Annotated in this window: 118 protein-coding genes and 1 riboswitch (1 of these 119 only partly in view); of the genes, 66 read left to right on the top strand and 52 right to left on the bottom strand. The window is 69.0% G+C overall.

All coding sequences use genetic code 11. The features are described 5' to 3' along the window. Both ABZ195_RS20515 and typA read right to left on the bottom strand, forming a co-directional pair. Positions 1 to 910: the start of an ABC transporter family substrate-binding protein gene (locus ABZ195_RS20515; RefSeq protein ID WP_355221006.1), read on the bottom strand. It extends 926 nt beyond the left edge of the window; 910 of the gene's 1,836 nt are visible here — the first part of the coding sequence; the start codon lies at positions 908 to 910; its stop codon lies off the left edge, out of view. An 85-nt stretch (positions 911 to 995) separates the two neighbouring features. Next, positions 996 to 2,897, bottom strand: a complete 1,902-nt coding sequence (typA, locus tag ABZ195_RS20510; protein WP_355220979.1) for a translational GTPase TypA — start codon at positions 2,895 to 2,897, stop codon at positions 996 to 998. Positions 2,898 to 2,970: 73 nt separating this feature from the next. On the opposite strand from typA, the gene ABZ195_RS20505 reads away from it, so the two are divergent. Further along, a complete protein-coding gene (locus tag ABZ195_RS20505) occupies positions 2,971 to 3,138 on the top strand; it encodes a hypothetical protein (protein ID WP_355220977.1) in 168 nt (55 codons plus the stop codon). A gap of 164 nt (positions 3,139 to 3,302) precedes the next feature. Here ABZ195_RS20505 and ABZ195_RS20500 read toward each other — a convergent pair whose 3' ends face one another. Then, a complete protein-coding gene (locus ABZ195_RS20500) occupies positions 3,303 to 3,710 on the bottom strand; it encodes a (deoxy)nucleoside triphosphate pyrophosphohydrolase (protein ID WP_355220976.1) in 408 nt (135 codons plus the stop codon). Between the two features lie 25 nt (positions 3,711 to 3,735). Here ABZ195_RS20500 and ABZ195_RS20495 point away from each other — a divergent pair, with 25 nt between their 5' ends. Then, positions 3,736 to 4,017: a 4a-hydroxytetrahydrobiopterin dehydratase gene (locus ABZ195_RS20495; protein ID WP_355220975.1), complete on the top strand. Its 282-nt coding sequence runs from the start codon at positions 3,736 to 3,738 to the stop codon at positions 4,015 to 4,017. Here the strand turns inward: ABZ195_RS20495 and ABZ195_RS20490 are convergent. Then, on the bottom strand, positions 3,965 to 5,113 hold the full coding sequence (locus ABZ195_RS20490; protein ID WP_355221004.1) for a mannosyltransferase: 1,149 nt from the start codon (positions 5,111 to 5,113) through the stop codon (positions 3,965 to 3,967). The two genes, ABZ195_RS20495 and ABZ195_RS20490, sit on opposite strands and share 53 nt — an antisense overlap. Positions 5,114 to 5,367: 254 nt before the next feature. Between ABZ195_RS20490 and ABZ195_RS20485 the strand changes: the two genes are divergently transcribed. Then, positions 5,368 to 5,970, top strand: coding sequence for a hypothetical protein (locus ABZ195_RS20485; RefSeq protein ID WP_355220973.1), 603 nt, complete (start codon positions 5,368 to 5,370; stop codon positions 5,968 to 5,970). A 47-nt stretch (positions 5,971 to 6,017) separates the two neighbouring features. After that, positions 6,018 to 7,037, top strand: coding sequence for a hypothetical protein (locus ABZ195_RS20480; RefSeq protein ID WP_355220971.1), 1,020 nt, complete (start codon positions 6,018 to 6,020; stop codon positions 7,035 to 7,037). Positions 7,038 to 7,041: 4 nt separating this feature from the next. On the opposite strand, the gene ABZ195_RS20475 is transcribed toward ABZ195_RS20480, so the two are convergent. Beyond that, positions 7,042 to 7,191, bottom strand: coding sequence for a DUF1059 domain-containing protein (locus tag ABZ195_RS20475; protein WP_079922554.1), 150 nt, complete (start codon positions 7,189 to 7,191; stop codon positions 7,042 to 7,044). Between the two features lie 104 nt (positions 7,192 to 7,295). Beyond that, a complete protein-coding gene (locus ABZ195_RS20470) occupies positions 7,296 to 7,877 on the bottom strand; it encodes an HhH-GPD-type base excision DNA repair protein (RefSeq protein WP_355220968.1) in 582 nt (193 codons plus the stop codon). A 24-nt stretch (positions 7,878 to 7,901) separates the two neighbouring features. Between ABZ195_RS20470 and ABZ195_RS20465 the strand changes: the two genes are divergently transcribed. The 7 genes from ABZ195_RS20465 (at position 7,902) to ABZ195_RS20435 (ending at position 15,428) form a co-directional block, all read left to right on the top strand. Then, positions 7,902 to 9,101 carry a histidine kinase gene (locus tag ABZ195_RS20465; RefSeq protein ID WP_355220967.1) on the top strand — a complete coding sequence of 400 codons (1,200 nt, stop codon included), beginning with the start codon at positions 7,902 to 7,904 and terminating at the stop codon, positions 9,099 to 9,101. A gap of 25 nt (positions 9,102 to 9,126) precedes the next feature. Next, a complete protein-coding gene (locus ABZ195_RS20460) occupies positions 9,127 to 9,927 on the top strand; it encodes a LytTR family DNA-binding domain-containing protein (RefSeq protein WP_355220965.1) in 801 nt (266 codons plus the stop codon). Further along, a complete protein-coding gene (locus ABZ195_RS20455; RefSeq protein ID WP_355220963.1) occupies positions 9,920 to 10,285 on the top strand; it encodes a hypothetical protein in 366 nt (121 codons plus the stop codon). Before ABZ195_RS20460 ends, ABZ195_RS20455 begins: the two co-directional genes overlap by 8 nt. Then, complete coding sequence (locus ABZ195_RS20450) at positions 10,282 to 12,018, top strand: cation acetate symporter (RefSeq protein ID WP_355220962.1); 1,737 nt, start codon at positions 10,282 to 10,284, stop codon at positions 12,016 to 12,018. Before ABZ195_RS20455 ends, ABZ195_RS20450 begins: the two co-directional genes overlap by 4 nt. Before the next feature lie 176 nt (positions 12,019 to 12,194). Beyond that, the gene (locus ABZ195_RS20445; RefSeq protein WP_355220960.1) at positions 12,195 to 12,536 is read left to right on the top strand and encodes a DUF485 domain-containing protein; all 342 of its coding nucleotides are present in this window, start codon (positions 12,195 to 12,197) and stop codon (positions 12,534 to 12,536) included. Beyond that, positions 12,533 to 14,161: a cation acetate symporter gene (locus ABZ195_RS20440; RefSeq protein ID WP_355220958.1), complete on the top strand. Its 1,629-nt coding sequence runs from the start codon at positions 12,533 to 12,535 to the stop codon at positions 14,159 to 14,161. The genes ABZ195_RS20445 and ABZ195_RS20440 overlap by 4 nt, the downstream gene beginning before the upstream one ends. A gap of 70 nt (positions 14,162 to 14,231) precedes the next feature. Beyond that, positions 14,232 to 15,428 carry an MFS transporter gene (locus ABZ195_RS20435; protein ID WP_355220956.1) on the top strand — a complete coding sequence of 399 codons (1,197 nt, stop codon included), beginning with the start codon at positions 14,232 to 14,234 and terminating at the stop codon, positions 15,426 to 15,428. Between the two features lie 26 nt (positions 15,429 to 15,454). Here the strand turns inward: ABZ195_RS20435 and ABZ195_RS20430 are convergent, their stop codons facing one another. Further along, on the bottom strand, positions 15,455 to 16,228 hold the full coding sequence (locus ABZ195_RS20430; protein ID WP_355220954.1) for an IclR family transcriptional regulator: 774 nt from the start codon (positions 16,226 to 16,228) through the stop codon (positions 15,455 to 15,457). 131 nt (positions 16,229 to 16,359) lie between these two features. Between ABZ195_RS20430 and ABZ195_RS20425 the strand changes: the two genes are divergently transcribed. The 9 genes from ABZ195_RS20425 (at position 16,360) to ABZ195_RS20385 (ending at position 26,810) form a co-directional block, all read left to right on the top strand. Next, complete coding sequence (locus ABZ195_RS20425; RefSeq protein WP_355220953.1) at positions 16,360 to 17,319, top strand: hypothetical protein; 960 nt, start codon at positions 16,360 to 16,362, stop codon at positions 17,317 to 17,319. After that, positions 17,316 to 18,275, top strand: coding sequence for an acetaldehyde dehydrogenase (acetylating) (locus ABZ195_RS20420; RefSeq protein WP_355220952.1), 960 nt, complete (start codon positions 17,316 to 17,318; stop codon positions 18,273 to 18,275). Before ABZ195_RS20425 ends, ABZ195_RS20420 begins: the two co-directional genes overlap by 4 nt. Then, positions 18,272 to 19,276 (top strand): 4-hydroxy-2-oxovalerate aldolase, encoded by a 1,005-nt coding sequence (gene dmpG / locus ABZ195_RS20415; RefSeq protein WP_355220951.1) that lies wholly within the window; start codon positions 18,272 to 18,274, stop codon positions 19,274 to 19,276. The genes ABZ195_RS20420 and dmpG overlap by 4 nt, the downstream gene beginning before the upstream one ends. Positions 19,277 to 19,332: 56 nt before the next feature. Then, positions 19,333 to 20,883, top strand: a complete 1,551-nt coding sequence (locus ABZ195_RS20410) for an APC family permease (RefSeq protein ID WP_355220949.1) — start codon at positions 19,333 to 19,335, stop codon at positions 20,881 to 20,883. A 155-nt stretch (positions 20,884 to 21,038) separates the two neighbouring features. After that, positions 21,039 to 21,560 carry a hypothetical protein gene (locus ABZ195_RS20405; RefSeq protein ID WP_355220947.1) on the top strand — a complete coding sequence of 174 codons (522 nt, stop codon included), beginning with the start codon at positions 21,039 to 21,041 and terminating at the stop codon, positions 21,558 to 21,560. A 2-nt stretch (positions 21,561 to 21,562) separates the two neighbouring features. Continuing rightward, entirely contained in the window at positions 21,563 to 22,999 is a 1,437-nt protein-coding gene (locus ABZ195_RS20400) for an aminobutyraldehyde dehydrogenase (protein WP_355220945.1), read from the top strand. A gap of 1 nt (position 23,000) precedes the next feature. After that, on the top strand, positions 23,001 to 23,324 hold the full coding sequence (locus tag ABZ195_RS20395; RefSeq protein WP_355220943.1) for a hypothetical protein: 324 nt from the start codon (positions 23,001 to 23,003) through the stop codon (positions 23,322 to 23,324). A 1-nt stretch (position 23,325) separates the two neighbouring features. After that, positions 23,326 to 25,056, top strand: coding sequence for an NAD(P)/FAD-dependent oxidoreductase (locus tag ABZ195_RS20390; protein WP_355220941.1), 1,731 nt, complete (start codon positions 23,326 to 23,328; stop codon positions 25,054 to 25,056). Between the two features lie 2 nt (positions 25,057 to 25,058). Beyond that, positions 25,059 to 26,810 (top strand): dihydroxy-acid dehydratase, encoded by a 1,752-nt coding sequence (locus tag ABZ195_RS20385; RefSeq protein WP_355220939.1) that lies wholly within the window; start codon positions 25,059 to 25,061, stop codon positions 26,808 to 26,810. Between the two features lie 7 nt (positions 26,811 to 26,817). On the opposite strand, the gene ABZ195_RS20380 is transcribed toward ABZ195_RS20385, so the two are convergent. Further along, positions 26,818 to 26,988 (bottom strand): DUF5302 domain-containing protein, encoded by a 171-nt coding sequence (locus ABZ195_RS20380; RefSeq protein ID WP_355220937.1) that lies wholly within the window; start codon positions 26,986 to 26,988, stop codon positions 26,818 to 26,820. Between the two features lie 19 nt (positions 26,989 to 27,007). Then, positions 27,008 to 27,454 (bottom strand): PPOX class F420-dependent oxidoreductase, encoded by a 447-nt coding sequence (locus ABZ195_RS20375; RefSeq protein ID WP_355220935.1) that lies wholly within the window; start codon positions 27,452 to 27,454, stop codon positions 27,008 to 27,010. Between the two features lie 63 nt (positions 27,455 to 27,517). Between ABZ195_RS20375 and ABZ195_RS20370 the strand changes: the two genes are divergently transcribed. From ABZ195_RS20370 to ABZ195_RS20360, 3 genes are read left to right on the top strand one after another with little or no spacing between them, the layout of a single operon-like run. Next, entirely contained in the window at positions 27,518 to 28,339 is an 822-nt protein-coding gene (locus tag ABZ195_RS20370; protein WP_355220933.1) for a class I SAM-dependent methyltransferase, read from the top strand. After that, positions 28,336 to 28,860, top strand: a complete 525-nt coding sequence (locus ABZ195_RS20365) for a DUF1697 domain-containing protein (protein ID WP_355220932.1) — start codon at positions 28,336 to 28,338, stop codon at positions 28,858 to 28,860. The genes ABZ195_RS20370 and ABZ195_RS20365 overlap by 4 nt, the downstream gene beginning before the upstream one ends. Further along, the gene (locus ABZ195_RS20360) at positions 28,857 to 29,678 is read left to right on the top strand and encodes a class I SAM-dependent methyltransferase (RefSeq protein ID WP_355220930.1); all 822 of its coding nucleotides are present in this window, start codon (positions 28,857 to 28,859) and stop codon (positions 29,676 to 29,678) included. Before ABZ195_RS20365 ends, ABZ195_RS20360 begins: the two co-directional genes overlap by 4 nt. Here the strand turns inward: ABZ195_RS20360 and ABZ195_RS20355 are convergent. Further along, on the bottom strand, positions 29,675 to 30,040 hold the full coding sequence (locus tag ABZ195_RS20355; RefSeq protein ID WP_355220928.1) for a GntR family transcriptional regulator: 366 nt from the start codon (positions 30,038 to 30,040) through the stop codon (positions 29,675 to 29,677). The two genes, ABZ195_RS20360 and ABZ195_RS20355, sit on opposite strands and share 4 nt — an antisense overlap. A gap of 36 nt (positions 30,041 to 30,076) precedes the next feature. Here ABZ195_RS20355 and ABZ195_RS20350 point away from each other — a divergent pair, with 36 nt between their 5' ends. After that, positions 30,077 to 30,790 carry an NAD-dependent deacylase gene (locus ABZ195_RS20350; protein ID WP_355220927.1) on the top strand — a complete coding sequence of 238 codons (714 nt, stop codon included), beginning with the start codon at positions 30,077 to 30,079 and terminating at the stop codon, positions 30,788 to 30,790. Here ABZ195_RS20350 and ABZ195_RS20345 read toward each other — a convergent pair. Further along, entirely contained in the window at positions 30,787 to 31,095 is a 309-nt protein-coding gene (locus tag ABZ195_RS20345) for a hypothetical protein (protein WP_355220925.1), read from the bottom strand. The two genes, ABZ195_RS20350 and ABZ195_RS20345, sit on opposite strands and share 4 nt — an antisense overlap. A gap of 314 nt (positions 31,096 to 31,409) precedes the next feature. Between ABZ195_RS20345 and ABZ195_RS20340 the strand changes: the two genes are divergently transcribed. Beyond that, positions 31,410 to 31,847: a hypothetical protein gene (locus ABZ195_RS20340; RefSeq protein WP_355220923.1), complete on the top strand. Its 438-nt coding sequence runs from the start codon at positions 31,410 to 31,412 to the stop codon at positions 31,845 to 31,847. Here ABZ195_RS20340 and ABZ195_RS20335 read toward each other — a convergent pair. Genes ABZ195_RS20335 through ABZ195_RS20325 form a run of 3 tightly spaced genes read right to left on the bottom strand, consistent with a single transcriptional unit; the run spans position 31,844 to position 35,467 of the window. Beyond that, positions 31,844 to 32,473 carry a class I SAM-dependent methyltransferase gene (locus ABZ195_RS20335; protein WP_355220921.1) on the bottom strand — a complete coding sequence of 210 codons (630 nt, stop codon included), beginning with the start codon at positions 32,471 to 32,473 and terminating at the stop codon, positions 31,844 to 31,846. The two genes, ABZ195_RS20340 and ABZ195_RS20335, sit on opposite strands and share 4 nt — an antisense overlap. Then, on the bottom strand, positions 32,473 to 33,147 hold the full coding sequence (locus tag ABZ195_RS20330; protein ID WP_355220919.1) for a TetR/AcrR family transcriptional regulator: 675 nt from the start codon (positions 33,145 to 33,147) through the stop codon (positions 32,473 to 32,475). The genes ABZ195_RS20335 and ABZ195_RS20330 overlap by 1 nt, the downstream gene beginning before the upstream one ends. 1 nt (position 33,148) lies before the next feature. Then, on the bottom strand, positions 33,149 to 35,467 hold the full coding sequence (locus ABZ195_RS20325; protein WP_355220918.1) for an MMPL family transporter: 2,319 nt from the start codon (positions 35,465 to 35,467) through the stop codon (positions 33,149 to 33,151). A gap of 123 nt (positions 35,468 to 35,590) precedes the next feature. Between ABZ195_RS20325 and ABZ195_RS20320 the strand changes: the two genes are divergently transcribed. The 3 genes from ABZ195_RS20320 (at position 35,591) to ABZ195_RS20310 (ending at position 36,697) form a co-directional block, all read left to right on the top strand. Beyond that, on the top strand, positions 35,591 to 36,139 hold the full coding sequence (locus tag ABZ195_RS20320) for a DoxX family membrane protein (protein WP_355220916.1): 549 nt from the start codon (positions 35,591 to 35,593) through the stop codon (positions 36,137 to 36,139). Positions 36,140 to 36,223: 84 nt separating this feature from the next. After that, positions 36,224 to 36,346, top strand: a complete 123-nt coding sequence (locus ABZ195_RS20315; RefSeq protein WP_142271112.1) for a hypothetical protein — start codon at positions 36,224 to 36,226, stop codon at positions 36,344 to 36,346. A gap of 228 nt (positions 36,347 to 36,574) precedes the next feature. Next, complete coding sequence (locus tag ABZ195_RS20310) at positions 36,575 to 36,697, top strand: hypothetical protein (RefSeq protein ID WP_355220914.1); 123 nt, start codon at positions 36,575 to 36,577, stop codon at positions 36,695 to 36,697. A gap of 72 nt (positions 36,698 to 36,769) precedes the next feature. Here ABZ195_RS20310 and ABZ195_RS20305 read toward each other — a convergent pair whose 3' ends face one another. The 3 genes from ABZ195_RS20305 to ABZ195_RS20295 are packed head-to-tail and all read right to left on the bottom strand — an operon-like array spanning position 36,770 to position 39,661. Further along, entirely contained in the window at positions 36,770 to 37,765 is a 996-nt protein-coding gene (locus ABZ195_RS20305) for a nitronate monooxygenase family protein (RefSeq protein WP_355220912.1), read from the bottom strand. Further along, positions 37,762 to 38,514: a 3-hydroxyacyl-CoA dehydrogenase gene (locus ABZ195_RS20300; protein ID WP_355220910.1), complete on the bottom strand. Its 753-nt coding sequence runs from the start codon at positions 38,512 to 38,514 to the stop codon at positions 37,762 to 37,764. Before ABZ195_RS20300 ends, ABZ195_RS20305 begins: the two co-directional genes overlap by 4 nt. 43 nt (positions 38,515 to 38,557) lie before the next feature. Continuing rightward, positions 38,558 to 39,661 (bottom strand): CaiB/BaiF CoA-transferase family protein, encoded by a 1,104-nt coding sequence (locus tag ABZ195_RS20295; RefSeq protein ID WP_355220908.1) that lies wholly within the window; start codon positions 39,659 to 39,661, stop codon positions 38,558 to 38,560. A gap of 105 nt (positions 39,662 to 39,766) precedes the next feature. Here ABZ195_RS20295 and ABZ195_RS20290 point away from each other — a divergent pair, with 105 nt between their 5' ends. Then, complete coding sequence (locus ABZ195_RS20290; protein WP_355220906.1) at positions 39,767 to 40,576, top strand: enoyl-CoA hydratase; 810 nt, start codon at positions 39,767 to 39,769, stop codon at positions 40,574 to 40,576. Between the two features lie 99 nt (positions 40,577 to 40,675). Beyond that, positions 40,676 to 41,923 (top strand): tetracycline efflux MFS transporter Tet(V), encoded by a 1,248-nt coding sequence (gene tet(V) / locus ABZ195_RS20285; protein ID WP_355221003.1) that lies wholly within the window; start codon positions 40,676 to 40,678, stop codon positions 41,921 to 41,923. Positions 41,924 to 41,927: 4 nt separating this feature from the next. Here the strand turns inward: tet(V) and ABZ195_RS20280 are convergent, their stop codons facing one another. From ABZ195_RS20280 to ABZ195_RS20265, 4 genes are read right to left on the bottom strand one after another with little or no spacing between them, the layout of a single operon-like run. After that, complete coding sequence (locus tag ABZ195_RS20280) at positions 41,928 to 42,626, bottom strand: CPBP family intramembrane glutamic endopeptidase (protein ID WP_355220904.1); 699 nt, start codon at positions 42,624 to 42,626, stop codon at positions 41,928 to 41,930. Beyond that, entirely contained in the window at positions 42,623 to 43,768 is a 1,146-nt protein-coding gene (locus ABZ195_RS20275; RefSeq protein ID WP_355220902.1) for an NAD(P)H-binding protein, read from the bottom strand. Before ABZ195_RS20275 ends, ABZ195_RS20280 begins: the two co-directional genes overlap by 4 nt. Before the next feature lie 24 nt (positions 43,769 to 43,792). After that, positions 43,793 to 44,317 (bottom strand): gamma carbonic anhydrase family protein, encoded by a 525-nt coding sequence (locus ABZ195_RS20270; RefSeq protein ID WP_355220900.1) that lies wholly within the window; start codon positions 44,315 to 44,317, stop codon positions 43,793 to 43,795. A 24-nt stretch (positions 44,318 to 44,341) separates the two neighbouring features. Further along, positions 44,342 to 45,298: a helix-turn-helix domain-containing protein gene (locus ABZ195_RS20265; RefSeq protein WP_355220899.1), complete on the bottom strand. Its 957-nt coding sequence runs from the start codon at positions 45,296 to 45,298 to the stop codon at positions 44,342 to 44,344. A gap of 81 nt (positions 45,299 to 45,379) precedes the next feature. Between ABZ195_RS20265 and ABZ195_RS20260 the strand changes: the two genes are divergently transcribed. Continuing rightward, positions 45,380 to 46,696: an MFS transporter gene (locus tag ABZ195_RS20260; protein WP_355220897.1), complete on the top strand. Its 1,317-nt coding sequence runs from the start codon at positions 45,380 to 45,382 to the stop codon at positions 46,694 to 46,696. Positions 46,697 to 46,780: 84 nt separating this feature from the next. Continuing rightward, positions 46,781 to 47,506, top strand: coding sequence for a fasciclin domain-containing protein (locus tag ABZ195_RS20255; RefSeq protein WP_355220895.1), 726 nt, complete (start codon positions 46,781 to 46,783; stop codon positions 47,504 to 47,506). A 58-nt stretch (positions 47,507 to 47,564) separates the two neighbouring features. On the opposite strand, the gene ABZ195_RS20250 is transcribed toward ABZ195_RS20255, so the two are convergent. Genes ABZ195_RS20250 through ABZ195_RS20240 form a run of 3 tightly spaced genes read right to left on the bottom strand, consistent with a single transcriptional unit; the run spans position 47,565 to position 50,669 of the window. Beyond that, a complete protein-coding gene (locus tag ABZ195_RS20250; protein ID WP_355220894.1) occupies positions 47,565 to 48,707 on the bottom strand; it encodes an acyl-CoA dehydrogenase family protein in 1,143 nt (380 codons plus the stop codon). 19 nt (positions 48,708 to 48,726) lie between these two features. Then, positions 48,727 to 49,527, bottom strand: a complete 801-nt coding sequence (locus ABZ195_RS20245; protein ID WP_355220892.1) for a crotonase/enoyl-CoA hydratase family protein — start codon at positions 49,525 to 49,527, stop codon at positions 48,727 to 48,729. Beyond that, entirely contained in the window at positions 49,524 to 50,669 is a 1,146-nt protein-coding gene (locus ABZ195_RS20240) for a thiolase family protein (RefSeq protein ID WP_355220890.1), read from the bottom strand. Before ABZ195_RS20240 ends, ABZ195_RS20245 begins: the two co-directional genes overlap by 4 nt. A 176-nt stretch (positions 50,670 to 50,845) precedes the next feature. Here ABZ195_RS20240 and ABZ195_RS20235 point away from each other — a divergent pair, with 176 nt between their 5' ends. Continuing rightward, on the top strand, positions 50,846 to 51,643 hold the full coding sequence (locus ABZ195_RS20235; RefSeq protein WP_355220888.1) for a GntR family transcriptional regulator: 798 nt from the start codon (positions 50,846 to 50,848) through the stop codon (positions 51,641 to 51,643). On the opposite strand, the gene ABZ195_RS20230 is transcribed toward ABZ195_RS20235, so the two are convergent. Next, positions 51,633 to 53,372 (bottom strand): DUF3556 domain-containing protein, encoded by a 1,740-nt coding sequence (locus ABZ195_RS20230; protein WP_355220886.1) that lies wholly within the window; start codon positions 53,370 to 53,372, stop codon positions 51,633 to 51,635. The two genes, ABZ195_RS20235 and ABZ195_RS20230, sit on opposite strands and share 11 nt — an antisense overlap. Positions 53,373 to 53,444: 72 nt before the next feature. Between ABZ195_RS20230 and ABZ195_RS20225 the strand changes: the two genes are divergently transcribed. Further along, positions 53,445 to 54,068 (top strand): TetR/AcrR family transcriptional regulator, encoded by a 624-nt coding sequence (locus ABZ195_RS20225; protein WP_355220885.1) that lies wholly within the window; start codon positions 53,445 to 53,447, stop codon positions 54,066 to 54,068. On the opposite strand, the gene ABZ195_RS20220 is transcribed toward ABZ195_RS20225, so the two are convergent. Further along, a complete protein-coding gene (locus ABZ195_RS20220; RefSeq protein WP_355220883.1) occupies positions 54,065 to 55,342 on the bottom strand; it encodes a DUF1298 domain-containing protein in 1,278 nt (425 codons plus the stop codon). The two genes, ABZ195_RS20225 and ABZ195_RS20220, sit on opposite strands and share 4 nt — an antisense overlap. Before the next feature lie 23 nt (positions 55,343 to 55,365). Here ABZ195_RS20220 and ABZ195_RS20215 point away from each other — a divergent pair, with 23 nt between their 5' ends. Next, positions 55,366 to 56,169 (top strand): SDR family NAD(P)-dependent oxidoreductase, encoded by an 804-nt coding sequence (locus ABZ195_RS20215; RefSeq protein WP_355220881.1) that lies wholly within the window; start codon positions 55,366 to 55,368, stop codon positions 56,167 to 56,169. On the opposite strand, the gene ABZ195_RS20210 is transcribed toward ABZ195_RS20215, so the two are convergent. Then, on the bottom strand, positions 56,166 to 57,071 hold the full coding sequence (locus ABZ195_RS20210; RefSeq protein WP_355220880.1) for an alpha/beta fold hydrolase: 906 nt from the start codon (positions 57,069 to 57,071) through the stop codon (positions 56,166 to 56,168). The two genes, ABZ195_RS20215 and ABZ195_RS20210, sit on opposite strands and share 4 nt — an antisense overlap. 46 nt (positions 57,072 to 57,117) lie before the next feature. Next, positions 57,118 to 57,591: a VOC family protein gene (locus tag ABZ195_RS20205; protein ID WP_355220878.1), complete on the bottom strand. Its 474-nt coding sequence runs from the start codon at positions 57,589 to 57,591 to the stop codon at positions 57,118 to 57,120. An 89-nt stretch (positions 57,592 to 57,680) separates the two neighbouring features. Here ABZ195_RS20205 and ABZ195_RS20200 point away from each other — a divergent pair, with 89 nt between their 5' ends. The 4 genes from ABZ195_RS20200 (at position 57,681) to ABZ195_RS20185 (ending at position 61,180) form a co-directional block, all read left to right on the top strand. Then, positions 57,681 to 58,550, top strand: a complete 870-nt coding sequence (locus tag ABZ195_RS20200; protein WP_355220876.1) for an alpha/beta fold hydrolase — start codon at positions 57,681 to 57,683, stop codon at positions 58,548 to 58,550. Between the two features lie 164 nt (positions 58,551 to 58,714). Further along, entirely contained in the window at positions 58,715 to 58,804 is a 90-nt protein-coding gene (locus tag ABZ195_RS20195) for a limonene-1,2-epoxide hydrolase family protein (protein ID WP_355220874.1), read from the top strand. Between the two features lie 189 nt (positions 58,805 to 58,993). Continuing rightward, positions 58,994 to 60,355, top strand: coding sequence for an HNH endonuclease signature motif containing protein (locus ABZ195_RS20190; protein WP_355220873.1), 1,362 nt, complete (start codon positions 58,994 to 58,996; stop codon positions 60,353 to 60,355). Positions 60,356 to 60,412: 57 nt separating this feature from the next. After that, complete coding sequence (locus ABZ195_RS20185) at positions 60,413 to 61,180, top strand: adenylate/guanylate cyclase domain-containing protein (RefSeq protein WP_355221001.1); 768 nt, start codon at positions 60,413 to 60,415, stop codon at positions 61,178 to 61,180. Positions 61,181 to 61,185: 5 nt separating this feature from the next. Here ABZ195_RS20185 and ABZ195_RS20180 read toward each other — a convergent pair whose 3' ends face one another. Continuing rightward, entirely contained in the window at positions 61,186 to 61,347 is a 162-nt protein-coding gene (locus ABZ195_RS20180; RefSeq protein ID WP_355220871.1) for a hypothetical protein, read from the bottom strand. Positions 61,348 to 61,373: 26 nt separating this feature from the next. Between ABZ195_RS20180 and ABZ195_RS20175 the strand changes: the two genes are divergently transcribed. Both ABZ195_RS20175 and ABZ195_RS20170 read left to right on the top strand, forming a co-directional pair. After that, the gene (locus ABZ195_RS20175; RefSeq protein ID WP_355220869.1) at positions 61,374 to 62,066 is read left to right on the top strand and encodes a guanylate cyclase; all 693 of its coding nucleotides are present in this window, start codon (positions 61,374 to 61,376) and stop codon (positions 62,064 to 62,066) included. A 29-nt stretch (positions 62,067 to 62,095) separates the two neighbouring features. Then, positions 62,096 to 62,353 carry a hypothetical protein gene (locus ABZ195_RS20170; protein WP_355220867.1) on the top strand — a complete coding sequence of 86 codons (258 nt, stop codon included), beginning with the start codon at positions 62,096 to 62,098 and terminating at the stop codon, positions 62,351 to 62,353. On the opposite strand, the gene ABZ195_RS20165 is transcribed toward ABZ195_RS20170, so the two are convergent. The 5 genes from ABZ195_RS20165 to ABZ195_RS20145 all read right to left on the bottom strand — a co-directional run bounded on the left by ABZ195_RS20165 (position 62,346) and on the right by ABZ195_RS20145 (position 69,137). After that, positions 62,346 to 63,332, bottom strand: coding sequence for a xanthine dehydrogenase family protein subunit M (locus tag ABZ195_RS20165; protein WP_355220865.1), 987 nt, complete (start codon positions 63,330 to 63,332; stop codon positions 62,346 to 62,348). The two genes, ABZ195_RS20170 and ABZ195_RS20165, sit on opposite strands and share 8 nt — an antisense overlap. Beyond that, positions 63,329 to 63,853 (bottom strand): 2Fe-2S iron-sulfur cluster-binding protein, encoded by a 525-nt coding sequence (locus tag ABZ195_RS20160; RefSeq protein WP_355220863.1) that lies wholly within the window; start codon positions 63,851 to 63,853, stop codon positions 63,329 to 63,331. The genes ABZ195_RS20165 and ABZ195_RS20160 overlap by 4 nt, the downstream gene beginning before the upstream one ends. Beyond that, positions 63,850 to 66,051: a xanthine dehydrogenase family protein molybdopterin-binding subunit gene (locus ABZ195_RS20155; protein ID WP_355220861.1), complete on the bottom strand. Its 2,202-nt coding sequence runs from the start codon at positions 66,049 to 66,051 to the stop codon at positions 63,850 to 63,852. Before ABZ195_RS20155 ends, ABZ195_RS20160 begins: the two co-directional genes overlap by 4 nt. A gap of 64 nt (positions 66,052 to 66,115) precedes the next feature. Next, positions 66,116 to 67,285 (bottom strand): hypothetical protein, encoded by a 1,170-nt coding sequence (locus ABZ195_RS20150; RefSeq protein WP_355220860.1) that lies wholly within the window; start codon positions 67,283 to 67,285, stop codon positions 66,116 to 66,118. Between the two features lie 76 nt (positions 67,286 to 67,361). Continuing rightward, a complete protein-coding gene (locus ABZ195_RS20145; protein ID WP_355220858.1) occupies positions 67,362 to 69,137 on the bottom strand; it encodes a GAF domain-containing protein in 1,776 nt (591 codons plus the stop codon). Between the two features lie 103 nt (positions 69,138 to 69,240). On the opposite strand from ABZ195_RS20145, the gene ABZ195_RS20140 reads away from it, so the two are divergent. From ABZ195_RS20140 to ABZ195_RS20110, 7 genes are all read left to right on the top strand, one after another. Then, on the top strand, positions 69,241 to 70,719 hold the full coding sequence (locus ABZ195_RS20140; RefSeq protein WP_355220856.1) for an aldehyde dehydrogenase family protein: 1,479 nt from the start codon (positions 69,241 to 69,243) through the stop codon (positions 70,717 to 70,719). Between the two features lie 36 nt (positions 70,720 to 70,755). Beyond that, positions 70,756 to 72,126: an MFS transporter gene (locus ABZ195_RS20135; protein ID WP_355220855.1), complete on the top strand. Its 1,371-nt coding sequence runs from the start codon at positions 70,756 to 70,758 to the stop codon at positions 72,124 to 72,126. Further along, positions 72,123 to 73,325 (top strand): FAD-dependent monooxygenase, encoded by a 1,203-nt coding sequence (locus ABZ195_RS20130; protein WP_355220853.1) that lies wholly within the window; start codon positions 72,123 to 72,125, stop codon positions 73,323 to 73,325. The genes ABZ195_RS20135 and ABZ195_RS20130 overlap by 4 nt, the downstream gene beginning before the upstream one ends. A 28-nt stretch (positions 73,326 to 73,353) precedes the next feature. Beyond that, positions 73,354 to 73,800 carry a hypothetical protein gene (locus ABZ195_RS20125; RefSeq protein WP_355220851.1) on the top strand — a complete coding sequence of 149 codons (447 nt, stop codon included), beginning with the start codon at positions 73,354 to 73,356 and terminating at the stop codon, positions 73,798 to 73,800. A gap of 5 nt (positions 73,801 to 73,805) precedes the next feature. Further along, positions 73,806 to 74,894 (top strand): NADH:flavin oxidoreductase/NADH oxidase, encoded by a 1,089-nt coding sequence (locus ABZ195_RS20120; protein WP_355220849.1) that lies wholly within the window; start codon positions 73,806 to 73,808, stop codon positions 74,892 to 74,894. A 37-nt stretch (positions 74,895 to 74,931) separates the two neighbouring features. Continuing rightward, on the top strand, positions 74,932 to 75,282 hold the full coding sequence (locus ABZ195_RS20115; protein WP_355220848.1) for a hypothetical protein: 351 nt from the start codon (positions 74,932 to 74,934) through the stop codon (positions 75,280 to 75,282). A gap of 324 nt (positions 75,283 to 75,606) precedes the next feature. Continuing rightward, the gene (locus ABZ195_RS20110) at positions 75,607 to 75,870 is read left to right on the top strand and encodes a hypothetical protein (RefSeq protein ID WP_355220846.1); all 264 of its coding nucleotides are present in this window, start codon (positions 75,607 to 75,609) and stop codon (positions 75,868 to 75,870) included. Between the two features lie 24 nt (positions 75,871 to 75,894). Here the strand turns inward: ABZ195_RS20110 and ABZ195_RS20105 are convergent, their stop codons facing one another. Together ABZ195_RS20105 and ABZ195_RS20100 are read right to left on the bottom strand one after the other, a co-directional pair. Next, positions 75,895 to 76,929, bottom strand: a complete 1,035-nt coding sequence (locus tag ABZ195_RS20105; RefSeq protein WP_355220845.1) for a cation diffusion facilitator family transporter — start codon at positions 76,927 to 76,929, stop codon at positions 75,895 to 75,897. After that, the gene (locus ABZ195_RS20100; protein ID WP_355220843.1) at positions 76,929 to 77,324 is read right to left on the bottom strand and encodes a metalloregulator ArsR/SmtB family transcription factor; all 396 of its coding nucleotides are present in this window, start codon (positions 77,322 to 77,324) and stop codon (positions 76,929 to 76,931) included. Before ABZ195_RS20100 ends, ABZ195_RS20105 begins: the two co-directional genes overlap by 1 nt. A gap of 238 nt (positions 77,325 to 77,562) precedes the next feature. On the opposite strand from ABZ195_RS20100, the gene ABZ195_RS20095 reads away from it, so the two are divergent. Beyond that, positions 77,563 to 77,700 carry a hypothetical protein gene (locus ABZ195_RS20095; protein WP_355220841.1) on the top strand — a complete coding sequence of 46 codons (138 nt, stop codon included), beginning with the start codon at positions 77,563 to 77,565 and terminating at the stop codon, positions 77,698 to 77,700. On the opposite strand, the gene ABZ195_RS20090 is transcribed toward ABZ195_RS20095, so the two are convergent. After that, positions 77,697 to 78,095, bottom strand: coding sequence for an ester cyclase (locus tag ABZ195_RS20090; RefSeq protein WP_355220839.1), 399 nt, complete (start codon positions 78,093 to 78,095; stop codon positions 77,697 to 77,699). The two genes, ABZ195_RS20095 and ABZ195_RS20090, sit on opposite strands and share 4 nt — an antisense overlap. Positions 78,096 to 78,133: 38 nt before the next feature. Beyond that, on the bottom strand, positions 78,134 to 78,448 hold the full coding sequence (locus tag ABZ195_RS20085) for a multidrug efflux SMR transporter (RefSeq protein ID WP_355220837.1): 315 nt from the start codon (positions 78,446 to 78,448) through the stop codon (positions 78,134 to 78,136). Between the two features lie 9 nt (positions 78,449 to 78,457). Continuing rightward, positions 78,458 to 78,523: riboswitch (guanidine-III (ykkC-III) riboswitch) on the bottom strand. A gap of 157 nt (positions 78,524 to 78,680) precedes the next feature. Here ABZ195_RS20085 and ABZ195_RS20080 point away from each other — a divergent pair. Continuing rightward, positions 78,681 to 79,319, top strand: coding sequence for a methyltransferase domain-containing protein (locus ABZ195_RS20080; protein ID WP_355220835.1), 639 nt, complete (start codon positions 78,681 to 78,683; stop codon positions 79,317 to 79,319). A gap of 18 nt (positions 79,320 to 79,337) precedes the next feature. On the opposite strand, the gene ychF is transcribed toward ABZ195_RS20080, so the two are convergent. Further along, positions 79,338 to 80,411 carry a redox-regulated ATPase YchF gene (gene ychF / locus ABZ195_RS20075; protein WP_355220834.1) on the bottom strand — a complete coding sequence of 358 codons (1,074 nt, stop codon included), beginning with the start codon at positions 80,409 to 80,411 and terminating at the stop codon, positions 79,338 to 79,340. A 95-nt stretch (positions 80,412 to 80,506) separates the two neighbouring features. Here ychF and ABZ195_RS20070 point away from each other — a divergent pair, with 95 nt between their 5' ends. Continuing rightward, positions 80,507 to 81,682, top strand: a complete 1,176-nt coding sequence (locus tag ABZ195_RS20070) for a DUF6542 domain-containing protein (RefSeq protein WP_355220832.1) — start codon at positions 80,507 to 80,509, stop codon at positions 81,680 to 81,682. Here ABZ195_RS20070 and ABZ195_RS20065 read toward each other — a convergent pair. After that, entirely contained in the window at positions 81,679 to 82,689 is a 1,011-nt protein-coding gene (locus ABZ195_RS20065) for a 4-hydroxy-3-methylbut-2-enyl diphosphate reductase (protein ID WP_355220830.1), read from the bottom strand. The genes ABZ195_RS20070 and ABZ195_RS20065 overlap by 4 nt on opposite strands. 65 nt (positions 82,690 to 82,754) lie before the next feature. Here ABZ195_RS20065 and ABZ195_RS20060 point away from each other — a divergent pair, with 65 nt between their 5' ends. The 10 genes from ABZ195_RS20060 (at position 82,755) to ABZ195_RS20015 (ending at position 92,689) form a co-directional block, all read left to right on the top strand. Continuing rightward, positions 82,755 to 83,345, top strand: coding sequence for a lipid droplet-associated protein (locus ABZ195_RS20060; RefSeq protein ID WP_355220828.1), 591 nt, complete (start codon positions 82,755 to 82,757; stop codon positions 83,343 to 83,345). A 28-nt stretch (positions 83,346 to 83,373) separates the two neighbouring features. Then, positions 83,374 to 84,612, top strand: coding sequence for an exodeoxyribonuclease VII large subunit (xseA, locus tag ABZ195_RS20055; protein ID WP_355220826.1), 1,239 nt, complete (start codon positions 83,374 to 83,376; stop codon positions 84,610 to 84,612). Next, entirely contained in the window at positions 84,599 to 84,811 is a 213-nt protein-coding gene (locus ABZ195_RS20050) for an exodeoxyribonuclease VII small subunit (protein ID WP_355220824.1), read from the top strand. Before xseA ends, ABZ195_RS20050 begins: the two co-directional genes overlap by 14 nt. Before the next feature lie 61 nt (positions 84,812 to 84,872). Next, on the top strand, positions 84,873 to 85,955 hold the full coding sequence (locus ABZ195_RS20045; RefSeq protein WP_355220822.1) for an NAD-dependent epimerase/dehydratase family protein: 1,083 nt from the start codon (positions 84,873 to 84,875) through the stop codon (positions 85,953 to 85,955). An 83-nt stretch (positions 85,956 to 86,038) separates the two neighbouring features. Continuing rightward, positions 86,039 to 87,580, top strand: a complete 1,542-nt coding sequence (locus ABZ195_RS20040; RefSeq protein WP_355220820.1) for an arylsulfatase — start codon at positions 86,039 to 86,041, stop codon at positions 87,578 to 87,580. Then, positions 87,581 to 88,465 carry an HAD family hydrolase gene (locus ABZ195_RS20035; RefSeq protein ID WP_355220818.1) on the top strand — a complete coding sequence of 295 codons (885 nt, stop codon included), beginning with the start codon at positions 87,581 to 87,583 and terminating at the stop codon, positions 88,463 to 88,465. A 60-nt stretch (positions 88,466 to 88,525) separates the two neighbouring features. Beyond that, positions 88,526 to 89,413 carry a formylglycine-generating enzyme family protein gene (locus tag ABZ195_RS20030; RefSeq protein WP_355220999.1) on the top strand — a complete coding sequence of 296 codons (888 nt, stop codon included), beginning with the start codon at positions 88,526 to 88,528 and terminating at the stop codon, positions 89,411 to 89,413. A gap of 81 nt (positions 89,414 to 89,494) precedes the next feature. Then, positions 89,495 to 90,562 (top strand): NAD(P)-dependent oxidoreductase, encoded by a 1,068-nt coding sequence (locus ABZ195_RS20025; protein ID WP_355220817.1) that lies wholly within the window; start codon positions 89,495 to 89,497, stop codon positions 90,560 to 90,562. A gap of 146 nt (positions 90,563 to 90,708) precedes the next feature. Then, entirely contained in the window at positions 90,709 to 91,458 is a 750-nt protein-coding gene (locus ABZ195_RS20020) for an SDR family NAD(P)-dependent oxidoreductase (RefSeq protein ID WP_355220815.1), read from the top strand. 16 nt (positions 91,459 to 91,474) lie between these two features. Further along, positions 91,475 to 92,689 (top strand): AI-2E family transporter, encoded by a 1,215-nt coding sequence (locus tag ABZ195_RS20015; protein WP_355220997.1) that lies wholly within the window; start codon positions 91,475 to 91,477, stop codon positions 92,687 to 92,689. Here ABZ195_RS20015 and ABZ195_RS20010 read toward each other — a convergent pair. Beyond that, entirely contained in the window at positions 92,664 to 93,467 is an 804-nt protein-coding gene (locus tag ABZ195_RS20010) for a dienelactone hydrolase family protein (RefSeq protein ID WP_355220813.1), read from the bottom strand. The genes ABZ195_RS20015 and ABZ195_RS20010 overlap by 26 nt on opposite strands. 10 nt (positions 93,468 to 93,477) lie before the next feature. Next, complete coding sequence (locus tag ABZ195_RS20005) at positions 93,478 to 94,110, bottom strand: DUF4245 domain-containing protein (protein WP_355220811.1); 633 nt, start codon at positions 94,108 to 94,110, stop codon at positions 93,478 to 93,480. A gap of 54 nt (positions 94,111 to 94,164) precedes the next feature. On the opposite strand from ABZ195_RS20005, the gene glpX reads away from it, so the two are divergent. The 4 genes from glpX (at position 94,165) to ABZ195_RS19985 (ending at position 98,405) form a co-directional block, all read left to right on the top strand. Beyond that, positions 94,165 to 95,259, top strand: a complete 1,095-nt coding sequence (gene glpX, locus ABZ195_RS20000; protein WP_355220810.1) for a class II fructose-bisphosphatase — start codon at positions 94,165 to 94,167, stop codon at positions 95,257 to 95,259. Between the two features lie 37 nt (positions 95,260 to 95,296). Continuing rightward, the gene (locus ABZ195_RS19995; RefSeq protein ID WP_355220808.1) at positions 95,297 to 96,712 is read left to right on the top strand and encodes a class II fumarate hydratase; all 1,416 of its coding nucleotides are present in this window, start codon (positions 95,297 to 95,299) and stop codon (positions 96,710 to 96,712) included. Between the two features lie 74 nt (positions 96,713 to 96,786). Further along, complete coding sequence (locus ABZ195_RS19990) at positions 96,787 to 97,899, top strand: EspA/EspE family type VII secretion system effector (protein ID WP_355220806.1); 1,113 nt, start codon at positions 96,787 to 96,789, stop codon at positions 97,897 to 97,899. Continuing rightward, the gene (locus tag ABZ195_RS19985) at positions 97,896 to 98,405 is read left to right on the top strand and encodes a hypothetical protein (RefSeq protein ID WP_355220804.1); all 510 of its coding nucleotides are present in this window, start codon (positions 97,896 to 97,898) and stop codon (positions 98,403 to 98,405) included. Before ABZ195_RS19990 ends, ABZ195_RS19985 begins: the two co-directional genes overlap by 4 nt. 101 nt (positions 98,406 to 98,506) lie before the next feature. On the opposite strand, the gene ABZ195_RS19980 is transcribed toward ABZ195_RS19985, so the two are convergent. The 6 genes from ABZ195_RS19980 to ABZ195_RS19955 all read right to left on the bottom strand — a co-directional run bounded on the left by ABZ195_RS19980 (position 98,507) and on the right by ABZ195_RS19955 (position 105,751). Next, positions 98,507 to 99,601 (bottom strand): cation:proton antiporter, encoded by a 1,095-nt coding sequence (locus ABZ195_RS19980; RefSeq protein WP_355220802.1) that lies wholly within the window; start codon positions 99,599 to 99,601, stop codon positions 98,507 to 98,509. Between the two features lie 9 nt (positions 99,602 to 99,610). Beyond that, positions 99,611 to 100,486 carry a polysaccharide deacetylase family protein gene (locus tag ABZ195_RS19975; RefSeq protein WP_355220800.1) on the bottom strand — a complete coding sequence of 292 codons (876 nt, stop codon included), beginning with the start codon at positions 100,484 to 100,486 and terminating at the stop codon, positions 99,611 to 99,613. A gap of 109 nt (positions 100,487 to 100,595) precedes the next feature. Beyond that, positions 100,596 to 101,918: a PhoH family protein gene (locus ABZ195_RS19970; RefSeq protein ID WP_355220799.1), complete on the bottom strand. Its 1,323-nt coding sequence runs from the start codon at positions 101,916 to 101,918 to the stop codon at positions 100,596 to 100,598. A gap of 204 nt (positions 101,919 to 102,122) precedes the next feature. After that, entirely contained in the window at positions 102,123 to 102,950 is an 828-nt protein-coding gene (locus ABZ195_RS19965; RefSeq protein ID WP_355220797.1) for an acyl-ACP desaturase, read from the bottom strand. Between the two features lie 58 nt (positions 102,951 to 103,008). Further along, the gene (locus ABZ195_RS19960) at positions 103,009 to 104,472 is read right to left on the bottom strand and encodes a glycine hydroxymethyltransferase (protein ID WP_355220796.1); all 1,464 of its coding nucleotides are present in this window, start codon (positions 104,470 to 104,472) and stop codon (positions 103,009 to 103,011) included. A 73-nt stretch (positions 104,473 to 104,545) separates the two neighbouring features. Beyond that, positions 104,546 to 105,751: a DUF885 domain-containing protein gene (locus ABZ195_RS19955; protein WP_355220794.1), complete on the bottom strand. Its 1,206-nt coding sequence runs from the start codon at positions 105,749 to 105,751 to the stop codon at positions 104,546 to 104,548. 62 nt (positions 105,752 to 105,813) lie between these two features. Here ABZ195_RS19955 and coaA point away from each other — a divergent pair, with 62 nt between their 5' ends. Then, the gene (coaA, locus tag ABZ195_RS19950) at positions 105,814 to 106,752 is read left to right on the top strand and encodes a type I pantothenate kinase (protein WP_355220792.1); all 939 of its coding nucleotides are present in this window, start codon (positions 105,814 to 105,816) and stop codon (positions 106,750 to 106,752) included. Between the two features lie 18 nt (positions 106,753 to 106,770). Here coaA and ABZ195_RS19945 read toward each other — a convergent pair whose 3' ends face one another. The 4 genes from ABZ195_RS19945 to ABZ195_RS19930 form a co-directional block, all read right to left on the bottom strand. Then, on the bottom strand, positions 106,771 to 107,181 hold the full coding sequence (locus tag ABZ195_RS19945) for a hypothetical protein (protein WP_355220791.1): 411 nt from the start codon (positions 107,179 to 107,181) through the stop codon (positions 106,771 to 106,773). Between the two features lie 103 nt (positions 107,182 to 107,284). After that, positions 107,285 to 107,695 (bottom strand): hypothetical protein, encoded by a 411-nt coding sequence (locus tag ABZ195_RS19940; RefSeq protein ID WP_355220790.1) that lies wholly within the window; start codon positions 107,693 to 107,695, stop codon positions 107,285 to 107,287. A gap of 100 nt (positions 107,696 to 107,795) precedes the next feature. Continuing rightward, positions 107,796 to 109,163 (bottom strand): hypothetical protein, encoded by a 1,368-nt coding sequence (locus ABZ195_RS19935; RefSeq protein ID WP_355220788.1) that lies wholly within the window; start codon positions 109,161 to 109,163, stop codon positions 107,796 to 107,798. A 52-nt stretch (positions 109,164 to 109,215) separates the two neighbouring features. Further along, the gene (locus ABZ195_RS19930) at positions 109,216 to 110,013 is read right to left on the bottom strand and encodes a (2Z,6E)-farnesyl diphosphate synthase (RefSeq protein ID WP_355220787.1); all 798 of its coding nucleotides are present in this window, start codon (positions 110,011 to 110,013) and stop codon (positions 109,216 to 109,218) included. Positions 110,014 to 110,069 lie beyond the last annotated feature (56 nt).

Below are 110,069 nucleotides of genomic sequence, written 5' to 3'. Positions count from 1 at the left end.
CCCTACGCACCTGATCGTCCTGCAGTTCCGGCTGCTGGGCGCGCAGCGTCATCTGCATGACGCGCGGGGTGACGATCCTCGCGGTCCGCACGTCCGGGATGGCGCCGAGCTGGATGAACGCCGCCTGCCCGCCGTGCACCTGCGCGACCTGCGTGTCGCCGTTGCGCATCGAGTCGGCGAGGACCGCGGGCGCACCACCGCGGCGGAACAGGATCTGATCCGGCTTGGCGGGTTGGCCCCAGTAGCGGTCGTTGCGCGCGAGCAGGATCTCGTCGCGCTGCGGGTCGATGCCGTCGACGCGGAACTGGCCGCCGGTCACGGGCAGCGCGCGCAGCAGTCCCGCCGCGAATCCGCCGGGCACGTCCTTGACGATGTGCGCAGGCAGGATGTCGTTGAACAGTTCCCGCCACGCCGGGTACGGCTGGGAGAAGGTCACCACCGCGGTCTTGCCGCCCGCCAGCGACTGGACCCCGGTGATCATGTCGTATCCCGCCGGGTCGACCACGCCGGGTTCGCTGACCATCTGGCGCCACAGGTACCAGTAGTCGTCTGCCGCGATCGGCGCGTTGTCCGTCCACTGGGCTTCCGGCCGGATCTGGTAGGTGACGGTGAAGGGGTCCATGCTCGTCACGTCCGCCGACAACAGCATGGTGGGGTCGAGTTCCCACCGGGAGCCCGTCGGCGAGTTCGGATCCGGAATGGGCCGGAACGAACTCGGCAGCACCAGCGAGGCGATGGCGGCGTTCACCGGTGACTGATCCGAGAGCAGGTGCGGGTTGAACCCCGGCCCGATCGAGTCGATCGCCATGATGATCTGCGACGCCTTCAGCGGCGGCGGCGGTGTGCTCTCCGTGGTCTCGGTGCTCTGCGGCGCCGGCGGGGGGCTGACGGTACACGCCACCACCAGCATCAACGTCGACGTCAGTGCACCGGCGACGGAGATGAGTCGTCGCAAGGTCGTCGGCACGCCCTTCAGGCTATCGGGCCGCGCCGAGTCAGCCGCGAGCCTTTGCCCGGGACTTGGAGCGGGCGCGTGTCGTGGCGGCCAGCTCCACCTTGCGCACCCGCACGACCTCCGGGGTCACCTCGACGCACTCGTCCTCGGCGCAGAATTCCATCGCCTGCTCCAGGCCCATCTCGAGCGGACGGGCCAGCGTCTCGAAGACGTCGGCCGTCGAGGACCGCATGTTGGTGAGCTTCTTCTCGCGCGTCGCGTTGATGTCGAGGTCCTCGGCGCGGGGGTTGATGCCCACGACCTGACCCTCGTAGGTGTCGTCACCGGGCTCGACGAAGAACTGGCCGCGGTCCGAGAGCTGGGTCATCGCGAACGGCGTGATCTTGCCCGAACGATCCGAGACCAGCGAGCCGGTGTGGCGGGCCCGAATCTCGCCGGCCCACGGTCGGTAGCCCTCGAAGACCGCGTTGGCGATGCCGGTGCCGCGGGTCAGCGTCAAGAAGTCGGTGCGGAAGCCGATCAGCCCGCGGCTGGGGACGATGAAGTCCATGCGCACCCACCCCGCAGCGTGGTTGGCCATCTCCTCCATGCGGCCCTTGCGGCCCGCCATCAGCTGAGTCACCGCGCCGACGAACTCCTCGGGGCAGTCGATCGTCATCGCTTCGTACGGCTCGTGGACCTTGCCGTCGACGGTCCGGGTGACCACCTGCGGCTTGCCGACGGTGAGCTCGAAGCCCTCACGGCGCATCTGCTCGACGAGGATGGCCAGCGCCAGCTCGCCACGGCCCTGCACCTCCCAGGCGTCGGGGCGGTCGATGTCGACGACCTTGATCGACACGTTGCCGACCAGTTCGCTGTCGAGGCGGGCCTTGACCATGCGGGCGGTCAGCTTGTGCCCGGACACCTTGCCCGCCAGCGGCGAGGTGTTGGTGCCGATGGTCACCGAGATGGCGGGTTCGTCGACGGTGATGCGCGGCAGCGCGTGCGCGTGCTCGACGTCGGCGAGGGTGTCGCCGATCATGATCTCGGGCATGCCCGCGACGGCGACGATGTCACCGGCCACGGCCTCGCTGGTGCTGGTGCGCTCGACGCCCTCGGTGGCGAGCAGTTCGGTGATCTTGGCGTTGGTGATGACGGGATGCCCGTCGACCTCGCGCATCCAGGCCACCTGCTGGCCCTTCTTGATCCGGCCCTTGTAGATGCGAATCAGCGCGAGGCGGCCGAGGAACGCCGACGCGTCGAGGTTGGTGACCAGGGCCTGCAGCGGGGCCTCCGGGTCGCCCTCGGGCTCCGGGATGTGCTCGAGCAGCACGTCGAAGAGCACGTCGAGGTTCTCGCCGTCGGGGTTCTCGCCGTTGGCGGGTTCCTTGGTGCTGGCGATGCCCGCGCGACCCGAGGCGTACAGCGTCGGCAGGCCGAGCGCGAACTCGGCCGCCTTCTGCGCTTCTTCGTCGAGGTCGGACGCGACGTCGAGCAGCAGGTCGTGGCTCTCGGAGACGACCTCCGCGATGCGGGCATCGGGCCGGTCGGTCTTGTTGACGCAGACGATCACCGGCAGGTGCGCACTGAGCGCCTTGCGCAGCACGAAGCGCGTCTGCGGCAGCGGGCCTTCGGACGCGTCGACGAGCAGCAGCACACCGTCGACCATCGACAGGCCGCGCTCGACCTCGCCGCCGAAGTCGGCGTGGCCCGGGGTGTCGATGACGTTGATCACCGTCATGCTGCCGTCGGGGTTGCGACGATGCACCGCGGTGTTCTTCGCCAGGATGGTGATGCCCTTTTCCTTCTCCAGGTCACCGGAGTCCATCAGGCGTTCCACCGCGTCGTCACCGCGGTGAGTCAGGGCCCCGGACTGCCGGAGCATGGCGTCGACGAGGGTGGTCTTACCGTGGTCGACGTGAGCGACGATGGCGACATTGCGAAAGTTGGGGCGTGAATCCACCACCAGATTGTCGCAGCGCAGGTAGGCATTCGCGAAAACGGCGGATTCGGTTCGTGGACGGGGAGAGGCTGAAGTGAAGCCGTCGGAGTTCGCCGCACTGAAGGCGAAGAAGAAGTGTTGCCGCAGCAAACCCCGTTGCAAGCGCTGCCCGCTGGTTCTGAACAAGGTGCACAAGGCCGAGTTGGCCGGGGTGCGCGGCAAGGAGCTCGACAAGGTGTTCAAGCGCGCCAGAAAGGCCTGATCACCTGCGGCGTTGCCGTGCCGACCGGCGTCATTCGGCGTTCGTGGTCGCGGCTACGGCGCGGTCGACTCCCCCGGCGCGCTCGCCGGCTCGGCGGCCAGGGTGGCGACGCGACGCGCCGCGCCGCGCGCCGTGCGGGACCGGCCGCGCAGGTGTGCGGCATGTCACCCCGACGAGGACCCGGCCCCCCTCAGCGCCGCCGCCAACTCCGGCAGCCAGGCCCGGTCGGCGGGCACCCACTCCACGGCGTCGAGCTCCTCGGCCGTCACCCAGCGCAACGCGCGATGGTCGCGAGGGGTGGCGGTGCCGCCCGTCGGAGTGACGAGGTAGGCCCGCAGCGTCGTCGTCTCGCCGAGGGAGACCTCGGGACTCAACCGGGCACCGACGCTGACCGCCACGCCGAGTTCCTCGTCGAGTTCGCGCGCCAGCGCCTCTGCGTCGGTCTCCCCCGGCATCGCCTTGCCGCCGGGCAGTTCCCACAGCCCGGCCAGGTGCGGCGGCCGGTCCCGTTGCGCCACCAGCAGTGTGGCCCCGACGATCACGGCGCCCGCGACGACGATCTGGTTCGGCACGCTGCGACGGTATACCGTGCCAAGCATGGCCGTGTTGACCGATGATCAGGTGGACGCCGCGCTGGCCGACCTCGAGGGTTGGGCGCGTTCGGACGGGGCCCTGCGCCGCTCGGTGGAGTTCCCGGCGTTTCTCGACGGCATCGACGCCGTGCGTCGCGTCGGCGAGCACGCGGAGCGCGAGGACCACCATCCCGACATCGACATCCGTTGGCGGACGGTGACTTTCGCTCTCGTCACACACTCCGAGGGCGGCATCACCGACAAGGACGTCGCGATGGCGGGCGACATCGACCGGATCGTCGGCTGACCACCGCCAGGTAACCCAGCGTCGCCAACGCCGCCAGCACGTACAGCGAGCCGAACAGGTCGGCGTACCAGGGTCGGCCGACCATCCGGCCGGTGTCGCCGGCGAAGGTCACCAGCCACGGCGAGCCCACGTACGCCAGCACCACCCAGGCGCAGCCGACGACTCGCGCACCGGGGCGCGCCGGACCAAGCACCAGCCACATCGCCAACGGCAGCATCCACACCCAGTGGTGGGTCCAGCTGATGGGTGAGATCAGCAATCCGAACACCATCACCACGACGATCCGGCCGAGCGGGTCCTCGGCCCCGACGCGCCACCACGCGGCAACGCTCAGCACGGCGGTGAGCGCCACGGCGGCCAACAGGAGGGCGCCGTATCCGACGTCGCGGCCCGCGACGTAGCCCACGGCGCCGCGCAGGGACTGATTCATCGGCGTGTCGACGACGCCGACCCGGTCGGCGTTGCCGAGCAAATCGGTGAAGTAGAACCGGGCCTGGGCGCCACCCAGGGCGATCGAGGCCGCCACGGTGGCGCCGAACACCGCGACGGAGAAGGCGACGACGCCCCATCGTCGGGCCCCCGCGAAATAGGCGCCGGCCACCGCGGGGGTCAGCTTGAGCCCGGTCGCCAGGCCGACGAGCAGTCCCGACACGCACCACCGGGTGGAGTACACGGCGTAGAGCACCGCGACCATGAGCAGCGCACCGACTTGGCCGAGTTCGAAGAGGTGCCGCATCGGCTCGAACCAGACGGCCAAGGCGGTCCACGCCATCGACTGCCGGGCGTCGGGTCGGCCCAGCAACCGCAGGACGAGCACCGCGGAGCCGTAGAGCGCGGCGACGGTGGCCACCTGCCAGCACAGGCCGACGACGGGGAACGGCAGGAAGTGCAGGGGGTAGAAGACCACCGCGGCGAACGGCGGGTAGGTGAACTGCAGCGGCAGCGGCGGAATCGCCGGGCGGTAGACGAAGTCGTACAACCCGCCGTCGCGCATGGTCGCCGCGCCGTCGACGTAGACGTGCAGGTCGATGAAGTTGGTGCCGTTGGGCGCGAGGTAGGTGACGGCGAAGCGCGCCACGAGGCTGAGCGCGAGCAGATAGGGCGCGGCGCTCGCGATTCGGGCGGACTGTCTGGTTATCCGTCCGACTCTAGGTTCCGGCCGGGTGGGCGAGTGATTCGGTCACCATCGACCGTCATAGCGATAACGGTTGAGTAAATGCCACACGTGTCACTTGAGTCCCACCAGTAACTCCGTAGCTTCGGTTCCAGACGCCTCACCAACCGATCGGGAGAACCATGCACTTCGCCAGAAAAGCCATTGCTACCAGCGTAATTGCGGCCGCCTGCGCCGTGCCGGCAGCACTGCTGCTCAGCGCCACCGCGTCGGCCGACCCGGTTCCGGCTCCCGCACCCGCCATGCCGAACATCCCCTTCCTCAGCAGCCTCCCGGGCAGCGCGCCTCAGATGCTGCAGGGCCTGGCATCGGCGTTCACCGGCGCCGCCGGTTCACCCGCCGCCGCGCCCGCGGCCGCACCGGCACCGGCCGCCACCGCGTCGGTGACCCTGCCGCAGCCGGCCGCCGCACCCGCGGCTGCACCGGCGGCGTCGCCCCTGCCGGGCCTGCTGCCCGCCGCGGCCGCTCCGGCAGCCGCACCCGCCGCACAGCCGGCCGGCCTCGTCCCCACCGCCGAGGTCCAGATCCCCCAGGTCGCCAACAACGCACTGCCGCTGCCCAAGGAACTCAACTTCCCGGGTGACCTGACCTCGCTGCTGCCCCCGGGCCTGCCGCTGGCCGGCCTGCTGCCGCGGTCCGCCTCGGCCGTTACTCCCGCCGCGACGGCCGTCGCTCCCGCCGCGGTCGCCGCCGTCCCGGCCGCTGTCACCCCCGCCCTGCCCGCCGCCGCCGACAGCGCGCTGATGCCGCTGTTCTTCCCCACCTCCGCCCTGCCGTGACGCTCACCGCGTAACGCCGAACCACTCATCGACATCACGGGAGAGTCATGCCATCGACCAGAACGCTTCTGATCGCACTCGGTGCGACGGCCGGGCTCGTGCTCAGCGCGCAGCCTGTCGCCAATGCTGAGCCGGCGCCGCCGCTGCCGTTGCCGTTGCCGATCAGTGGTCTTCAGGCACCCGGACTCCCCGCGATGGAGAGCCTGGGCCCGGCGATTCAGCAGGCCGCCAGTGACCCGACGAACGCCGCCTCCATGTTGATGGCCGCGGCGGCGGCGTTCGCGGGCAACAGCGCGGCACCCGCGGGGTCGAAGAACGTTGCGGCAGCGGTGAATCAGTTCGTCGCCGACCCCCAGGTGGCACACGTCCCCGCGGCGGGTGCCGTCCCCGGCACCGAGGCGCACCTGCCGCAGGGGATCGACCCGGCCAACGCCGTCGGCCCGGTCCCCGACGCGGCGCCACTGGCGGCCGCGCCCGCCCCCGAGGCAGCTCCGGCGCCCGCGCCGGACGCCCTGCCCGCACCGGCACCGGCGCCGGCTCCCGACGCCGCGGTCGCGCCTGCGCCCGAGGCCGTGCCCGCCGCGGCCACCGTCCCGGGTCCAGACGGTGCCCCCGCCCCGGCACCCGCACCCGCACCCGCACCGAACTTCGGACCGGACGCACCCACGACGCAGGACTTCATGTATCCGTCGATCGGCAACGGATGCGCGTCAGACGGCGGAAACGTATTGGCGGCGGCCATCTCGGTCGCGGGCCCGGCGTCGATCCCCAAGCCGGGACCCCTCGCCGGCCAGACGGCCTACGTGTTCACCGCGATGGGCACCCCCGGTCCGGCCGCGGTGCAGAAGCTCCCGCTCAACGTGACCTGGGTCAACCTGACCACCGGCAAGTCGGGCACCACCACGCTCAAGCCGCAGGCCGACATCAACCCGGCCGGTCCGACCACGCTGACCGCGATCGCCGACACCGGTTCGGGCAGCATCATGTCGACCATCTTCGGCCAGGTCAGCACGACCGAGAAGCAGTGCCAGTTCATGCCGACGATCGGTTCGACCGTCGTCCCGTGACGGCTCAGTAAGCCATGAAGAGGATCATCTCGCGGTCGTACTCACGACCCGGGTGCGCCTCGGAGAGATGCGACTGAGCCTTCTCGACGAGGTCGTCCTCGTCGGTGCCGACAATGGCCTCGCCGCAGGGACAGCTCAAGTGTGTTTTCGCCATGGCATCACGATCCCACACGGTGGGCGGCTAAGCCCGCGCGCCGAGTGTGCGGTGAGATCGCCCTTCGCGGCCGGATCGCGATCTCACAGCACACGCGATGGGGTTCAGGTCGCGGAAGTGGACTTCGCCGCGGCCTTGGCGGCCTTCTTGTACGAGCGCACCTTCTCCAGTGAGCCCTGGTCGACCACGTCGGCGACCGACATGTGGGTGCCGGCCTTGCCGTAGTCGCCGGCGGCGGCGCGCCAGCCCTGCGGGGTGACGCCGTACTGCTTGCCGAGCAGCGCGAGGAAGATCTTGGCCTTCTGCTCACCGAAGCCGGGCAGCGCCTTGAGCCGGCGCAACACCTCGGGGCCGTCGGGGTCGCCCGCGGTCCACAGCGCGACGACGTCGCCGTCGTACTCGTCGACGACGGTCTGCGCCAGCGTCTGCAGGCGCTTGGCCATCGAGCCCGGGAACCGGTGCACCGCAGGCTTTTCCGAGAACAACGCGACGAAGGCGTCCGGGTCGTAGTCGGCGATCGTACGGGCGTCGAGACCCCCGATGCGCTCGGCCAGCTTCTGCGGGCCGGCGAACGCGACCTCCATCGGGATCTGCTGATCGAGCATCATCCCGACCAGCAGCGCAAAGGGATTGGACTCCAGTAGCTCGTCGGCGACGGGATCTTGCACCAACTGCAGTTTCGCCATGGCGCCAGTCTAGGGTCAGGTGACATGCCCGCCGAGATCGCGATCGCCTTGGCGGCAGCGTTGCTCCTGGCCGTCGGCGCCGCCGTCGTCGCGGTACGCACCCGCCGCGTGGTGGCCACCCCCACCGAACGCGCCGTGCACGCCGCACTACACACCGCGTCGCTGGCCGCCCACGCATTGCGCCACGGGCTCGACGAGGCCTCGGCACGTCGGGCCGCCCCGTTCCTGCGCCAGCTCACCGGCGCCGACGCCGTCGTCGTCTACGACGCGGCCGGCGAGCACCTGGCCCACGACCCGGCCGAGGCCCTCGACGCACTCGTCGAGGCGGGCGCCGTCGCCGGGGAAGCCCTGGCCGGCCAGCGCCGCGTGATGTCCGGCCGCCGCGGCGGCGCCATGGTCGCCCAGCCCCTGCTGACCGACGACGGTGACGCACTCGGCGTCCTGGTCGCGGTCACCTCGCGCGAACCCGGCCCAGGCATGGTGGGCGCCATCGGTGAGGTCGCCGGATACGCGGCCAGCCAGCTCGAGCTCGCCGACCTCGACGCCTCGCGCGCCCGGCTCGACCGCGCCGAGGTGCTGGCGCTGCGCGCGCAGATCAGCCCGCACTTCATCTACAACGCCCTCAACACCATCGCCTCGTTCGTGCGCACCGACCCCGACCGCGCCCGCGAACTCATACTCGAATTCGCCGACTTCACCCGCTACTCGTTCCGCGCGGCGGGCCAGTTCACGACGCTGTCGGACGAACTGCGCAACATCGACCGGTACCTGACCCTGGAGCGGGCCCGTTTCGGCGAGGCCCTCACCGTCAGGCTGCAGGTCGCCCCCGAGATGCTCTCCGTCGTCGTCCCGTTCCTGGCGCTGCAACCGTTGGTGGAGAACGCCGTCCGGCACGGGCTGGCCGATCGGGGCGGCGGCACCGTCGAGATCGTCGCCCGCGACGACGGGACCGACTGCGTGATCACCGTCGAGGACGACGGCGTGGGCATGGACCCCGACGCGCTGCGGGCCGGACCCGCCGACGCGCTGGCCGACGGCACCCCGGACGGCGGCGGTCACTCCGCGCACGTGGGCCTGACCAATGTCGACCATCGCCTGCGCGCGGCGTTCGGCAACGACTACGGTCTGGTGGTCGAGACGGCCGTCGGCGCGGGCACCAAGGTCCTGATGCGGGTCCCGAAGTTCAGGTCGGGCGTGCGGGCCGGCGGAGGTGGCTCGACGTGACCCGCGGACGCGAGGAGCAAGCCTGATGAGGCCCCTGGTCGTGCTCGCGGTCGACGACGAGGCACCCGCCCTCGACGAGTTGGCCTACCTGCTCGACCAGCATCCCGACATCGGTGAGGTGCTGCGGGCCGGGGACGCGACCTCCGCGCTGCGCGAGCTCAACCGGCGCCACATCGACGCGGTGTTCCTCGACGTCAACATGCCCGGCCTCAGCGGCCTCGAACTGGCCGGGGTGCTGGCCAATTACTCCTACCGTCCCGCAGTGGTCTTCGTGACCGCGCACGACGACAAGGCGGTCGAGGCGTTCGACGTCGGCGCGGTCGACTATCTGCTCAAGCCCATCCGTCAGAGCCGGCTCGACGAGGCGGTTCGCAGGGTGCTCGCCGCGTCCGTCGACGAGGTCCGCGACGGCGACGACCCCGCCGACGACCCCGACGTCTTGCCCGCCGAGCTCGGCGGCATCACCCACCTCGTCCCGCGCGACACCATCGGTTGGGTGGAAGCCGAGGGCGACTATGCGCGGTTGCATTCCGAATCAGGAGCGCACCTCGTGCGGATCCCGCTGAGCAACCTCGAATCTCGTTGGCGTGACAAGGGTTTCCAGCGGATTCACCGCTCGTATCTGGTCGCCCTGAAGATGGTCACGGGGTTGCGCTCCACCGACGGCGCGGTGCTGGTGCGTCTTCGGGCCAACGGCGCGTCACCGGCGATCGAGCTGCCGGTCAGTCGGCGTCAGGCTCGCGAACTGCGCGACCGGGTGGTCCGCGAACCGATGCGGAACCTTCGGCCGAGCACGGCCACCGGGGAACTGGTCGGTGATGACTAGACCGCAGCGCGAACGGGTGGTGCTGGCCAAGCGCCGCGGCGCGCGGGTCATCCGCACGCGGGTGGAGGTGCAGGAACAGACCGAGGTCGGCGACGCGCTGGTTCGCGGACTGATGCGCGCCCAACTGGGATTGGCCCTGCGCCTGGCCGCCGTCGCCGTGTGCGCGGTCGCGCTGATTCCCTTGGCGCTGGGGATCTTTCCCGGCCTCGACCAGGTCGCCGTCGCAGGCATCCGGCTGAACTGGTTGATCCTGGCGGCGTTGGTCTACCCGGTGCTCTACGGCGTCGGCCGCCTCTACGTCCGGCTGGCCGAACAGGGTGAACGTGACTTCGTCCGCGTGGTCGACGGCGACCGATGACGGGTGCACCGCTCACCGCAGCGGCCTTGCTCGCCGCGGCGCTGGCCACCGTCGGCATCGGCGTCTACGGCATCCGGCTCTCGCGGACCACCTCGGACTTCCTGGTGGCCTCGCGCAGCATCGGCCCCCAGTGGAACGCCGCCGCCATCTCCGGTGAATATCTCTCGGCCGCATCGTTTCTCGGCGTGGCCGGACTGATCGCGAAGTACGGGGCCGATGCGCTGTGGTACCCGGTCGGCTTCACCGCGGGCTATCTGGGGTTGCTTCTGTTCGTCGCCGCACCGCTGCGGCGTTCCGGGGCGTACACCGTGCCCGACTTCGCCGAGTTCCGGCTGGGGTCGGCGCGCCTGCGCAAGGTGGCGATGCTCGTGGTCGTCGTCGTCTGCGTCTTCTACCTCGTCCCGCAGTATCAGGGCGCCGGCCTGGCGCTCAAGACGCTTCTGGGACTACCGGTGTGGCTGGGCCCGGTGGCGGTCGGCGCCATCGTGATCGTCAACGTGGTCGGCGGCGGCATGCGGTCCATCACGTTCGTCCAGGCCTTCCAGTACTGGCTCAAGCTGACCGCGATCGCCGTGCCGGCGCTGGCCCTCTCGGCGCTCTTCCTCGGCGACGCCGCGACACTGGCCGGGCCGATGCCACCGACGGTTCAGCAGCACACCACGGTCACCGTCGAGACCGACGTCGTCGTGCAGGTCGCCGAACCCGCCGGCATCACCGTGACGGGCGACGTCGACGGCGCTCCCGTCGACCGTGCGGCGTTCCCAGCCCCCGGCCGGTTCACGCTGGGCCGCGGAACCACGCTGACGCTGGCCGCGGGGGCGATGACGCCGGTGGTCGCGGGCGCTCCGAGTTCGGGTGACGACTGGCTCGACTCCGGCCGCGGACTGGGTGGCAGTCATCCTCTGTATCAGGTCATCTCGATCATCGTCGCCACCTTCCTCGGCACGATGGGACTGCCGCACGTGCTGGTGCGCTTCTACACCAACCCCGACGGCACGGCCGCCCGGCGAACGGCCCTGGCGGTGATCGCGCTGCTCTCGCTGTTCTACCTCTTCCCCGTGCTGCTCGGCGTCTTCGCCCGGCACTTCGTGCCGCAGTTGCTCATCACCGGCACCGCCGACGCGGCCGTGCTGCTGCTGCCGAACGTGGCGATCGGGGGTGGCCTCGGCGCGGGACTTGCCGCCCTGGTGGCCGCCGGTGCGATCGCCGCCTTCCTCGCCACGTCCTCGGGTCTGCTGGTCAGCATCGCGGGGGCGTTGTCGACCGACGTGCTGCGCGGCCGCGTGCGCGACTTCCGGGTCGCGGCGGTCGTCGGGGGCATGGTGCCCATTCCGCTGGCCCTGCTGGCGTCTTCCCTGGAACTGTCGCGCAGCGTCGGACTGGTGTTCGCGGTCGCCGCGTCCACGTTGTGTCCGCTTCTGGTGCTTGGCATTTGGTGGCGTGGTCTGACCAGCGTCGGCGCTGCGTGCGGGCTGGTCGTCGGCGGGGTGGCCTCGGGCGCGGCGACGACACTGGCGGTGGTCGGGGGCGTCGACGACCGGCTGCTCGGTGGGTGGCCAGCGGTGGTCGTGGGCTATCCCGCCGCGGTGACCGTCCCCCTGGCGTTCCTGACGATGGTGGTGATCAGCCTGCTCACCGCGGGGTCGCGCCCGCCGGAGGTGGCCCGAATCTTCGCCCGCATGCACGTCCCGGAGCGCCTCGGCATGGGCGTGGAGCGCCTGCCCCGGGAGTGACGCGGAACAATCCCCCGTCGCTGCGCTCTGCCCGCCGGACCGTTCGTCGCCATTGGGCGACCGCTCACCGCAGGTCCGCCCGGCTTCGGCGTCCGATCCTGCGAATCTGCTGAGTATGTGACGTGAGTCTCAATAGGCTCGAGACGAGATCACACTTCAGCGTCAGGAGCACCGCGGTGGCGACCACCGATAGGCCGACGGCCAACACGACCCAGCAGTTCGTGGACATGCAGGCCAGCCCAGAGTTTCAAGAGTTGCGGACGCGGTTGCGCCGCTTCGTGTTTCCCATGACGGCGTTCTTCCTCGTCTGGTACGCCACCTACGTTCTGCTCGGGGCGTTCGCCCACGACTTCATGTCCATTCAGGTCTTCGGCAACGTCAACGTCGGTCTGCTCATCGGCCTCGGCCAGTTCCTGAGCACGTTCGTCATCACCGGCCTCTACGTACGGTTCGCCAACCGCGAACTCGACCCGAGGGCCGCCGCGATCCGCGCCGAGATGGAAGGCACGCAGCAATGACCTACCTCGCCGCCGCCGAGACGATCGGCAACCCGGTCGCCAACATCGGCATCTTCGCCCTGTTCGTCGTCATCACGATGATCGTGGTGATCCGCGCCAGCAAGAAGAACGCCACCGCGGACGAATTCTTCACCGGTGGACGGGGTTTCAGCGGACCGCAGAACGGCATCGCGATCGCGGGCGACTACCTGTCTGCAGCCAGCTTCCTCGGCATCGCGGGTGCCATCGCGGTGTACGGCTACGACGGCTTCCTGTACTCCATCGGCTTCCTCGTCGCGTGGCTCGTCGCACTGCTGCTGGTGGCCGAATTGCTACGCAACACGGGCAGATTCACGATGGCCGACGTGCTGAGCTTCCGGTTGAAGCAGCGCCCGGTGCGGATGGCCGCGGCCACCTCGACGTTGACGGTGTCACTGTTCTACCTGCTGGCCCAGATGGCCGGCGCCGGTGGACTGGTGGCGTTGCTGCTCGACGTCAAGAGCAGGGGCGGCCAGTCGATCGTCATCGCGGTGGTGGGCGTGCTGATGATCGTCTACGTCCTCGTCGGCGGCATGAAGGGCACCACGTGGGTGCAGATCATCAAGGCCGTCCTGCTCATCGTGGGCGCCGGCCTGATGACGGTGATGGTGCTCGCGAAGTTCGGGCTGAACTTCTCCGAGATCCTGGGGGCCGCGCAGACCGCCGTCTCGGGTTCGGCGGACAAGGCCGTCGCGGCGCGCGACGTCCTGGCTCCCGGCGCGCAATACGGCGCCAGCACGACCTCCAAGATCAACCTGCTGTCGCTGGGCCTGGCGCTGGTGCTCGGTACCGCGGGTCTCCCGCACGTGCTGATGCGGTTCTACACCGTGCCGACGGCCAAGGAGGCGCGGCGTTCGGTGGTGTGGGCCATTGCCCTCATCGGTGGCTTCTACCTGTTCACCCTGGTTCTGGGATACGGGGCGGCGGCACTGGTCGGACCGGACGAGATCCTGGCGGCGGCTGGCGGCGTGAACTCCGCTGCGCCACTGCTGGCCTTCCAACTCGGGGGCGTGGTGCTGCTCGGCGTCATCTCGGCGGTGGCCTTCGCCACGATCCTCGCCGTCGTCGCCGGGCTAACCATCACCGCCTCGGCCTCGTTCGCGCACGACATCTACGCCAGCGTGATCAAGAAGGGACAGGTCAGCGAGGGCGAACAGGTCCGGGTCTCGCGGATCACCGCAGTCGTGCTCGGCATCTTCGCCATCGCGCTGGGCATCCTCGCCAACGGGCAGAACGTCGCGTTCCTGGTGGCGCTCGCCTTCGCCATCGCCGCGGCGGCGAACCTGCCGACGATCGTCTACTCGTTGTACTGGAAGAGGTTCAACACCCGCGGTGCGCTGTGGAGCATGTACGGCGGACTGATCTCCACGCTGGTGCTGATCGTGTTCTCCCCCGCGGTCTCCGGGGCGAAGACGGCCATGATCCCGAGCGTCGACTTCGCCTGGTTCCCGCTGGCCAACCCCGGCATCGTGTCGATCCCGCTGGCCTTCGTCCTGGGCATCGTCGGCACCATGACGTCCCGGGTGCCCGGCGATCCGGTGCTCGACGCCGAGATGGAGGTCCGGTCGCTGACCGGTGTGGGCGCGGAGAAGGCCGTCTCGCACTAGAGGGTGTCGCGCGCCCGGGAAGCCCGAGCCTCCCGGGCGCGTTGACCGACACGTGCCTACCATCAGCCACGTGACCGAACAGCAACCCACCGGCGTGCGCCGGCGGTTCGGGTTCGCCCTGTTGGCGTACGCGTTCGCGGCGATCATGCTCGGCACCACCCTGCCGACGCCGATGTATGCGCTCTACTCCGACCGCATGCACTTCCAGGTGCTGACAACCACGGTGATCTTCTCCACCTATGCAGTCGGCGTGCTCGCCGCGCTGCTGGTGTTCGGCCGCTGGTCCGACGCGCTGGGGCGCCGCCCGGTTCTGCTCGCGGGCGCCGCGCTGGCCCTGGCCAGCAGCGTGGTGTTCTCGTTCGCCGACGACGTGCCGCTTCTGTTGGTGGGCCGGCTGCTCTCGGGGCTGTCGGCGGGCATCTTCACCGGCACGGCTACCGCCGCGGTCGTCGAAGCCTCTCCGCCCGCGCAGCGCGACCGGGCCACCGCCGTCGCCACCGTGGTCAACATCGGCGGGCTGGGGGCCGGGCCGTTGGTTTCGGGCGTTCTGGTGCAGTACGCCCCCGACCCGTTGCAGCTGTCCTTCGTCGTGCACATCGCGCTGGTGGTCCTGGCGGTCGCCGCCGTGCTAGCCGCCCCGGAGACCTCGTCACGCACCGGATCGCTTGGACTGCAACGGCTGTCGGTGCCCGCCGACATGCGGCCGGTCTTCCTGACCGCGGCGACCGCGGCGTTCGCGGGATTCTCCGTCACGGGTCTGTTCATGGCGGTGGTCCCGACGTTCGTCCGGTCGGTCCTCGGCATCGAGAACCACGCGGTGGCAGGCCTGGTGGCGAGTTCGATCTTCGTGGCATCGGCCGTCTCGCAGCTGTGGGCGCGGCGCATCCCGCCGCGGCAGGCCATCGCCGTCGGGTGCGCGATCCTGGCGGTCGGCATGGTGATCCTGGCCGTGGCGGTGCACGTGCCGTCGCTGTCGCTGCTGATCGTCGCCGGCGTGGTGGCGGGCATCGGCCAGGGCATCAGCTTCAGTCGCGGGCTGGCCGCCGTCGCCGAACTGGCACCGGCAGATCGCCGCGCCGAGGTGAGCTCGACCTACTTCGTGGTGGCCTACGTCGCCATTGCCTTGCCGGTCATCGCCGAGGGTTTCGCGTCTCAGCACCTCGGGTTGCGTACGGCCGGGGTCAGTTTCGCGTTGGCGACCGCGGCGCTGGCAGCGGTCTGCTTCGTCGCGATCGCGATGCAGGAACGGCAACGCGTCTCGGCGTGAGGCTCGCCCTGGGGAACGGCTTGGCCCTAGGGAAGCTTGGCCGCGATCTCGCGAGCGGCCTCGACGACCCTCTCACCGGCGTGCTCCAGGGTGTCGGCATCCAGGCGGTGGGTCAGAAAGCTGATGCTCAGCGCGTAACGCGAGGGCCCGCCGCGGGAGGCGGGCACGGCCGCCGCGACGCACGTGAGTTCCTCGGCAGCCTCCTCCCGGTCGACGGCGAAGCCGCGCGTACGGACGTCCTCGATCTCGGCTGCCATCTTCTTCATCGTCGTGATCGTGTGCGTGGTCAGCTCGGGCAAGCCGGCCGAGGCGACGACGTCGCGCCAGACGCTGTCGGGCATCGTCGCCAGCAACGCCTTGCCGAGTGCGGAGGCGTGCCAGGGGTCGGTCTGCCCGACGTCGCTGACCTTCTTGACCGCCCTGCGACCCTCCACGACGTCGAGGATCACCACGGCGCGCTCCTTGTGGGCGGCGAAGTTCACGGTCTCGTTGAACTCGCCCACCAGCCGTTCCATGGTGGGGATGACCGCGTCGGAGGGGACCTGGTTGGAGAACGCGCGCTGCCCGAGCCGGAAGATCTCCCAGCCCAGCCGGTACTGGTTGGCGTTGAACCGTTCGACGTAGCCCAGCGCCGCCAGACTGTTCAGGTATCGCAGCACGGTGGCCTCGTTCAGCTCTGTGCGCCTTGATATCTCGGTGAGATTGCCGATGTCGGAATCCCCCACGGCGGAGAGGATCTTGGCCGTGCGCTCGACCCCGATCATGCCGGAGGACTTCTCGGCGGCCGGTGCTGTTTTCACCCAGTGAAGGTTACCAGCACCCAGTAATGGCACGGACACCTTCGCTTCCTGTTGACAGTTCGGCCGTGGGCTCGTAGATTTTCATTCACCGCAGTTTAATATCACTCAGTGAAATTCGTTAAGGAGACGCAATGCCCCCCGTAGCCGACAGTCGGAACGCCACGGTCGACGGAGCCAGCATCCTGGCCTCCCAAGGCCTGCTCGCGGCCGACGACTACGCCCTCGCGCCCTCGGCGAAGGCCTTCGACGACGGCGGCAAGTATCGGCTCGAGATCTCTGGCGTCGAACGGCTTTCGACGATGGAGGCGATGCTCGACGAGGCCGACGCACACGGTGTCTTCATCCACCGGGTGATCGCCTTCGGCGGCGGCACGACCTTGCTCAGCACCTCCGAACTCACCGACGTCGCCGCTCTCGCCGCGGAGCGGGGCATCGATCTGGTGGCGGTCCCGGGCCCCCGCACCGGCTGGGACCTCGGGCGTCAGGCGCTGAGCACCGAGGGCCAGGCCGGCGGACGTCGCGTCCGCGGCCTCGACAACATCCGCTACCTGCTCGACGACTACCTGAGGATCTTCTCGACCGGCATCCGTGGCGTATTGGTCTGGGACGAAGGGGTTCTCGACATCCTGAACAAGGCACGCGACGCCGGCCACATCCCCGCCGACGCGATGTTCAAGATCTCGGTCTACGCCGGCCACGCCAACCCCGCGTCGATCAGGATCCTTCAGGATCTTGGCGCCGACAGCGTCAACCCCGTCGGCGACCTGAGCCGCCCGATGCTTGGCGCAATCCGGCAGGCGGTCGACATTCCACTCGACGTGTGGGCCGAGACGTTCGAGTCGTTCGGGGGGATGAACCGGCTCTGGGAGGCCGGTGAGATCGCCCGCGTGGCGGGACCGGTGTACTTCAAGATCGAACCCGGCGAGTCCGAGGCCGTGATGTACAACGGCTGGGTGCGGCCGGAGTTCCATGCCGAACTCGTACGCCACAAGGTCCGTCACGCCGCCATCCTCAACGAGCTCGTGCAGACCAGCGCTCCCGACGTCGTGGTCTCCCCGAGCCCCCGCGCGGCCGCCCGCGCACTCGCGTGACGCGCCGACACCGGGCGGCCGTCATCGGATCCGGCAACATCGGCACCGACCTGATGATGAAGCTGCGCCGCTCCGACGTACTCGACGTGGTGGCGATGGCCGGAATCGACTCCGGCAGTGACGGTCTCGCACGAGCGTCCGCGCTCGACGTGGCCATCACCGCTGACGGCGTCGACGGGCTGTTGGCACTGGACGAGTTCGGTGGCGTCGACGTGGTGTTCGACGCCACGAGTGCCACCGCGCACCACGCCAACGACGCCGCGCTGGCGGCGGCCGGCGTGCCGGTCGTCGACCTGACTCCCGCGGCGATCGGGCCGTTCGTCGTACCCGCGGTCAACATGTCCCGACTCGCGGGGCAACGCAATCTGAACATGGTGACCTGCGGCGGCCAGGCCACGATTCCGGTCGTGGCGGCATTGGCCGGCGTCACCGACGTGCACTACGCCGAGATCGTCGCCTCCATCTCGTCGCGATCGGCCGGCCCGGGAACCCGGGCCAACATCGACGAATTCACGGTCACGACGGCCCGCGCGCTGGAGTCCGTCGGTGGTGCCGCCCGAGGGAAGGCCATCATCGTGCTCAACCCGGCCGAACCACCGATGAACATGCGCGACACCGTCGCCGCGCTGGTGTCGACGGTCGACGAGACCGTCATCACGGCGGCGGTCTCGGCGATGGTCGCCGAAGTGGCGCGCTACGTGCCGGGCTACCGGCTCGCGCGGGCGGTCCGCACGTCCGCCGTGTCCCAGGAAGATCCGCGGCGACGGCTGATCGGGACCGCGGGCGCGGTCGACGAACTGACGCACGTGACGGTGTTCCTCGAAGTCGAGGGCGCAGCGGACTACCTGCCCGCCTATGCCGGGAATCTCGACATCATGACGGCCGCTGCCGTTCGAGTGGCCGAACGCCTCGTCACCGACTCGTGGCTGGCGTCGACTCCGGAGCCCGCCCGATGACGACCGAGGTGTACGTCCAGGACGTCACCCTTCGCGACGGCATGCACGCCGTCGGACACTCGTTCGGGTTGGCCGACGTCCAGCGCGTCGCCGCCGCACTCGACGCCGCCGGCGTGGCCGCCATCGAAGTGGCCCACGGTGACGGCCTCGCCGGTGGCAGCCTGACCTACGGCGCGGGTCGACACTCCGACGGTGAGTGGATCGCCGCCGCCGCCGAGGTCGTCCGACGCGCCCGGCTGACGACGCTCCTCATCCCCGGCATCGGCACGCTCGACGACTTGCGAGCGGCCGTCGACCTGGGCGTCACCTCGGTGCGCGTCGCCACCCACTGCACCGAGGCCGACATCGCCCGCCAACACATCGGCACCGCGAAGGTCCTCGGACTCGACGTCGCCGGGTTCCTGATGATGTCGCACCTCGCTGCACCGGACCGGCTGGCCGAACAGGCCAAGATCATGGAGGACGCCGGCGCCGCATGCGTCTACGTCACCGACTCGGGTGGCCGGCTCACCATGTCCGGCGTCCGGGACCGGGTCCGCGCCTACCGCGACGTCCTCGCGCCGACGACCACGGTGGGCGTGCACGCCCATCACAATCTCGCACTGGGAGTAGCCAATTCACTCGTCGCCGTCGAGGAGGGCGCGCACCGCGTGGACGCGTCGCTCACGGGTCTCGGTGCGGGAGCGGGCAACTGCCCGATCGAGGCCTTCGTCGCGGTCGCGGAGTTGAACGGGTGGCACCACGGGTGTGACCCCTTCGCTCTAATGGACGCGGCGGACGACGTCGTCCGCCCCCTGCAACGACGGCCCGTCAGGGTCGACCGCGAGACGCTGACCCTCGGATTCGCCGGCGTCTACTCCAGTTTCCTGCTGCACGCCGAACGCATCGCCGCCGAGGTCGGCATCGAGACCCGCGACCTGCTCGTCGAGGCCGGCCGCAGATCGATGGTCGGAGGGCAGGAAGACCTCCTCGTCGACCTCGCCCTCGGCATGAGGGGGTGACAGACCGCTCCCTCGGCATCATCGTCACCCGCCCAAGACTCGAGAGATGAACCATCATGGACAACGTCACTCAATCCCTGCCACCGCGACGGCGCACCGCGACGCCGCCGTCCCCCTCGCCCGGCACGTCACCACCTGCCGAGCGGCGCAACCACGGCCTGAGGGAGAACAGCCTCGGCGTGCCGAGCATCTTCTTCTACATCATCGCCGCGGCGTCACCGCTGACCGTCGTGGTGGCGCTCTATCCCATCATCATCGGCGCGGGCAACGGCGTGGGCATGCCGGGGGCGTTCGTCATCGCCGCGGTCGTGCTGATGATCTTCGCCGTCGGATACGTCGCCATGAGCCGCCACGTCACCAACGCGGGCGCGTTCTACGCCTACGTGACACTGGGTCTCGGCCGCATCCCCGGACTGGGCTCGGCGTTCCTGGCGATCTTCGCCTACAACGCCATTCAGGCCGGGCTCTACGGCGGCTTCGGGTACTACGCCTCTGAATTGCTCAACCCCGCGCTGGGCGTCGAGATCCCCTGGTGGGTCTACGCCTTCGTGGCGCTGGTCGCGTGTCTCGGGCTCGGCCTGCAGGGTGTGCACTCCGGAGCGAAGGTCCTCGGGGTGTTCATGACCCTGGAGGTCACCATGATCACCATCCTCGGCGCGTTCAGCCTCTTCGGTGACTCCGGAGTTCCGGTGTCCCAGTTCTCCTTCGAACCGTTCCGGCCCAGTGTCGTGCTCGGCGGCGCGCTGGGGGTGGCGCTGATGTTCGCCCATGCGTCGTTCATCGGATTCGAGGGATCGGCGATCTACGGCGAGGAGGCGCGTGATCCGGCCCGTACCATCCCCCGCGCGACGTACCTCTCCATCGCCTTCATGGGCATCCTCTACGCGGTGTCGGGTTGGCTGCTCATCAACGCACTCGGCGTCGACCGTGTGGTCGGGATGGCCAACGACACGGGTGGAAACTTCATCTTCGCGGCCAGCGACGCCATCATCGGTCACAACATCTCCGTGGTGTTCCAGACGCTGATCGTCTCGGCGACGTTCGCCGCCATCGTGACGTTCCACAACAACGTGTCGCGGTATCAGTTCTCGCTCGGCAGGCAGGGGCTGGTGTGGAAGCCGCTGGGCTGGACGCTGCCACGCCGGCAGACACCATGGGTCTCGGGCATCGTGCAGAGCGTGACCGTCGGCGTCGTCGTCGCCGTGTTCGCCGCGTTCGGTCAGGATCCGTTCGCCACCCTGTTCACCTGGGCGACCGGCATCGGCACGATCGGCGTGATCTTGTCCCAGCTCATAGCCGGCGTCGCGATCTTTGCGTTCTTCCGCAAGTCCGACGTGGACAAGCGGGTCTGGAACACCATGGTCGCCCCGATCCTGGCGATCCTGGGGCTCGGCGCGTTCTTCGTGCTGACCCTCGACAGTCTCGACATCCTGCTCGGCGTCCACGGTGCGATGGCGGCGCTGATGCTGTCGCTGGTGTTCCTGGCCCTGCTCGCGGGCATGCTCTACGGCCTGTACCTACGGGTTGCCGCGCCGGAGAAGTACGCCCTGGTGGGGCAGGCACTCAACGAGCGGGACCTCGAGGAGCCCGCACCCGAGGCCCAGTAGCGGGCACCACTTTCAGAATTCGACCGACGAGGCCCCCCGCCGTTACGTACATTTGTCCGCATCGATGCGTACATCTGTACCTAACGGAGGAGTGGGCCATGACACCCGCAGCGCGGCGGACTCGTCGACACGACCCCGACAGAAAGGACCGCATCGTGACCTCGGCACTCGAGGTGCTCGCCCGCGACGGCGTCGCCGGCATCACGCACCGCGCCATCGGCATCGCCGCCGACGTGCCCCTGGGGTCGACCACCTACCACTTCAGCAGCCTCGACGAGATCGTCCACCGGGCCTTCGAGGTGCACGTCGATGCGTTGGCCAGCCGCTTCGAGGCGCGCCTGGCGGCGTGCGGCGAGGGTGACGACCTCGTCGACTGCATCGCCTCGGCACTCACCGACGATCTGACCGCCCACCCCGAGGAGCTCGCCGTGACCTACGAGCTGTACGGGGACGCAGTCCGCAGGCCCGAGACCCGGCGCGTGACGCAGCGCTGGATGGAGCGCGCCGAGGACGCTCTCGCCGAGCACTTCGACCGCGCCACCGCACGACTGCTCGACGTCGTGATCGAAGGCCTGATGGTGCACATGTCCATTGCGCAACAACCTATTTCGAAAGACGAAGTACGCACCCTGCTGACCATGGCGGCCGGCAGATCGACCTCACCGACCCAGGAGTGACCATGACCTTCCACGACAAGATGTTCATCGACGGCACCTGGAGCGACGCCGCGGGCGGCGCCGTCGACCAGATTCACGCACCGGCCACCGGCGAGACGTTCGCCGAGAGTGCCCGCGGCACCGCCGCCGACGTCGACCGTGCGGTCGCCGCCGCCCACGCCGCCTTCCCCGGGTGGGCCCGCACGCCGGTCGGCGAACGGGCGCGCGCCTTCCTCAAGCTCGCCGACCGGATGGAGGAGGACCAGCGCACCCTCGCCGAGATCGAGTCGCGCAACGTGGGCAAGCCGATCGGCCTGGCGCTGGAGGAGATGGAGATGATCCCCGATCATCTGCGGTTCTTCGCCGGTGGCGCCCGAACCCTGGAGGGTCGCGCCGCAGGCGAGTACGTGCCGGGCAAGACCAGCATCATCCGGCGCGACCCGCTGGGCGTGGTCGGCTCCGTCGCGCCGTGGAACTACCCGCTGCTGATGGCGATCTGGAAGATCTGTCCCGCGCTGCTGACCGGAAACACCCTGGTGCTCAAGCCCTCCGAGCACACCCCCTTCTCGGTGCTGCGGCTCGCCGAACTAGCCGAAGACCTGTTCCCGCGCGGCGTGCTCAACGTCGTCACCGGTGACGGTGCGGAGGTAGGCGCCCGCCTGGTCGCCCATCCCCTGGTCCGGATGTCGTCGCTCACCGGGTCGGTCGACACCGGCCGGGCGCTGATGCGCGCGTCGGCGGACTCCAACCTCAAGCGGCTGCACCTCGAACTCGGCGGCAAGGCACCGGTTCTGGTGTACCCCGACGCCGACGTCACGCTGGCCGTCACGAAGATCATGGAGGGCGCTTTCTGCAACTCCGGCCAGGACTGCATGGCGGCCTCCCGGCTCTACGTCCACGAAGCCGTGCACGACGAGTTGGTCGCCGGGCTGGACAAGGCGGTCAAGGAACTCAACCTCGGCGACATCGCCGACGAGGACACCGCCATGGGCCCGGTGATCACCGCGGCGCACCGTGACCGGGTCGAGGGCTTCGTCGAGCGCGCGAAGGCCACCGGCCACGTCGAGCTCATCCAGGGCGACAACCCCGGAACGGGCTTCTACACCGCCCCCACCGTGGTCGTCGGCGCTCGACAGGACGACGAGATCGTCCGCACCGAGGTGTTCGGACCCGTCACGTCGGTGACCACGTTCGGCGACTCCGACGACGTCGTCGCGTGGGCCAACGACACCGAATACGGCTTGGCGTCCTCGATATTCACCAAGGACCTCGGACGGGCCATGACCGTCTCCGGTGACCTGCAATTCGGCACGGTGTGGGTCAACGACCACCTGCCGGTCACACCCGAGATGCCCCACGGCGGATTCAAGCAGTCGGGCAACGGCAAGGACATGTCGGTCTACGCCCTCGAGGAGTACACCGAGATCAAACACGTCATGATCAACCGCGAGGGCGCCTGACATGACCACCAGCGCCATCAACACCTTTCGGCTCCGGCCGGGCGTGACGAGCGCCGACTTCGAACGGTTCTCCGTCGAGCTCGACCGCCCCCGCTGTCTGGCGTTCGACGTCGTCCTCGGCTTCGACGTCTTCCTCACCGAGCAGGACGACGCCACCGTGGACGTGGTCGAGGTGATGACGGTGTCGTCTTGGCCCGAGTGGGAGAAGGTCCGCGACAGCGCACCCGAGCTCACCGACGTCGTCGCCCGCTTCGACGAACTCGTCGAGCCGGGCAGCGTCACCACCCTGTTCACCCGCAAATCAACGCTCCCTCAGGAGATCTGACATGTCCGACTCACCCGATTACGACGCCGTCATCATCGGCGCCGGCCACAACGGCCTGGTCACGGCCAACTACCTCGCCCGCGCGGGCAAGCGGGTGCTCGTGCTCGAGGCCCGCCCCGTGGTCGGCGGCGCGTGCGTCACCGAGGAGCTGATTCCGGGCAGCAAGTGGTCCTCGTGCGCCTTCATCGCGGGGCTGCTGCGGCCCGAGATCATCGCCGAACTCGAGCTTGCCCGGTTCGGTCTCGACCTCTACCAGGGAGATGCGCTGTCCTTCAGCTTGTTTCGCGACGGCACGTCGTTCACCATGTGGAAGGAGACCGACCGGACGCTGCGCGAACTGGAGAAGCTCAGCAAGAAGGACGCCGCGGCCTTCCTCGACTTCGGCCTACGGCTGCAACGCTTCGCCGGACTGGTGACGCCCTATCTGCTCAAACCCCCGCCCGAGCGCTCCGAGGTGTTCGCCGCGTTCGAGGCGGCGGGCGAACAGACGCTCTTCGACGAATTCACGCTGCTGTCGGTACGAGACCTGCTGGACAAGTACTTCGACGACGAGCGACTCAAGAGCATGCTGACGTTCTTCGGGATGGTGTCGATCTTCGGTGGACCGTCGACCCCGGGCACGGCCTACACCTACGGACACCATTCCTGGGGTGAGTTCAACGGCAACTTCGGCCAATTCGGCCTGGCCCGTGGCGGCATGGGCGCCATCAGCGAGGCGCTTGCCGCCGGAGCCCGACACTACGGCGCCACCATCCGCACCTCGGCCCCGGTCCGCGAACTGATCGTCGACCGCGGCACGGCCACCGGTGTCCGCCTCGCCGACGGTTCCGTGGTCACCGCCGCCCAGGTGTTCTCCAACGCCGACCCCAAGCGGTCGCTGCTGCAGCTGGTGCCGTCGGGCGTGCTGCCACCCAAGCTGGTTCGCGACGTCGAGGCGATCGACACCCGAGGATCCATGGCGCGCATCCACCTGCTGATCGACGAACTGCCGCAATACCTTCCGTTCCCCGACGCGTCGGAGGGCCCGCAGCACCACGGACATCAGCTGCTCGGCCCCAGCCGGGAGGCCTTCGAGGAGGCCTGGGAGGCGCAGCGCCGGGGAACGTTCCCGAGCACGTTCGTGATCGAGGCCGTCACCCAGTCGGTGACCGACGACTCGCTGGCACCCGAGGGTCTGCACACGATGACCCTCGGCATCCAGCAACTGCCGTCCGAGCTGACCGGAACCACCTGGGCCGCCGAGAAGCAGCGGTGGGCCGACCTCGTGCTCGAGGACCTGTTCGATTACGCGCCCAACCTGCGCGGGCACATCCTGGACCGCGTCGTCATCACCCCGGACGACCTGAACGACGAGTACCTGATCACCGACGGCAACATCTTCCACGGCGCCATGATGCTCGACCAGCTCTTCGGCGCGCGGCCCGTCCCGGAGTTGGCGAATTACCGCACCCCCGTGCGCAACTACTACCTCTGCGGCTCGGGCACCCACCCCGGCGGCGGGGTGATGGGGGCCAACGGGCACAACGCCGCCAAGGTCGCCCTGGACGACGCCGACGGCCGCGTCGCACCGCAGGTGAAGACCAGCGCGCGCACCGGAGGCCATCGCGCGCCGTGGCAGCAGCGGATGGTGGGCAACCTGATGTCCACCCGGCCCGGCCGCTGGGTGGGGTACCGGGCCGCCCGGCAACCGGCGCTGCGCAAGATCACCGCCTACGCGGCGCGGGTGCGCTGATCGTGTCGTCGGCCCCCACCGGCCTCAGGAGCGCGAAGTGGTTCGCCGGCAAGGACGTTCCCGGTTTCGTCCATCGCTCGGCGATGCGGGCCTCCGGATTCTCGCGAATGTCCTTCGAGGGCCGCCCCATCGTCGGCATCTGCAATTCGTGGTCCGAGGTCGTCAACTGCAACATGCACTTTCGCGGCCTCGCCGACTCGGTGCGCCGGGGGGTTCTCGCCGCAGGGGGTTTCCCGCTGGAGTTCCCGACGATGTCACTGGGCGAGCAGTTGATGAAGCCCACCACCATGCTGTTTCGCAATCTCATGGCGATGGACGTCGAGGAGTCGATTCGCGCCTATCCCTTCGACGCGGTCGTCCTGCTCGGCGGCTGCGACAAGACGGTGCCCGCCCAGCTGATGGGAGCGGCGAGTGCCGACGTGCCCGCCATCGCCCTGACGGGCGGCCCGGCGGCTCCCGCCGTGTTCGACGGCAAGCAGCTGGGAGTGGGCACCGACCTGTGGGAGTACGTCGACGCCGTCCGGGCCGGGCGCATGTCGATGGCCGACTACGAACGCTTGGAGGCGGCGGCGGGACCGTCGCGGGGGCACTGTCCCGAGATGGGCACGGCCTCGACGATGGCCACCCTGGTGGAGGGCCTCGGCATGACGTTGCCCGGCAGCGCAGCCATCCCCGCCATGGACTCACGCCGATTTCAGGTCGCCGAGGAATGCGGCGCGCGCGCCGTCGGGCTGGCCGTGGAGAAGTTGCGGCCGTCGCAGATCATGACGGCGGAGGCCTTCGACAACGCCATCACGCTGATGCTGGCCGTCGGCGGGTCCACCAATGCGATCGTGCACCTGCTGGCGATCGCCGGCCGAGTCGGAGTTCCGTTGTCGCTGGACCGCTTTCACGAACTGTCGGCGCGCACTCCGCTGGTGGTCAACGTGCGGCCCGCCGGTGAGCACCTCGTCGAACAGGTCTTCCACGCCGGCGGCATCCCGGCGGTGCTCAAATCGCTCGAATCGCTCCTGCACACCGACGTCCTGACGGTGACCGGCAAGACCGTCGCCGACAACCTGCCCGCCGGTGCGGCGACCGACGAGTCGGTCATCGCGCCCCTCGGCACGCCGTTCCAACCGCCGGGCGGCCTGGCGGTCGTGCGCGGCAACCTCGCCCCCGGCGGCGCGGTGCTCAAGTGCGCCGCGGCCAGCCCGGAGTTGCTCGTCCACCGCGGGCCGGCGGTGGTGTTCGAGGACATGGCCGACATGATCCGCCGGTTCGACGATCCCGAGCTGGAAGTCACCCGCGATTCGGTGCTGATCCTGCGCTCGGCGGGACCCCGCGGTGCGCCCGGCATGCCGGAGTGGGGTCAGCTGCCGATCCCGAGCAAGCTGCTCGCCGACGGCGTCACCGACATGGTCCGCATCTCCGACGCCAGGATGAGCGGAACCGCCTACGGCACGTGCGTGCTGCACGTCAGTCCGGAATCGGCCGTCGGCGGACCGCTGGCCCTGGTCCGCGACGGCGACGTCATCGTCCTGGATGCCCACCGCGGAATCCTGGACATGGACGTCTCGGACACCGAATTGGCCGCTCGCCGGGCCGCCTGGGCACCCCGGGCGCCACGACACTCGCGCGGTTATGCCGCGCTGTACGTCGAGCGGGTGATGCAAGCCGACCGAGGCTGCGACTTCGACTTCCTCGTCGGCCGCTCGCAGCGTCCCGAGGACGAGCCCGACGCCATCTTCGACGGGTGGATCGGCGGCTGGTGAGGCTGGGTTAGCCGCTCTTGCGGCGGAACTCGCGGTGGGCCTCCGCGGGTGCGGTCGACCGCGGACCGTGCTTGCGTCCGCCGTCCTTGTGCTCGGATCCGCCCCCGGCGTTGGCCTTCTTGCGCTCGAGCGCCTCGCGGAACTTGCGCTTGTTCTCGTCTTCGGGTCGCTCGGCCATGGTGTGAGACTAGCGCGTGTCAGCGCATCCCAGGCGGCATGCCGTACAGATGGGAGATCGGCATCGTCATCAGCACCCGCCGGTCGTCGACCATCGCCCGGCGGTAGTCGTCCCAGTCCGGATGCTCCTTGCCGGCGATCTTGCGGTACAACGCAATCAACCCCTCGACGGTGTCGTCGTCCGGGCTGCTCGCCGTCGGGGTGAGGATCGCGTTGCCCTCGGCGACCGCGTACGCCCAGCCGTCGTCCGAGCTGACGTGGATCGAGGCTCGCGGGTCGCGGCGCAGATTGCGGGTCTTGGCGCGCGGCTCCGTGACCGACACCGAGATCGTCAGCTCCCGGGAGTCGAAGTGATAGGACACGTTGGACAGCTGAGGTCTGCCGTCCTTCTTGACCGTCGCGAGGACACCCAGCGAGTTGCCGCCGATGAGCGCCAGCAGCTTGTCGTCGAACACGTCTCGGGTCATGGTGGCCAGCGTACGACCGTCACGCGGCCTTCGGTCGGGTTCGCAGACTCCTACCATGGAGCCATGACGGCCGCTTCCGCGATCACGCTCGAGGGTGTCTCGGCCACGACACTGTGGACGCTCCACAACCGCGGCACCGAGGCCAAGCGATCCGACGGACTCATCCGCGATCCCTGGGCGGTCGCGTTGCTCGACACGATCTCCTACGACTACCTGAAGTTCGGCAAGCCCAATCAGTCCCACGCCGTGCGCGCGCTCGCCTTCGACGCCGCCACTCGCGAGTATTTGACCACTCACCCCGGGGCCTCGGTGGTGGCCCTGGCCGAGGGGTTGCAGACCAGCTTCTGGCGGCTGGACCGCTCCGGGCTCCTGGCCCAATCCACTTGGTATTCCGTCGATTTGCCACCGGTCATGGAACTGCGCAGTCGGCTGCTCCCGTCGGATGACCGCATCGTCGACCTCGCGCAGTCTGCCCTGGACCGTGGCTGGATGGACCGGGTCGACGCGACCGACGGCGTGTTCATCACCGCCGAGGGACTGTTGATGTACCTCGAGCCCACCGACGCCCTCGGGCTGATCGCCGACTGCGCTGCCCGATTCCCCGGTGGTCGGATGATGTTCGACTCGGTCCCCCGGTGGTTCAGCGCCCGGACGCTCACGGGCGTCAAGCTCTCGTCGCGCTACCTCGTGCCCCCGATGCCCTTCGGCCAGTCCGCCGACGACGCGGTGGCCCTGGCGGGCGTCATCCCCGGCATCCGTTCGGCGCACGACGTGCCGTCGCCGCGGGGCCGGGGACTGTGGCGGCTCGCCGCCGCGCCCGGCCTGGATCGCATCGGACCACTCAGGCGGAACCGGCCGAGCATCACCCTGCTGGAGTTCCGGTGACGCGCTACGTCGCCTTCCTCCGTGGCGTCAACGTCGGAGGGGTGAACCTCAAGATGGCGCAGGTCGCGACGGCTTTCGCCGACGCCGGCTTCTCCGACGTCGAGACGGTCTTGGCCAGTGGCAACGTGCTCGTCACCAGCAAGGCCAAGGTCGACACGGTGCGCGCCAAGGCCGAGAAGGCGCTGCGCGACGCCTTTGGTTACGACGCCTGGGTGCTGGCCTACGAGCGCGACGCCGTGCAGGCCATCTCCGAGGCGTTCCCGTTCACCCGCGAGGTCGACGGCCACCACTCCTACGTCACCTTCGTCACCGGAGCCGACGTGCTCGACGAGTTGGCGGCGCTGGCCGCCGACGGTGGACCCGACGAGCTGATCGAGCGAGGCCAGGGCGTCGTCTACTGGCAGGTGCCCAAGAGCGGGACCCTGGACACGACCATCGGAAAGACCATGGGCAAGAAGCGGTACAAGTCCTCGACCACCACCCGCAACCTACGAACGATCGAGAAGGTGCTCGCCAAGTGAAGGTGAACGTCGACCTGTCCGGAGTCTCCGAGACCGCATTGCTGACGTTGCAGGTGCGGGCGCACGAAGCCCGCAGACCCGATGGCATCGTCGACGACCCGATGGCCGTCGAGCTGGTCGACTCCATCGAGTTCGACTTCGCCAAGTTCGGCTACACCCGTCGCCAGGACATGGCGGTGCGGGCCCTGGCCTTCGACGGCGCCACCCGTGACTACCTGCGGGTGCATCCCGCGGCGACGGTCGTCGCGCTCGCCGAGGGTCTGCAGACCAGCTTCTACCGGCTCGACACCGGCGAGGTCGGTCACCAATTCCGTTGGCTGACGGTCGACTTGCCGCCGGTCACGCAGTTGCGCGAGAAGTTGCTGCCGCCGTCGGACCGGGTGCAGGTGTGCGCGCAGTCGGCTCTGGACTACGGCTGGATGGACCGCGTCGACGCCAGCGACGGGGTGTTCATCACCGCCGAGGGCCTACTGATGTACCTGGAGCCCACCGACGCGATGGCTCTGATCACCGCGTGCGCGCGGCGGTTTCCGGGCGGCCGGATGATGTTCGACCTGCCGCCGTCGTGGTTCGCCGCGCTGGCGCGCCGCGGTGGGCTGTGGACGTCGACCCGATACCGGGTGCCGGCCATGCCGTTCGGCATGTCGCCGTCGGAGGCCGCCCGCCTCGTCGACGTGGTACCCGGGGTCCGGGCGGTGCACGACGTGCCCTACCCGCGGGGGCGCGGCCGCGTGCTGAACGCGGCCATGTCCGCGATGCAGCGCATCCCGGCGCTCGACGCCGTGCGGCCGTCGCTCACGCTACTCGAATTCGGCTAGCTGAACGCCGTCTCCACGTAGCGCAGCGCGTCGGCCTTGCCGATGCCGAGCGCCTTGGCCGCCGCGGCGAAGGTGTGCGCGGCCGTCGCCATCGCGGCGTCCGCAGGATCGATGCGCGCCACGAACGTGCCGAATCTGCCCCGGGTCTCCAGGAGACCGGCGGCCTCGAGCTCCCGGTACGCCCGGGCGACGGTGTTCACCGCCATGTTCAGCTGATGCGCCAATTCCCGGACCGTCGGCAGCCTCGTGCCGGGCGGCAGCCTGCCGTCCCGCACGCCCGCGATGATCTGCGTGCGCAGCTGATCGAACAGCGGCCTGGCCCCGTCCGGGTCGACCCGGACCCACTCCCCCAAATCCCCCACGTGCCCAGTATCACAAAAAGCGGCTACTTTGGTGGCGTGCGAGTGACGGTGCTCAGCGGAGCGGGGATGTCCGCCGAGAGCGGCGTCCCGACGTTTCGCGACGTCGAGACGGGTCTGTGGGCCAAGGTCGACCCCTACGAGATCTCCAGTTCCGACGGCTGGCTCCGGCACCCGGAGAAGGTGTGGGCCTGGTACCTGTGGCGCCACTACATGATGAAGTCGGTCGGGCCCAACGACGGCCACCGCGCGGTGGCGGCGTGGCAGGACGGCGCCGAGGTCGACGTCGTCACCCAGAACGTCGACGATCTGCACGAGCGAGCCGGCAGCGGCCGGGTGCACCACGTGCACGGCAGCCTCTTCAGCTTTCGTTGCGACCGCTGCGGGGTGCCCTACGACGGCCCGCTGCCCGACATGCCACGACCGGTGGAGACCGTCGACCCGCCGAGGTGCCGCTGCGGCGGCCTGATCCGACCCGACGTGGTCTGGTTCGGCGAGCCGCTGCCTTCTGAGCAGTGGGACCGGTCGGTCGAAGCGGTCACCAGGGCCGACGTGGCGATCGTGGTGGGCACCTCGGCGATCGTCTACCCGGCGGCCGGTCTGCCCGACCTGGCTCTGGCACGAGGCATTCCCGTCATCGAGGTCAATCCGGAGGAAACGCCGCTGTCGGACCGGGTGACCATCTCGCTGCGCGAGACCTCGGCGACGGCGCTGCCCGGCCTGCTGCAACGGCTGCCCGTGCTGCTCGGCTAGGGGCACTGCCCGTTGTTGACGCAGCCGGGTGCGGCGGTGGCCTTGTAGGTCGGCGCGGCCATCGGGGTCGCCAGTGTGGTCGGCGCATCCTCGTTGGTGGTCTCCGGGGCTTGCACGACCGTCGACGGCAGCTTCATCGCCGACGCCGTCGGTTGGACGTAGGACGTGTCGGTGGCCGAGTCGCCGGAACCTCCGGCGACGGCCTGAGGCGCCGCGCCCGCGCCGAATCCGGACACGACGGCGGCGGCCACGACGGCGCCGGCGCCGACGGTCGCGGCGAGGACTTTGATGCGTTCGACGGTCATGACTCCTCCAACGAATTCCACGGTCGCCCGATCCGACCGGTCATGCCATCAGTCAACCGCGACGACGTGACGTCGTCCAGCATCTCCAAGGCTTCCGAAGTTCATTGTCAGGACTCGAACATGTTGGCAGACAAGATATTTCACAGAGCATCTCGGGATCACGCGACCGGCGTACCCCGTGGCGGCGGCACAGCGCGCCAGCACCTTCCAACGTCGACCCCGGCCGGTCCATTCCCAGGATCGACGTCTTTGGTCGATGTGCTGCGCACGGCCGAGTTTTCGCACAGAATGCTGGCCACTGCGATGGAGGAATCATGCCCCTAGTCCGTGGAGTGGCGGCAACGCTGTTCGCCGCCACCGTGTCGGTGGCGATCGCCGCCCCGGCCTGGGCCGACGACTTCAGCGGCCGGTACACGTTGAACCTGTTCGGCGCGGGAGCCCACACCTCGTGGACGGCCCGGACCGATTGTCCGCCGACGGGCGGGTGCGTGGCGCACGTCACCAGTTCCAGCGGCTGGAGCGGGGAGGCCCGATTGGCCGGCGGGCGGTGGACGATGAGCGTCGACCGGCCCGACGGCCACAGCTGCCCCGACGGCACTCGCGGCGCGGAGATGCAGACGTGGACCTGGGATGCCGACACCCTGGTGGGTCAGGTCAGCGGCGTGTCCGCGCAATCCGCCACCTGTCCGGTGGGGCCCGCCAACGGCTTCGCGCTGAGCAAGTCGGCCACGGGCGGCGGCACACCCGTCTAGCCGGCTGGCCGCACCGCCCGGCCAATCACGCCCTCCGACGCCGGCATGGGCACCCACGACGGGAGCGCCCATTCGTGGCGCGAGTGCAGCACCTCGAAGCCGGCGGCCTCGATCGACCGTTCGGTGTCGCGATGGGTGTGGCAGTTGCCCAGCAGTCGCGGCCAGATGGTCGCGTCGGCCGCCTTCTGCAGCGATGCCCGCCATCCTCTGCTGGCCACGTGTTCGAGGTACCGTAGCTCGCCACCGGGCCGTAACGCCGAGAACAGTTGGCGCAGAACGGAGTCGGGATCCTCGACCGAGCACAGCACCAGCGAGCAGACGACGGCGTCGAAGGGTTCGCCGGCCGGGTAGTCCTCGACGGTGTCGGTGGTGACGGTCACGCGCACGGCGACCTCGGCGGCCGCCCGCGTCGCGACGTCGAAGAGCCGCCGCTCCGGCTCGATCGCGACGACCTCGGTGACGGTCGACGGATAGAGCTCGAAGTTGGTGCCGGTACCGGCTCCCACCTCCAGCACGCGGCCCTGCAGCCCGGACAGATTCTCGCGTCGCAGCCGCCGAATGGTCTCCGGCTCGCGGGTCGCCATGTTCGTCCACAGCCGGGCGAAGAACGGATTGTCCACTGCCATCAGGTCACCATCCCCTTGATCCTCGAGACCGCCTCCACCGGCGGTACGTCCGGTCCCAGCATTCCCGTCACGATGGACCCGCAGCACGCCGATCGCAACACCCGGTCGGCGAAGGACTCGATGTCGCCGAACGGGAGGTAGGGCCGCGAGATGGCCAGGGCCGCAACGCCGTGGGCTACGGTCCACAGTTCCAGGGCGGCCATGGTGGGATCGCCCGGCAGGTAGACGCCCTCGTCCATCAGCGATTCGACCGAGGCCCTCATGTGCACGAACGCCGAGCTGTTCAACGTGACGTCGACGTCGCTGCCGGGCCTGCCCTCGCCCATCGTGGCGATGCGGTACAACTCGGGGTTCGCCATGGCGAAGCGGACGTAGGCCAACCCCTGGGCACGCAGCCGGTCGACAGTGGTGGGTTGGTCGAGCGCCACCTGCTGCATCACCTGGTCGAGTGCCTCGAAGTACCTGGCGCACACCGCATCCAGCAGGGCGTCCTTGTCGTCGAAGTGCAGATAGATCGATGGTGGGGTGACCCCGACGCGCTCGGCGACCGAGCGGATCGACACCGCCTTGGCGTGCCCGGTCTCCATCAGCAGACCCGTGGCGGCGTCGAGGATCTCCTCGCGGAGGTGCTCCCCGGAACCGCGGGCGGCCCGGCGACGCTTGAGCGGGCTCACGTCAGCGGCCGTCGGCCGAGGCGACCATGCCCCGGTCAGGGATGGGCGCGGCGGCGTGGTCGGACCCGGATTCGTTGATGCCGATCCGTTGGTGCAGCCAGACCAAGGGCCTTGGCGCCCACCAGTTCCAGCCGCCCATCACGTGCATGAACGCCGGTACCAGCACCATCCGGACCAGGGTGGCGTCGACCAGCACCGCCAACGTCAGTCCGACGCCGAACATCCGCATGAACGACACCTGGGCGGCGATCAGCGCGGCGAACGATATCGACATCACCAGCGCGGCGGCGGTGATCACGCGGCCGGTCCGCGCCAACCCGAGGGCGACGGCCTCGTCGTTGTCGGCGCGGGCGGCACTGATGGCTCGCAGGCCGGACGGCGTCGCGTCGCCGTTGCTCCTCAGGTCCAGCCAGTACTCCCGGATGCGGGCGACCAGGAACACCTCGTAGTCCATCGACAGGCCGAATGCGATGCAGAACAGCAGCACCGGCATGTTGGCCACCAGCGTCCCGGTCGGGGTCGTACCGAGGGCGTTCAGGTGACCGTCCTGGAAGATCCACACCAGCGCTCCGAACGCCGCGGTTAGCGAAAGCACGTTCAGCAGAACGGCTTTCAAGGGCAGGGTGACGCTGCCGGTGAGCAGGAACAGCAGACCGAAGGTGATGACGGCGATGAGGCCCAACACCCACGGCAGCCGGGAGGTGATCGCCTGCACGCTGTCTCGGTTGATCTGGGCCACCCCGCCGAGCGCGACCTCGCGGCCACCCGGGCCCGCGACACCGTGGAGGGCGTCGAGTTGCGTCTCGGAGGCGTCGGAGAACAGCGGTGCGGTGCCGGCGACGCTGAGGAACACCCGGCCGTCGGCCACCCCGGTGGCGGCCGACGGTGGGCCGACCCGCGCGCCGCCGACGAACGTCCCGGTCGGCGCTGACACCGAGGCGACGTCGGACACCTTGGACAGGTCGGCGGCATAGCGCCCCAGCACATCCGGCGCGAGCCCGTCGGCGTCGGGGATCACGACGGTCACCGTGGTCGACGAGTCCTCGGCGTAGTCGCTGCGAAGCTGGTCGCCCACCTGATGTGCCGACGCCGAGGTGGGCAGCACCCGCTCGTCGGGGAATCCCCAACGGACGCTGAGGAACGGCGCGCCCAGCGCGAGCAGAAGCACCACCACGGCCAGTCCGATGGGGACGGCATGCCGCGTGACCGCCTTGGTGGACCGGTACCAGAAGATCTGGTCGACGGGCTTCACCGCGGGCTCGTCGCGGCGGAACAGCCGGCGCAGCGGCCGGCGCACGTCGAGGCCGTCGAGCCGGTCGCCGAGCAGCCAGATCGCGGCAGGGGTGACGATCACCGCCGCGGCGGCGGCGAACCCGACGGTGGCGACGCCCGAGTAGGCGAAGGACTTCAGGAAGTACATCGGGAACAACAACATCGCAGCCATCGACAGCGCGACCGTGGTCGCCGAGAACAGCACGGTTCGCCCGGCGGTCGACATCGTCCGGATCAGGGCTTGGTCACGTGGCACGCCGTCGGCGAGTTCGTCGCGGTAGCGGCTGAGGATCAGCAGGGTGTAGTCGATTGCCAGGGCCAGGCCGAGGGCGGTCGAGAGGTTGAGGGCGAAGATCGACACGTCGGTGCCGAAGGTGATGAGCCGCAGCACCGACATGGACCCGACGATCGCCAGGCCGCCGACGATCATCGGCAGCGCGGCGGCCACCAGCCCGCCGAACACCCACACCAGCACCAGGAAGCTCAGCGGGATGGCGATCGACTCCATCAGCAGCAGGTCGCGCTGGGTCTGCGCGGTGATCTGGGCGTAGACCATGGCGAGGCCGCCGGTGCGCACGGTGACCCCGTCGCGGTCCTGCGTCACGGCGTCGGAGAGTTCCTGGGCGTACTTCTGGGCGTCGGTCTCGCCACCGGTGATGCCGGCGACGATCAGGCCGGACGTGCCGTCCTTGCTGGTGAGTTGCGCGGCGGCGGCCGGCGGGACGGTCCAGGCAGAGGTGACCTCGGCGACGTGCGGCGACTGCTTCAGGCGCGCGACGACGTCGTCGGCGACCTTCGTCGCGGCAGGGCTCCTGATGCCGGCGGGCGCGGTCACGGTGAGCAGCATCTGCATGTCGCCCTGACCGAAGTCGTCGGTGAGCACGCGGGCCACCCGAGACGACTCCGCGTTGGGGTCCTGGAAGCCGCCCGCCGAGAGGCTCTTGGCCACCGGCACCCCGAAGATCGCGGCGGCGACCATGACCAGCGCGGCGAGGACCAGGATGCGGCGCGGCGCGGCGATGGCCAACCGGGCGATTCGGTGCAGCACGTGGACCCCTTCCCGTAGTAGCGGCGTTAACTTATCAGTGTTAACTTCGCGCGGTCAACGCTCCTCTTCTCATGGCACGACGGCGGCGGGCGAATCGTTCAACGCACCCCTAGGGTGGTCGCCATGGCGACGACGGACGTGCTCAGACGGCGGACCCGGAAGTCCTCCTCGTCCCTCTCCGACCTGGGCCTTCTGATCCTGCGGGTCGGTGTCGCGGCGACGGCGTTGCATGCGGGCATCCTCAAGGCGGTGGACTTCACCTCCACTGCGCAGTTCATGGCCGACGGCGGCTGGCAGTCACCCACGTTCGCCGCCTACCTGGTGACCGCCACCGAGATCGCCGGCGGGGCGGCGCTGTTGCTGGGCTTGCTGACCCCGTTGGCGGCATGCGGCATCGTCGCGGCGATGATCGACGCCTGGGCGGCCACCGTGTCGGGTGCCGCCGTGTGGTCCGACCCCTTCAGCGTGCCGTTCCTGATGGCGTTTGCCGCGGCGACCCTGCTATTCGTGGGGGCCGGCGCCCATTCCGTGGACGCCCGGGTGTTCGGCCGGCCGAGCTGGCCAGGCGCGGTCACGGTCCCGTCGTTCCTGGTGGCGGTGGCCGCGGCGGTCGCCACGTGGGTCCTGCTCAACGGCGTCAACCCACTGCATCTGAGCACCCCGGGGAGCTAGGACCCTACTTCGAGGTAAGAATTGCCAGGGTTTTCCGAATCGTGACTCAAAGAACTCTTAATGGTGATGGTTACTGTCCAGTACATGTGGATCGACGACACCAGCGCAGATGTCATCAAGGTTGACTTCGAAGCCTTCTACCACGGGGACTTCCTGGTCGAGGGTGACTGCTCCGAGCAGTTCCCCGACCTCGCCCAAGCCGTCTGACCGGGCGCGAGACCACTCGCGCTGTTCGGACTGACCGGTCGTACCCTCGGGTTCGACGTGGTCATGTCACGTAAGTGACGCATGCGAAGCCGCCGGCGTTCTCGTCGGCGGCTTCTTCATGCGCGCGGCCTTCTCGCGGGGGGGTCAACCTACTTCTCGGTAACATTGCCACCAATTTCAGAACGCAGGCTCAGAGTTCTCTCAAAGCCCGAAGTTACCGTTCAGTACATGTGGATCGACGACAGTAGTGCCAACGTCATCAAGGTTGACTTCGAGGCCCTCTACCACGGGGACTATCTCGTCGAGGGAGACACAGCCGAGCAGTTTCCGGATCTCGCCGCCGCCGTCTAGGACGGCGCACCGCAGACCAGTACGCCAAGAGCCGCAGACCCGTGGGTCTGCGGCTCTTGGTGCGTTCAGGGGTCAGGCAGTCGCCGCGACGGGTGCCGACACCATGGCACCCAGTCGGGCGGTGATGATCTCCTCGGCCTCGGCCACGATGCGGGAGATCAACTCCTCGCAGGTGGGGACGTCGTCGATCAGACCCATCACCGTGCCGACCGTCCAAATCCCCGCGTCGAGGTCGCCGTCGTCGAAGACCTTGCGCCCGCGCACGCCAGCCACCAGATCCTTCACGTCGTCGAACTGACCGCCGCCGGCGAGGATCTCCACGACCTCGCGCGAGACCACGTTGCTCGCCACCCGGGCGGTGTTGTGCAGCGTCCGGAAGATCAGCTCGGTGCCCCGCTCGTCGCCGGCCACGATGGCGTCCTTGACGTTCTGATGAATGCACGACTCGACGGTGCACATGAAGCGCGTGCCCATGTTGACGCCGTCGGCGCCCAGAGCCAGCGCCGCGACCAGCCCCCGCGCGTCGCCGAAGCCACCGGAGGCGATCATCGGGATCTCGATCTGCTTGGCGGCCGCGGGGATCAGCACCAGCCCAGGCACGTCGTCCTCGCCGGGATGGCCGGCGCACTCGAACCCGTCGATGCTGATGCCGTCGACGCCAAGCCCCTGGGCCTTCACCGCGTGGCGCACCGAGGTGCACTTGTGCAGCACCTTGATGCCGTGGTCATGGAACATCGGCAGATGCGGCGCCGGGTTGGAGCCGGCGGTCTCGACGATCTTGACGCCCTCGTCGACGATGACCTGCCGGTACTCGTCATACGGCGGCGGGTTGATCGACGGCAGGATCGTCAGGTTGACCCCGAACGGCTTGTCGGTCAGCTCGCGGGTCTTGGCGATCTCGCGGGCCAGGTCCGCCGGCGTGGGCTGCGTGAGGGCCGTGATGAACCCCAATCCGCCCGCATTGGCCACTGCGGCAACCAATTCCGCGCGGCCGACCCACTGCATGCCGCCCTGGGCGATCGGATGCTCGACACCGAAGACCTCGGTGAACTTCGTCTTCAAGCTCATCGGGGAGCCATCCGGATTGCCCCGTCGAGGCGGATCACCTCGCCGTTGAGCATCGGGTTCTCCACGATGTGCTGCGCCAGCGCGCCGTACTCGTCGGGGTCGCCGAGGCGGGCGGGGTGCGGTACCTGCGCACCGAGCGAGCGCTGCGCCTCCTCGGGCAAGGAACCCAGCAGCGGGGTCTTGAACAGGCCGGGCGCGATGGTGCAGACACGGATCAGTTCGCGCGACAGGTCGCGGGCGATCGGCAGGGTCATGCCGACCACGCCACCCTTGGACGCGGAGTACGCCGCCTGCCCGATCTGACCGTCGAACGCCGCCACCGACGCGGTGTTGACGATGACACCGCGCTCCTCACCAACGGGTTCGGTCTTGGCGATCCGCTCGGCAGCCAGCCGGATGACGTTGAAGGTGCCGATCAGGTTGACCTCGACGACCTTGCGGAAGCCGTCGAGCGGGAACGGTCCGTTCTTGCTCACCGTCTTGACCGCGTTGCCGATGCCGGCGCAGTTGACGTTGATGCGGATCGGACCCATCGACTCAGCGACGTCGAGAGCCTTGGCGACCGCGTCCTCGTCGGTGACGTTCGCGGTGACGAACTTGGCGCGGTCACCGAGTTCGGCGACCACGTCCTCGCCCTTGAGGTCGATGACCACGACGCTGCCGCCGGCGTCCAGCAGCCGCTTGACGGTGGCCAGGCCCAAGCCCGACGCACCTCCCGTGACGACCGCTACCGAGTCCTTGATCTGCACTGATCGATTCCCTTCGTTGACTCAACCCACTAGTTGGTTGGGACTATACCCAGTCCCGAAGCACGGCCTCGGTGTCCGCACCCCTCGGGCCGGGCGGCGTCGGGGTCGGGGGCACACTGCGCGAGAAGCGGGGGGCGGGTGCGGGTTCGAGGTTGTCCCCGTCGTCGGAGACGTCGTGGAAGAAGGTGCCGCGTTCGGTGATGTGCGGTTCGCTCTCCACCTCACCGAAGCTCAGGACGGGGGTGACGCATGCGTCGGTGCCGTCGAACACCGTGGCCCAGTGGTCGCGATCGTGCTCCAGGAACGCCTTGGTGAACGTCGCCCGCAGCTCGTCGGCCCGCGCCGCGTCGTGCTGGCCCGGCAGATCGGCCGCGTCCAACCCGAGCCCGGCGAGCAACTGCGCGTAGAACTGCGGTTCGATCGCTCCGACCGCGACGTACTTGCCGTCGGCCGTTTCGTAGGTGTCGTAGAAGGGCGCACCCGTGTCGAGCATGTTCACACCGCGCTCGTCGCTCCACATGCCGCTCGCCCGGAAGCTCCACATCATCTGCGCCAGCACGCTGGAGCCGTCGACCATGGCGGCGTCGACGACCTGACCCAGCCCGGAACTCTGGCGCTCCCACAACGCCGAGAGGATGCCGACGATCAGGAACATCGACCCGCCACCGAAGTCACCGGCCAGGTTCAGGGGCGGCACGGGGCGTTCGCCCTTGCGGCCGATCGCGTGAAGCACTCCGTTGAGCGAGATGTAGTTGATGTCATGACCGGCCTGCTGCGCACGCGGCCCCGTCTGACCCCACCCCGTCATGCGGGCGTAGACCAGCCGCTCGTTGACCGCGGCGCAATCCTGCGGTCCGAGACCCAGCCGTTCGGTCACGCCGGGACGGTAGCCCTCGATGAGCACGTCGGCCTTGGACACCAGCCGCAGCACCAAGTCCCGGCCCTCGTCACTCTTCAGGTCCGCCGCGACGGAGCGCCGGTTTCGCAGCATCGAATCGCGGCCGCCGACGGGTACGGCACCGCCCTTGCCCGGCCGCTCGACGCGCACGACGTCGGCGCCGAGGTCACCCAGGATCATCGCGGCGTGCGGTCCGGGACCGATGCCCGCGAGCTCGACGACCCTCAAGCCGTGCAGTGGACCAGTCATCGTTGACACCCTTCATCGGTTCGACCCAGTTGACCGCGACATAGCTTACTTGTATAACCAAGTCGAGCGATCGCGGGCCTCGCGCTCGCTCTACCAGAGGCGGGCATGACCAATACCGAGTCCTACACCGGCATCGACGATCTCACCGTGACGCTGCACGACGGAGTCCTCGCGGTGACCCTCAACCGGCCCGACAGCCTGAACTCGCTGACCGCGGCCATGCTCGACACCGCCGCCGACGCCGTCGAACGCGCGGCCTCCGATCCCGCCGTGCGCGTCGTCCGCCTGGGTGGGGCGGGGCGCGGTTTCAGCTCCGGCGCGGGCATCGGCACCGAGGATCATGCGAATCCCGATGCTGGCGCAGGCCCGGCCGACACGCTGGCCGCGGCCAACCGCGCGGTGCGCGCCATCGTCGCGCTGCCGAAGCCGGTGGTGTCGGTCGTGCAGGGTCCCGCCGCCGGGGTTGGCGTGTCGCTGGCGATCGCCGCCGACGTCGTCCTGGCATCGGAGAAGGCGTACTTCCTGCTGGCGTTCACCAAGATTGGGCTCATGCCCGACGGCGGCGCCTCGGCGTTGGTCGCGGCGTCGATCGGCCGCGCCAGGGCGATGCGGATGGCGCTGCTGGCCGAGCGGCTCACCGCACACGACGCGTACGCCGCGGGACTGGTCAGCTCGGTGCACGCGGCCGACGATCTCGAAGCCGAGGCGAACGCGGTGATCGAGCGGTTGAAGTCCGGTCCCGCGGCGGCCCTGCGCAAGACCAAGGCCGCCGTCAACGCCGCCACCCTGACCGCGCTCGAGGGCGCTCTCGAGCTCGAGACCGAGGGACAGCTGACACTGCTGTCCTCTCACGACTTCCGCGAAGGCATCACCGCGTTCCAACAGCGGCGGTCGGCGACCTTCACCGACGACTGACGGACCGCGGCCTCGCAGACGGCCGATAATCGTTCGACTCGGCGGCGTCGATCGGCGACCATCATTTGCGTGAGTACGCATTTCGACGTCGAGGGGCCGGTGCCGAGCACCGGCGGCTGGCGCGTACTCGCACCGTTTCGGTTCCGCGAGTACCGGCTGCTCATCGGCGCCCTGTCCATCTCCATCTTCGCCGAGGGCATGTGGGCCGTCGTGATGGCAATGCAGGTGATCGCGCTGGACGACGACCCGGCATCGCTGTCGTTGGTCGCCACGTGTCTGGGCACCGGCCTCGTCGCGTTCGTGCTGATCGGCGGGATCGCGGCCGACCGCGTCGACCAGCGCGGCATCATCATCGCCGTCGAGGCCGTCGACGTCACCGTCGTCACCACGGTCGCGTTCCTGAGTTCGCTTGGCGTGCTTCGGATCTGGCACATGGCCGTGGCCGCAGGCGCCCTCGGAATCGCCGCGGCGTTCTTCTTTCCCGCCTACAGCGCCATGCTGCCCCGGATCTTGCCCGCCGACCAACTCCTGGCCGCCAACGGGGTGGAGGGCGTGGTGCGCCCAGTGTTCCAGCGCGCCGTCGGCCCGGCGGTCGCCGGCGTCCTGGTGGGCGTGACGTTCCCCGCCATCGGGGAGTTCACCGTGGCCGGGCTCTTCGCGGTGGGTCTGATCTTGCTGGTCGCCACCCGTCCTGCGAGAAGCGCTGCGGTGCAACGGGAGAAGACCCACGTGCTGCGCGACATGCGCGACGGCGTGCGCTTCATGGTGCACACCCCGTGGCTGCTGTGGACGCTGCTGTTCGCGTGCATGCTGGTGCTGGTGGTCCTGGGCCCGATCGAGGTGCTCCTGCCCTTCATCGCGAAGGATCGCTTCGCCGATGGCGCCCGGATCTACGGCTTCGTCCTGGCCGCCTTCGGTGTCGGCAGCGCGATCGGCGCACTGGCGGTGTCCTCGCGCCAGCTGCCTCGCCGCTACCTGACGGTGATGATGGTGATGTGGGGCGGGGGCTCGCTGCCGCTGGTGATCGTCGGCGCCACCTCGTCGTTCCCGCTCATGGCCCTGGCGACGTTCGTCGTCGGCGTCACCGACGGAGCGGGCAGAGTGATCTGGGGGACGCTGCTGCAGCGCCGAGTGCCGCGGGAGATGCTGGGCCGCGTGTCGAGCCTGGACTTCTTCGTGTCGCTGGCGTTCCTGCCGGTGTCGTTCGCTATCGCCGGTCCGCTGTCGAAGGTCGTGCCGATGGAGGCGATCTTCGCCGCGGCCGGGGTGATCCCCGTCGTTCTCGCCGCCGTTGCGATGGTGGCGGCCCGGATGACGCGCGACGAGATCGCGAACCCGTTGCGGTAGGGCGCTACACGCCGAACATCGGCGGCAGGGCGAGCACCATGACCAGACCCCAGAAGAAGTGGGTCAGCATGGGTGCGAGCACGCCGCCGGTGATTCGGCGTTCGTAGGCGCACACCGCACCCAGGATGATGCCCGCGAAGCCCAGCATCGGGTTGCCCGCCGCCGACACCGCGATGGCGTACACCACGGTGGAGAGGATCTCGGGGTGGAACTTGCCGAGCGAACTGTAGAGCGCACCGCGGAAGAACATCTCCTCGGCGACGCCGTTGATCACGGTGATGAGCACGACCAGCCACAGGGATCCGTAGTTGGCGTACTCGAGGACCGCGACGATGTAGTTGCGCACCGGGCCGATCTCGCGGCACACCAGACCGCCGACGATGAACACCAGCCCGAGCGCGATGCCGATGCCCGCACCGGTCAGGACCGGTCGTCGCAGCTTGCCGCGGAACGTCACGGCGCCCAGGTGCAGTGGACCCGACAGCCGGGCGCCGATGGCCCACACGGCGGCCAGCGCCAGGGTCAGTACGTAGAACGCCGTGTCACCCGGGGTGGTCCGCAACGACGTACCCAGCAGTGACGCGCCGACGATCAGCACGACCACCACGACGACGCGACGCCGCCGGACCAGGACGGGCGACTCCTCGTGCGGGGCGGCGGGGGTGGCGGCGATCGAGCCGATCTCGGAGAAGAACCCGATCACGACAACCCCTTGGGTGCCAGTCCAATCACGGTGTCCAGGCCGGTCCGTACCCATCCGGCGACGGGTCCGGGGACGGCGCAGAGCAGTCCGAGCGCGGGATGCGTGACCGACGGGGTGACCGCGGAGGCCAGGGTGCGGATGCGGGTGACGTCACCGCCGGCCCACACGGGATCGGTGTCGGCGAGGTGATGCGGATCGGCCAGTTGGTCGACGGGCAACCGGCGGTGCCCCGACAGGGACAGCTTGATGGCGTCCTCGATGCTCACCGGACCGCCCGGCGGATCGGGCACCAAACCCACGAGGCCGTCGTTGGACGCCGTCATCGGATAGTCCAGGGACTGCACGAGATCCGCGGCCAGGGCCCGGGGCACCGGTACGAACAGCGCCGCCACCTGTGACACCAGATCCATGTTGACGTCGGGGACGGGGACGCCACTGCGCCAGAGTCCGGACACCCGCGCATAGGTCAGGAGCAGGTCGCCGTACGTCGTCGTCTCCGGACCGCGGATGTCGTAGGACCCCGGGGGTACGCGCTCGGAGTCGGCGGCGGCGATCAGGTAGTACAGGACGTCGCTGATCGAGATCGGGTCCAGCGGGTTGTTCGCCCACGGCGGCATCGGGATCAGCAGGAAGCGGTCCCCCACGGCCCGCAGCATCTCGAACGACGTCGACCCCGCACCGATGATGATCGCGGCGCCCAGCCACACCACTTCTGGTCCGCCGTCGAGGGTCAGCGCCTCGGCGACCTCCGCGCGGCCACGGAGGTGTTCGGAGAGCTGATCGGCGTCGGGGACGAAGCCGCCGAGGTAGACGATGCGCTTGACGCCGGCCGCCTTGGCCGCCGCGGCGACGTTGGCGGCGGCGGCGTTGTCGGCCTCGCGGTACCCGGGCTGGCCGATGCCGTGGACGAGGTAGTAGACGACGTCGACCGGGCCACTGACGCCGAAGGCGCTGTGCACCGACTCAGCGTCGCCGGCGTCCAGCAGTACGGGAGTCACGTCGTCGATCCACCCGAAGTCGCCGAGGCGTTCGGGATTGCGGCTGGCGACCACCACGTCGTGCCCCTCGCCGAGAAGTGCGGCGACGAGTCGGGACCCGATGTAGCCGGTCGCTCCGGTGACGAGTGTGCGCATGGGTTTCACCGTAGGTAGGTACCCGCGCGAAAGCTATTCCACCGCAGTGCGGTGGACGTCACTCAAATGCTCGTAGACCTGCGCGTTGAGGCGGTTGTGACCGATCTCGTCGGGGCTGAGTTCGCGCTTGACCTTGCCCGGCACGCCCGCGACCAAGGAACCCGGGGGGATGACGGCGCCCTGACCGACCACCGCACCCGCCGCCACCAGGGAGCCGGCGCCGATGCGGGCGCCGTTGAGGACCACCGCACCCATCCCGATGAGGCAGCCGTCCTCGATCGTGCAGCCGTGCAGGACGGCGTTGTGGCCGACGCTGACACCGGCCCCGATGGTGGCCGGAAATCCGGGGTCGACGTGGACGGTGACGTTGTCCTGGAGGTTGGCACCGTCACCGACGACGATGGGTTCGAACTCGGCGCGCAACACCGCGCCGTACCAGACGCTGGCCTTGGCGCCGAGGGTCACCTGACCGATGACGGTGGCGTTGGGCGCCACGAACGACTCCGGGTGCACTCGGGGCTCGTGGCCGTTGACGGACAGGATCAGCGGCTCTGGCATGGGCGAGATCCTAACCGGGCGGGTTCACGCGCCCTGGAACACCTTGCGGTAGCCCGAGGGAGACAGTCCCAGCCCGCGGCGCAACTGATGGCGCAGGTTGCCGCCGGTGCCGAGGCCCGCGCGGCGGGCGACCTCCTCGACGGACAGGTCACCGGATTCCAGGAGTTCGCGGGCGAAGTCGACGCGTCGCTGGCGGATCCACGCCCCGGGCGCCTGCCCCGTCTCGTCCCGGAAGCGGCGGTTGAAGGTGCGCGCGCTCATGTGGGCGCGCCGGGCCAGCCGCTCGACGGTCAGGTCCTCGTCCAGGTGGGCCGCGGCCCACGCCCTCGTGGCCGCGGTGGAGGCGTTGTCCTGGACCGGGAGGTGCCGGTCGATGAACTGGGCTTGGCCCCCCTCCCGCCACGGGGGCACGACGCAGTGCCGGGCGACCGCGTTGGCGACCTGGACGCCGTGATCGGAGCGGATCACGTGCAGGCACAGGTCGATGCCCGCCGCCAGACCCGCCGAGGTCAGCACGTCGCCGTCGTCGACGAACAGCACGTTCTCGTCCACGTCGACCCCCGGATGCAGCCGGCGCAGGTCCGCGGCGAACTTCCAGTGCGTCGTCGCGCGGCGGCCGGCGAGCACTCCAGCCGCCGCCAGGACGAAGGCCCCGGTGCAGATGGACACCATCCGGGTGCCGGGCCGGATCGAGGCGAACGCGGCGAGTGCCGCGGTCGTCAGGACGCCGTCCCGGCGGGCCGACGGAAATTGCGTGCCGGGAACGACGACGGTGTCGGCGGTCGCCAGGGCCTCCGGGCCGGCGGCGGGCACCATCGCGAACCCACTGGTGGTCGGGACCGGGCCGGCGTCGAGCCCGCACACCACCACGTCGTAGAGCGGCTCGCCGTCGTCCCCGACTGCCTCACCGAACAGCAGCGGGGCGATCGCGGCGTCGAAGCCCACCACGGGTGCGAGCAGCAGGACGGCGACGCGATGCATACCGCCAGTTTGGCACGTTCTTGACGGGTTGTGTCATTCATGCCACTGGCGGATCGGGCCACGCACCGCCATCGTGTCCTGGTGACGATCGCCAACCACGACCTCCGCCGACCCCGCCTGCACCGGGCCTGGGTGATCGCGGCCGTCAGCTTCGTCGCCCTCCTCGGCGCCGCAGGCTTCCGTTCGGTACCCGGCGTGATGATGAACCCGCTGCACCACGAGTTCGGGTGGTCGCACGGCACGGTCGGGCTCGCGATGTCGGTGAACATGACGCTATTCGGGCTCACCGCCCCGTTCGCCGCGGCCCTGATGGACCGGTTCGGCGTGCGGCCGGTGCTGACGGTGGCTCTGCTGCTCGTGTCGGCGGGCTCGGCGTTGTCGGTGACGATGACCACCAGCTGGCAGCTGATCCTGCTGTGGGGCGTGTTGGTCGGCGTCGGGACCGGGTCCATCTCGATGGGCTTCGTGGCGACTGTCGCGACCCGCTGGTTCGAGCAGCGCCGCGGACTGGTCACCGGCGTGCTGACCGCGGCGAGCGCCACCGGTCAGCTGATCTTCCTGCCGGTCGTCGCCGAGGTCACGACGCGGCACGGGTGGCGGTGGGCGTCGATCATCGTGGCGGCCGCCGCGCTCAGCGTGGTGCCGCTGGTACTGGTGTTCATGAGGAACTACCCGCGCGACGTCGGGCTGCTGTCCTACGGGGCGACCACGGAGACGGCGGCCGTGATGCCGACCGGCACCTTCCGGGCCGCGTTCGACGGCCTGCGGATAGGCGTCCGCGTGCCGGCGTTCTGGCTGCTGGCAGGCAGCTTCGCCATCTGCGGCATGACCACCAACGGCCTCATCGGCACCCACTTCATCCCCGCGGCCAACGACCACGGGATGCCGAGCACGGTCGCCGCCGGCCTGCTCGCGACGATCGGCGTCCTCGACGTGGTGGGCACGATCTTCTCGGGTTGGCTGACCGATCGCGTCGACCCGCGGGTGCTGCTCGTCGTCTACTACCTGGGCCGCGGCGTCTCGCTGCTCCTGCTGCCCTCGCTGCTCTCGCCACAGGCCCAGCCGAGCACCTGGGTCTTCGTGATCTTCTACGGGCTGGACTGGGTGGCGACGGTGCCGCCGACCATCGTGCTGTGCCGCCGGTACTTCGGCGCCCGCACGCCGGTGGTGTTCGGGTGGGTGTTCGCCTCCCATCAGCTGGGGGCCGCGGTCGCCGCCGCGGGGGCCGGGTGGCTGCATGACCTGAACGGCGACTACGACGTCGCGTTCTATCTCGCCTCGGGTCTGTGCGTGGCGGCCGCGCTACTTTGCCTGAGCATAGGGAAACCGCAGGTCAACCCCGTTGATCAGGCGGCCTCCGAACCGGCGGCGCAGGACGCCGACTTTGCCGATTCGTGATCTGAGCCCTTACGCTTCGGGTGGCGTCGCCATGAGAGTCGGGCTCTGGGCGGCGCGTTTCAACCACGCTGAGGAGCCGAAAACGTGAAGACTCGCACCAGTCGAGCCATTGGAATGTCCGCCGCGATCGCCTCGATCGCCGTGTCGCTGCCCCTGGCGATCACCGCCCAGGCCGACCCGCCACCGACTGCGACGGCCGACGTCAAGCCGCTGCCGGACTGGCAGGGCAACTGCGATCCCGTGCGCGCCGAGCTGGCGCCCAGCGGTGTCACCAAGGAGACCCTCGCCACCCTGCCGCTCGGCCAGGCCCTGGCCAAGATCCCGTCGTTGAGCACCTTCACCTCGGCGATCAACGGTGGGCTCAACCCCGCCGTGAACGTCCTGCCCGTGCTCGAGAACGGCCCGTACGTGGTGTTCGCGCCGAACAACGACGCCTTCGCCAAGATGGATCCGGCCGCCCTGGAGGCCGCGAAGGCCGATCCCGCCGCGCTGACCAAGTTGGACTACTACCACGTCTTCCTCGGCCTGCTCGGCCCCGGTGACGTGGCCGGCCAGCGGCCCACGCAGGAGGGTGCCGAGGTCAAGGTCACGGGCAAGGACGGCGACATCAAGGTCAACGACACGGCCAAGGTGATCTGCGGCGGCATCCAGAGCGCCAACGCCCGGATCTACATCCTGGACACGGTCCTGGACCCGAACTCCCCGCCGGCGCCCATCACGCCGACGACGTCGTTCGAGGGCACGGGCAAGCCCCTCTCGCCGACGAGCACCACGGCTACGACGGCGGCCGAGCCGGCCCCCGCCTCCTGATTCACGCGAACTCGGCGGGGAGGCGTGCGACTGCACGCCTCCCCGCCGAATTGCGTTGCTAGAGGCCGAGATTCTTGCCGATGATCTCCTTCATGATCTCGGTGGTGCCGCCGTAGATGGTCTGGATGCGCACGTCGACGTAGTCGCGCGCCACCTTGTACTCGTTCATGTAGCCGTATCCGCCGTGCAGTTGCACGCAGTGGTCCACGACGCGCTTGCCCAGCTCGGTGCACCACCACTTCGCCTTGGACGCCTCGACCGCGGTCAGCTCGCCGTCGACGATGGCCTGCAGGCACCGGTCGACGTACGCCTCGGCGATCTCCAGTTCGGTGTCCATCTCGGCCATGAGGAACTTGTTGTGCTGGAAGCTGCCGATCGGCTGGCCAAAGGCCTTGCGGTCCTTGACGTATGCCAGCGTGTCGTCGAACGTCGAGCGGGCCCCGGCGACCGCCGCGATGGCGATCGACAGGCGCTCGGACGGCAGGTTGGTCATCAGGTGGTAGAAGCCCTTGCCCTCCTCCCCCAACAGGTTGGCCCCGGGCACCCGGACGTTCTCGAAGTTCAACTCGGCCGTGTCGGCGAAGTGCTGACCCATCTTGTCGAGCTTGCGGCCGCGGGTGAAGCCCTCCATGCCGCGTTCGACGACGAGCAGCGAGAAGCCCTTGTGACCGGCGTCGGGGTCGGTCCGTGCCACCACCACGACCAGGTCGGAGTTGATGCCCGCCGAGATGAACGTCTTGGCGCCGTTGAGGATCCAGTCGTCACCGTCGCGCACCGCGGAGGTCTTGATGCCGGCCAGGTCGCTGCCCGCGCCCGGTTCGGTCATGGCCACCGCACCGATGAGTTCACCGGTGATGTAGCCGGGCAGCCACCGCGCCTGCTGCTCCTCATTCGCGAGGTTGGCGAAGTACGGCCCGACGATGTCGTTCTGCAGACTCAGGCCGGGTGACGGGAGGCCGTAGCGGGTGAACTCCTCGACGATGACCGCGTTGAACCGGAAGTCGTCGACGCCGCCGCCGCCGAACTTCTCGGGCAGGTTGAATCCGATCAGGCCGTACTTGCCCGCGGCGACGTAGGCGTCGCGGTCGACGATGCGCTCGGCGTCCCACTTCTCGGCATACGGCGCACATTCCTTCTCCAGGAACTGGCGTGCGGTCGCGCGCAGTTGCTCGTGCTCTTCGTCGAAGATCAATCGCTTCATGGTGTCTCTCCTAGTCGGCTTACTTCGCTTGCCATACGGGCTGGCGCTTCTCCGCGAAGGCCAGTGGTCCTTCCTTGGCGTCCTGCGAACGCAGCACCGTGCCCATCTCGCGCATGGTCCTGCTCCATCCGGCCTCCTCGGCGGCGATGACGCCGTCGTCGATGCCCGCGGCGACGCGCTTGCTGGCCCATACCGCCAACGGCGCGTTGACGGTGATCCGCTCGGCCAGCGCCAAAGCGGCATCGACGACTGTGCCGTCGGGCACCACCTGGTTGACCAGGCCCCACTTGAGCGCGTCGGCCGAGGACATGGGCTCGCCGGTGAACAGCAATTCCATCGCGACCTTGCGTGGCAGGTGCTCGACGATGCGGAACACGCCGCCCGCGGCGGCGATCAAGCCGCGCTTGACCTCGGGCAGGCCGAACTTGGCGCTCTCCTCGGCGACGATGAGGTCGCTGGCCAGCGCCAGTTCGGTGCCTCCGCCCAGCGCCGTGCCGTTAACCGCGGCGATGGTCGGCTTGTCGATGACGTGCTGCACGTACCCGGCGAACCCCCACTCCGCGCGGTCGGGGTGGTAGATGCCCTCCCGGCGCGAGATGGCCTTGAGATCGGCTCCGGCACAGAATGACTGGCCGGCGCCGGTGATCACGACCGCGCGGATCTCGGGGTCGTGCTGGGCTTCGTGCAGGGCGTCGCCGACGCCGATGCTGACCGCCGCGTTGACGGCGTTGCGCGCCTCCGGCCGGTTCAGCGTGACGAGCAGGACGTTGCCGCGACGCTCCGACAACACAGCGGGAACATCCGCCTTGCCTTCGGTCACAGCAGTTCGAGGATCGTGGCGTTGGCCTGGCCGCCACCTTCACACATGGTCTGCAGGCCGTACTGAATTCCCTTGTCCCGCATGTGATAGAGCATCGTCGTCATGATCCGCGCGCCCGAGCCGCCCAGCGGGTGGCCGAGTGCGATCGCTCCGCCGTTGGGGTTGAGCTTCTTCTCGTCGGCACCGATGTCCTTGAGCCAGGCCAGCGGAACCGGCGCGAACGCCTCGTTGACCTCGAAGACGCCGATCTCGTCGATCGACAGACCGGAGCGCTTGAGCGCCTTCTGCGTCGCCGGGATCGGCGCGGTGAGCATGATGACCGGATCGGCGCCGGCCAGCACGGCGGTGTGCACCTTGGCCAGGGGCTTGAGGCCCAACTCCTTGGCCTTCTCGGCCGACATGAACAGCAGCGCCGCCGAGCCGTCGGAGATCTGGGAGGCGTTGCCCGCGTGGATCACCCCGTCTTCCTTGAAGGCCGGCTTGATGGTGGCCATCTTCTCGACGGTGCCGCCGCGACGAATGCCCTCGTCCTTGAGGACCGGATTGCCGTCCTGATCCTTGATCGCCACGATCTGGTCGTCGAACGCACCGGAATCCTGTGCTGCGGCAGCCTTTTCGTGCGAGCCGAGGGAGAACTGGTCGAGCGCGGTGCGGTCGAAGCCCCACTGCTCGGCGATCATCTCGGCGCCGACGCCCTGATTCGGGGTTTGCGAGTAGCGGGACCGGAACGCCTCGGGGTACGGGTGGCCGCCGTTGGCCAGCGAGGCACCCATGGGCGTCCGCGACATCGACTCCACGCCACCGGCGACGACGACGTCGTAATGGCCGGCGACGACGCCCGCGGCGGCGAAGTGCACCGACTGCTGGCTCGATCCGCACTGCCGGTCGACGGTCACACCGGGCACGCTCTCGGGCCAGCCGGCCGCCAGCACCGCGGTGCGGGCGATGTCGAGTGCCTGCTCGCCGGCCTGCATCACGCAGCCCCAGATGACGTCGTCGACGAGCGCGGGGTCGACCCCGGCGCGCTGGACGAGCCCGTTGAGCACCTGCGCCGACAGCTCACCGGGGTGCACGCCGGACAGTCCGCCGTTGCGCTTGCCGACTGGTGAACGGACCGCTTCTACGATGACGGCTTCGGCCATGGACATCTCCTTTGACGTGGTGATCGGGCAGGCTGCCTGATGGTGGGATAGTTCCGAAGGTAGATGAGTAGGTTTACTAGGTCAACCTACTGGTTGGTAGAGACGCAGCCGTCGGCTCGCCCCACATGGTTTACTGAGTTGCACAACCCACCGATCCAAACCCCTCGGAGACCCCGTTGGCTCGCACCACGCACTTGGCACCCATGATGGGGCCGAATGCCGTCGCGCAGCGCGGTGGCACCACCATCCGCTCCCCCAAGACCGCCGAACTGGTCGCCGGGACCCTGCGTCGCATGGTGGTCGACGGCCAGCTCAAAGAGGGTGACTTCCTGCCCAACGAGGCCGAGCTGATGACGCACTTCGGCGTCAGCCGCCCGACGCTGCGCGAGGCGGTCCGGGTGCTCGAGTCCGAACGCCTGGTGGAGGTGCGCCGCGGTTCGCGGACGGGCGCCCGGGTCCGCGTGCCCGGCCCGGAGATCGTCGCCCGCCCGGCCGGTCTGCTGCTGGAACTCTCGGGCGCGACCATCGCCGACGTACTCGTCGCCCGCTCGGGCATCGAACCCCTCGCCGTGCGCCTGCTGGCCGACGCCGCGTCCGCGGTGGCGCTCGACGAACTCGACGCGATGCTCGCCGACGACATCCCCGCGGGCTGGCAGTCGGGCCGCCTGGCCGAGGCCACCGGCGAGTTCCACCGCCGGATGGTGGAGCTCTCCGGCAACGCGACGCTGACGATCATCGCCGGCATGTTGCACGAGATCACGGTGCGCCACACGGCATTCGCCATCACGCAGTTCCACGAGATGTCCAAGGCCGAGTACGACAAGCTGATGCGGTCCTACCGGCGGCTGATGACGCTGCTGCGCGCTGGTGACGGCGCCGGCGCAGAGACGCACTGGCGCAAGCACCTCGACGTGTCGCGCGACCTGCTGCTGGAGGGACTCGAGGACGTCAAGGTCCGCGACGTCATGCAGTAGTGGCGTCCGCCGACCACGTCACGTGCACCGGCACGTCGTCGGCCCACGGCTGACGCGTGACCATGTCGGCGACGGAGACGTAGCCGCGTTCGAACTCACCGGTGGCCGCGTCGACGAGCCGGTATTCCTGCCGCTGCCGGTGGATGGGCTGGGCGTCGAGCAACACCACCCGCACCTCGCCCGGCTCGAATCCGCACCGTTCCTGCATCGCGGCGATCAATTGCTCGTTGTGCATGTGCCCGTCGCCGAAGTTCCAGCCAATCGCGGTGCTGCACAACCGCTCCCCCTCGGTGACCACGTAGTCGGCCTCGTCGCCGTCGGCCATGGCCCGGTGCACCAGGGTGAACAACGCCCGGCCATGGGTGTTCATCGCGCGGAAGGCGTAGCCCGAGTGCAGCATGACCAACGCCTGCTCCGGGCTGCCGTAGATGCGTTCCACCTGCGACTGAGGCATGCTCGCGATGGCGACCAGACCGGCCTTGATCTTCTCGTCCGCCGACGGCTTCATGCACCACTGGGTGGTGTCCCAGTTGCCGGCGTAGTAGCGCATGCCCGGCAGGAAGGACACCTTGCGCGGGAACAGGTTTCCAGTCGCGACCGTGCCGACCAGTACGGCGAAGAGCACGATCGGCAGCGGACTGGTCAAATCGCCGAGACCGATCCCCGGATGCCCGACGAACAACGCCAGCACGCTGAACATCATGAACACGTTCCACTCCAACGGCACGCCCATCGGGATCGCGGACAAGATGCCGAAGTGGAAGACCAGCATCACGAACGCGGCGACGGCGGTCGGCCAGCCACCGTGGCTGAAGAACAAGACCAGCGGCACCAAACCCTCGACGGCGGTGCTGAAGTGGGCGACGATTCGCGAGACCCGCCCGGGCCGTAGGTCGTCGGGAAACTTCTCGAAGAAGGCCCGCTTGAACGACTTGGTGCGCACCATTGGGCTGTTCGACATCATCGTGGAGATCACGAACGGGAAGTGCTTGTTGAGCTTCGAGGTGGCCGCGCCGATCCAGATGACCAGGCACACCAGTTTGGCGGCGATGATCATGTCGACCCCGCCGAACAGGAACGCCACCGTGAACGACGCGTACACCTCACCGCGGGCCGCCAGGAAGATGACCTTATCGCGCAGTCCGGCGACTGCGAGCAACCCCAGGATCGCCCAGATCTGCCACATCGGAAGCACGCCCACCGTGGTGCCCAGCGCAGGGATGGGACCGGTGCCGCCGGACAGCAGGGCGACCAGCAGCACCACCAGCAGCGCCCCGTAGAGCAGGGCGTCCAGCGGGGTGCGCGCCGTGCCGCGGGTCAGCGGAACGCGCGTCGGCCAGGGTGGCAACCGGATCGTGCCCGGCCGCAGCCAGTACAGGATCGACCCCATCGGCGGGAAGAACCGGTTGTTGAGCGGGCCGAAGCCACAGCCCAGCCCGACCACCTCGAAGAGCATCGTGAACAGGACGACCTTCTGGAACACGATCGGCTCGTCGTACCAGGCGGCCACGTCCAGGAGTCCCCCGATACCGGAGGTGGCGACGGCGAACAGCGCCCCGGCCAGCACGTAGAGCAGGATCTTGAGGACGTAGAAGAGGTGCAGCACCACCGGCGTGCCGAATCCCACCTCGGCCCAGTGACCGGCCAGCGGGCGGATTCTCTCGGCACGGGTGCCCTTGCTCCATTCGGCGAAGTCGACCACCGGTAGGTCGGGCTTGAGAAATCCCATGGGGAAAGACTAGAACGTGTTCTAGATCCGCCGGGCCACTTTCTCGCCGCGCGTGGCGTAAAGTCTGGACCCGTGAGTCCAAACGCCGGGGCGGTGACGTCGGATCCCGATCTCCGACGACTCACCCCCAAGGGCCGCGCGACGCGACAGCGGATCGTCGACGGCGCGGCTGCCGAGATCCGGGTCCGCGGGGCGGTGGCCACCACGCTCGAAGACGTGATGGCACGCACCGAGACGTCCAAGAGCCAGCTCTTCCACTACTTTCCCGACGGCAAGGAGCAGCTGCTGCTGGCCGTGGCCGAGCAGGAGGCCGCGCTGGTCATCAGCGACCAGCAACCCCACCTCGGCGCGCTGACGTCCTGGGCGGCCTGGCAGCGCTGGCGCGACACCGTCGTGGACCGCTACCGACGGCAGGGGCAGCTCTGCCCCCTGTCGACGGTGATGTCGGAGATCGGCCGCACGCCCGGCGCCCAGGCCGTCACCACCACGCTGATCGACCGGTGGCGCTCGGACATCGAGGTGGGCGTCCGGGCCATGCAAGCCCAGGGCAAGGTCGACGCCGGAATCGACGCGTCGCGGGCAGCCGCCGCGTTGTTGGCCGGCATCCAGGGTGGGGTGCTGATGTTGATGAGCACCGGCGATCTTCAATATCTCGAGGCCGCGCTCGACGTCGGCATCGGCACTCTGCGGGCCTAGGGCGCCGTGAGCGCGGCGTCGAGTCGGGCCACGTAGCGGTCGAGGACGTCGGCGCCCCCGAGTGCCGACTCCGCGGCCTGAACCCCGATCGTGACGGTGTCACCGACACCGCCGACGACGTGGGTCAGGCCCATCATCGGCGACAGCCCGGCGAACGCCGTGGCCAGCACGACGGGCGCGCCGCCGAAGGCGAAGTCGGCCGCACCGACGTTCACGCTGGACACCACGGTGTTGCCCGTCACCGCCGGGGGACGCGCGTTCGGGTCGAATTTGCCCATCCCCCAGCGCAACAACGTCGCGGGCGTTGCGGCGAACGCCAGATCGTCGGCGCGCATCGCGGCGTGCGTCGCACGCAACCGCCTGGCCGCCAGATCCTCGGCGATGCGGGTCGACCGCTGCGCCGGTGACAGCTCGGGGAACAGTCCCACGCCGACGTTGCCAAAGTGGTTGTACGCCAAGCGCGGTGGCGGCTTGGTCATCGGCACCTCGGCACCCAGCGCCGACGGGTCGTCACCGAGAGTGGCGAGTTCGGTGGCGAGCGCAACCGAGACCGCCGACAGCACGGCCACCGTCACCGTCGCACTCCCCAACTCGGAGCGCCGCCGCACCACGGTACGCAGGGCGCGCGGCCCGGACGGTCGGTCGTTGGTGCGCAGCGGTGGACGCAGCCGGGCCTGCGCCGGCACCGTGCCCGCCTCGACGTCGGCGTCCAGCGTGCGGTGCGCCCTGGCGGCGCGAAGACCGGCCAGCGGCAACCTGATCGGTCCCACCGGCGGCTGCTCGATCCCCGGCGGGACGACCCCGGCCCTGCCGAACATCAGCGCTGCATGTGCCGACGTGCGACCGCCCCCGCCGAGGGCATGCGAGATCTGCAACACCGCGACGGTGCCGGGACCGTCTGCCCCCGGCACGTCGTGGACGTCGGTGAAGACGTGCAACCGCCAGGCCGTGTCGGTGGCGTCCAACCGGTCGTCGATCACGGTTCCGACCGCCGTCAGGCAGGCCGCCCAGGTGCGTTCGGGCAGGTCGTGCAGCACGAACTGCGACCGGTCGACGCCGCGGTGAACCCAACGCGGGTAACCCCGCGACCCGCCGTCCTCGACCCGCCACGCCAGTTCGGGATAGTTGCTGGCGCGGGACTCGATCTCGGCGAGTGCCCCCGCGACGTCGGCGGGCACACCGGCGAAGCCGAACATCAGCACGGTGTCATTCGGAATCTTCGCGGCCAGCCAGAACGTCTGCGCGTCGATCGGCGTCAGCCGCTCCTGCGTCATGCGCCCAAGGCTAGGCTGCGGTCATGCTCCCTGCGCTCAGCGCCGACGCAACCGTGCTCGTCACCGGGGCCTCGTCGGGTATCGGCGAGGAACTCGCCAGAGAATTCGTCCGACGTGGCCGGCACGTCGTGCTGGTCGCCCGGCGGGCCGACAAGCTCGAAGCCCTGGCCACCTCGCTCGGACCGTCCGCCGAGGTGCTGGCGGCCGACCTCGCCAAGGCCGAGGACCGCGCCGCGCTGCCGGCCCGAGTCGCCGACCTGGGCCGCGTGGTCGACGTCCTGGTCAACAACGCCGGCCTGAGTACCTCCGGCCCGATTGCGTCCTCGAACCCCGTCGCCGAACTCAACCTCGTCGAGGTCGACGTCGCCGCGGTGGTCGACCTGTGCAGCCGCTTCGTGCCCGGCATGGTGTCGCGGGGCCGGGGCGCCGTGCTCAACGTCGCGTCGGTCGGGGCCTTCGGACCGCTGCCCGGACAGGCCGCCTACGGCGCGGCCAAGGCGTTCGTGCTGTCCTACACCCAGGCCCTCGGCCAGGAGCTGGCTGGAACGGGCATTGCCGTCACGACCCTGTGCCCCGGCCCGGTGAAGACGGGCTTCGGTGCGGCCGCGGGCATCTCGGACGCCGACGCCGAGGCGGCGCTGCCGAAGGCGATGTGGGTCGACGCCGCCGACGTCGCCGTCGCGGCGGTGGACGGGTTGGCCGCCGGCAAGGCCGTCGTCGTCCCCGGCGCGTTCAACAGGGTCGGCGCGGCGGCCTACCGGCTCCTCCCGCGCCGAGTGCTGCTACCGATCTTGGCGCGCACCCACCCGGCCCTGAAGACGCGCTAGCTCCCGACGAAGTCGAGGATGCGCCGCGCGACGTCATCGGGGCGGTCCAGTTGCATGAAGTGCCCTGCGCCGTCGACGATCTCGGCCCGGCTGCCAGGCGGCAACGCCGGTTCCACCCACCGTGAGTAATCCGCGGACGCGCAACCGTCGTCGGAGCCGTGCAGGTAGAGCGTGGGCACCCGCAGGGGAGCCAACCAGTGCTCGTGTAGTTCGGCGTACCGCGGCGGTGGCGTGCTGCCGCGGATGGTCGCCCGATAGTAGCCGAGGGCGGCACGCCAGTTCTCCGGCGCGCCGACGGCGTCGAGGACCAGTGCCACGTCCTCGGTCGCGTCGTAGGTCGGCGACCACTGTCGCCACAGCCGGGGCACCACCCACTCGGCGGAACGCTCTGGCAGCAGCGGCAATTGGAAGTACATGATGTACCAGCTGCGCAGCAGCTGACGAGGCAGCATCGCGGCCAGCTTGCCCGCGTCGGGTACTCGGCCCAGCGGCCGGAAGGTACCCGCGGGCGGCACCGACATGATGACGGCCTTGCCGAACGGACCGTCGGGCATGGCCGCCAAGCCAGCGCCGGCGATCGCACCCCAGTCGTGTCCGACGAGCACGTCGCGGCCGGTCGGGCCTGCGGCGTCGAGCACGCGCAGCGCGTCGTCCATCAGGGCGCCCACGTGGTAACTCCCGTCGGCCGAGGTCGACGACGGTGCGTACCCGCGCATGAACGGCGCCACCACGCGCCAGCCGGCCTCGACCAAGGCCGGTGCGACCTTGCGCCAGCCGTGGGCGGTGTCGGGAAAACCGTGCAGACACAACGCAATCGGGGCTCCGTCGGGCCCCCACGACAATGCCCTCAGATGGGCATCCGGAGTGGGGACGTCGAGCCAGCGCGGCTCCTCGTCTGCCATGTTCGCTCCTCGAGTAGCCGCGTGCGTCGCGTTCAACGTACCCGGCTCACGCGTCGCGGAGAGCGGCTTCCAGGTCGGCGACGACGATCTTGCGCATGCCGAGCATCGCCGTGGTGGCCGCCGCGGCGCGGGCCGGATCGCCGTCGCCGAGCAGTTCGTAGAGCCGTTCGGGGACGATCTGCCAGCTCAGCCCGAAGCGGTCCTTGAGCCAGCCGCACTGCGATTCCTCACCGCCCTCGACGAGTCGGTGCCAGTAGTGGTCGACCTCGTCCTGGTCGGCGCACCGCACCACGAACGACACCGCCTCGCCGAACGAGAACACCGGACCGCCGTTGATGCCGGCGAACCGCTGTCCATCGAGCACGAACGTCCCGGAGACCACCGTGCCAGGCGTGCCCGGGCCGGCCTCGGTGTAGCGGGTGAATCCCTCGATCGACGAATTGGGGAATACCGACGTGTAGAACTCGGCGGCCTCCTCGAGATCGTCGTCGAACCACAGGGAGGGAATGATCGCCGGCATGGGGAGTGTCCTTCCGTCGGAAACGCGGTCATGGAGGCTGACCGACGGTCCCCGCGAAAGTCATCGTCGCCCACGAGTAACGTGCGGGGATGTCCAGTAGCGAGGCAACCAGCACGCCGGTGACCGTCGAATTCCGCGGCGCGGACGACCTCACCCTCGTGGCCGACGAGTGGAACCGCGACGTGGCGACGGCGCACGACCGGCCCGCCATCCTGATGCTGCACGGCGGTGGCCAGAACCGGCACTCCTGGAAGAACACCGGCCAGATCTTCGCCGAGGCCGGATTCCACGTCGTCGCCCTCGACAGCCGCGGCCACGGTGACAGCGACCGCTCCCCCACCGCGGAGTACTCCGTGGACTCGCTGTGCGCCGACGCGCTGCGGGTGATCGATCAGATTGGGACCGCGACGGTGCTGATCGGGGCCAGCATGGGCGGGTTGACGGGCATCCTCGCCGCGCACCAGGCCGGTGCCGACGTGGTCGTCAAGCTGGTGCTCGTCGACGTCGTGCCGCGCTTCGAGAAGGACGGCAGTGCCCGCATCCGCGACTTCATGTTCAGCGGGGTCGACGGTTTCGACTCCCTGGAGCAAGCCGCCGACGCGGTGGCGGCCTACCTGCCGCACCGGGCCAAGCCTCGCAGCCCGGAGGGATTGAAGAAGAACCTGAGACTGCGCGACGGCCGGTGGTACTGGCATTGGGATCCGGCGTTCCTGACCAAGCCGGCCGACGACCCGTTCGTCCGGATGGATGCGCTCGAGCAGTCCGCGATCGACCTGGAGATCCCCATCTTGTTGATTCGCGGCAAGCTGTCCGACGTGGTGAGCAGCGAGGGCGTGCAGGACTTCCTGGCCAAGGTGCCGCGGGCGGAGTTCGTCGAACTATCCGACGCGGGCCACACCGCCGCCGGTGACGACAACGACGCGTTCACCGAGGCCGTCGTGGCCTTCGTGGATCGGTGAACCGCATGACGACCGATCCTGCCGAGCTGGTGACCGAGTTCTGCACCCTGTGGGCCGCGCCGAACGTCGAGGTCATCCCACAGCTCGTTCATCGAAGATGCGGTTTACCACGACATTCCAATGGCACCCGCTGAGAAAATCGCGTCGATCGAGCTCTGCTTCCCGTGGTGGGTGTGTTAGAGGTTCGCGACGGCCGCATCTCGGCGTGGCGGGACTACTTCGATCTGGCAACGGTGACGGCGGGATTGGCGTAGCCGCAATCCGTTGTCTCCGTTGGGCCACCGCATCACCGCACAAGGATCCTTCGCGCGATCGTCGCCCGCTGCAAGGTGCCCGTGCCCGCCCCCGAGCGAATTGACTTTCATCCAAAACTCCTGTGTCACAGTGGTTTCAACAGTCACACGGACATATTTCTTGTCGGTGGGTCGTACTAGTGTTCGAGTATGAGTTCGGATCGGGTCACCGCGGCAGTCGCGGTGATTCGCGCTGCCGTGACCGAACTCGTCGAGCTGGACTGCGACCAGTTCACCCACCACGAATTAGTCGAACTGCTCGGTGAACTCGAGACCGCGACTTGGCAGCTACCCACGATCGGGCACCGGGTGATCGCCCGGCTGCAGCGCGAAGCCTCCCCGGTGGAGTTGGGCGCGAAGTCCTTGGGCAGCGTGCTGACCCAACGGTTGCGGATCTCGGGCAAGGAGGCCCGCCGACGACTCTGCGAGGCGGAAGATCTCGGGCACCGCACCACACTGAGCGGGCAGCCGTTGGCACCGAAGCTGCCCGCCACCGCGAGCGCCCAAGCCCGCGGGGCCCTCGGCCCCGAGCACGTGACGATCATCCGGTCCTTCCTCGACAAGCTTCCGGGCTGGGTGGATCCGGAGGTCAAAGAACTGTCCGAGGTCACGTTGGCGTCGGTCGGCTCCAGTACCGGGCCCGAAGAATTACGGAAGGCCGCGGAGAAGTTGGCGACGGCGATCGACCAGGACGGCCCGGAACCCGACGACTCCGACCGCGCCCGGAAGCGATTCCTGCGATTGGGGCCGCAGCAGGCCGACGGGATGAGCCGGCTGACCGGGCTACTCGGCCCCGAAGCCAGGGCGGTCGTCGAACCGATCCTCGCCAAACTAGCGGCGCCGGGGATGTGCAATCCCGCCGACTGTGAACCCCGCACCTCCGGCACCCCGTCCCAGGAACAAATCGACGGCGATGACCGCAGCGTTGGGCAACGCAACCACGACGCACTCGTCGCCATCGGACGCACTGTTCTGTCATCCGGGGAACTCGGGCAGCACAACGGGTTACCCGTCACGGTCATCGTGTCCACCACCCTGCAGGATTTGGAATCCGGGGCCGGGTCCGGGGTCACCGGCGGCGGGTCACTGCTGCCGATGGCGGACCTGATCCGGATGGCCGCCCACGCCCACCACTACCTGGCGGTGTTCGACAAGCATTCGAACGAAGCTCTGTACCTGGGTCGTACCAAGCGGTTGGCGTCGGTTGGGCAACGAATCGTCCTGCACGCCCGCGATCGCGGGTGCACCAAACCCGGCTGCACCGTCCCCGGATACGGCACCCAGGTCCACCACATGACCGGTTGGGCCCACAACGGACAGACCGACATCGACGACGTCACCCTCGCCTGCGGCGGAGACAACCGCCTCGCCGAAACCGGGTGGACCGTCGCTCTCGTCGACGGCGTGGTGCAGTGGATCCCACCCCCGCAACTCGACGTCGGCCAAACCCGCGTCAACTACCTCCACCACCCAGAACGCCTCCTCACATCTGACGACGAGAGCGCGGCCTGAGGGTGCCTGCCGCGGGCGGGAGGATCACATGCCGATAATCAACCGGTGTCGCTACCGATGATCGCGATCTACCTGCTGCTCGCCGTGGCCGTCGCCGAGGCCTGCGCCATCGCCGTGCTGTGGCAGCGGGTCAAGAAGCGCGACGAGGAACTCGGTGAGCTGCAGCGCCGGCTCGACACCCGGACCAATCTGGTGAGCGGCGGCCGCGAGGCCGTCAAGACGGTGTGGCAGACCGCGAACATCTTCCGCAAGGAGGGCTTCGGCGCCGCCGTGCGCTCCAACATCGAGGACCTCGCCGACTGGGCCGAAGTCGAACGCCCCGACCTGGCCCGGCTGGCGCCCAACGGTCGGGTCGCCCTCGTGTTCTCCGACATCGAGGGGTCGACCGCGCTGAACGAACGCATCGGCGACCGGGCCTTCGTGCGCCTCATCGACCGGCACGACAAGATGGTCAGCCGTCTGGTCAAGCGCCACAGCGGCTACGTCGTCAAGAGCCAGGGCGACGGCTTCATGATCGCCTTCGCCCAACCCGAGCAGGCCGTCTGGTGCAGCATGGACTTGCAGCGTCAGCTCACGAAGCGACCCAACGGAATTCGCGTACGCATCGGCATTCACGCCGGCAAGTCGGTACGCCGCGGCGACGACCTGTTCGGCCGCAACGTGGCCATGGCGGCCCGGGTGGCCGCCGAGGCGCAGGGCGGCGAGATCCTGATCAGCGAAGCCGTCCGCGACGCGCTCGGTGACGACGTCACCGTCGACGACGGCAGGGACGCCGAACTCAAGGGTTTCAACGGCACTCACCGGCTCTACTCGGTGGCCATCTGAACCGCCTACTCGCCGGCGCCGGCCTCCGCGAGTCGTTGGTGCAGCCTCGCCCGAATGTCGTCGGGGGTGTAGGCACGTCGCTTGCGCTGATCCCGCGCCACCAGCGCGCCGCCCGCCACCACCCCGGCGACACCGGCCAGACCGATCCACTTCCAGATGCCTCGCATCGCCCTAGTTTGCCTAAGCTGCCCTGGTGAACGCGAACACGGTGACGCTCGAGCGTGCCCTGGCCGAGACCCGGACCGGCGACATCTGGCTGTTCCGCGGCGAGTCCGGTCCCGACCGCGCCATCCAGACCATGACCAACGCCCCCGTCAACCACGTGGGCATGACGGTGGCCGTCGACGATCTGCCACCGCTGATCTGGCACGCCGAACTCGGCGACAAGCTCGAATGCCTGTGGAGCGGCGGACATCACCGCGGGGTACAACTCAACGACCTCCGCCAGGCCGTGGAACGGTGGATGCTCACCTACGGCCAGCGCTGCTGGCTGCGCCAGCTGACGCCGTATGCCGCCCGCCAACAGGAGGACGACCTGCTCCGAGTGGTCGCCCGGATGGACGGCACCGCGTTCCCGACGACCGCCAAGCTCACCGCACGATGGTTCCGCGGCCGGGTGCCCACGCTGCACGACTGGACCAAGGGCATCCCGATCCTCGACGACCGGGTTCAGCGGGTCACCGGTCGCAAGCGGGAGCGACGCCAGAAGGTGGGGCTGGAGACCGCCTACTGTGCGGAGACCGTCGCCGTCACCTATCAGGAGATGGGTCTGCTGGCCACCGACAAGGACACCAACTGGTTCGACCCCGGCAAGTTCTGGAGCGGTGACACGCTGCCCCTCGCGCCCGGCTACGACCTCGGTGACGAGATCTCGGTCGTCCTCTGACCCACGGCTGGGTACCGTAGCGTCGAGGCATGTACCGAACCGTCGCAGTGTTCGCCGCCATTGGGGTCACGCTCGCGGGGTGCGCGGGAATCGGCGACGAATCCACCACCTGCCACGACTTCACCGGCATGAGTCAGGACACCCGCAGCGCCACCATCGCGAACGTCCTCAAGGCCCGCAACGGCCGCAACGCCTCGACCTCCGACGTCGCGGCGCGCGTCGCGGCCACCCTCGAGTTCTGCGGCAAGGACGCCAACCGGGACAAGGACGTCGGCGACGTCAGCTGACCCGTAGCGCCGTCGACAGCGCGCGAACCACCGAGTGCTTGCCCAGGTCGACCTTGAACCCGTTCTGCGCCAACGGTTCGGCGCCCGCCATGATCCGCTCCGCGACCCGCCGAAAGGCGGCCTCGTCCGGCGGTTGGCCGATCAACTCCGCCTCGGCCTGCGCCACGCGCCACGGCATCGGCGCGACGCCACCCATCGCCACGGCGGCGGCGCTGACGACGCCGTCCTCGACGTGCAACCCGGCGGCGACGGACACCAATGCGAAGGCGTAGCTGTGCCGGTCCCGCACCTTGAGGTACCAGGAGTGCTCGGCGAACGGCGATGGTGGCAACTCCACGCCGACGATCAGCTCCGCGGTGCGCAGCGTGTTGTCCCGTTGCGGCTCGTCGCCGGGCCGCCGGAAGAAGTCCGCGATCGAGACCTCGCGCCGGCCGTCGGGACCGTATACGTGCACCGTCGCGTCGAGGATGGCCAGCGCAACGGCCATGTCGGACGGGTGGATCGCGACGCACGAGTCGCTGGCCCCGAAGATGGCGTGCTCGCGGTTGAAGCCGTCCCGCGCCGCACACCCCGAGCCGGGTCGACGCTTGTTGCACTGCGCGAAGGCGGTTTCCATGAAGTACGGGCACCGGGTGCGCTGCAGCAGATTGCCGCCGACGGTCGCCATGTTGCGCAGTTGCGTCGTCGCCCCCGACAGGATCGCATGGGAGAGCACCGGATAGCGGGTGCGGATCGACGGGTGGTTGGCCAGCGCGCTGTTGGTGACGCCCGAGCCGATGAGGACGCCACCGGTGTCGGTATCGGTGATCTCGCGCAGTCCCAGGCGACCGACGTCGACGAGGGTCGTCGGCGACTCGACCCCGCCCTTCATCAGGTCCAGCAGGTTCGTTCCGCCGGCGTAGTAGGTCCCGCCGGTGGCGACGACGCGGTCGACGGCGCCCTCGACGGTGGTGGCGTGCTCGAAGTCGAAGGTCTTCACTTCTCCTCCACCACACCGGCGATGGCCTCGACGATGTTGGCGTAGGCACCGCAGCGACAGATGTTGCCGGCCATCCGCTCCCGAATCTCGTCGTCGGACAACGTCTTCGGGCCGTGGCACACCGTGGCGCGGCCGGCCTCGAACGACGCCGTGGACAGGTCGCCCCTGGCGTGCTCGTGCAGCATGGCGTGCGCGGAGGAGATTTGGCCCGAGGTGCAGAAGCCGCACTGGAATCCGTCGCAGTCGACGAAGGCCTGCTGCAGCGGATGCAGTCGATCCCCGTCGGCGATGCCCTCGACGGTGAGCACGTCCCGGCCGTCGACGGAGGCGGCGAGCGTCAGGCAGCTGACCACCCGCTCGCCGTCGACCGCGACGGTGCATGCCCCGCAGAGTCCGTGGTCGCAGCCCTTCTTGGTGCCCGTCAGGTGCAAGGTCTCCCGGAGCAGGTCCAGCAGCGTCGACCTGACGTCGGCGGATACGGTGCGCGTCACCCCGTTGACCACGAGCACGAGCTCTCTCATGGCGTGCCTGCCTCGGCGTCGAACGGTGTCATCAACTGCTCCAGGGTGATTGGCAGATCACGCAACCGCGTCCCGGTGGCGTGGAAGATGGCGTTCGTGATCGCCGCGGGCACACCGCAGGCGCCGATCTCGCCGATGCCCCGAACCCCTACCGGGTCGAGGCCGTAGTCGGGCACGTCGACGAAGCCGATGTCGAACTCGGGGCGGTCGGCGTGGGTGGGCAGGTAGTACTCCCCGATCAATTGAGCGGTGTGCGCGTCGTAGGGCACCTGCTCGAGCAGTGCCATGCCGAGTCCGAAGGTGATGCCGCCCATCACCTGGTTGCGGGCCAGCTTGGGGTTGAGCACCCGACCGCAGTCCATGATCGCCACCCATCGGGTCACCGACACCCGCCCGATCTGCTCGTCGACCGTGACCTCGCAGAAGTGCGCACCAAACGACTGCGACACCGGCCCGTCGTCGGCGACGCCGTCGCTGGTGATGGTGAAGTTCAGGGTGGCCAGTTGATCCGGGGCGAGGCGGCTAACGTGAGCACCCATGTCGTCCAGCTTCTTTCGCCACTCGGTGGCGGCCCGATGCACCGCCGAACCGACGGTGGCGGTCGTCTGCGAAGCTCCGCTGTAGGGCGCGTCGGGGAACAGCGAGTCGCCCGAGTCGAACCCCACCATCGCGACGTCGAGGCCGGCCGCCTCGGCCGCGATCTGGGTCATGACGGTGCGCACGCCGGTGCCGACCTCGTGGGTGGCCGAGGCGAATCGCACGTGGCCGTCCGCAGTGGTGGTGACGCGGCAGCTCGCCGGCATCCGCCGGCCAGGATAGGTGGCCGTCGCCATCCCCCAGCCCACCCGGAGGCCGTCGCGCGTCAGCGTTCGCGATGCCATCGGCCGGTCCGCCCAACCAAAGCGCTCGGCGCCCTGCAGGTAGCACTCCCGCAGATGCTTGCCCGACCACGGCCTGCCACTGGCCTGGTCGTGGTCGGCGTCGTTGCGCAGCCGTAGTTCGAGCGGGTCGACGTTGGAGGCGTAGGCCAACTCGTCCATCGCCACCTCGAGGGCGAACAGGCCTGGCGCCTCACCCGGGCCGCGCATGAAACACGGTGTGGGATGGTTGATCCGGGCGACGGTGTGGGACACGACGAGCCGCGGCGAATCATAGAGGAAGCGGGCCGAGAGTCCGACGGGTTCACAGAAGTGTGCGATGGTCGAGGTCTCGGTCAGGGTGTGCTGCTCGGTGCTGAGGATGCGCGCGGCGTCGTCGGCGACAAGCGCCAGGTGTTGGTCGGTCCTGGGGCGGTGCCCCGTGGAGGAGAACATCTGATCGCGGGTCAGCACCAGCTTGACCGGACGTCGCACCTCCCGTGCCGCGACGGCGCACAGTGCGACGTGCATCCAGAGGAAGCTCTTCGAGCCGAACGCCCCACCGACCAACCGCGAGACGATGCGCACGTTCGCCTCGGGAATGCCGAGGTAGGCGGCCAGCGCGACGCGTTCGCCGGTGATCCAGCGGGTGGTGTCGTGGACGGTGAGCACGTCGCCGTCCCACTGTGCGACGGTCGCCGACAGTTCGATCGGATAGTGCGCGTTGCGGGGTGTGGTGTAGCGAGCCGAAACCCTTGTCGCCCCCACGGGTTCGTCGTCGGCGCCGCGACTGTCCTGCAGCTTCTCCTCGACGAGTTTGACGAAGTGGTCGGGTTGGTAGACGCCGTGGCGGATGGGCCCGCCGTCGTCGTCGGAGCCACCCGGCTCGTCGAGCACCTCGCGCGCGCCCAGCCGAGCCGGGGCCGATTCGTAGGACAGCTCGAACGAGGCCGCGGCCGCCGTGGCGTTCTCGAGCGTGTCGGCGACCACCAGCGCCATGTGCTGGCCCACGTGCTGCACGGTCAGGTCCGACAGCGGCGGGCGGCGTTCGAGCGGCAGGTCGTCGCTCATGTCACGCGGCGGTGGTTGCAGCGCAGGGCAATTCAGGGGTGTCAGGGCATGCAGCACGCCCGGCGCGGCGAGGGCGCGTTGGGTGCTGCTCCGCAGCGACTCGGCGGTGACGGTGCCGTGCGGGATCTCCGATTGCACCAGCACGGCGTACGCCGTCCCGGGGACGACGACGTCCGCGGTGTAGATCGCTTGGCCCGTCACCTTGTCGATGCCCTCGACCCGGTTCATCGGCGAGCCGATGACCCCTGGCGCATCTGCGGTCGACGTCATGTCGTCACCCTCGCCTCTCAACACGGTCCACGTCGACGATGCTGGCCCCCATTACAGATACCCGCTACCTGGCATCGGCGCATGCCGAATGATCGGGACCGGCTGGGCCGAGCAACGACTGGGCAGCCAACCGCAGGCCCGAGCGTGCCACCGACTCGAGGTGCGCTATTCGGTGCGCCTCCCAGGGGCCGAGCCGCGGCGAATCCGCGCCGGCCTCCCAGCCGTGCAGGGCGCCCGCCAGGGTGGCCGCATCGCCGAGCGCCTTCGACGTTCCCGAGGCGGTGTGCGGTCGCACCGTCCCCGCCGCGTCGCCGATGAGCACCGCCTGGTCGACGACCATCCGCGACGGTGGCAGGTCCAACACCGGTTGCATGAAGAGCGTCGACTGGCCGATCAGTTCGACGAACGGACGGGGAAGGGTGCGTTCGGCGATCGTCGTCACCTCGGCCAGGTGCTCGGCGGTCAGCTCCCCCGGCGGCAGGAAGTTGTCGTAGCGCCGCCCGGACCGGCCGGTCAGCAGCCGCGCGAGGGCCTTCTCGGCGGTGTTGACGTACCAGACCCAGTTGACGCGACGCGAGCCGCGCTCGCGATCGCCGTTCGCACCCGGGACCAGGTAGCACAGCATTTGCATGCCGGGCGCGCCAAAAGCGGTGAACCGCTCCGCGAGCAGGTCCACCAAGTGCCCGGGAAGCTCCGCTTCCGGCTCGAGTCCGCGCCATGCGACGTAACCGGAGTAGGCGACGTCCCCGGGCAGCCGCAGCAGACCGCGCGTGGTGGACCCGACACCGTCCGCACCGACCAGGAGGTCGGTCGTCGTCCGGTGACCGTCGGCGAAAGTGGCAGTGATGCTGCCACCTTCGACGCTCAGCTCGTCAAGCTCGCTGCCCAGGCGGTATCGAACGTCGTCGAGCGGCGCCCGCAGCGCGGCGTAGAGGGTGTCCCAGGCCGTCATCCACTGCGGCGCCTCGTAGCGGCCGATGCGCGAGTCGCGGTGCAGCTGCTGACGTTCCCGAAGCAGGACGCTGACCGACGGCACCGAGATGCCGAGCCGGGCCAGCAGCGATTCGACCTCGGGCTGCATGACGATTCCCGCGCCGCGGGGTTGCGTGCGGTCGACCGACCGCTCGTAGACGGTGACGTCGGCGCCGATGAAGCGCAGTTCGTGGGCGGCGGCGAGTCCGCCGACGGAGCCGCCGACGACGGCCGCCGTGAACGAGTGGGCGGCGGCGGACATGGAACTCAGCCTCGCCCGGGCAGCCTCGCGCGGCAATGTCGCCGCACACACACCTCTACCGCAGGCATGTGCCGCCCTACACCGTGGCCACGTCCAGCACCGTGAGAGCGGCACTGAACTGTAGGGCGATCGCGGGGTCGGCGAGGTCGACGCCACAGAGTTGCTCGATGCGGCGCAGCCGCTGGGTGACGGTGTTGGGGTGGATGTGCAGGGCGCCCGCGGTCCGGCTGCGGTCGAGCTTGCAGGCGAAGTGGGTGCGCAGCGTCTCGACCAGGTCGGTGCGATGGGCGGCGTCGTAGTCCAGTAGCGGGCCCAGCGAGCGCTCGGCGAAGGCGACCAACTGCGACGAGTCCTCCAGTTGCAGCAGCAGGCCCAGTACGCCCAGATCCTCCAGGCGGACCACGGTGTTGGTGCGCCCGGCGCTCATCGCGATGTCCAGCGCGCCCTTCGCGGTGCGGTAGGCCTCGCCGAAGCCATGCGATCCCGGCGCCGACACCGCGACGGTCGCCTCGGCGGACCGCGACACCGAACCCATTGTCCGCCGGATCAATTCGGCGGCATCGTCCTTGGCTTGACCGTCGACCGGCCACAACGTCACGACGTTGCCTCGGTGCATCGCCGTCAGGGGCCGTGGTCGCCGCGAGTGGGCGAGTTCGGCGACCAGCGACAGTGACCGCTGGTAGAGCCGGCTGTCGGCGGGTTCGTCCGCCGAGCCCAGGGCGCCCACCACGACGACGTGCGGTCGGGTGGGATCGTGGCCCAGCCGCTGGGCGCGTTGCGCGAGCCGTTCGGGGACGGTGGGGCCGGTGCTGAACAGCTCGGCCAGCAGTTCCCCGCGCAACCGGTGCTCCACCTCAGCGGCCGTCCGGATGCGCAGCAGCTCCAGGGAGATCACGATCGAGGCGTGCTCGACGGCGCGGACGCCCACCGGGTCGAGTGCGGATTCGCCGGTGGGAAACCAGATTCGAGCCACCACGTCGTCACCGAGCCGGGCGACGGAGACGAAGTAGGCCGGCCCGTCGTCTTCGCCGACGCGCACGGGAGCCGATCCGAGCGCCCCGTCGACGACGGCCGCCGCGCGCTCGGCGTCCCCGGGCAGGTCGGCGCCGTCCCCCGCCGTGGCCAGGACGACGTTGCGTGCGTCGTCGACGAGCACCGGGCGCCCGATCAATTCCGCGAGGACAGTCGCGATCCCGCCCAGTCCACCCGACCTCAACGTCACCGACAGCAGACGTTCGTGGATCTGCTCCGAGCGGGAGAGGGCGTCTCGCTGATGACGCAGAGACTCATTGAGTTGGCGGAGCTGCTCGAGTCGGCTGGCCGAGGTCAGCGCGATAGCCGCGTGATTCGCCAGCAGGGTCAACCGTTCCACCTCGCTGCCGGTGAACGCGTGCACCGGTGCGTAGTAGCCGTTGAGGGTGCCCAGGATCTGGTCGCCGGCGACGAGTGGCACGCAGACGATCGCGCGGTAGCCCTGCTCGCGGGCGACGCCACCCCACGGCCGGAACTCGGCCTCGGCGTCGATGTCGCGGATCGCCACGGCCCGCCCGGAGTGGTACGCCTGGCTCGACGGCGACCCGCTGTCCAGGCGCACCGGTCGGTCGGTGTTGACCCGGCTCACGTACTCGGCCGACAGGCCACTCCACCCGGCGATGACGAGGGCCTCATCGGCGTCATCGGGCGTCAGCACGCCACAGAAGTCGAATCCCAGAAGGGATCTCGCCGTCTCGGCGACGAGGTCCAGGACGTGGCGAAGATCGCCCGACGAGGTGGAGGCCGAACTCAGCTCCCGCAGCGCGCTCAGCCACGTGACCAATTCGGCGTCCGGCGGCGCCCCCGCATCCATGGCCATGGCGACCAGCATTCCACGCAGGTGTTCCTCGGCACACTCGATTGCCTGAAGAATGTCTCGACCTACATTGAGGGCCGGACCCACTGTGACGACACTCATAGTCATGACCACCACCGTCCCCGGCCCCACCGCCATCCACGCCGACGTTCGCGACATCCTCAACCCGGCCACCGGCGCCGTCATCGACACCGTCGCCGAACACGGCGCGGCCGGAGTCGACGCGGCCGTCGCCAAGGCCAAGGCGGCGTTCGAGAGTGGGCCGTGGCCGGCCCTGGTCCGCAGCCAGCGCGCCCGCCTGCTGCTGCGCATCGCCGACGCGATCGAGGCCAACGCCGACCGGCTCTACACGCTGGAGGCCCAGAACAACGGGCGGCCGATCACCGAGACCCGTGCGCAGCTGTCACGGGTGCCGGAGTGGTTCCGCTACAACGCGGGACTGCTGGCCGCCCAGCGCCAGGCGGTCCTGCCCGGCGACGGCCCCTACCTGACCTACCAGGAGCGTCGCCCGCTGGGCGTCTGCGGCATCATCACCCCCTTCAACCACCCGCTGCTGATCCTGGCCCGCAGCGTCTCGGCCGCCCTGGCCAACGGCAACACCGTCGTGGTCAAGCCGTCGGAGCTGACGCCGCTGACCACCCTGGTGCTGGCCGAGATCATGGCCGAGGCCGGTCTGCCCGACGGCGTGGTCAACGTGGTCACCGGCGCGCGGGAGGCCGGAGCCCGGCTCACCCAGCATCCCGACGTCGCGAAGATCACGCTGACCGGTGGCACCGAGGCAGGCCGCGCGGCGGCGATCGCCACGGCGTCGCGTTTCGCCCGGGTCACCGCCGAACTGGGCGGCAAGACCCCCGTCATCGTGTTGGACGACGTCGACCCCGTGGTCGCCGCCCAGGGTGCTGCGTTCGCCGCCTTCGTCGCCGCAGGCCAATCCTGCGTCGCCGGCTCGCGATTCCTGGTGGACCGCAACGTCTACGACGAGTTCGTGGCCGCCCTCTCTGCCCGGGCCGGCGCCATTCGCATCGGCGACCCCACCGACGCCGACACCCAGCTGGGGCCGCTGATCAGCGCCCGTCAACGCGACAAGGTTCGGGCCCTGATCGCGGCCGGCATCGACGACGGCGCGCGCCTGGTCGCCGGCGGAGGGCTGCCCGAACTGCCAGAAGCGTTGCAGCAGGGCTTCTTCCTGCAGCCGACCGTGCTCGCCGACGCTACGATGGCCAACACCGTCGCGATGGAGGAGATCTTCGGCCCGGTCGCCGTCGTCATCCCGTTCGACGACGAGGACGAGGCCGTCCGGATGGCCAACGACAACCGCTACGGCCTCGGTGCCGGAGTGTGGACCACCGACGTCGGGCGCGCCCATCGCGTCGCCTCGGCCATCGTGGCGGGCATGGTCTGGGTCAACGACCACCATCGCCTCGAACCGTCCCTGCCCTGGGGCGGAGTGAAGGAATCGGGTCTCGGCAAGGACGCCGGATCCGAATCGTTCGACGACTTCTCCTGGATCAAGACCGTCGTCGTCCGCACCGCCGCCGATCACGTCGACTGGTACGGCGGTGGGGAGCACGGCCGGCTCAACTGATCCGTTTCGAATCACTCGTCGCACGAAGGGTTTCACATGACATCCAGCACCGTACCACCGCAGGGGTGGCGCAGGGAGATCACCCGTACCCAGTGGCTCGTCCTCGCGGGCACCACCCTCGGTTGGGGTCTAGACGGCTTCGCCGGCAGCCTCTACATCCTGGTCCTCGGACCGGCGATGAGCGAGCTGCTCCCCAACAGCGGGCTGCAGGCCGGCCCCGCCACGATCGGCTACTACGGCGGCATGACCGTCGCGCTGTTCCTCATCGGCTGGGCGACCGGCGGCATCCTGTTCGGCGTCCTGGCCGACTACTTCGGCCGCACGCGGGTGTTGTCGCTCGGCATCCTGACCTATGCCGTCTTCAGCGCCTTGGCGGCCTTCGCCGACACCTGGTGGCAACTCGGAATCCTACGTTTCATCGCGGGATTGGGCTCCGGGGTTGAGGCACCCGTCGGAGCGGCTCTGATCGCCGAGACCTGGCGCAACCGATACCGGGCCCGCGCCGGCGGAATCATGATGTCGGGCTACGCCGCCGGTTTCTTCGCCGCCGCTGCCGCCTACGCCCTGTGGGGTAGCCACGGCTGGCGGTTGATGCTGGCGCTGGCCGGTCTGCCCGCGCTCGTGGTCTGGTTCATCCGCCGTTACGTGCCGGAGCCGCCCGAGATCAACGCCCACCTTACCGCTCGCCGGGAACGAAAGACCAACGGCACCAGTACCGCTGCCGACCAATTCGTCCTGCGCAGGTTGCTGGTACCACCGTTCCGGCGGCCGATGCTGATCTGCACCGCGCTGGCATCCGGTGCGCTCGTCACCTTCTGGAGCGTGTCCACCTGGTACCCGCAGATCATCCGGCAGCTCACCGCGGCCGAGAACCTGCCGACCGGACTGGCCGATCACCGGGTGGCCACCGCTGCGATGCTGTTCAACGCCGGCGGCATCGTCGGCTATGCCTCCTGGGGCTTCCTCGCCGACGCCATCGGCCGGCGCAAGGCCTTCCTGGTCAGCTTCGGCGTTTCGGCCGTCACCGTGGCGTGGACGTTCCCGTTCGACCGCGGCTACACCGAATACCTCTTCGTCATGCCACTTCTCGGCTTCGGCCTGTTCGGCGCCCTGTCCGGGACGTTCATCTACGCCCCCGAACTGTTCCCGCCGAGCGTCCGCGCCACCGCGCTGGCCGTCTGCAACAGCGTGGGCCGCTACGTCACCGCCCTCGGGCCGCTCGCGGCGGGTGCCATCGCCACCTCGTGGTTCGGCGGCAACCTCGGTGTCGCCACCGCAGTGGTGGCCGCCTTCGGCCTCATCGCCGTCGTCGGCCTGGCCTTCTGCAAGGAGACCCGTGGAGACGCCCTGCCCGCCGATCCCATTCCTGCACAACTCCTTCAGCCCAGCGAGAAGAGCGCGTCATGAGCGACTACACCAACGCCAGAGCCATCGTCGTCGGCGGATCGATCGGCGGTCTTACCGCCGCACTGTTACTGCGTGACCTCGGCTTCACCGTCGACGTCTACGAGCGCACCCCCACCGCACTCGACGGCCGGGGCAGCGGGATCGTCCTGCAGCCCGACACGGTGCGCTGGTTCACCGAGCGCAGCAGCCAGAGTCTCGCCGACCTGAGCACGTCGACCTCCGCGGTCCAGTACCTCACCCCCGACGGCGACGTCGAGTACCGCGAGGAATGCACCTGGACCTACACGTCGTGGGGCACGTTCTACCGCGCGCTGCTCGCCGACTTCAACTCCTCCTCGGATACCGAGCGTTACCACTACGGTGAATATGCCTGTGGATTCAGCGAACACGATGGCGGCGTCACCGTTCGCTTCGTCAGCGGCCGGCGCGAGACCGCCGACCTGGTGGTGTTCGCCGACGGCGTCACCTCGGTGGCCCGCGAGCGCTTCGACCCCGAATCCGGGCTGCAGTACTCGGGTTACGTTGGATGGCGCGGCACGGTGGCGCTGCGCGATCTCGATGCCGCGACGCGCGACGTCCTGCAGGACGCCATCACCTATCAGGTGATCCCCCACTCGCACATCACGATGTACCCGATCCCCGGCGAGAACGGCCTCGGCCTCGACGACCGCTTGATGAACTACGTCTGGTACCGCAACGTGGCCGCCGGGCCCGACCTGACCGAGATGCTCATCGACAAGCGCGGTTTCGCCGGTTCCGTGTCCGTGCACCCGGGCCAGGTGCAGGATCGCTACATCGACGAGATGAAGCAGACCGCGGCCGAGCGCATGGCGCCAGCGATAGCGAACGTCATCCGAGCCACCAAGACCCCCTATCTGCAGGTCGTCTCCGACAGCCGGTCGGCGCGGATGGCCATGGGTCGGGTGGCGCTCATCGGTGACGCCGCCTGCGCGGCCCGGCCGCACGCCGCGGCTGGGACGGCCAAGGCGGCCGCCGACGGGTGGGCGCTGGCCGCCGCACTCGAGCAGGCCGGCGGTGACGTCGCGGCCGCACTGCGGAAGTGGGAGCCGGCCCAACTCCAGATGAGCGACGCCCTCTTGCGCCGCGTCGTGGCCATGGGTGAGCGTTCACAGTTCAGCAATACCTGGACGCCGGGCGATCCCGATCTGCGTTTCGGGCTCTACGGCCCCGGCAAGTAACCAACCCCCAAACATGAAGGACGACAGAATGACCGACAGCAGCTTCCTCTCCGATCTGCCCCTCGCGGGCGACCTCGTCTCCACCGACTTCGACAGCTGGCCCGAATGGCTCAAGACCGAATTCGCCGAGCACGCTCACGACGGCGAGGTCGGATCACGACTGTTGAGCGAGAACGAGCGGGTGCGCGTGTGGGAGATCCGCCTGGCACCGGGCGAACGCTGGCACGCCCACCGGCACGTGCTCGACTACTTCTGGACGGCGATCAACGCCGGCCGCAGCAGGCAACACACCTTCGACGGGACCGTACGCGAGGTGTCCTACGATGCCGGCGAGACCCGTCACTTCCACTTCGGCCCCGGCGAATATCTGTTGCACGACATCGAGAACGTCGGTGAGACCGAGCTGATCTTCAGCACCGTCGAGCACCTCGACAGCGCCAACGCACCGCTGCCGCTGACTGCCGGCCGAAAGTAGGAGTCATGCCGCATCTGTTCACACCCCTCTCGCTGCGCGAGGTGACCTTCGCCCACCGGGCGTGGATGTCACCGATGATGCAGTTCGCCGCCCAACCGGACGGCGAGGACGTCGGATCTCCGTCGGACTGGCACCTGCAGCACCTGGGTTCGCGGGCCGCTGCGGGCGCGGCCCTGGTCATGGTCGAGGCCACCTCGATACACCCGCAGGGGCGTAGCAGCGTCTACGACACCGGGCTGTGGAACGACCGGCAGGCCATGGCATTTCGGCGGATCACCGACTTCGTCTCGGCGCAGGGGTCCGTGCCGGGCATCCAGCTGGTGCACGCCGGGCGCAAGGGCTCGACCGGTAGGCCCTGGCCGGACGAGAGCCGTGCGCCCGAGTCGTGGCAGACGGTCGCGGCCAGTGCCCGGCCCTTCGGCCGGCTGGAACGTCCCGCAGAGTTGAGCGTCGACGAGATCGGTTCCCTGGTCACGGCGTTCGCCGAGTCGGCGAGCCGCGCGGCCGACGCGGGCTTCAAGGTCCTCGAACTCCACGGGGCGCACGGCTATCTGATCCACCAGTTCCTGTCCCCGCACTCCAACGCCCGCACCGATCAGTACGGCGGCTCGCTGGAGAACCGGCTTCGGTTCGCCCTGGAGGTGACGACGGCCGTGCGTCAGGCCTGGCCCGACGAGCTGCCGCTGTTCTTCCGCGTCTCGGCCACCGATTGGCTCGGCGGAGACACCGACGACGAGCGCCCGGGATGGACGGTCGGCGAGACGCTCGAACTCGCCTCACGGCTCAAGACCCTGGGCGTCGACCTGATGGACGTCTCCAGCGGCGGATCCGCGCCGGACGCGAAGATCCCCGTCGGACCCGGCTACCAGGTTCCGTTCTCGGCAAGGGTGCGCAAGGAGATCGAGATCCCCACTGCCACCGTGGGACTCATCACCGAAGCCGATCAGGCCGACACGATCATCGCCGACGGGGACGCCGACGCGGTGTTCCTGGCTCGCGTGTTGCTGCGCAACCCCGGTTGGATTCGGCAGGCCGCGGACGAACTCGGCGCCACGCTCGCCCACCCGCCCCAGTACGAACGGGCGTTCCGCTAGGCGCAGACTCCCAGGGTGGGCTGCTAGCGTGCGACCGATGGGGAACCCGGGCGGCGTTCAGATCATCGTGATGGACGGGCCGACCGCCTCCACGCTGTCACAGATACTGCCTCTTCTGCTGCTCACCCTGATCATCGAGCTGCGTCGAAGTGCGTTGCACCAGAGGATCTCTCGGGTGTTGTTCGGACTGTTCTTCCTGGTGTTCGGTGTCATCGAGACCGTGCTGGTGCTCTCCATCGACGGCACCCTCTACCCGTTCCAGTGGGGCGATCTTCTCTCTGCCCTGGCCATCTTCACGCTGCTGACGATGATCTTCGTCATCTCGTTCATCGATCCCGGTCCGCCCCGCGACGGCCCCCGGGACCGCCGCGACGGTGGCAATCCGTAGGACGTGGGCAACCGCAACAGGTAGAGCACCCGGTCGATTCGCCGGCGCCGCGCGCGCAGCTTGAGGGTGACGCGGATCCCGACGACCAGGGCCGCCACCACGACGCCGATCCACAGGATCGCGGCAATCAGCACGATCACCTCGACGGCGGACACGGCTTCGAGCCTTGCCGATCCCGGTCCCGCCGAGGTCACGGCAGGGCCACACCTCGGCATCCCTTCCGGCTAGCTGCAATACCGAATGGGTGTCAGCGTCGATTCCATGCCGGGCTCCCCGACGCAGGATTGAAGACGTCACACAGACCGATCCACACCAGGAGCCATCATGAAGAAGTCACCGTTCACCAACGTCATCCCGGGCCTGGCCGCCGTCGCCATCGGCGGTGTCGTCGCCCTTGCCCCCGCCGCCAACGCGGCCCCGCTGCCGACCCCCGCCACCCACTCGGTGGTCATCTCCGCCAGCGGTGCGGGCACCGACCCGCTGGTGCCCTTCGGCACCGAGCCTCAGGAACCGTCGCACCTCGGTTACGTCGACTCCAACCACGACGAGATCGACACCACCAACGGTCAGGTCGACCTGCCGTTCTGACGCCCGGGCGAGACGGGCGGCCCGTCAGGGCCGCCCGCTCCCGGCGTGTTCGGGATAGGCGTGGACGAGGGCCGACGACAGCCGCGGAACGGCGTGCGTCAGCGCATGTTCGGCGTCGTGGGCGATGCGATGGGCCTCCGACAGACGCAGAGCCGGGTCGACGTCCAATTCGGCGTCGGCGTGCAGCCGGTGCCCGATCCACCGCATTCGGATGCTGCGCACCGCGGTCACACCGGGCTCGGCCGCCAGGGCGGCCTCCGCCGCATCGACGAAAGTCGGGTCGACGCCGTCCATGAGGCGACGGAACACGTCGCGGGCGGCGGTTCGCAGCACGGCCAGGATCGCCACCGTGATCACCAGCCCGATGACCGGATCGGCCAGCGGAAAGCCGAGCGCCACGGCGCCGGCGCCGAGAAGCACCGCCAGCGAGGTGAAGCCGTCGGTGCGGGCGTGGAGGCCGTCGGCGACCAGGGCCGCCGATCCGATCCGGCGTCCCACCCGGATCCGGTACACCGCGACGAATTCGTTGCCGAGGAACCCGACGAAACCGGCGAGGGCCACCCATCCGACGTGCTGCACCGGTACGGGGTCGACCAGCCGACGGATCGACTCGATGCCGGCGACGATCGCCGAGGCGGCGATCATGGCGAGCACGAACAGTCCCGCGAGGTCCTCGGCGCGGCCGAAGCCGTAGGTGTAGCGGCGGGTGGCGGCCCTGGTGCTCAGCGCGAACGCGATCCACAACGGGATGGCGGTCAGCGCGTCGGAGAAGTTGTGAATGGTGTCGGCCAGCAGTGCGACCGACCCGGACACGCTGACGATGACCATCTGGGCGACGGCCGTCGCACCCAGGGCCATCAGGCTGATCTTGACGGCCCGAATGCCGGCGGCGCTGGACGCCAATGCGTCGTCGACGGCGTCGGCGGCGTCGTGACCGTGCGGAGCGAACACCTCACGGACGGCCGCGCCGAGGACACCGCCCCAGCCGTCGTGATGGTGGTGGTGGTGGTGGTCATGATCGTGGTCGTGCCCCTGCGCCGTGGCGGGTTGGTGGCTCATCAGGCGTTCTCCGCGTGGTGGTCGGGATGCAGGGCGCGCAGGGCGGCGGCGCCGGCGTGATGACCGGGCACGCCCGGCCCCGAGTGCTCCGCGTTGAAGACGGCGTCGGTGACCAGTTGCGCGACGTGGTCGTTCTCCAGGCTGTAGTAGATCGTCGTTCCGTCGCGGCGCGGTCGGACCAGGCGCGCCATCCGCAGCTTGGCCAAGTGCTGCGACACCGATGGTGCGGGTTTGCCAACGTGCTCGGCGAGTTCGTTGACCGACATCTCGTGGTCCACCAGCGCCCACAGCACCTGGACGCGGGTCGCGTCGGCGAGCATCCGGAACACCTCGACGACGAGACCCACCTCGTCGTCGGGCAATCTGCGGCGGCATCCACCCGTACCTGCATTCATACGCAGATAATGGACGTTCGCGGGCCTCGCCGTCAAACCTGTGCGGTTCCGTACAGTCCGCTGAACATGTGCCAGCTCTGGCTCGTCTTGCGAAATCTGCACCAAGGTCGCCCTGCATCCTGCGCGTCGCCGAGCGGATGCTGCGACCGGGTGGCGTCGCGTTCGTCGAGATGAAGTACCACTCCGCGACTGGCTACCCCGGGCATACAAGCGTGACTACGCGCGCAGCGCGTCGACGATGACGACCTTCGGCATCGACGAATTCTGGTCGCTCACAGCAGAATGCGGGCTCACTCCGCGACTGGTGACGTTGGTCCCGGAGAATCACCTCGACACCCGCTATGCCTACTACGCCCTCACCAAGGACGCGGGTTAGGCATTACTCTCGCGAAAACCCTGCCGGCCGATGGCATCCCGGTCGATCAGCGACCACACCTCGCCAATCCGCCGGTCGTCGAAACGGTAGAACACGTGCTCGACGAACGACACCCGTCCACCCGTCGGCTCGAATCCCAGGAACGCGTGCCGCGGAGTGCAGTCGAAGGACAGTCGGCACGACACGACGCGGTCGTCGGCGAGCAGGATGTCCGGGACGAATTGCAGGTCGGGGATCGCCTGGGTGTCGGCCTCCAGCATGGCGCGGTAGCCGGTGAGCGCCAAGTCCCGCCCGTTGTGCACTACGTCGTCGGCGACATAGCGGCCGAGGTCCGACCATCGCCGATCGTTCAGACACGTCAGGTAGTCCCGGTAGATCCTCAGTAGATCGCTCACGGATCCATCATCGTCGGTTTACGCTCGTGCCGACGGCGTCAGTGGGCCAGCTTGAGCCCGACCACCCCCGCGACGATCATCATCGCGCAGGCCACCTTGAGCACGGATGCCGCCTCCCCGCCGGTGACCATCGCGTAGCCGACGGTGAGGACGGCGCCGATGCCGACCCACACCGCGTAGGCGGTCCCCACTGGCAAGTCCCGCATGGCGAAGGCCAGTCCCGCCATGCTGGCGACGATGGCGACGAGGAACACGACGCTCGGCGCCAGCTTGCTGAAGCCCTCGGACTTGCCCATCGCGGTGGCCCACACCGCTTCGAGGACACCGGACAGGGCGAGAATGGCCCACGACATGACGTTTCTCCCGGGCCGTCTTGTCGCACACCGGGTACGGCACCCATCGTCCGGAAGCCAACGTTTCGGCTCTGTTACGAAGTTCTCACACCAGCCGGCTCGGGGCAAGGTCAGATTGGTCACCCGGGTTGAGCAGCGAGTGTGGGCCTCGTGCACGCGATGACCCCCGATCGGGGGCACAGCGCCCACAGTCGGCGGGCGAGACCCGCCGCCAGTGTCCTACCGTCAGGGAATGAGCATTCGGGATGCCGTCCTGGCGGGTGTGGCGAAGCAACTCGGCCATCCGAGTGGTTTCCGCGGGCGCCTCGTGGGCGCCGCTCTCAATCGGGGCAACCGGCACTTGGTGGGCATGGCCACGCAGACGCTGCAACTCGGCGAGGCATCAGTGGTGGCCGACGTCGGCTTCGGCGGCGGGGTGGGACTTCACCTGCTGCTACGCGCTGTCGGTCCCTCCGCCCGCGTTCACGGCGTCGAGGTGTCGCAGACGATGCTCAGTCAGGCCGCTCGGCGACACCGCCGAGACGTCGCGTCGGGACGGCTCTCGTTGCATTCTGCGTCCATGGCCGAATTGCCCTTCGCCGATGGGGAATTGGACGGCGTCATCACCGTCAACACCATCTACTTCGTCGCGGACCTCGATCCAGCGTTCGCGGAGCTTGCCCGGGTCGTCAACGGCACGGGTCGGCTGGTCGTCGGCTTGGCCGACCCCGAGGTGATGGCACGACTTCCGTTCACCGAGCACGGTTTTCGCCTCCGCCCGGTACCGGAAGTGGCCGACGCCCTGCGCAGCACCGGCCTGAGCGTCGAGCACCAGCGGATCAGCGACCACGCCGACGCGCCGCACCTGCTGATCGCCCGGGCGACCGCCTGAGACGGGCGCCACGTCGACCTACACGTTGAATCGGAACTCGACCACGTCGCCGTCGGCCATCACGTAGTCCTTGCCCTCCATGCGCACCTTGCCCGCAGACTTCGCCGCGGCCATCGAGCCCGCGGCGACGAGGTCGTCGTAGGACACGATCTCGGCCTTGATGAAGCCCTTTTCGAAGTCGGTGTGGATCACCCCGGCCGCCTTCGGCGCCGTGTCGCCGCGGTGGATCGTCCACGCCCGCGACTCCTTCGGCCCGGCGGTCAGATAGGTCTGCAGCTCGAGGGTGTGAAAACCAGCGCGCGCCAACGCATCCAGGCCCTTCTCCGTCTGGCCGATCGACTCCAGCAGCTCCGCGGCCGACTCGTCGTCGAGCTCCTGGAGTTCGGCCTCGATCTTCGCGTCGAGGAACACCGCGTCGGCGGGCGCCACCAGCGCGCGCAACTCGGCCTTCTTCGCGTCGTCGGTCAGCACCGATTCGTCGGCGTTGAACACGTAGAGGAACGGCTTGGTGGTCATCAGGTTGAGCTCGCGCAGCAGGGAGACGTCCGCCCCCGCGGCGAACAGCGTGGTGCCACCGTCGAGGACGGCCTGCGCGGCCACCGCCGCCTCGTGCACCGACTTTCGGTCCTTGTTGGTGCGCGCTTCCTTCTCCAGCCGCGGCACGGCCTTCTCCAACGTCTGCATGTCGGCCAGGATCAGCTCGGTCTCGATGACCTCGATGTCGGACTTGGGGTCGACCTTGCCGTCCACGTGGACGACGTCGTCGTCGGCGAACACCCGCACCACCTGGCAGATCGCGTCGCACTCGCGGATGTTGGCCAGGAACTTGTTACCCAGGCCCGCGCCCTCGGAGGCACCCTTGACGATGCCCGCGATGTCGACGAACGTCACCGGCGCGGGCACCGTCTTCTCCGATCCGAAGATCTCGGCGAGCTTGTCGAGCCGAGGGTCGGGCAGTGCCACGACGCCCTCGTTGGGTTCGATCGTCGCGAACGGATAGTTCGCGGCGAGCACGTCATTGCGCGTCAACGCATTGAACAGCGTCGACTTTCCGACGTTGGGAAGTCCGACGATTCCAAGATTGAGGCCCACGGATCGAACAGTCTAGGCGTCGTCGGACCGGCGTCCGTGGGCGCGCCAGCGCGCGCTGTCGGTGCACACATCGCGATTGCCGGTACGGTCGACGTGTGTCAGGACTGCGCGGACGGTCGGCGGTGGCCGTCGACCATCGATCGGCGCTGCCCCATGTCCCCGGAATCCCCTGGTGGGGGGCCGCGCTGGTGGCAGTCGTCTTCACGGCGATCGGTGTCGTGTTCGACGCCGGCGACGCGAACAGCGCCCTCGGCGGCGCCTTCGCCGCGTGCTACGTGATCGGTTGCGTGGCCGCCGTACTCGCCGTCCGCCAGTCGGGGCTCTTCACCTCCGTCATCCAACCCCCGCTCATCCTCTTCGTCGCCGTGCCGTTCGCGTATTTCGTGTTCCACGGCAGCACCTTCACCGGCATCAAGGACACGCTGATCAACTGCGGTTACCCGCTGATCGAACGCTTCCCCCTGATGTTCTTCACCTCGGCGACGGTGCTCGTCCTCGGTCTGGTCCGCTGGTACCTGGGCATGTCGGCCAAACGGGCGCTGCCGGCGGACGCCGAGCAGGTCGCCGAGCCGCCCGACGAGGTCGCGGCGGCAGCCGAGAAGTTGGCCGCCAAGCCCCGACGCAGCACCCGCAGCACCCGCAGCACGGAGGCCCGGGCCGCGGCTGCGATGGACCCGATGGACGACGACGCACCGCGGCCCTCACGCCGCACGACGAGGACCCCGGCCACCGGTGCCGAGCGGTCGACCGGAGCTGCCGCCGAGAGGCGACCTCGACGTGCACGACCCTCCGGGGCTCCCGAGACCGAGATCATCGAACCCGTGCTGGACCGTCCGCGTCGGCGCAACACCGCCCCCGTCGACCCGGCCGCCGAACCACGCCGTCGACCCCGGGCCACCGAGCCGCGGACCCGTGAGCCGCGCGAATCCCGCGAATCCCGCGAGCCCCGCGAGCGGCGTCCTCGACCTCCGGTGGACCGCCGAGGCAGTTCGAGCGACCGCGACCGACCCGACCGCGAGCGCTACGACCGGCCACAGCGCCGGGAGCGTCCCGACTCCTACGAGCGCCCCGAGCGCCGTCGCCCCCGCGCGGGCGACTACGAGCCATACGAACCACCGGTCACTCGGACGAACGGCAGCAGCGGGACACATCACCCGATCTCCCGGGTGCGGTACCGCGGCTCCGAGGACGACGATTCGCGCACCGAGCATCGCAGCAGGCCCCGTCGGCCACGCCATTCGGCGCCCGACTCGTGGGAGTACGACGCTTAGTTGGCGGCTCCGCGCTTGGCGCGGATTGCCTTGGGCAGGGTGAACACCAGCGTCTCGTTGGCGGTCGTCACCGGCTGCACCGTGTCGTAGCCGTGCTCGGCCAGTCGCTCCAGCACACCGCGCACGAGCACCTCGGGCACCGACGCACCGGAGGTCACCCCGACGGTCGTCACCCCGTCGAGCCAGGCCGGGTCGATGTCCTCGGCGTAGTCGACCAGGTAGGCCGCGCCGGCGCCGGCGCCGAGCGCGACCTCGACCAGACGCACCGAGTTCGACGAGTTACGGGAGCCGACGACGATCACCAGCTCGCATTCGGGCGCCATCACCTTGACCGCCACCTGACGGTTCTGGGTGGCGTAGCAGATGTCGTCACTGGGCGGATCCTGCAGCGTGGGGAACTTCTCCCGCAGCCGGCGCACCGTCTCCATGGTCTCGTCGACGCTCAGGGTGGTCTGCGACAGCCAGATCACCTTGTTCGGGTCGCGGACGGTGACCGCGTCGACCGCGTCGGGGTTGTCGACGACCTGTACGTGATCGGGGGCCTCGCCGGCGGTGCCGACGACCTCCTCGTGTCCTTCGTGCCCGACGAGCAGGATGTCGTAGTCGTCGCGGGCGAACCGCTTGGCCTCGTTGTGCACCTTGGTGACCAGCGGGCAGGTGGCGTCGATCGTGGTCAGGTTCCGCTCGGCCGCCTCGACGTGCACCGTCGGGGCGACGCCGTGGGCGGAGAACACCACGATGGCGCCCTCGGGCACCTCGTCGGTGCGCTCGACGAACACCGCACCGGCCTTGGCCAGGGTGTCCACCACGTAGCGGTTGTGGACGATCTCGTGGCGCACGTAGACCGGAGCGCCGTGCTTCTCCAGCGCACGCTCGACGGTCTCGACCGCGCGGTCGACGCCGGCGCAGTAGCCACGCGGCTCCGCCAGCAGAACTCGCTTGCCCTCCACCGGCGCGGCGACGGAAAGGGTCGCGCCCGGCATACCCATGTTGATCGTCTCCGGCATGGCTCCAGGGTACTTACCGTCGGCCTACCAGCACCACCTGTGGACTCGCCCGTACTCTGGCACTCATGGCTACTGCCCCCTATGGAGTCCGTCTGCTGGTCGGCGCCGCGGTGACCGCGCTGGAGGAAACTCGCAGACTGCCGCAGACCGTCATCACCTACCCGATGACGATCGTCAGCCAGTTCGCCCAACTGGTGATGAAGATGCAGCAGGACGTCGCCGACCTGGTCAACCGGGGCGACGAGACCTTGGAGCACCTGTTTCCGCCCAAGGACGAGCAACCCGAGTGGGCCACGTTCGACGAGGACGACGACGACTCCGACGACGGGCCCCATGGCGTCGGCGACGAGACGCCGCGCAACGGCGAACGGCTGACCGAGGGCCGGTTCGCGCTCTACAGCACGGGGGAACCCGAGTCGCGCGACGCCGAGCCTGCACCCACGCCCACGGCCGAGCAGCCCCCGGCGCCCGCCGACGGGGTGGTCGCCGAACTGGACTACGAATCGCTGACACTAGCCCAGTTGCGGGCCCGGCTGCCCTCGCTGAAGGTCGTCGACCTCGAGGAGCTGCTGGCCTTCGAGGAGGCCACCAAGGCGCGCGCGCCGTTCCAGACGCTGCTGGCCAACAGGATCACCCGCGCGTCCGCCAACAAATGACACCCCCCGTCGCTTCGCTCGCCCGGTCGTGACCGACCCCGCCCAGGGCAAGTCCGCCGACAACCCGTGGCCGGTCCGCTCGGTCGCGATGATGGTCAAGGACTGGATCGACCGGCTTGGCACGGTATGGGTCGAGGGGCAGATCGCCCAGCTCAACGTGCGCCCGAACTCGTCGACGGCCTACATCACGCTGCGTGATCCGGCGGCCGACATGTCGCTTCAGATCACCTGCCCACGGGACCTGGTGTTCAACGCACCGGTGAAGCTCGCCGAGGGCACCCAGGTGGTCATGCACGGCAGGCCCAACTTCTTCGTCGGCCGCGGGTCGTTCTCGTTGCGCGTCAACCAGATTCGCGCCGTCGGGATTGGCGAACTACTCGCCCGCATCGATCGGCTCCGCCAGTTGCTCGCCGCCGAGGGCCTGTTCGACTCCCGCCTCAAACGGCCGATTCCGTTCCTGCCCAACACGATCGGCCTCATCACGGGGCGGGCGTCGGCCGCGGAGAAGGACGTCATGTCGGTCGCCGCGGCCCGTTGGCCCGCCGTGCGCTTCGCCCTGCGCAACACCATCGTCCAGGGTCCCAGCGCGGTTCCCCAGATCGTCGACGCGCTTCGCGAACTCGACGCCGACGCGGACGTGGACGTCATCGTGCTCGCCCGTGGTGGCGGCAGCGTCGAGGATCTGCTCGCGTTCTCCGACGAGACGCTGTGCCGCGAGATCGCCAAGTGCACGACGCCGGTGGTGAGCGCCATCGGACACGAACCCGACAACCCGTTGTGCGATTTGGTCGCCGACGTACGCGCGGCCACGCCCACCGACGCCGCCAAGCGGGTGGTCCCCGATGCCGCCGCCGAGCGGGCCCGCGTCGCCGACTTGCGTGAGCGCAGCGCCAGGGCCCTGCGCAGCTGGGTACACCGTGAGCAACGCACGCTCGACCAGCTACGCAGCCGCCCGGTGCTGGCCCAGCCGCTGGCGGCGGTGAACGCCCGCGTCGAGGAGGTCCACCGGGCCCGGGCGACGGCCCGCCGTGACATAGCCCGGCTGATCGAGACGGAATCCCGCAGCGTCGGACACCTGTCGGCCCGCCTGGCCACCCTGGGGCCGGCGGCCACCCTGGCCCGCGGGTACGCCGTGGTGCAGATAGCGTCGGACCCGCCGTCGATCCTGCGGTCGACGGCGGATGCGCCGGCGGGCACCCGGCTTCGAATCCGCGTCGCCGACGGCGCGATGACCACGGTGAGCGAGGGGTCGGATGAAGCCCATTAGTCAACTCGGATACGAGCAGGCACGCGACGAACTCATCGAGGTGGTGCGCCAACTCGAGGAGGGCGGGCTCGACCTCGACGCCTCGCTCGCACTCTGGGAAAGGGGCGAGGAGCTGGCGAAACGATGCGAAGAGCACCTCGCGGGAGCGCGGGAGAAGGTCGAGCGGGCCCTGGCCTCCAGGGACGACGCCGAGGCCTGAGCGCACGACCCTCGCCCGTCACGGGGTCGAAACTGGAACACGTTTCAGTTACCCTCGTCGCATGGGTGACCCATCACTGACCACTGACCTTGGCCGCGTGCTGGTGACCGGCGGCTCGGGTTTCGTCGGCACCAACCTCGTCACCGAGTTGCTCGACCGCGGCCACGCCGTCCGCTCCTTCGACCGTGCCCCCTCGCCGCTTCCCGGGCGCGACGGCCTCGAGACCGTCGTCGGCGACATCACCGACCCCGACGACGTGGCTCGTGCCGTCGAGGGCGTCGACACCGTCATCCACACCGCCGCGATCATCGACCTGATGGGCGGCGGCTCCGCGCCGGCGCGCGAGCGCAGCTTCGCCGTCAACGTCGGCGGTACGAAGAACCTGGTCAACGCCGCCCAGGCCGCGGGCGTCGAACGTTTCGTCTACACCGCCTCCAACAGCGTCGTCATGGGTGGTCAATCCATCGCCGACGGCGACGAAAACCTGCCGTACACGACTCGATTCGCCGATCTGTACACCGAGACCAAGGTCGTCGCCGAGAAGTTCGTGCTCGCCGCCAACGGCACCGGAGGGATGCTCACCTGCAGCATCCGCCCCAGCGGCATCTGGGGTCGCGGCGACCAGACGATGTTTCGCAAGTTGTTCGAGAGCGTGCTGGCCGGGCACGTGAAGGTGCTCGTCGGCAGCAAGGACGTCAAGCTCGACAACTCATACGTACACAACCTGATTCACGGTTTCATCCTTGCCGCCGAACACCTGGTGCCAGGCGGTACGGCACCCGGGCAGGCCTACTTCGTCAACGACGGCGAACCGGTCAACATGTTCGAGTTCTCCCGGCCCGTGATCGAGGCGTGCGGTCACCGCTGGCCCCGACTGCGGGTGTCCGGACGGCTCGTCCACAAGGTGATGTCGGCCTGGCAGTGGCTGCACTTCCGCTTCGGACTCCCCCGCCCGCTACTGGAACCTCTTGCGGTGGAACGCGTCTACCTCGACAACTACTTCTCGACAGGCAAGGCCGAACGCGATCTGGGTTACCGCCCGCTCTACACCACCGAGGCCGCCATGGCCGACTGCCTGCCGTACTACGTCGACCTCTACGCCCAGCTGAAGGGTGCGGGCTCGCCAGTTCCGGCTCCCGCGTGAATCTTTGACGCAAGCCCTGACAAGCAGGCGCGAGACGCCTAGCGTGGCTTCCCCAAGGATCGCACCGATCGAGGGAGCTCAGCATGCCCGGCGGCAAACCCAACATCCTGGTCATCTGGGGTGACGACATCGGCATCTCGAACCTGAGCTGCTACAGCGACGGGATGATGGGCTACCGCACGCCCAACATCGACCGAATTGCCAACGAGGGCATGCGCTTCACCGATTCCTACGGCGAGCAAAGCTGCACCGCGGGCCGGGCGGCGTTCATCAGTGGCCAAAGCGTATATCGCACCGGAATGAGCAAGGTCGGCGTGCCCGGCGTCGACATCGGTTGGGCGGCCGAGGATCCCACGATTGCCGAACTGCTCAAGCCGCTGGGCTACGGATGCGGCCAGTTCGGCAAGAACCACTTCGGAGACTTGAACAAGTACTTGCCGACGGTGCACGGCTTCGACGAGTTCTACGGCAACCTCTACCACCTCAACGCCGAAGAAGAACCCGAGCAGTTCGACTACCCGCACAAGGACATGTTCCCGCGGCTCTACGAGTTGGCGCTGCCCCGCGGTGTGCTGGATTGCAAGGCTCTGCCCGAGGATTCCACCGAGCCCGACGACGAGAAGTTCGGCGCGATGGGCAAGCAGACGATCACCGACACCGGCCCCCTGACTGCCAAGCGCATGGAGACCATCGACGACGACATCGCCGACCGGACCGTCGAGTACATCACCCGCCAACACGAAGCGGATACGCCATTCTTCGTCTGGTGCAACTTCACCCACATGCACCTCTACACCCACTTGAAGCCGGGCAGCAAGGGCCAGGCCGGGATGTGGCAGTCCGAGTACCACGACGCGATGATCGATCACGACAGGAACGTCGGCACGGTACTCGACGCTCTCGACGAGCTTGGGATCGCAGACGACACCATCGTCATCTACTCCACGGACAACGGACCGCACCGCAACAGCTGGCCAGATGCCGGCACCACCCCGTTTCGCAGCGAGAAGAACACCAACTGGGAGGGCGCCTACCGGGTACCGGAGCTGATCCGCTGGCCCGGACGGATCAAGGCGGGCAGCATCTCCAACGACATCGTCCAGCATCATGACTGGCTGCCGACCCTGCTCGCCGCGGCTGGCGATCCCGACGTCAGCGAGAAGTTGAAGAAGGGACACCAGATCGGGGACGTCGAGTACAAGGTGCACATCGACGGCTTCAACCTGCTGCCCTATCTGATGGGCGAGGTCGAACACAGCCCGCGGCGCGGGTTCTTCTACTTCAACGACGACGCGCAGATGGTCGGGTTGCGCTTCGAGAACTGGAAGATCGTATTCGCCGAACAACGCGCCCAGGGCACGCTGAAGACGTGGTCCGAGCCGTTCACCGAACTGCGGGTGCCCAAGCTGTTCAACCTGCGTACCGACCCGTTCGAGTATGCCGACATCACGTCGAACACCTATTACGAGTGGTTCCTCCGCCGCGACTTCTTCGTCATCTACGCCACCGCAATGGCCTCGATGTTCCTCGACACGTTCAAGGAGTTCCCACCCCGGCACCCGCCGGCCAGCTTCAGCATCGATCAGATCGTCAAGAAGCTCGACGAGTTCCTGGCGGCCGACTAGATGCTGGACTCCTGGCGCGACGGACCCACGAAGTCGGCCATCGTCGACTTCGTGGCGCGCACCGTCACCGCCGTTCCACCCGAGGAACGCGTCGCGGTATTCGACAACGACGGCACGCTCTGGTGCGAGAAACCGATGTACGTGCAACTCGACTTCCTGTTGCGACGCTTCGCCGAACAGGCCGAGGCCGACCCGTCCTTGCGAGACAAGCAGCCCTACCGGGCGGCCTACACCGGCGACCTGGGATGGTTGGGCGATGCCGTCACCAAGCACTATCAGGGAGACGACTCCGACCTCAAACCGTTGGCGGCAGCGATACTCGTGTCGCAACACGACATCACCGTCGACGAGCTGGCAGCCCGGTTCGACGCCTTCTTCGCCGACGCCAGGCACCCGACACTGGATCGGCCCTACACCGAATGTGGTTATGCCCCAATGGTCGAGTTGCTGCGCTACCTGGAGGACCACGAATTCACCAACTACGTCGTCTCCGGCGGAGGACGTGACTTCATGCGTCCCATCACCGGGCCGCTCTACGGCATTCCGCCCGAGCGCGTGGTCGGCAGCTCGGTGGGCCTGGTCTATCGCGAGGGTCAGCTCTATACGACGTCGACTCCGGAGTTCCTCGACGACGGGCCCGTCAAGCCCGCCCGGCTGTGGGACCGCATCGGTCGGCGGCCCATCCTGGCGGCCGGAAACTCCAACGGCGACATCGAGATGCTGGAGTTCACCCGCGGTCTTCGGCTACTCGTCCGCCACGACGACGCCGACCGCGAATTCGACTACGTCACCGGCGCGGAGCGGGCGCTTGACCTCGCCGAGACCGAAGGATGGACGGTCGCCAGCATGCGCGACGATTGGGCGACGGTCTTCGGCTCGGATTGACCGTCGAGTGTGCGCACAGATCGCGAAACCTGGCGAATGCCCGATCCCACAGCACACGCGATGACGGGCGGTGACGGGCTGGCGTGGATCCCGCCGCAGACCGCACGACTGGGTTCCGAGGCGCACTACCCCGAGGAGGCGCCCGTCCGCGACGTGACGGTCGACGGCTTCTGGATGCAGACCCACCAGGTGACCAACGCCGACTTCGCCGCGTTCGTCGACGCCACCGGCTACCGCACCGTGGCGGAACAGCCGCTGGATCCAGACGACTACCCCGGTGCACCACCGGAGAACCTGCACCCCGGGTCGATGGTCTTCCACCGCACCCCAGGCCCGGTCGACCTGCGCCACCTGAGCCAGTGGTGGACGTGGACGCCGGGCGCCTGCTGGAACCACCCCCGCGGACCACGGTCGACGACGCGGGGCCGCGAGCGCCATCCCGTCGTCCACGTCGCGTACGAGGACGCCGTGACCTACGCCGACTGGGCGGGCCTGGGCCTGCCGAGCGAGGCGCAGTGGGAGGTCGCCGCCCGCGGCGGACGGCACGCCACGATCTACACCTGGGGTGACGAGCCGGAGCGGCCCGGCGAGCGACTCGCCAACTACTGGCACGGCGAGTTCCCCTATCTGCCCGACACCGGTTACGGAACCACCCTCGCAGTGGGGAGTTTCGCGCCGAACGACTACGGCCTCTTCGACATGGCGGGCAACGCGTGGGAGTGGACCACCGATTGGTGGTCGGACACCACCGACGTCGAATCATGTTGCGCCGCAGACAGTCACGACCCACGTCAGCCTCAGTTCGCCGGCGGTCGAAAGGTCGTGAAGGGTGGATCGTTCCTGTGCGCGGACGGCTACTGCCTGCGGTACCGGCCCGCGGCGCGGCGACCGCAGGCCCTCGACACCGGGATGAGCCACATCGGGTTCCGCTGCATCCGGACGCCGTGACCTCCGGGGACCCGACCCTGGTGAACGGCGGCCGTCTAGGCGATGATGCCTGCAACACGTTCCAGTCGACGAGGGAGTTGCATGACGGACGCCGTACTGGTGACGGGAGCCTTCGGGCTGGTGGGATCCTCCACGGTGAAGCGGCTGGCCGCCGACGGCCGACGGGTGGTGGCCACCGACCTCGACATCGCGGCCAACCGCAAGGCCGCCGACAAGCTCCCGCCCGGCGTCGAGGTGCAGTACGCCGACCTGACCGACCCCGGCTCGGTGCAGGCGCTCCTGGCTTGCGTCACGCCGGCGGCCGTCATCCACCTCGCCGCGATCATCCCGCCGTTCATCTACACCCGCAGGGCGCTCGCCGAGAAGGTCAACGTCGATGCGACGGGATCGCTGGTGGCGGCCGCGCAGCAGCTTCCCGTCCCGCCGCGGTTCGTGCTCGCGTCCAGCATCGCGGTGTACGGGGCACGCAACCCGCACACCCACCCCGACGTCTTGACCGCCGACACCCCGCTGAACCCGGCCGACGTCTACGGCGCCCACAAGGTCGCCGCGGAGGCGTTGGTCCGGGCCTCGACTCTGGACTGGGTGATCCTGCGCCTGGGCGGGGTGCTCACCGTCGACCCCGCCGCCTACATGAAGCTCGACAACCTCTACTTCGAAGGCCTGCTGCCGGTCGACGGACGGATCCAGACCGTCGACGTGCGCGACGTGGCCCGCGCCGTCGCCGCGGCCACCACGGCCGCCGCCGTCGGCGAGACCCTCCTCGTCGGGGGCGACGACACCCACCGCCTCGTTCAGGGTGACGTCGCACCCGCGATGGCCGCGGCGATGGGCCTGGTCGGTGGGCTCCCGACCGGGCTGAAGGGCGACCCGGACAGCGACGCCGACTGGTTCAACACCGACTGGATGGACACCACCCGGGCGCAGGAAGTGCTCAAGCACCAACAACATTCGTGGCCGGAGATGCTCATCGAGACAGCCAACAGGGCAGGTGCGAGCCGCCACCTGCTGCGCGTCGCCGCCCCGTTGACCAAGGCCGTCTTCACCCGCCGCGCGGGGTACTACGGTCGCACCGAGCCCTACGCCGATCCGTGGGGGGCGATCGCCAGGAAGTGGGCGGACCCCCGACCCGAGGGAGTCGAGCATTGAACACCGAAGACGAGCGCGAGTGAGGATCGCAGCGAGGAACGAGCGAGGACCGGAGCGAGTGGGAGTCGAGCATTGAACACCGAAGACGAGCGCGAGTGAGGATCAGCGAGGAACGAGCGAGGACCGGAGCGAGTGGGAGTCGAGCATTGAAACGAGCGATCGTCGTCGGCGGAGCCTCCGGCATCGGCTGGGCGTCGGCTCGCGCCCTTGCCGCCGACGGATACCGGGTCGTCGTCGCCGATCTGAACGGCGACGCCGCCACGACCCGGGCGGCCGAACTCGGCGACCCACATCTCGGCGAGTTCGTCGACGTCGCCGACGAGGCCTCGGTCGCGGCGCTCTTCGAGACCGTCGGCCCCTGCCACGCCGTGGTCAGTTGCGCGGGTTTCTCCACCTTCGGACCCATCGTCGACCTGCCGGTGGAGCAGTTCCGCTCGGTCGTCGACGTCTGCCTGACCGGGGCGTTCATCGTCGCCAAGTACGCGGGTCGGCACCTGGTCGAGGGCGGGTCGCTGGTGTCGATCTCCTCGCTGAACGCCCGGCAGCCCGCGATCGGCATGAGCGCGTACTGCTCGGCCAAGGCCGGCCTGTCCATGCTCACCCAGGTCGCCGCACTCGAACTCGCCCCGCGCGGCATCCGGGTCAACGCCGTCGCACCCGGTTTCGTGCACACCCCACTCACCGAGGGCGCCGCGCTGGTGCCGGGCGTCGTCGAGGAGTACGTCGAGAACACCCCGCTGGGCCGGGCGGGCACCCCGGAGGACGTCGCCGAGGCCGTCTCCTACCTGACCAAGGCGGCGTGGCTCACCGGCGAGGTGCTGGACCTCAACGGCGGCGCGCACCTCAAGCGCTACCCCGACATTCTCGGACACCTGACGAAACTGGCCGCGCCGTAGGCTCATCGCCGTGGCGATGCAGACGGAGTTCACCCGAACGCAGAAACGCGCGCTGGCCGTCGCGGTCATCGTGGCCCTGGTCTTCGGCGCGTACTTCCTCCGCGGCTACTTCATGCTCATCGTCGTGGCGGCGGTCGCGGCCTACCTGTTCAACCCGGTGTTCGACTGGTTCCTCCGGAGGTTCAGCCGCGGTTTGTCGGTGACGTTCACGTTGCTGGCGGCGGTCTTCGCGGTGATCATCCCGGTGGGCCTGCTCATCCTGCTGGCCGTCGTGCAGATCAGCGCAATGGTGCGCAGCGTCTCGGACTGGGTGTCGCGAACCGACCTGAACTCCCTCGGTGACCACGCGCTGAAGTGGACCAACGACGCGATCGACAAGATCCCGTTCCTCGGCGACGTGCAAGTGACTCCGCAACTGCTGCAGGAGAAGATGAGCACCGTCGCCCAGAGCGCGGGCGAGTACGCCCTGGAGGCGGTACAGGGTGCCGCAGGCAGTCTCGCCGGCGTGCTCACCGGCGCCGTGCTGTTCGTCTACGTGTTCCTCTCGCTGCTCTCCAACCGCGAACGCGTGCAGATGTTGATCCGCAAGCTCAACCCCCTCGGCGAGGACGTCACGGATCTGTACCTGGAGAAGATGGGTGCGATGGTGCGCGGCACCGTCTTCGGCCAATTCGTCATCGCGCTGGCCCAGGGCCTGGCCGGTGCGGTGTCGATCTACCTGGCCGGCTTCCACGACGGCTTCTTCATCTTCGCGATCCTGCTCAGCGCGCTGTCGGTGATCCCGCTCGGCGGCGGCGTGCTCAGCATCCCGTTCGGCATCGGAATGATCCTGTTCGGCAACGTCTTCGGCGGAATCTTCGTGATCGCCTGGCACCTGATCGTGGTGACCAACATCGACAACGTGCTGCGCCCGATCCTGGTCCCCCGCGCGGCCCGACTGGATTCCGCACTGATGCTGCTGGCCGTGTTCGCGGGCATCACGATGTTCGGCTTCCTGGGCATCGTCATCGGACCGGTGCTGATGATCGTGATCGTCACCACGGTCAGCGTCTATCTCGCGGTGTTCAAGGGCGTGCCCATCGAGGACCACGAGGACGACGAGGACGACGACGACCGGCCGGGCCCCGTCGCCCGGCTCGTCGAACGGGCGCGCGCCCGCATGTGGGCCCATCGCGACCAGCGACGGCGACAGGCCCAGGCTGCGGTTACGCCGCCGCCAGCCGCTGTGTGAGGAACTCGACGACGCGCTTGCGCGCCTCATAGGCCGGGTGACCCTCCACTTCGCGCACCTCGAGGGTCAGCACCGAGTGGGCCATCCTGCCGAAGCCGTGTTCGTTGCCCTTCTTGGAATTGATCTCGATGACCTCGAAGGCGTCCCCGAGGCGGGCCTTGAGGGTGCGAAAGCGCGCACTCGGCGACATCGGATCCTCGCTGAACCGCAACGCCAGGGCGCATAGGCCCTCCTCGGCGACGCGACGTTCGACGATTTCGAGCTCGGCTTCCGACAGCCCGGGATCGGCCTTCTGCTTGGCGGTGAGCCCGATGGGCAGCGACGGCTGGCTCAGCACGGGCGCCAGCACGCTGTCGTCGACGGCGGCGGCCAGGGCGAACCCACCGCTCCAGCACTCACCGATGACGCCGACGCCCTTGCCCGGGGTCCGTGCGTTGAGGTCACGGGCCAGCGCGCGGAGGTAGTGGGCGATGGGCCGGTCGGCGTTGGTCGCGAACGCAGCGAACTCCTTGGCCACACAACCCTTCACCATCACCGGCACTGCTCCGGGCCGGATGCCCGGCGCCCCCGGGGTGCCGTACAGCGACGGCGCCGCGACGGTGAACCCGTTGTCCACCAAGTGGTTTCCCAAGGCCAGGACACCAGGGTGCAGCCCGGGCATCTCCGGTATCAGCACCACCCCGGGGCCCTCGCCCTTGCGGTAGACGTCGTAGGTGAATCCCTCGGCGGTGAAGGGCTCTGCACTCCAGCCCGCGAGGTCTGCTTCCGGTCCTGGCATCGGGGAACTCCTAGGCGGTGGGCAGCGGCGGCTGCGACTGCGTGGCCGAGGCCAGCGTACGGTACTCGTCGGTACCTGCAGGCCCCGTCACCGCGATCTGCGCCGGGCCGGTCGGCCCCGTCAGCCGGGTCGTCCACACCGGACGGGACTCGTCGCCGCCCTCGTAGACGATCCACCGCACGCCGTCGACGTCCTGCGTTCCGGTCGGCGCGACGTCGGGGTCGATCCACCGCACCAAGCTCGGTTCGTCGGCGTCACTCTGGATGAGGCTGATGAACATGCCCGTCGGCGCCAGGAATCCGGTCCGCGAGACGACCGCGCGTGCCGGACGCCCGTTCTCGGTGCGGCCGCCGTCGATGCTGGCCCGCGAACCGGAGTTGGCGTTCCACCCGTCCGGCAGCCGGGGCATGCGAACCGGGATCTTGAGCGTTTCGGCGTCGGCCTTGAGCGCCGCGGCCGTGTCGTACGGGATCACGGGGCCTTGACCTGGGCCGTTGGGCGCGAACGAGCACATTCCGAGCACCCCGGCCAGCACGATGCAGACCAGGACGAGCGGTGCCATCGACCAGAACATGTCGCGGCCGTCCTGAAGGAGCCGCGACTTCGCCGGTTTGGGCTCCGGAGCCGCCTGGGGTGTAGTCACACTGCCAGTATCCCAGCTCCCCGAGCGGGAACCGCTAATGAAAGAATCTGGCCCATGACATCTTCTGATGCTCTTCGCGCAAGCGGCTCATCATCCTCTGACGCTCCCTCTGTCGACGGGTCCAAGCGATCGCGGCGCGAGGCCCCCGATCGCAACCTCGCCCTGGAGCTGGTACGGGTGACCGAGGCGGGCGCCATGGCCGCGGGCCGCTGGGTCGGCCGGGGCGACAAGGAGGGTGGCGACGGGGCCGCCGTCGACGCCATGCGGGAGCTGGTGAACTCGGTGTCGATGCGTGGTGTCGTGGTCATCGGCGAAGGCGAGAAGGACAACGCGCCGATGCTCTACAACGGCGAAGAGGTCGGCAACGGCGACGGACCGGACTGCGACTTCGCCGTCGACCCGGTCGACGGCACCACGCTGATGGCCAAGGGCATGCCCAACGCGATCTCGGTGCTCGCGGTGGCCGAACGCGGCGCCATGTTCGACCCGTCGGCGGTGTTCTACATGAACAAGATCGCCGTCGGCCCGGACGCGGTCGACGTCATCGACATCACCGCGCCCATCGGCGAGAACATCCGCAAGGTCGCCAAGGCCAAGAAGTCCACCGTCGCCGACCTCACGGTCTGCGTGCTCGACCGGCCCCGGCACGCCCAGCTCATCAACGACGTCCGAGAGGCCGGCGCGCGCATCCGCCTCATCAACGACGGCGACGTCGCGGGCGCCATCTCGGCGTGCCGGCCCAATTCGGGCACCGACCTGCTCGCGGGCATCGGCGGTACGCCCGAGGGCATCATCACCGCGGCCGCCATCCGCTGCATGGGCGGCGCGATCCAGGCCGTCCTCGCCCCGACCGACGACGCCGAGCGTCAGAAGGCCGTCGACGCGGGTCACGATCTGGACCGGGTGCTCCACACCGAGGACCTCGTCTCGGGCGAGAACGTCTTCTTCTCCGCCACCGGCGTCACCGACGGCGACCTGCTCCAAGGCGTCCGCTACTCCGGCGGGGGCTGCACCACCCAGTCGATCGTCATGCGCTCCAAGTCCGGCACCGTCCGGATGATCGAGGCCTACCACCGGCTCACCAAGCTCAACGAGTACTCCGCGGTCGACTTCACCGGCGACGTCTCCGCCGCGTACCCCTTGCCCTAACGTCCTCACACCCACCACCACACGAATCAGGGAGCAGATGTCCGCCGACAGCGCAGTCGAGACCGAATACCGCATCGAACACGACACCATGGGTGAGGTCCGGGTGCCCAAGAGCGCCCTGTGGCGCGCTCAGACGCAACGTGCGGTGGAGAACTTCCCGATCTCGTTCCGGCCCTTGGAGCGCACTCAGATCCGCGCCCTCGGCCTGCTCAAGGGTGCGTGCGCCCAAGTCAACAAGGACCTCGGCCTGCTCGATGCAGACAAGGCCGACGCCATCATCGCCGCGGCCGCCGAGATCGCCGACGGCAAGCACGACGACCAATTCCCCATCGACGTGTTCCAGACCGGCTCGGGCACCAGCTCCAACATGAACGCCAACGAGGTGATCGCCTCGATCGCCAAGGCCAACGGCGTGGAGGTCCATCCCAACGACCACGTCAACATGTCGCAGAGCTCCAACGACACCTTCCCCACCGCGACCCACATCGCCGCCACCGAAGCCGCCGTGCGCCATCTCATTCCGGCCCTGGAGGTGCTACACGAGTCGCTGGCGGGCAAGGCCCGGCAGTGGCGCACCGTCGTCAAGTCCGGCCGCACCCACCTGATGGACGCCGTCCCGGTGACGCTGGGTCAGGAGTTCGGCGGGTACGCCCGCCAGGTCGAGGCCGGCATCGAGCGGATCAAGGCCACGCTCCCCCGACTCGGCGAACTCGCCATCGGCGGCACCGCCGTGGGTACCGGCCTCAACGCGCCCGACGGGTTCGGCACCAAGGTCGTCGACGTGCTGGTCGACCAGACCGGGATCGCCGAATTGCGCACCGCCGCAGACTCGTTCGAGGCGCAGGCAGCTCGCGATGGCCTGGTCGAGGCCTCCGGAGCCCTCAAGACGATCGCCGTGTCGCTGACCAAGATCGCCAACGACGTCCGCTGGATGGGCTCGGGACCACTCACCGGACTCGGCGAACTTCAGCTGCCCGACCTGCAGCCCGGAAGTTCGATCATGCCCGGCAAGGTGAATCCCGTTCTGCCCGAGGCAGTTACGCAGGTCGCCGCTCAGGTGATCGGCAACGACGCCGCCGTCACGGTCGGCGGCCTCTCGGGCGCGTTCGAGCTCAACGTCTACATCCCGATGATGGCGCGCAACGTGCTCGAATCGTTCACGCTGCTGTCGAACGTCTCGAAGCTGTTCGCCGAGCGGTGCATCGACGGCCTCGTCGCCAACGAAACCCATCTGCGCGAACTCGCCGAGTCGTCCCCGTCGATCGTGACACCGCTGAACTCGGCCATCGGCTACGAGGAGGCGGCGAAGGTCGCCAAGGAAGCCCTCAAGGAGCGCAAGACGATTCGGCAGACCGTCATCGATCGCGGCCTGATCGGCGACAAGCTCTCCGAAGAGGAACTCGACAAGCGCCTCGACGTACTCAAGATGGCGAAGGTCAAACAGGGCGACTGAATTTTGCCGCTCGGGCGGGTCCCGCCCCGGCCCTAGACTTCTCTGCAGACGTCTTGGGCTGAGGGGGACCGTAGATGGGGCTGATCGACGCGTTCGACGCGACGTGGTCTGCGGCACTCGCGACGTTCGGCGACGGCACTCCCCGGGACGGGCGCGACTTCGAGGACTCCAGCCGACGGCTCGGCGAGATGGGCGACGAAGTGTCCGCGGCGCGACCGGGGGCCGCGTGGGTAGGCTCCGGCGCCGACGCCTACAGCGCCCGCAACGCCGCGCACCACGGGGTGATCGGCGGACTGTCACGCCTCGACCAGCGGCTCGCCGCCGAGATCACCCACTCGGCCGCGGTGGTCACCAAGGGCCGACGCGACCTCGACGCGGTACGTGCCTCGGTCCACGCCGTCGCCGCCACCCTGCCGCCGACCGTGCGCGGAGATCAGCTGCTGATGCCGACGGTGCGGCGCGGCCTCGACGACATCGGCCAGGTCATCCAGCGGTCACACGACGACGCCCGCGTCATCGCCCGGCGCATCGAGGGCCTCGGCGAGGAGTACCGGGCCCTCGGCGGTGACGGACGACCGAGTCCCGCGCCGGACACCGAAGCGCTATGGGGTGACGACGAGACGGTTCCCGGCACCCCCCAGCGTCCCTTCGAGGGAGTGCTGAGCGACGAGGAATGGCGCATCGCGCGCCTGTCGCCGACGTTGCTCGACGAGTACCAGCAGGCTCGGGCGCAGGGCTGGACGTTCACCTCCAACCCGGGGGTGGGGACCTACACCAACGATCGGGACAAGGTCGTCAACATCGATCCGGACCTCGCGGCGAACGGACCGTTCCAACGGGTCAACGCGCTCTCCCACGAACTGGGTCACGCGCTGAAGAACCCGCCCCTCGACCGCAGCTCCAAGGACGCCTTCGTCGACTCGCGGTTGGACGGCGAGGGCGCCGCAGTCGTGAACACCATTGCGATAGAACGGGAAATCCTCGCGGCGGGTGGAACCGACATCGTTCCTGCCGCACCGAACGACGACCGCTTCGAACGCATCTACGACTCCTACGTCCAGGCCGGCAGCACGCCGGCGGCCTACGCCGACGCGATCCGCCAGATCGGTCAGGTCTACGGCACCCTGGTTCCGTCGACCGATCCGTCGACGACCTACCGGGAGTACTACGGCAGGGACTATCCGTGACCAAGCTCATCGCGAGCATGCTGGCCGTCGTCCTGCTCGGCGCGGCGTGCACCACCTCGAAGGAGGGAACGGCCGTGGCCAGTCCTCAACCCCCGCAGGACGTATGGCAACTCGCCGACCGCCTGGTCGCCCTCGTCCCCTTGTCGGCGGACAAGCTGGCGGACCTGCTGGGCACCGCGTTCACGCCGGACCCGCGCAATCCCCTTCGCCTCGACGGCGCGGCGGTGCAGTTGAGTCCGTCCCTGCAGATCACCTCGTCGGTCCTCGCCGTCGTCGACGGCACCTGGTCCTTCGCGTCCGTCGACGTCGCACCGACGCCGTGCGTCACCGAGGACGTGCTCAAGCAGCACTACCCGGCCGCGGAGATCACCAGCTACCCGAGCGGTCACTCGCCCATGGAGGAGTTCCTGTGGAGCACGAGCTACGACTGGGGTCGGCTCAGCTTCGGCATCCGCGAGCAGGACCGGTGCGTGGCCGGCGTGTCGCTGGAGCGCGCCAAGCCCTGACCCTCATCGGGTGCTCCCCGTCAACGCCTTGATTCCCGGCCACGCCGTCACGCTGTGGACGACGAGGCTCAACGAAACGGTCACCGCCACCACCTGGACGATCAGCGACTCCTGCTCGACGCTGCCGCGCTCCAACACCAGCAGGCCCAGCACCAACGTGCCGATGCCCCGCGGACCGAACCAGCCGAGAACGCCCGCTCGCGCAGCGGTACGTCGCTGCGCACCAAGGCCACCGCTACGGCCACGAGGCGGACCGCGAACACGGCGACGATCGCGAACACCACGACGCGCCAGTCGGCGTCACGCCACCCCGCGATCACCGCGTACCCGCCGAACAACGCGAACACCGTGAGCTCGAGAAGCTGCCCAGCCGCCTCGGATACGTGCATCTCGGGTCGCGACCCGGCGCGGCGCGCGGCCAGTGCGTACGCCAGCCCACCGGCGAACGCAGCCACGAAACCACTGCCGTGCAACGACTCTGCGACCTGAAAGCAGATCAGCGCGACGGCCAGCGTGGCCAGCTGCGCCCAGGTGTCGCTCATCCAGCCGCGACCACGTGAGGTGCCGATGAGCCACCCGCCCGTCGCGCCGACGCCGATACCGACGGCCAGGGACAGCACTTCGGTGCGCAGGAAGAACGAGCCCCAGTCGATTCCCGAGTCGGTGCGGTTCGAGGCCAAGGACAGAGCCGCGAGAAGCGCGGCAAGGGCGAACCCGTCGTAGAAGCCGCTCTCGGTGGACAGCGCGTGGCGGATCCGGTCGGGGATGCGGCCGTCCTCGAGCAGGGCGTCCACCAGCGCGACCTCGGTAGGCGCGACGATCGCGGCCAGACACACCGCCTCCCAGAGCGGCATCACCGGGAACAGCGCCAGCGCCGCCACGGCGCCCAGGGTGATGGCGAGCGGAATGCCCACCACCAGCAGCCGGAAGGTCACCTCGCGGCGACGCAGCACCGCGGCCAAGTCGTGCTCCGCCGCCTGGTTGAACAGGATGACCGTCAGCGCGAGTTGCGCCAGCACCGTGAACGTCGAGGTGGCCGGACCACTCTCCAACACCCCGAATCCAAACGGCCCCAACGCCATTCCACACAGCACGAAGATCAGCGCGGGCGCCAGGTACCACTGCTTGACCAAGCCGGAGACGACCGCGTAGGCGAGCACCAGCAGCGTCAGGGCGACCGCGGTGTCAGTCGTCATGGCGTCCCGTCACGCCCCGTTGTTGGAGCCGCCCGAGTTGGCCCCCGGGATGTCGGTGATCGGGATGTTCGGCATCGGCGGAGGCGACGGCGTGTTCGGCAGCGACGGGATCTCCCCCGGCGGGATGTCGACCAAGCCGTTGACGGGTGGACCGTTGTCGCGGCTGCCGTACGTGCTGCCGGGTTCGCGCTCACCGAGCATCTGCGTGACGGTCACCATGTGATAGCCGTTGGCCTTCAGCACGGGCAGGAACTGCTGGACCAGGTCGACCGTCGACGAATAGGTGTCGTGGAACAGCACCACCGAATTTGGCTTGATCTGGCTCATCAGCATGTAGCGAGTCGCCGCGGTGTTGGAGTCGTTGGCCCAGTCGAACGGGATGACGTCCCAGTTGATGTCGGCCAGGCCTTGCTTCTTGGCCTCGGCCAGCACCTGGTCGTCGATCAACCCGCCCGCGGTGCGCACCAGCTTCGGGCGCTGACCCGTCGCCGCCTCGATGGCGTCACTGGCCTTGCTGAACTGCGCGGGAATGTCCTCGGGCGGGATGGTCGTCATGTTGGGGTGCTCCCAGGTGTGCTGCCCCAGTTCCATGCCGGCCTCGACGACGCGCTTGGCGCCCTCGGGGTTGGCCGCGACCTTGTTGCCGATCTCGAAGAACGTGGCCTTGGCGTCGTTGTCCTCGAGCACCTTCAGCAACCGGTCGGTGTACGGGCTAGGGCCGTCGTCGAAGGTCAGCGCGATGCACTTGTACTGGGCGCAGTCGACCTCGTCGGCCTTGGCGACGTGCCCGGTCCAACTGCCGACGACGACGATGGCCACCCCTGCGCAGACCCCGATGACGGTCCGCCAGTAGGTCCAGGCGAGGGTGTCAGGGCGCTTCGGCACGTTGGCAGCCTACCGACCCGCCCTGACCGCAACGCGTGTGCTGTGAGATCGCGAAATTGGACGGGATCGCGATCCCACAGCACACGCGATGGTCATCAGGTCATCGGGATCAGGGCAGGGCGCCCGGGCTGAACTCCTCCAGCATCTCGGTCACCAGGGCCGCGATGGGCGACCGCTCGCTGCGCAGCAGCGTGATGTGGGCGAACAACGGGTGCCCCTTGAGCTTCTCGATGACCGCCGCGACGCCGTCGTGGCGACCCACCCGCAGGTTGTCGCGCTGGGCGACGTCGTGGGTGAGCACCACCCGCGAGCCGGCGCCCAATCGCGACAGCACGGTCAGCAGCACGTTGCGCTCCAGGCTCTGCGCCTCGTCGACGATGACGAAGGAGTCGTGCAGCGACCGGCCCCGAATGTGGGTCAGCGGCAACACCTCGAGCATGCCGCGGGCATGCACCTCGTCGAGGACCGCCGGGCTGGCGAGCCCCTCGAGGGTGTCGAAGACCGCCTGGGCCCAGGGACCCATCTTCTCGCTCTCGCTACCCGGCAGGTAGCCCAGATCCTGCCCGCCGACGGCATAGAGCGGCCGGAAGACGACGACCTTGCGCTGGGTGCGCCGTTCCAGGACCGCCTCGAGACCGGCGCACAGGGCCAGCGCCGACTTGCCGGTGCCCGCCTTGCCGCCGAGGGAGACGATGCCGACCGACTCGTCGAGCAGCAGGTCCAGGGCGACGCGCTGTTCGGCTGACCTTCCCCGGAGGCCGAACACCTCCCGATCGCCTCGGACCAGCTGCACCCGCTTCTCGGCGTTCACCCGGCCCAGTGCCGACGAACTGCCGCTGAGCAGCCGAACACCGGTGTGACACGGCAGGTTTCGGGCCTCTTCGAGGTCGATCTCGCCGTCTGCGAACAGCGTGGCGATCTCGTCGGCGGCCACGTCGACCTCGGACATCCCGGTCCAACCGGACGTCACGACGTCCTGGGCGTGGTACTCGTCGGCGGGCAGTCCGACGGCCCCGGCCTTGACGCGCAGCGGGATGTCCTTGCTGACGAGGGTGACCAGCTTGCCCTCGGCCGCCAGATTCGCCGCGCAGGTCAGGATCCTGGCGTCGTTGGTGCCGGTGCGAAAGCCCAGGGGCAACACCGTCGGATCGCTGTGGTTCAGCTCGATCTGGAGCGTACCGCCCTGTGTACCAATGGGAATCGGTTGATCCAGGCGCCCGTGTTCGAGCCGCAGGTCGTCGAACATCCGCAGTGCCTGCCGAGCGAACCACCCCAGTTCGTGGTGGTGTCGCTTGGCCTCCAACTCGCTGATGACCACGAGGGGGACGACGACTTCATGCTCGGCGAACCGATTGCATGCCCAAGGATCGGACAGCAACACGGAAGTGTCGAGAACATACGTCCTCTTGGCGGTCCCGACGTTCTCAGTCACGTGGCGCTCCTAGGCCCGTGCGGCACCGCACGAACTCCCTCGGCGGATACCGCGGTATCAGGACCGGGGCCGGTCCCGTCTTCGTCGAAACGACGGATACCGCCCGGATAGCAGAGCATGTCGGCCATCGAAGCCGACGCTACTCCCGTGCCGAGGATTGCGCCGCGCAGGCGCGCCGTGGCCGAAATGTGACCACGCGGTTAACTATTTGGCGACGAATTCCGCGAGCTCGGGGGCGTCTGAGACACCCCACGCCTCGATGCGGTCGGAGAGCACCTTCCGCCGTGCCGCGTCGTCGAAGATCCCGGCGTCGGCGACGACGCGGACCTTGTCGGCGTAGGCGTCGATGTCCGCGCCGATCGTCTCGAACTCCGCGGCGCGGCGGGCGATCGCGGCGATCGTCTCCTCACGCTGGGTGGTCAGGCAGTGGGCGACCAGGTTGGCGAAGAACTCCTCGTGGCGCGCCTCGTCCTTGGCGATCCGGCCGATCATCGACGCCAGGATCGGCTCGCTGATCTCTCCTTGCAGATTGCGGCAGAACACCGCATGGGCCCGCTCGAGGAACGCCATGAACACCAGGGTCTCGATCTGGCTGTAGTGGTCGGCCCGGTAGCCCTTCATCACGTGCGCGACGCGGACGTCCTCGTTGGCGCTGGGATCGATCTCGCGCGTCACCACCAGGTAGTTGCGCAGCGCCACCGCGTGGAGGTGCTCCTCGGCGGTCCAGCGTCCCAGCCAGCGCCCCCACTTCTCGTCGAGGATGAAGTGCTCGACGAGTTCGCGGTGGTACCCGGCCAGGTTGTCCTTCACGATGAGCAGGATCTCCAGCGCATCGGTCACCGGCTTGGGCAGCGTCACCGACGACTCGTCCCAGTCCGTGCCGCCGAGGAACGCGAAGTTCTCGCCCTTGTCGAACGGCACGAAGTCGTGGGCGTACCACATCTCCTCGGTGGCGACGTGGCGCGCCAGGTTCTGCTCGACGACCGGCTCGAGCTCGAGGGTCAACGAATTGGCTACGGGCTTCTCTGCCATGAAACTAACTGTAACCCGTGGACACACGTTCCTCGAAATCGGCTGGCGGCGTGTCCCGCTAGAGCGTCAGACCGGGGTACAGCGGGTTCGCGGCCAGCAGTTCTGCCGACACGCTGCGCACACGCGACGCCACCCCGTCGCCCAGGACGTACTTCGCCTTCGACGTTCCGTCGGGCTGGGTGTTCTTCAACACCTCGACGACGAGTTCGGCCACCCGGTCGAACTCCGCGGGGCCGAACCCGCGGGTCGTCAACGCCGGCGTGCCGAAGCGGATGCCGCTGGTGTACCAGGCGCCGTTCGGGTCGGCCGGAATCGAGTTGCGATTGGTCACGACGCCGGCATCGAGCAGTGCCGACTCGGCCTGGCGGCCCGTCAGACCGAACGAGGTGACGTCGAGCAGCACGATGTGGTTGTCGGTGCCGCCGGTGACCAGGCGGGCACCCCGGGTGAGGAAGCCGTCGGCCAGCGCCTTGGCGTTGTCGGCGATGCGCTGGGCGTACTCCTGGAACGACGGCTGCCGGGCCTCGGCGAAGGCGACGGCCTTGGCGGCCATCACGTGCGCCATCGGTCCACCGAGCACCATCGGACACCCCTTGTCGACGGCGTCGGAGTACTCCGCCGAGGCAAGCACCAGACCGCCGCGCGGACCGCGCAGCGACTTGTGCGTCGTCGACGTGGTGACGTGGGCGAACGGCACCGGGTCCTCGTCGCCGGTGAACACCTTGCCGGCGACCAGGCCGGCGAAGTGCGCCATGTCGACCATGAACGTGGCGCCGACCTCGTCGGCGATCTCGCGCATCTTGGCGAAGTTCACCCGGCGCGGATAGGCCGAGTAGCCGGCGACGAGCACCAGCGGCTTGAACTCGCGGGCCGCCGCGGCGACCTTGGCGTAGTCGAGCAGGCCGGTCTCGGGGTCGGTGCCGTAACTGCGCTGGTGGAACATCTTGCCGGAGATGTTGGGCCGGAAGCCATGGGTGAGGTGGCCGCCCGCGTCGAGCGACATGCCCATCAGCCGCTGGTTGCCGAGCTTGGCGCGCAGCTTCTCCCAGTCGGCCTCGGACAGGTCGTTGACGTTCTTGGCGCTCAGCTCCGCGAGCTCGGGAGCCTCGATGCGGGTGGCGAGGATCGCCCAGAACGCGACGAGGTTGGCGTCGATGCCGGAGTGCGGCTGCGCGTAGGCGTACGGCGCGCCGAACAGCTCGCGGGCGTGCTCGGCGGCCAGCGACTCGACGGTGTCGACGTTCTGGCAGGCCGCATAGAAGCGGTGACCGATGGTGCCCTCGGCGTACTTGTCGGAGAACCACGTGCCCATCGTCAGCAGCACGGCCGGTGAGGCGTAGTTCTCGCTCGCGATCAGCTTCAGGGAATCGCGCTGATCGGCGAGCTCCTGACGCGTCGCCGCGGCGATGCGCGGTTCCACGGACTCGATGACCTTCAACGCGGCCGCATACGCGGCGCTCGCGGTCTCGGCGTACTCGGCGCCCAGCGCGGAAGAAGGGCTTGTCACGGACTCGGCAGTCATGTGCCCAGCCTAATGGCCCGCGGTCGCGTCGTTCCTGCCCGCCGTGCGGTCCGCACCCGTTGAGCCGCCGTACCTAAGCCGCCGGCCGCAACGCCGACGGCACCAGCGGCTCGTCGAGCAGCCTGCCGAACCTCTCGGTGAGCGTGACTTCTGCGGGGCGGGCGTCGAGCCAGGCGCGCAGCAACCGGTACCCCTCGACGTAGGTGCTGGTGTACGCGCGCCACAGCGGCGAGGACAGGAATCGCAGCGACTGCCGGGCGCGCGTCTCGCTGGTCAGCTGCCACCGCTGCAGGAAGGCGACCACGTCGTCGACGTCGCGGTGCTCGTCGTGCAGCATCAGCGCGGCGTCCTGGCGGACATCAGCGAGCAGGAGCCCAGCGTCCGCTATTGCCACCGCGCGTTCGCCGTCGAAGCGCAACCCGAGGTCGGCGTAGATCTCCTCCGCCCAGGACCCCCACGCCGGTCCGATCGCCGCGTACAGCGCCAGATCGGCCAGCCCCTCGGCCATCAGACACTGCGGGGTGTTGACCAGGAAGATCGTCTGCTCGGTCTGCCCCCGGCGAGCCACCAGGCCGGCCTCCTTGCGGCAGTGCTCGGTGTGGTGTCCGGGATAGGACTCGTGCGCGACGAGCCGCGGCAGCCCCGACATCTGCTGCTTGAGGTCGGCGTTCACCGCCACCGTGGAGCGGTACTCGCCCTCGTAGTAGTTGAATCCCGACCAGGGCTTGTCGGTGACGATCTCGTAGGTGATGGTCTCGGCGTCGGGCAACGGGAAGTCGACGCGCACCCGGTCGCGCAGTGCGCTGGAGAACGCGTGGATGCACTCCTCGAGCCGCTCCGGCGGGATCTCCTCGCCGGTGCGGTAGCTCTGCATGCGCTCGGCCAGGTCGCCCTCGCCGCCGAGGGCCTCGTCGAGCTTGCGGTGCGCCTCGCGGTAGACGTCCGGGTCACCCTTGACGATGTCCACGTCGAAGTAGTCGTGCACCTCCTGCACGAAGCCGATGTCCTCCCCCGCGAACTTGCGACCGGCACTGGCCAGCGCCCGCAGATGTGCGGCGATGTAGTCCGCCCGCTGGTCGTCGAGGCCGTCGGCGCCCGGCACCTCGGCGATCAACCGCGTCGCCTGACGCGCGAGATCGGCCGGATCCGGCGGCGGCTCCGCGGCCACGACGGCCTTGAGCGAGGGGTCGCCGGTGTAGGAGTCGACGTAACCCTCCTCGATGCGGTCGAACCTCAGACCCAGGAGCAGGTACTCGCGAATGACGGTGGTGGCGTCCATGCGCTCAACGGTAAATGCAACACTGGCCGGTGCGAGCGTTGCGACGGGAAACTTGGAGGGCCATGGCGCGGACGAGCGAGCCGAGTCCGTACGTCGAGTTCGACCGGAGTCAATGGCGTTCGTTGCGGATGTCGACCCCGTTGAAGCTCACGGAGAGTGAGGTCCTCGGGCTTCGCGGTCTCGGCGAACAACTGGACCTGCTAGAGGTCGAAGAGGTCTACCTGCCGCTCGCGCGGTTGATCCACCTTCAGGTCGCCGCACGCCAGCGACTGTTCGCCACCACCGCCGAGTTCCTCGGCGAGCCGCACCAGAATCCCGACCGGCCGGTGCCGTTCGTGATCGGCGTGGCGGGCAGCGTGGCCGTCGGCAAGTCGACGACCGCCCGCGTGCTGCAGGCACTGCTGGCCCGCTGGGAACACCACCCCCGCGTCGACCTCGTCACCACCGACGGATTCCTCTATCCCAACGCCGAGCTGCTGCGTCGAAACCTCATGCACCGCAAGGGTTTTCCCGAGAGCTACGACCGGCGCACGCTGATGCGCTTCGTCACGGCGGTGAAGTCGGGATCCGACCAGGTGTCCGCGCCGGTGTACTCGCACCTGCTCTACGACATCATCCCCGGCGAGCAGATGACCGTGCGGCACCCCGACATCCTCATCCTCGAGGGTCTCAACGTGTTGCAGACCGGCCCGGCGTTGATGGTCTCGGACCTCTTCGACTTCTCGGTCTACGTCGACGCCCGCATCGAGGACATCGAGGGCTGGTATGTGTCCCGGTTCCTGGCGATGCGGGCCGGCGCGTTCGCCGACCCGCAGTCGCACTTCCATCACTATTCGACGTTGACCGACGAGCAGGCGGTGTTCGCCGCCCGCGACATCTGGCATTCGATCAACCGGCCCAATCTGATCGACAACATCCTGCCCACTCGGCCGCGGGCCACGCTGGTGCTGCGCAAGGACGCCGACCACGCGATCAACCGGCTCCGCCTGCGCAAGCTCTGACCCGAGCGATTTCGGGGACTAGGCGCGAAGGCGGCGCACCCCGAGGTACTGCAGATCGGCCATCACCAACGTGAACACCCCGCTGCCGAGGGTCAGCACGACGCCGGTCGTCGTCAGCGGCCAGATGCCGGCCAGAACGATTGCGACGGCACCGACGGTAAAGAGGGCGTTGCCGACGGTGACGACGATGCCCGGCGTGCGGACGTGGGCCATCCGCGACAGGGCGAACACGGCGACGCCGTAGGCGACGAAGAAGACGCCGACCGAGTACTCCAATGCAGCGGTGGTGCCGGACATCTCGGCGATGCGCGGCGCCAGTGCGACGCCGACGACACCGACGAGACCGCTGACGACGGCATCCAGTCGCATGGCGAACCTGAGGAACGAGTCCTTGGCCCCGGTGTGAGTGGTTGCGGTGATGGTGGACATGGATCTTCCCCTCCTGGTGGTGTATTCGAGCTACTGCCGACCGATGCGGGCCGCCCGCGGTGACCTCTCGCCGCGTGCGACCACGCATCGGAACTCGTGGGTGTCACGCCAGCCGGCGCACACCGAGGTACTGCAGATATGCCAGCCCGAGGGTGGCGGCGACGGTGGCCAGCATCATCGCCACACCGGTCGCGGTCAGCGGCAACAGACCGGCGGCCACGACCGCGAGGGCCGCCACCGCGGCGACCACGTTGGCCACGACGATGCCGACGCCGATGCGCCGGACGAACGGGACGGCGGCCAACACGTAGAGCGCCACTCCGTAGACGACGAGGGCGGCCCCGGCGAGCCACTCAGCGGTCGCCGAGAGCCCCGAGAGGCGCGAGAGCGGGTCGGCGGCGAAGGCGAGCATCAGGCCGAGGCCGGCGCACACCGTGGCGTCGGCGCGCATCGCGAAGCGCAGGAGGCTGTCGGAGCTGTCCGAGAGCGGTCGGGTGGTGATGGTGGCGGTCATGGCGGCTCCTCGACGTTGAGGGGGTGGGACGCCTCCGACTCTGCTCGCCGACGCGCTGCCACATCGACGCCGAACGCTGCCAGTTACTGCCAGCCGCAGGTCAGGACGCGTCGGTGACCGACGCCACCCGCGTGCCGCGCAGATCGGCGGCGATGACGCGGGCCGCCGCGTTCTGCCAGTTGTGCAGCGAGCGCTGCGGGACCTCGGTGACGAACCACTGCCACGCCCGCTTGGCGACGGGGTCCAGCCCCGCAGCGGTCGCGTTCTGCGCGTACGCCCGCACCCCGACGACGTAGGGGAAGTACAGCGAGTTGTAGTGGCGCCATTGCTCGGTGGTGCCGAACTCGGAGCCGTCGCGGGGCCGCAGCGCGGCGATCCGGTCGGCGAGCAGGGCCCGCAACTCGTTGGCTCGTTCGAGGGGCTGATCGGGGGCACCGCGGCGCCGCAGTCGCTCGTCGATGACGGGAAGCGCCGTCAGCGGGCTGGCCACCAACTTGGACAGATCGCCGTAGTGGCCCAGCGCGCGGCGGGTCAACCGGACGAAGGTCTCGTCGTCGACGCCGTCGAGCGGATCGTCGGACCGCAGCGGCAGTGCCGCCTCGGTGCGGCGCAGGGCGGCCCGGTCGGCCCGCAAGGCGGGTGAGCGGGAGAACGCGAGCCGGTCCAGCACGCCGGCCAACGGGTCGGCCATCGCGTTGATGCCGATGGCCACCGCGAGGCTGGTGAACAGCAGCACCGACAGCGCCGAGTGCTGGTCGGTGACCGCCATTCCGACGAGCACCTGCCCACCGAAGAGCACGCCGACGACGACGCTGCCGGTGAAGGACCGCAGCATGTCCGCGCGCAGCGCCTGACCCTCGTCGAACGAATCCCACAGCGCCACGGCCACACCCAGCAGCAGGACGTCGAAACCGGTGGACGCCAACGCCAACCAGCTCGGCACCAGGCCCAGCGGAATCACCAGGATGGCGTTGCCCAGCGCGAAGAACAGGGTGGCGAGCACCACCGACCCCGTCACCGAACTCGGCCGACGTCCGCCGGCCAGCATCCTGGCCATCGCGCCCAGCGTCGCCAGCGAGACGACGGCGAACATCACCCAGTGCCCGGCGCGCAGCGGGCCGTCGACGGAGCCGGCCATCGACGCGCCGAGCAACGCCAGCGTGGCGACCACCGCGACCGCACCGACCTCACCCACGCGGCCACGCCACGAGTCGCCGGGCCGGGTCAGCTCCAGCAGCACCGCGAACCACGCCACCCCGGGCACGACCACCAGGTACACCTCGAGGTGGCTGAGCAGGGCGGCGTGCGGGGAACCGAGATGTCGCACGGCGTCGAGTGCGACCACCACGGCGAAGCTCGACAGGCCCAGTGCGGCGAGCAGGAGAACGGGTTTGCGGGGATCGCGCGCCAACAGATACAGCCCGAGCCACCAGCTCAGGCCGAACACCACCGCGGACATCGCCGCCACGGGTTCAGTCTGTCACGGCGATGAGCGCTTGCGCGAAGAGCATCACGCCCAGCTAGTGGCCGTAGCGCCTGTCTCGCAGCGTGTAGTCGCGAAGAGCTCGCAGGAAGTCGACGCGCCGGAACGCCGGCCAGTGCGCCTCGGTGAACCACATCTCCGAATAGGCGCTCTGCCAGAGCAGGAATCCCGAGAGTCGTTGTTCGCCGGAGGTCCGGATGACGAGGTCGGGGTCGGGCTGGCCGGAGGTGTAGACGTTCTCGGAGATGGCCTCGACGGTGACGGAGTCGACGAGCTGCTCGGCCGTCGCCCCGTTGGCGAGCTCCTTGCTCAGCACCGCGCGGACGGCATCGGCGATCTCCTGCCGCCCGCCGTATCCAACGGCGACGTTGACGTGGAAGGCGCCCGCCGGTGCCGTGGCGGCGGTGCCGTCGACGGCGTCGCGGAGACGTCGCGCGGACTCCTGCCCCAGCAGTTCCAGGTCGCCGACGGTGCGGACGCTCCAGTGGTTGGCGGGCGCGCAAATCTCCTCGACGACGTCGGTGATGATGCCGATCAAGGAGGCCAGTTCGGCCGGGTCGCGCTGCAGATTCTCGGTGGAGAGCAGGTAGACCGTCGCCATCTCGACGCCGATGTCCTGGCACCAGCGGAGCATCTCGGCGATCTTGGCGGCGCCCATCAGGTAGCCATAGCTCACGTCCGCGTGACCCTCGTCACGCGCCCAGCGGCGGTTGCCGTCGCACAACACCGCGATGTGCCTTGGCAGTTGGGATTTCGACCGCGCCAGCTGGTGACGCAGCCGTGCCTCGTAGACCCGGTAGGCCGGTTCCTTGAGTCGCGGGGGAATGAGTTCCACGAGGATCCAGACTACTGTGACGAACGGGTCCACCCATGCCAGATTGCGGAGGCGAC

This window comes from Mycobacterium sp. NPDC006124, from assembly GCF_040614235.1.
Classification (GTDB): Bacteria; Actinomycetota; Actinomycetes; order Mycobacteriales; family Mycobacteriaceae; genus Mycobacterium.
This window is presented reverse-complemented; position numbering and strand designations above follow the sequence as displayed.

Bases quoted from the DNA above. Each gene is read 5' to 3' on its own strand.
- ABZ195_RS20495 (WP_355220975.1), top strand. From the start codon at position 3,736: ATGGCCGTGTTGACCGATGATCAGGTGGACGCCGCGCTGGCCGACCTC.
- ABZ195_RS20480 (WP_355220971.1), top strand. From the start codon at position 6,018: ATGCCATCGACCAGAACGCTTCTGATCGCACTCGGTGCGACGGCCGGG.
- ABZ195_RS20475 (WP_079922554.1), bottom strand. From the start codon at position 7,191: ATGGCGAAAACACACTTGAGCTGTCCCTGCGGCGAGGCCATTGTCGGC.
- ABZ195_RS20470 (WP_355220968.1), bottom strand. From the start codon at position 7,877: ATGGCGAAACTGCAGTTGGTGCAAGATCCCGTCGCCGACGAGCTACTG.
- ABZ195_RS20465 (WP_355220967.1), top strand. From the start codon at position 7,902: ATGCCCGCCGAGATCGCGATCGCCTTGGCGGCAGCGTTGCTCCTGGCC.
- ABZ195_RS20460 (WP_355220965.1), top strand. From the start codon at position 9,127: ATGAGGCCCCTGGTCGTGCTCGCGGTCGACGACGAGGCACCCGCCCTC.
- ABZ195_RS20455 (WP_355220963.1), top strand. From the start codon at position 9,920: ATGACTAGACCGCAGCGCGAACGGGTGGTGCTGGCCAAGCGCCGCGGC.
- ABZ195_RS20450 (WP_355220962.1), top strand. From the start codon at position 10,282: ATGACGGGTGCACCGCTCACCGCAGCGGCCTTGCTCGCCGCGGCGCTG.
- ABZ195_RS20440 (WP_355220958.1), top strand. From the start codon at position 12,533: ATGACCTACCTCGCCGCCGCCGAGACGATCGGCAACCCGGTCGCCAAC.
- ABZ195_RS20425 (WP_355220953.1), top strand. From the start codon at position 16,360: ATGCCCCCCGTAGCCGACAGTCGGAACGCCACGGTCGACGGAGCCAGC.
- dmpG (WP_355220951.1), top strand. From the start codon at position 18,272: ATGACGACCGAGGTGTACGTCCAGGACGTCACCCTTCGCGACGGCATG.
- ABZ195_RS20410 (WP_355220949.1), top strand. From the start codon at position 19,333: ATGGACAACGTCACTCAATCCCTGCCACCGCGACGGCGCACCGCGACG.
- ABZ195_RS20400 (WP_355220945.1), top strand. From the start codon at position 21,563: ATGACCTTCCACGACAAGATGTTCATCGACGGCACCTGGAGCGACGCC.
- ABZ195_RS20395 (WP_355220943.1), top strand. From the start codon at position 23,001: ATGACCACCAGCGCCATCAACACCTTTCGGCTCCGGCCGGGCGTGACG.
- ABZ195_RS20390 (WP_355220941.1), top strand. From the start codon at position 23,326: ATGTCCGACTCACCCGATTACGACGCCGTCATCATCGGCGCCGGCCAC.
- ABZ195_RS20380 (WP_355220937.1), bottom strand. From the start codon at position 26,988: ATGGCCGAGCGACCCGAAGACGAGAACAAGCGCAAGTTCCGCGAGGCG.
- ABZ195_RS20375 (WP_355220935.1), bottom strand. From the start codon at position 27,454: ATGACCCGAGACGTGTTCGACGACAAGCTGCTGGCGCTCATCGGCGGC.
- ABZ195_RS20370 (WP_355220933.1), top strand. From the start codon at position 27,518: ATGACGGCCGCTTCCGCGATCACGCTCGAGGGTGTCTCGGCCACGACA.
- ABZ195_RS20345 (WP_355220925.1), bottom strand. From the start codon at position 31,095: ATGACCGTCGAACGCATCAAAGTCCTCGCCGCGACCGTCGGCGCCGGC.
- ABZ195_RS20340 (WP_355220923.1), top strand. From the start codon at position 31,410: ATGCCCCTAGTCCGTGGAGTGGCGGCAACGCTGTTCGCCGCCACCGTG.
- ABZ195_RS20335 (WP_355220921.1), bottom strand. From the start codon at position 32,473: ATGGCAGTGGACAATCCGTTCTTCGCCCGGCTGTGGACGAACATGGCG.
- ABZ195_RS20320 (WP_355220916.1), top strand. From the start codon at position 35,591: ATGGCGACGACGGACGTGCTCAGACGGCGGACCCGGAAGTCCTCCTCG.
- ABZ195_RS20315 (WP_142271112.1), top strand. From the start codon at position 36,224: ATGTGGATCGACGACACCAGCGCAGATGTCATCAAGGTTGACTTCGAA.
- ABZ195_RS20310 (WP_355220914.1), top strand. From the start codon at position 36,575: ATGTGGATCGACGACAGTAGTGCCAACGTCATCAAGGTTGACTTCGAG.
- ABZ195_RS20305 (WP_355220912.1), bottom strand. From the start codon at position 37,765: ATGAGCTTGAAGACGAAGTTCACCGAGGTCTTCGGTGTCGAGCATCCG.
- ABZ195_RS20295 (WP_355220908.1), bottom strand. From the start codon at position 39,661: ATGACTGGTCCACTGCACGGCTTGAGGGTCGTCGAGCTCGCGGGCATC.
- ABZ195_RS20290 (WP_355220906.1), top strand. From the start codon at position 39,767: ATGACCAATACCGAGTCCTACACCGGCATCGACGATCTCACCGTGACG.
- ABZ195_RS20270 (WP_355220900.1), bottom strand. From the start codon at position 44,317: ATGCCAGAGCCGCTGATCCTGTCCGTCAACGGCCACGAGCCCCGAGTG.
- ABZ195_RS20265 (WP_355220899.1), bottom strand. From the start codon at position 45,298: ATGCATCGCGTCGCCGTCCTGCTGCTCGCACCCGTGGTGGGCTTCGAC.
- ABZ195_RS20250 (WP_355220894.1), bottom strand. From the start codon at position 48,707: ATGAAGCGATTGATCTTCGACGAAGAGCACGAGCAACTGCGCGCGACC.
- ABZ195_RS20240 (WP_355220890.1), bottom strand. From the start codon at position 50,669: ATGGCCGAAGCCGTCATCGTAGAAGCGGTCCGTTCACCAGTCGGCAAG.
- ABZ195_RS20230 (WP_355220886.1), bottom strand. From the start codon at position 53,372: ATGGGATTTCTCAAGCCCGACCTACCGGTGGTCGACTTCGCCGAATGG.
- ABZ195_RS20220 (WP_355220883.1), bottom strand. From the start codon at position 55,342: ATGACGCAGGAGCGGCTGACGCCGATCGACGCGCAGACGTTCTGGCTG.
- ABZ195_RS20215 (WP_355220881.1), top strand. From the start codon at position 55,366: ATGCTCCCTGCGCTCAGCGCCGACGCAACCGTGCTCGTCACCGGGGCC.
- ABZ195_RS20210 (WP_355220880.1), bottom strand. From the start codon at position 57,071: ATGGCAGACGAGGAGCCGCGCTGGCTCGACGTCCCCACTCCGGATGCC.
- ABZ195_RS20205 (WP_355220878.1), bottom strand. From the start codon at position 57,591: ATGCCGGCGATCATTCCCTCCCTGTGGTTCGACGACGATCTCGAGGAG.
- ABZ195_RS20200 (WP_355220876.1), top strand. From the start codon at position 57,681: ATGTCCAGTAGCGAGGCAACCAGCACGCCGGTGACCGTCGAATTCCGC.
- ABZ195_RS20190 (WP_355220873.1), top strand. From the start codon at position 58,994: ATGAGTTCGGATCGGGTCACCGCGGCAGTCGCGGTGATTCGCGCTGCC.
- ABZ195_RS20185 (WP_355221001.1), top strand. From the start codon at position 60,413: ATGATCGCGATCTACCTGCTGCTCGCCGTGGCCGTCGCCGAGGCCTGC.
- ABZ195_RS20180 (WP_355220871.1), bottom strand. From the start codon at position 61,347: ATGCGAGGCATCTGGAAGTGGATCGGTCTGGCCGGTGTCGCCGGGGTG.
- ABZ195_RS20170 (WP_355220867.1), top strand. From the start codon at position 62,096: ATGTACCGAACCGTCGCAGTGTTCGCCGCCATTGGGGTCACGCTCGCG.
- ABZ195_RS20160 (WP_355220863.1), bottom strand. From the start codon at position 63,853: ATGAGAGAGCTCGTGCTCGTGGTCAACGGGGTGACGCGCACCGTATCC.
- ABZ195_RS20155 (WP_355220861.1), bottom strand. From the start codon at position 66,051: ATGACGTCGACCGCAGATGCGCCAGGGGTCATCGGCTCGCCGATGAAC.
- ABZ195_RS20150 (WP_355220860.1), bottom strand. From the start codon at position 67,285: ATGTCCGCCGCCGCCCACTCGTTCACGGCGGCCGTCGTCGGCGGCTCC.
- ABZ195_RS20145 (WP_355220858.1), bottom strand. From the start codon at position 69,137: ATGGCCATGGATGCGGGGGCGCCGCCGGACGCCGAATTGGTCACGTGG.
- ABZ195_RS20140 (WP_355220856.1), top strand. From the start codon at position 69,241: ATGACCACCACCGTCCCCGGCCCCACCGCCATCCACGCCGACGTTCGC.
- ABZ195_RS20135 (WP_355220855.1), top strand. From the start codon at position 70,756: ATGACATCCAGCACCGTACCACCGCAGGGGTGGCGCAGGGAGATCACC.
- ABZ195_RS20130 (WP_355220853.1), top strand. From the start codon at position 72,123: ATGAGCGACTACACCAACGCCAGAGCCATCGTCGTCGGCGGATCGATC.
- ABZ195_RS20125 (WP_355220851.1), top strand. From the start codon at position 73,354: ATGACCGACAGCAGCTTCCTCTCCGATCTGCCCCTCGCGGGCGACCTC.
- ABZ195_RS20120 (WP_355220849.1), top strand. From the start codon at position 73,806: ATGCCGCATCTGTTCACACCCCTCTCGCTGCGCGAGGTGACCTTCGCC.
- ABZ195_RS20115 (WP_355220848.1), top strand. From the start codon at position 74,932: ATGGGGAACCCGGGCGGCGTTCAGATCATCGTGATGGACGGGCCGACC.
- ABZ195_RS20110 (WP_355220846.1), top strand. From the start codon at position 75,607: ATGAAGAAGTCACCGTTCACCAACGTCATCCCGGGCCTGGCCGCCGTC.
- ABZ195_RS20105 (WP_355220845.1), bottom strand. From the start codon at position 76,929: ATGAGCCACCAACCCGCCACGGCGCAGGGGCACGACCACGATCATGAC.
- ABZ195_RS20100 (WP_355220843.1), bottom strand. From the start codon at position 77,324: ATGAATGCAGGTACGGGTGGATGCCGCCGCAGATTGCCCGACGACGAG.
- ABZ195_RS20095 (WP_355220841.1), top strand. From the start codon at position 77,563: ATGACGACCTTCGGCATCGACGAATTCTGGTCGCTCACAGCAGAATGC.
- ABZ195_RS20085 (WP_355220837.1), bottom strand. From the start codon at position 78,448: ATGTCGTGGGCCATTCTCGCCCTGTCCGGTGTCCTCGAAGCGGTGTGG.
- ABZ195_RS20080 (WP_355220835.1), top strand. From the start codon at position 78,681: ATGAGCATTCGGGATGCCGTCCTGGCGGGTGTGGCGAAGCAACTCGGC.
- ABZ195_RS20065 (WP_355220830.1), bottom strand. From the start codon at position 82,689: ATGCCGGAGACGATCAACATGGGTATGCCGGGCGCGACCCTTTCCGTC.
- ABZ195_RS20060 (WP_355220828.1), top strand. From the start codon at position 82,755: ATGGCTACTGCCCCCTATGGAGTCCGTCTGCTGGTCGGCGCCGCGGTG.
- ABZ195_RS20050 (WP_355220824.1), top strand. From the start codon at position 84,599: ATGAAGCCCATTAGTCAACTCGGATACGAGCAGGCACGCGACGAACTC.
- ABZ195_RS20045 (WP_355220822.1), top strand. From the start codon at position 84,873: ATGGGTGACCCATCACTGACCACTGACCTTGGCCGCGTGCTGGTGACC.
- ABZ195_RS20040 (WP_355220820.1), top strand. From the start codon at position 86,039: ATGCCCGGCGGCAAACCCAACATCCTGGTCATCTGGGGTGACGACATC.
- ABZ195_RS20035 (WP_355220818.1), top strand. From the start codon at position 87,581: ATGCTGGACTCCTGGCGCGACGGACCCACGAAGTCGGCCATCGTCGAC.
- ABZ195_RS20030 (WP_355220999.1), top strand. From the start codon at position 88,526: ATGACGGGCGGTGACGGGCTGGCGTGGATCCCGCCGCAGACCGCACGA.
- ABZ195_RS20025 (WP_355220817.1), top strand. From the start codon at position 89,495: ATGACGGACGCCGTACTGGTGACGGGAGCCTTCGGGCTGGTGGGATCC.
- ABZ195_RS20015 (WP_355220997.1), top strand. From the start codon at position 91,475: ATGCAGACGGAGTTCACCCGAACGCAGAAACGCGCGCTGGCCGTCGCG.
- ABZ195_RS20010 (WP_355220813.1), bottom strand. From the start codon at position 93,467: ATGCCAGGACCGGAAGCAGACCTCGCGGGCTGGAGTGCAGAGCCCTTC.
- glpX (WP_355220810.1), top strand. From the start codon at position 94,165: ATGACATCTTCTGATGCTCTTCGCGCAAGCGGCTCATCATCCTCTGAC.
- ABZ195_RS19995 (WP_355220808.1), top strand. From the start codon at position 95,297: ATGTCCGCCGACAGCGCAGTCGAGACCGAATACCGCATCGAACACGAC.
- ABZ195_RS19990 (WP_355220806.1), top strand. From the start codon at position 96,787: ATGGGGCTGATCGACGCGTTCGACGCGACGTGGTCTGCGGCACTCGCG.
- ABZ195_RS19980 (WP_355220802.1), bottom strand. From the start codon at position 99,601: ATGACGACTGACACCGCGGTCGCCCTGACGCTGCTGGTGCTCGCCTAC.
- ABZ195_RS19965 (WP_355220797.1), bottom strand. From the start codon at position 102,950: ATGGCAGAGAAGCCCGTAGCCAATTCGTTGACCCTCGAGCTCGAGCCG.
- ABZ195_RS19960 (WP_355220796.1), bottom strand. From the start codon at position 104,472: ATGACTGCCGAGTCCGTGACAAGCCCTTCTTCCGCGCTGGGCGCCGAG.
- ABZ195_RS19955 (WP_355220794.1), bottom strand. From the start codon at position 105,751: ATGGACGCCACCACCGTCATTCGCGAGTACCTGCTCCTGGGTCTGAGG.
- coaA (WP_355220792.1), top strand. From the start codon at position 105,814: ATGGCGCGGACGAGCGAGCCGAGTCCGTACGTCGAGTTCGACCGGAGT.
- ABZ195_RS19945 (WP_355220791.1), bottom strand. From the start codon at position 107,181: ATGTCCACCATCACCGCAACCACTCACACCGGGGCCAAGGACTCGTTC.
- ABZ195_RS19940 (WP_355220790.1), bottom strand. From the start codon at position 107,695: ATGACCGCCACCATCACCACCCGACCGCTCTCGGACAGCTCCGACAGC.